Annotated in this window: 93 protein-coding genes and 1 pseudogene (1 of these 94 running past the window's edge); 62 read left to right on the top strand and 32 right to left on the bottom strand. The window is 46.9% G+C overall.

All coding sequences use genetic code 11. The annotated features are described in order from the left end of the window. From lpxA to tilS, 5 genes are all read left to right on the top strand, one after another. Nucleotides 1-455, top strand: the 3' portion of a protein-coding gene (gene lpxA / locus DYH48_RS13895; protein WP_115335131.1) for an acyl-ACP--UDP-N-acetylglucosamine O-acyltransferase. The gene continues 316 nt to the left of window position 1, outside the view; only the last 455 of its 771 coding nucleotides appear in the window; its start codon lies beyond the left edge, outside the window; the stop codon is at nt 453-455. 220 nt (nt 456-675) lie between these two features. Continuing rightward, on the top strand, nt 676-1854 hold the full coding sequence (gene lpxB / locus DYH48_RS13890) for a lipid-A-disaccharide synthase (protein ID WP_115335130.1): 1179 nt from the start codon (nt 676-678) through the stop codon (nt 1852-1854). Further along, nucleotides 1854-2486, top strand: coding sequence for a ribonuclease HII (gene rnhB, locus DYH48_RS13885; RefSeq protein WP_011846356.1), 633 nt, complete (start codon nt 1854-1856; stop codon nt 2484-2486). Before lpxB ends, rnhB begins: the two co-directional genes overlap by 1 nt. Before the next feature lie 118 nt (nt 2487-2604). Further along, a complete protein-coding gene (gene dnaE / locus DYH48_RS13880; RefSeq protein ID WP_115335129.1) occupies nt 2605-6078 on the top strand; it encodes a DNA polymerase III subunit alpha in 3474 nt (1157 codons plus the stop codon). Between the two features lie 41 nt (nt 6079-6119). Continuing rightward, nucleotides 6120-7565 carry a tRNA lysidine(34) synthetase TilS gene (gene tilS, locus DYH48_RS13875; protein WP_115335128.1) on the top strand — a complete coding sequence of 482 codons (1446 nt, stop codon included), beginning with the start codon at nt 6120-6122 and terminating at the stop codon, nt 7563-7565. A gap of 250 nt (nt 7566-7815) precedes the next feature. On the opposite strand, the gene dgcS is transcribed toward tilS, so the two are convergent. Next, nucleotides 7816-8706, bottom strand: a complete 891-nt coding sequence (gene dgcS / locus DYH48_RS13870; protein WP_115335127.1) for a diguanylate cyclase DgcS — start codon at nt 8704-8706, stop codon at nt 7816-7818. Between the two features lie 170 nt (nt 8707-8876). Between dgcS and DYH48_RS13865 the strand changes: the two genes are divergently transcribed. Further along, on the top strand, nt 8877-10823 hold the full coding sequence (locus DYH48_RS13865; RefSeq protein WP_115335126.1) for a monovalent cation:proton antiporter family protein: 1947 nt from the start codon (nt 8877-8879) through the stop codon (nt 10821-10823). A 108-nt stretch (nt 10824-10931) separates the two neighbouring features. On the opposite strand, the gene cspE is transcribed toward DYH48_RS13865, so the two are convergent. Further along, nucleotides 10932-11141 (bottom strand): transcription antiterminator/RNA stability regulator CspE, encoded by a 210-nt coding sequence (cspE, locus tag DYH48_RS13860; RefSeq protein WP_006080998.1) that lies wholly within the window; start codon nt 11139-11141, stop codon nt 10932-10934. Between the two features lie 566 nt (nt 11142-11707). Between cspE and DYH48_RS13855 the strand changes: the two genes are divergently transcribed. The 8 genes from DYH48_RS13855 to DYH48_RS13820 all read left to right on the top strand — a co-directional run bounded on the left by DYH48_RS13855 (nt 11708) and on the right by DYH48_RS13820 (nt 22830). Beyond that, on the top strand, nt 11708-13552 hold the full coding sequence (locus DYH48_RS13855) for a DUF885 domain-containing protein (protein WP_115335125.1): 1845 nt from the start codon (nt 11708-11710) through the stop codon (nt 13550-13552). Nucleotides 13553-13820: 268 nt separating this feature from the next. After that, nucleotides 13821-17042, top strand: coding sequence for a DEAD/DEAH box helicase (locus tag DYH48_RS13850; protein ID WP_115335124.1), 3222 nt, complete (start codon nt 13821-13823; stop codon nt 17040-17042). A 46-nt stretch (nt 17043-17088) separates the two neighbouring features. Beyond that, nucleotides 17089-17853, top strand: coding sequence for a phosphatase (locus tag DYH48_RS13845; protein ID WP_006085262.1), 765 nt, complete (start codon nt 17089-17091; stop codon nt 17851-17853). A 6-nt stretch (nt 17854-17859) separates the two neighbouring features. Further along, nucleotides 17860-19005: an SDR family oxidoreductase gene (locus tag DYH48_RS13840; RefSeq protein WP_115335123.1), complete on the top strand. Its 1146-nt coding sequence runs from the start codon at nt 17860-17862 to the stop codon at nt 19003-19005. Nucleotides 19006-19371: 366 nt separating this feature from the next. After that, entirely contained in the window at nt 19372-20178 is an 807-nt protein-coding gene (gene cysQ, locus DYH48_RS13835; RefSeq protein ID WP_115335122.1) for a 3'(2'),5'-bisphosphate nucleotidase CysQ, read from the top strand. 61 nt (nt 20179-20239) lie between these two features. After that, nucleotides 20240-21157 carry a fructokinase gene (mak, locus tag DYH48_RS13830; RefSeq protein WP_115335121.1) on the top strand — a complete coding sequence of 306 codons (918 nt, stop codon included), beginning with the start codon at nt 20240-20242 and terminating at the stop codon, nt 21155-21157. 217 nt (nt 21158-21374) lie between these two features. After that, nucleotides 21375-22076, top strand: a complete 702-nt coding sequence (locus tag DYH48_RS13825) for a YdcF family protein (protein WP_115336138.1) — start codon at nt 21375-21377, stop codon at nt 22074-22076. 70 nt (nt 22077-22146) lie between these two features. Then, nucleotides 22147-22830 carry a DUF2982 domain-containing protein gene (locus tag DYH48_RS13820; protein ID WP_011846369.1) on the top strand — a complete coding sequence of 228 codons (684 nt, stop codon included), beginning with the start codon at nt 22147-22149 and terminating at the stop codon, nt 22828-22830. A gap of 149 nt (nt 22831-22979) precedes the next feature. Here the strand turns inward: DYH48_RS13820 and DYH48_RS13815 are convergent, their stop codons facing one another. The 6 genes from DYH48_RS13815 to galU form a co-directional block, all read right to left on the bottom strand. Then, nucleotides 22980-25274 carry an OmcA/MtrC family decaheme c-type cytochrome gene (locus DYH48_RS13815; RefSeq protein WP_115335120.1) on the bottom strand — a complete coding sequence of 765 codons (2295 nt, stop codon included), beginning with the start codon at nt 25272-25274 and terminating at the stop codon, nt 22980-22982. A 506-nt stretch (nt 25275-25780) separates the two neighbouring features. After that, nucleotides 25781-26755 carry a LysR family transcriptional regulator gene (locus DYH48_RS13810; protein ID WP_115335119.1) on the bottom strand — a complete coding sequence of 325 codons (975 nt, stop codon included), beginning with the start codon at nt 26753-26755 and terminating at the stop codon, nt 25781-25783. Between the two features lie 314 nt (nt 26756-27069). Then, the gene (locus DYH48_RS13805; RefSeq protein ID WP_006085267.1) at nt 27070-27519 is read right to left on the bottom strand and encodes a bactofilin family protein; all 450 of its coding nucleotides are present in this window, start codon (nt 27517-27519) and stop codon (nt 27070-27072) included. A 110-nt stretch (nt 27520-27629) separates the two neighbouring features. Continuing rightward, entirely contained in the window at nt 27630-28112 is a 483-nt protein-coding gene (napF, locus tag DYH48_RS13800) for a ferredoxin-type protein NapF (protein WP_115335118.1), read from the bottom strand. Nucleotides 28113-28207: 95 nt separating this feature from the next. Next, a complete protein-coding gene (gene galE / locus DYH48_RS13795) occupies nt 28208-29221 on the bottom strand; it encodes a UDP-glucose 4-epimerase GalE (RefSeq protein WP_115335116.1) in 1014 nt (337 codons plus the stop codon). Continuing rightward, nucleotides 29221-30129 (bottom strand): UTP--glucose-1-phosphate uridylyltransferase GalU, encoded by a 909-nt coding sequence (gene galU / locus DYH48_RS13790; RefSeq protein ID WP_012196842.1) that lies wholly within the window; start codon nt 30127-30129, stop codon nt 29221-29223. Before galU ends, galE begins: the two co-directional genes overlap by 1 nt. Nucleotides 30130-30452: 323 nt before the next feature. On the opposite strand from galU, the gene phhA reads away from it, so the two are divergent. The 5 genes from phhA to maiA all read left to right on the top strand — a co-directional run bounded on the left by phhA (nt 30453) and on the right by maiA (nt 35652). Continuing rightward, on the top strand, nt 30453-31253 hold the full coding sequence (gene phhA / locus DYH48_RS13785) for a phenylalanine 4-monooxygenase (protein ID WP_115336137.1): 801 nt from the start codon (nt 30453-30455) through the stop codon (nt 31251-31253). Between the two features lie 143 nt (nt 31254-31396). After that, entirely contained in the window at nt 31397-31735 is a 339-nt protein-coding gene (locus tag DYH48_RS13780; RefSeq protein ID WP_006081014.1) for a 4a-hydroxytetrahydrobiopterin dehydratase, read from the top strand. Nucleotides 31736-32002: 267 nt separating this feature from the next. Beyond that, on the top strand, nt 32003-33541 hold the full coding sequence (gene tyrR, locus DYH48_RS13775; protein ID WP_006085271.1) for a transcriptional regulator TyrR: 1539 nt from the start codon (nt 32003-32005) through the stop codon (nt 33539-33541). Between the two features lie 386 nt (nt 33542-33927). Continuing rightward, complete coding sequence (locus tag DYH48_RS13770; RefSeq protein WP_006085272.1) at nt 33928-34914, top strand: fumarylacetoacetate hydrolase family protein; 987 nt, start codon at nt 33928-33930, stop codon at nt 34912-34914. A gap of 87 nt (nt 34915-35001) precedes the next feature. After that, nucleotides 35002-35652 (top strand): maleylacetoacetate isomerase, encoded by a 651-nt coding sequence (gene maiA, locus DYH48_RS13765; protein WP_063883219.1) that lies wholly within the window; start codon nt 35002-35004, stop codon nt 35650-35652. 92 nt (nt 35653-35744) lie between these two features. On the opposite strand, the gene DYH48_RS23720 is transcribed toward maiA, so the two are convergent. Continuing rightward, nucleotides 35745-35894: a hypothetical protein gene (locus DYH48_RS23720; RefSeq protein WP_172481193.1), complete on the bottom strand. Its 150-nt coding sequence runs from the start codon at nt 35892-35894 to the stop codon at nt 35745-35747. 208 nt (nt 35895-36102) lie between these two features. On the opposite strand from DYH48_RS23720, the gene DYH48_RS13755 reads away from it, so the two are divergent. Both DYH48_RS13755 and ompW read left to right on the top strand, forming a co-directional pair. Beyond that, the gene (locus DYH48_RS13755; RefSeq protein WP_115335112.1) at nt 36103-36774 is read left to right on the top strand and encodes a nucleotidyltransferase family protein; all 672 of its coding nucleotides are present in this window, start codon (nt 36103-36105) and stop codon (nt 36772-36774) included. Nucleotides 36775-37302: 528 nt separating this feature from the next. After that, nucleotides 37303-37947, top strand: coding sequence for an outer membrane protein OmpW (ompW, locus tag DYH48_RS13750; protein WP_172481192.1), 645 nt, complete (start codon nt 37303-37305; stop codon nt 37945-37947). Between the two features lie 93 nt (nt 37948-38040). Here ompW and DYH48_RS13745 read toward each other — a convergent pair whose 3' ends face one another. Then, on the bottom strand, nt 38041-38784 hold the full coding sequence (locus tag DYH48_RS13745; RefSeq protein ID WP_006081021.1) for an SDR family NAD(P)-dependent oxidoreductase: 744 nt from the start codon (nt 38782-38784) through the stop codon (nt 38041-38043). 117 nt (nt 38785-38901) lie between these two features. Between DYH48_RS13745 and DYH48_RS13740 the strand changes: the two genes are divergently transcribed. The 11 genes from DYH48_RS13740 to DYH48_RS13690 all read left to right on the top strand — a co-directional run bounded on the left by DYH48_RS13740 (nt 38902) and on the right by DYH48_RS13690 (nt 51071). Beyond that, the gene (locus DYH48_RS13740; RefSeq protein ID WP_006081022.1) at nt 38902-39321 is read left to right on the top strand and encodes a YbaY family lipoprotein; all 420 of its coding nucleotides are present in this window, start codon (nt 38902-38904) and stop codon (nt 39319-39321) included. Nucleotides 39322-39391: 70 nt separating this feature from the next. Next, on the top strand, nt 39392-40333 hold the full coding sequence (gene metA / locus DYH48_RS13735) for a homoserine O-acetyltransferase MetA (protein WP_115335110.1): 942 nt from the start codon (nt 39392-39394) through the stop codon (nt 40331-40333). A gap of 290 nt (nt 40334-40623) precedes the next feature. After that, nucleotides 40624-41814 carry a thiolase family protein gene (locus DYH48_RS13730; RefSeq protein ID WP_115335109.1) on the top strand — a complete coding sequence of 397 codons (1191 nt, stop codon included), beginning with the start codon at nt 40624-40626 and terminating at the stop codon, nt 41812-41814. Nucleotides 41815-41929: 115 nt separating this feature from the next. Then, complete coding sequence (locus DYH48_RS13725) at nt 41930-43429, top strand: CoA-acylating methylmalonate-semialdehyde dehydrogenase (protein WP_012088747.1); 1500 nt, start codon at nt 41930-41932, stop codon at nt 43427-43429. A gap of 100 nt (nt 43430-43529) precedes the next feature. Then, nucleotides 43530-44687, top strand: a complete 1158-nt coding sequence (locus tag DYH48_RS13720; RefSeq protein ID WP_006081028.1) for an acyl-CoA dehydrogenase family protein — start codon at nt 43530-43532, stop codon at nt 44685-44687. A gap of 59 nt (nt 44688-44746) precedes the next feature. After that, nucleotides 44747-45520, top strand: coding sequence for an enoyl-CoA hydratase (locus tag DYH48_RS13715; RefSeq protein ID WP_115335108.1), 774 nt, complete (start codon nt 44747-44749; stop codon nt 45518-45520). Further along, nucleotides 45520-46671, top strand: a complete 1152-nt coding sequence (locus DYH48_RS13710; protein WP_115335107.1) for an enoyl-CoA hydratase/isomerase family protein — start codon at nt 45520-45522, stop codon at nt 46669-46671. Before DYH48_RS13715 ends, DYH48_RS13710 begins: the two co-directional genes overlap by 1 nt. Nucleotides 46672-46815: 144 nt before the next feature. Further along, entirely contained in the window at nt 46816-47718 is a 903-nt protein-coding gene (gene mmsB / locus DYH48_RS13705; RefSeq protein WP_006085281.1) for a 3-hydroxyisobutyrate dehydrogenase, read from the top strand. Nucleotides 47719-47742: 24 nt separating this feature from the next. After that, nucleotides 47743-48501 (top strand): SDR family oxidoreductase, encoded by a 759-nt coding sequence (locus DYH48_RS13700; RefSeq protein WP_006081032.1) that lies wholly within the window; start codon nt 47743-47745, stop codon nt 48499-48501. A 215-nt stretch (nt 48502-48716) separates the two neighbouring features. Continuing rightward, nucleotides 48717-48959: a hypothetical protein gene (locus tag DYH48_RS13695; protein WP_006081033.1), complete on the top strand. Its 243-nt coding sequence runs from the start codon at nt 48717-48719 to the stop codon at nt 48957-48959. Between the two features lie 63 nt (nt 48960-49022). After that, on the top strand, nt 49023-51071 hold the full coding sequence (locus tag DYH48_RS13690) for an alpha/beta hydrolase family protein (RefSeq protein WP_115335105.1): 2049 nt from the start codon (nt 49023-49025) through the stop codon (nt 51069-51071). A gap of 14 nt (nt 51072-51085) precedes the next feature. Here DYH48_RS13690 and DYH48_RS13685 read toward each other — a convergent pair whose 3' ends face one another. Beyond that, nucleotides 51086-51577 carry a MerR family DNA-binding protein gene (locus tag DYH48_RS13685; protein WP_115335103.1) on the bottom strand — a complete coding sequence of 164 codons (492 nt, stop codon included), beginning with the start codon at nt 51575-51577 and terminating at the stop codon, nt 51086-51088. Nucleotides 51578-51726: 149 nt separating this feature from the next. Between DYH48_RS13685 and DYH48_RS13680 the strand changes: the two genes are divergently transcribed. Continuing rightward, nucleotides 51727-53961, top strand: coding sequence for a heavy metal translocating P-type ATPase (locus tag DYH48_RS13680; RefSeq protein WP_115335102.1), 2235 nt, complete (start codon nt 51727-51729; stop codon nt 53959-53961). Between the two features lie 366 nt (nt 53962-54327). Then, nucleotides 54328-55920: an ABC-F family ATPase gene (locus tag DYH48_RS13675; protein WP_012196852.1), complete on the top strand. Its 1593-nt coding sequence runs from the start codon at nt 54328-54330 to the stop codon at nt 55918-55920. A gap of 158 nt (nt 55921-56078) precedes the next feature. Here the strand turns inward: DYH48_RS13675 and DYH48_RS13670 are convergent, their stop codons facing one another. From DYH48_RS13670 to DYH48_RS13615, 10 genes and pseudogenes are all read right to left on the bottom strand, one after another. After that, nucleotides 56079-56603 (bottom strand): lipocalin family protein, encoded by a 525-nt coding sequence (locus DYH48_RS13670; RefSeq protein WP_115335100.1) that lies wholly within the window; start codon nt 56601-56603, stop codon nt 56079-56081. Between the two features lie 160 nt (nt 56604-56763). Then, a pseudogene (locus tag DYH48_RS13665) lies at nt 56764-57432 on the bottom strand (DMT family transporter); the annotation flags it as partial. A gap of 222 nt (nt 57433-57654) precedes the next feature. Beyond that, entirely contained in the window at nt 57655-57903 is a 249-nt protein-coding gene (locus DYH48_RS13655) for an EamA family transporter (RefSeq protein WP_370452675.1), read from the bottom strand. A gap of 105 nt (nt 57904-58008) precedes the next feature. Further along, a complete protein-coding gene (locus DYH48_RS13650) occupies nt 58009-60603 on the bottom strand; it encodes an FAD-binding oxidoreductase (RefSeq protein WP_115335099.1) in 2595 nt (864 codons plus the stop codon). Nucleotides 60604-60750: 147 nt separating this feature from the next. Continuing rightward, on the bottom strand, nt 60751-61779 hold the full coding sequence (locus DYH48_RS13645) for a sensor domain-containing diguanylate cyclase (RefSeq protein WP_115335097.1): 1029 nt from the start codon (nt 61777-61779) through the stop codon (nt 60751-60753). A 300-nt stretch (nt 61780-62079) separates the two neighbouring features. Further along, nucleotides 62080-63126: a transposase gene (locus tag DYH48_RS13635; RefSeq protein WP_071939049.1), complete on the bottom strand. Its 1047-nt coding sequence runs from the start codon at nt 63124-63126 to the stop codon at nt 62080-62082. 438 nt (nt 63127-63564) lie between these two features. Beyond that, nucleotides 63565-63936, bottom strand: coding sequence for a DP-EP family protein (locus tag DYH48_RS13630; protein ID WP_107402229.1), 372 nt, complete (start codon nt 63934-63936; stop codon nt 63565-63567). 89 nt (nt 63937-64025) lie between these two features. Next, on the bottom strand, nt 64026-67292 hold the full coding sequence (locus DYH48_RS13625; protein ID WP_115335094.1) for an nSTAND1 domain-containing NTPase: 3267 nt from the start codon (nt 67290-67292) through the stop codon (nt 64026-64028). Nucleotides 67293-67802: 510 nt separating this feature from the next. Beyond that, a complete protein-coding gene (locus DYH48_RS13620) occupies nt 67803-69131 on the bottom strand; it encodes a DUF4785 domain-containing protein (RefSeq protein ID WP_115335092.1) in 1329 nt (442 codons plus the stop codon). An 11-nt stretch (nt 69132-69142) separates the two neighbouring features. Further along, a complete protein-coding gene (locus DYH48_RS13615; protein ID WP_115335090.1) occupies nt 69143-70000 on the bottom strand; it encodes a lipase family protein in 858 nt (285 codons plus the stop codon). Between the two features lie 874 nt (nt 70001-70874). Between DYH48_RS13615 and DYH48_RS13610 the strand changes: the two genes are divergently transcribed. The 8 genes from DYH48_RS13610 to DYH48_RS13575 all read left to right on the top strand — a co-directional run bounded on the left by DYH48_RS13610 (nt 70875) and on the right by DYH48_RS13575 (nt 78972). Continuing rightward, nucleotides 70875-71222, top strand: a complete 348-nt coding sequence (locus DYH48_RS13610) for a hypothetical protein (RefSeq protein WP_012196855.1) — start codon at nt 70875-70877, stop codon at nt 71220-71222. A 124-nt stretch (nt 71223-71346) separates the two neighbouring features. Beyond that, complete coding sequence (locus DYH48_RS13605; RefSeq protein WP_115335089.1) at nt 71347-72048, top strand: TetR/AcrR family transcriptional regulator; 702 nt, start codon at nt 71347-71349, stop codon at nt 72046-72048. Continuing rightward, nucleotides 72045-73214 (top strand): HlyD family secretion protein, encoded by a 1170-nt coding sequence (locus tag DYH48_RS13600; RefSeq protein ID WP_115335087.1) that lies wholly within the window; start codon nt 72045-72047, stop codon nt 73212-73214. Before DYH48_RS13605 ends, DYH48_RS13600 begins: the two co-directional genes overlap by 4 nt. Beyond that, complete coding sequence (locus DYH48_RS13595) at nt 73211-74167, top strand: ABC transporter ATP-binding protein (protein WP_115335086.1); 957 nt, start codon at nt 73211-73213, stop codon at nt 74165-74167. Before DYH48_RS13600 ends, DYH48_RS13595 begins: the two co-directional genes overlap by 4 nt. Then, nucleotides 74157-75278, top strand: a complete 1122-nt coding sequence (locus DYH48_RS13590) for an ABC transporter permease (RefSeq protein WP_115335085.1) — start codon at nt 74157-74159, stop codon at nt 75276-75278. The genes DYH48_RS13595 and DYH48_RS13590 overlap by 11 nt, the downstream gene beginning before the upstream one ends. A 121-nt stretch (nt 75279-75399) precedes the next feature. Then, the gene (gene lepB, locus DYH48_RS13585; protein ID WP_115335084.1) at nt 75400-76359 is read left to right on the top strand and encodes a signal peptidase I; all 960 of its coding nucleotides are present in this window, start codon (nt 75400-75402) and stop codon (nt 76357-76359) included. 279 nt (nt 76360-76638) lie between these two features. Continuing rightward, complete coding sequence (locus DYH48_RS13580) at nt 76639-77925, top strand: acetyl-CoA hydrolase/transferase family protein (protein WP_115335083.1); 1287 nt, start codon at nt 76639-76641, stop codon at nt 77923-77925. 216 nt (nt 77926-78141) lie between these two features. After that, nucleotides 78142-78972, top strand: coding sequence for an enhanced serine sensitivity protein SseB C-terminal domain-containing protein (locus tag DYH48_RS13575; RefSeq protein WP_115335082.1), 831 nt, complete (start codon nt 78142-78144; stop codon nt 78970-78972). A 209-nt stretch (nt 78973-79181) separates the two neighbouring features. On the opposite strand, the gene DYH48_RS13570 is transcribed toward DYH48_RS13575, so the two are convergent. Then, nucleotides 79182-80414: a serine hydrolase domain-containing protein gene (locus tag DYH48_RS13570; protein ID WP_115335081.1), complete on the bottom strand. Its 1233-nt coding sequence runs from the start codon at nt 80412-80414 to the stop codon at nt 79182-79184. 801 nt (nt 80415-81215) lie between these two features. Here DYH48_RS13570 and DYH48_RS13565 point away from each other — a divergent pair. Next, on the top strand, nt 81216-81746 hold the full coding sequence (locus DYH48_RS13565; protein WP_115335080.1) for a hypothetical protein: 531 nt from the start codon (nt 81216-81218) through the stop codon (nt 81744-81746). Between the two features lie 239 nt (nt 81747-81985). Then, on the top strand, nt 81986-82714 hold the full coding sequence (locus tag DYH48_RS13560) for a hypothetical protein (RefSeq protein ID WP_115335079.1): 729 nt from the start codon (nt 81986-81988) through the stop codon (nt 82712-82714). Between the two features lie 440 nt (nt 82715-83154). Here DYH48_RS13560 and DYH48_RS13550 read toward each other — a convergent pair whose 3' ends face one another. Next, nucleotides 83155-83703: a DUF1415 domain-containing protein gene (locus DYH48_RS13550; RefSeq protein WP_115335075.1), complete on the bottom strand. Its 549-nt coding sequence runs from the start codon at nt 83701-83703 to the stop codon at nt 83155-83157. A gap of 27 nt (nt 83704-83730) precedes the next feature. Further along, nucleotides 83731-84324: a LysE family translocator gene (locus tag DYH48_RS13545; protein ID WP_115335073.1), complete on the bottom strand. Its 594-nt coding sequence runs from the start codon at nt 84322-84324 to the stop codon at nt 83731-83733. 399 nt (nt 84325-84723) lie between these two features. Here DYH48_RS13545 and DYH48_RS13540 point away from each other — a divergent pair, with 399 nt between their 5' ends. After that, nucleotides 84724-85443 carry a DUF4136 domain-containing protein gene (locus DYH48_RS13540; RefSeq protein WP_115335071.1) on the top strand — a complete coding sequence of 240 codons (720 nt, stop codon included), beginning with the start codon at nt 84724-84726 and terminating at the stop codon, nt 85441-85443. A gap of 249 nt (nt 85444-85692) precedes the next feature. Here DYH48_RS13540 and DYH48_RS13535 read toward each other — a convergent pair whose 3' ends face one another. Beyond that, a complete protein-coding gene (locus tag DYH48_RS13535; protein WP_006085311.1) occupies nt 85693-86514 on the bottom strand; it encodes a DUF2797 domain-containing protein in 822 nt (273 codons plus the stop codon). Between the two features lie 358 nt (nt 86515-86872). On the opposite strand from DYH48_RS13535, the gene DYH48_RS13530 reads away from it, so the two are divergent. After that, a complete protein-coding gene (locus DYH48_RS13530; RefSeq protein ID WP_115335069.1) occupies nt 86873-88027 on the top strand; it encodes an alpha/beta hydrolase in 1155 nt (384 codons plus the stop codon). A gap of 100 nt (nt 88028-88127) precedes the next feature. Beyond that, nucleotides 88128-89015, top strand: a complete 888-nt coding sequence (locus DYH48_RS13525) for a DMT family transporter (protein WP_115335067.1) — start codon at nt 88128-88130, stop codon at nt 89013-89015. 131 nt (nt 89016-89146) lie between these two features. Here DYH48_RS13525 and DYH48_RS13520 read toward each other — a convergent pair whose 3' ends face one another. Next, nucleotides 89147-89647: a glycine cleavage system transcriptional repressor gene (locus DYH48_RS13520; RefSeq protein WP_006085314.1), complete on the bottom strand. Its 501-nt coding sequence runs from the start codon at nt 89645-89647 to the stop codon at nt 89147-89149. A 200-nt stretch (nt 89648-89847) separates the two neighbouring features. Between DYH48_RS13520 and DYH48_RS13515 the strand changes: the two genes are divergently transcribed. The 6 genes from DYH48_RS13515 to DYH48_RS23715 all read left to right on the top strand — a co-directional run bounded on the left by DYH48_RS13515 (nt 89848) and on the right by DYH48_RS23715 (nt 97276). Continuing rightward, nucleotides 89848-92106, top strand: coding sequence for an ABC transporter permease subunit (locus tag DYH48_RS13515; RefSeq protein WP_012588079.1), 2259 nt, complete (start codon nt 89848-89850; stop codon nt 92104-92106). A 59-nt stretch (nt 92107-92165) separates the two neighbouring features. Next, on the top strand, nt 92166-93824 hold the full coding sequence (pstA, locus tag DYH48_RS13510) for a phosphate ABC transporter permease PstA (protein ID WP_107947003.1): 1659 nt from the start codon (nt 92166-92168) through the stop codon (nt 93822-93824). Between the two features lie 33 nt (nt 93825-93857). Further along, nucleotides 93858-94676 carry a phosphate ABC transporter ATP-binding protein PstB gene (gene pstB, locus DYH48_RS13505; RefSeq protein WP_006081067.1) on the top strand — a complete coding sequence of 273 codons (819 nt, stop codon included), beginning with the start codon at nt 93858-93860 and terminating at the stop codon, nt 94674-94676. 81 nt (nt 94677-94757) lie between these two features. Then, nucleotides 94758-95468: a phosphate signaling complex protein PhoU gene (phoU, locus tag DYH48_RS13500; protein WP_006081068.1), complete on the top strand. Its 711-nt coding sequence runs from the start codon at nt 94758-94760 to the stop codon at nt 95466-95468. Between the two features lie 482 nt (nt 95469-95950). Further along, nucleotides 95951-97033: a DUF3137 domain-containing protein gene (locus tag DYH48_RS13495; RefSeq protein ID WP_115335065.1), complete on the top strand. Its 1083-nt coding sequence runs from the start codon at nt 95951-95953 to the stop codon at nt 97031-97033. Between the two features lie 90 nt (nt 97034-97123). Beyond that, nucleotides 97124-97276: a hypothetical protein gene (locus DYH48_RS23715; protein WP_172481191.1), complete on the top strand. Its 153-nt coding sequence runs from the start codon at nt 97124-97126 to the stop codon at nt 97274-97276. Nucleotides 97277-97459: 183 nt separating this feature from the next. Here DYH48_RS23715 and DYH48_RS13490 read toward each other — a convergent pair whose 3' ends face one another. The 4 genes from DYH48_RS13490 to DYH48_RS13470 form a co-directional block, all read right to left on the bottom strand. Continuing rightward, entirely contained in the window at nt 97460-97777 is a 318-nt protein-coding gene (locus DYH48_RS13490) for a hypothetical protein (RefSeq protein ID WP_011846416.1), read from the bottom strand. A 372-nt stretch (nt 97778-98149) separates the two neighbouring features. Beyond that, nucleotides 98150-99127: a transposase gene (locus DYH48_RS13485; RefSeq protein ID WP_115335063.1), complete on the bottom strand. Its 978-nt coding sequence runs from the start codon at nt 99125-99127 to the stop codon at nt 98150-98152. Nucleotides 99128-99389: 262 nt separating this feature from the next. Then, on the bottom strand, nt 99390-100943 hold the full coding sequence (locus tag DYH48_RS13480; RefSeq protein WP_115335062.1) for an SIR2 family protein: 1554 nt from the start codon (nt 100941-100943) through the stop codon (nt 99390-99392). 567 nt (nt 100944-101510) lie between these two features. After that, nucleotides 101511-101906, bottom strand: coding sequence for a VOC family protein (locus tag DYH48_RS13470; protein ID WP_115335061.1), 396 nt, complete (start codon nt 101904-101906; stop codon nt 101511-101513). Nucleotides 101907-102093: 187 nt separating this feature from the next. On the opposite strand from DYH48_RS13470, the gene DYH48_RS13465 reads away from it, so the two are divergent. The 3 genes from DYH48_RS13465 (at nt 102094) to DYH48_RS13455 (ending at nt 105576) form a co-directional block, all read left to right on the top strand. Then, a complete protein-coding gene (locus DYH48_RS13465) occupies nt 102094-102675 on the top strand; it encodes a DUF502 domain-containing protein (RefSeq protein WP_115335059.1) in 582 nt (193 codons plus the stop codon). Nucleotides 102676-103072: 397 nt separating this feature from the next. Then, nucleotides 103073-105049 (top strand): BCCT family transporter, encoded by a 1977-nt coding sequence (locus DYH48_RS13460; protein ID WP_006085322.1) that lies wholly within the window; start codon nt 103073-103075, stop codon nt 105047-105049. 164 nt (nt 105050-105213) lie between these two features. Next, nucleotides 105214-105576, top strand: a complete 363-nt coding sequence (locus tag DYH48_RS13455) for a YajD family HNH nuclease (RefSeq protein WP_006081075.1) — start codon at nt 105214-105216, stop codon at nt 105574-105576. 56 nt (nt 105577-105632) lie between these two features. Here the strand turns inward: DYH48_RS13455 and DYH48_RS13450 are convergent, their stop codons facing one another. Next, on the bottom strand, nt 105633-105866 hold the full coding sequence (locus DYH48_RS13450; protein ID WP_006085323.1) for a DUF1289 domain-containing protein: 234 nt from the start codon (nt 105864-105866) through the stop codon (nt 105633-105635). A gap of 164 nt (nt 105867-106030) precedes the next feature. Here DYH48_RS13450 and DYH48_RS13445 point away from each other — a divergent pair, with 164 nt between their 5' ends. The 6 genes from DYH48_RS13445 to DYH48_RS13415 all read left to right on the top strand — a co-directional run bounded on the left by DYH48_RS13445 (nt 106031) and on the right by DYH48_RS13415 (nt 113388). Beyond that, nucleotides 106031-107446 carry a methyltransferase gene (locus DYH48_RS13445; protein ID WP_115335057.1) on the top strand — a complete coding sequence of 472 codons (1416 nt, stop codon included), beginning with the start codon at nt 106031-106033 and terminating at the stop codon, nt 107444-107446. Between the two features lie 253 nt (nt 107447-107699). Continuing rightward, nucleotides 107700-108749, top strand: coding sequence for a 3-oxoacyl-ACP synthase III (locus DYH48_RS13435; RefSeq protein ID WP_011846420.1), 1050 nt, complete (start codon nt 107700-107702; stop codon nt 108747-108749). Between the two features lie 171 nt (nt 108750-108920). Then, nucleotides 108921-109829, top strand: coding sequence for an alpha/beta fold hydrolase (locus DYH48_RS13430; protein WP_115335055.1), 909 nt, complete (start codon nt 108921-108923; stop codon nt 109827-109829). Further along, nucleotides 109829-111703, top strand: a complete 1875-nt coding sequence (oleC, locus tag DYH48_RS13425) for an olefin beta-lactone synthetase (protein ID WP_115335053.1) — start codon at nt 109829-109831, stop codon at nt 111701-111703. The genes DYH48_RS13430 and oleC overlap by 1 nt, the downstream gene beginning before the upstream one ends. Before the next feature lie 149 nt (nt 111704-111852). Further along, entirely contained in the window at nt 111853-113043 is a 1191-nt protein-coding gene (gene oleD / locus DYH48_RS13420) for a 2-alkyl-3-oxoalkanoate reductase (protein ID WP_115335052.1), read from the top strand. A 105-nt stretch (nt 113044-113148) separates the two neighbouring features. Next, nucleotides 113149-113388, top strand: coding sequence for a DUF3624 domain-containing protein (locus DYH48_RS13415; RefSeq protein ID WP_115335050.1), 240 nt, complete (start codon nt 113149-113151; stop codon nt 113386-113388). A gap of 38 nt (nt 113389-113426) precedes the next feature. Here DYH48_RS13415 and DYH48_RS13410 read toward each other — a convergent pair whose 3' ends face one another. Then, nucleotides 113427-115046, bottom strand: a complete 1620-nt coding sequence (locus DYH48_RS13410; RefSeq protein ID WP_115335048.1) for a peptide MFS transporter — start codon at nt 115044-115046, stop codon at nt 113427-113429. Nucleotides 115047-115343 lie beyond the last annotated feature (297 nt).

Below are 115343 nucleotides of genomic sequence, written 5' to 3'. Positions count from 1 at the left end.
GGTCGAACAACCTGTTTATGAACTATGTACATATCGCCCATGACTGTGTGGTCGGCGACAATGTGATCATGGCCAATAACGCTTCTATCGCGGGTCACGTACATGTGGGTGATTGGGCGATTTTAGGCGGCATGACAGGTGTTCACCAGTTTGTGCATATCGGTGCCCATGCGTTTACTGCAGGGTGTTCTTTAGTGCTGCAGGATGTACCTCCCTTTGTGATGGCGGCGGGTCAACCGACGATTCCACGCGGTTTAAACAGCGAAGGCATGAAACGTCGTGGTTTTTCTAAAGAAAGCCAGCTGGCGGTGCGTCGTGCTTATAAGACCTTATATCGCAGCAGCTTAACAGTTGACGAAGCGATGGAAGCCCTAGCAGAAGATGCGCAGAGCGATGAGCAAGTGAAATTGTTCCTTGAATTTGTAAAGTCATCGAGTCGCGGCATTATTCGCTAACTTGATGACCACACGACAACAAAAGGGCATTTTTATGCCCTTTTGTATTATTGGCTTAAGCCTATTGGGTGGTTAGACGTTGTCGTTAGTAATGTCCTTGTGCATTCAACCATCAATGAGCTTAATCATTAATTTACAGCAGGATGGCTTGGCATGATGCGTTTTAGCTGTTGTTCGCCCCGTCATCCAATGTCATTCATTCATGAGACATGATTGGTTTATGAGCAATAAAACTCCATTAGTGTTTGCCATGGTTGCCGGAGAACTCTCGGGCGATATTTTAGGCGCAGGTTTAATGGCGGCGCTGCAAAAGACTCATCCCGATGCGCATTTTGTCGGTATTGGTGGTCCCCGCATGGAAGCCCTTGGCTTTAAATCCCTGTTTGCGATGGAAGAACTCGCCGTGATGGGAATTGTTGAAGTGCTATCCCGTTTGCCTCGTTTATTAACAGTACGTTCCTCCCTGATTAAAGAGATTACCGCGCTTAAGCCCGATTGTTTTATTGGTATCGATGCACCGGATTTTAATATTGGCCTCGAGCTTAAACTCAAAGCGCGTGGCATTAAGACGGTCCATTATGTGAGCCCGTCTGTGTGGGCGTGGCGTCCAAAGCGGATATTCAAAATCGCCAAAGCCACTCATATGGTGTTGTCGTTGTTGCCTTTTGAGAAAGCCTTTTACGATCAGCATCAGGTGCCTTGTACCTTTGTGGGTCATACCTTGGCCGACGATATTCCCATGCAAAGCGATAAGGCAGCAGCCCGTGCCTTGCTTGGATTAGATGCCGATGCTGAATACTTAGCGATTCTGCCCGGTTCCCGCGGCGGTGAGTTAAAGCAACTGGCCGAGCCTTTTGTAAAAGCAGCTTTATTGATTAGACAAAATTTCCCCGATATACGTTTTGTGACGCCGCTGGTGAATCAAAAACGTCGTGACCAATTTGAGCAAGCGCTGAAGGATTTTGCGCCGGATCTTGAAATCCACATGATTGAAGGCCAGTCGCGTGAAGTGATGACGGCAGCCGATGGGATTTTATTGGCATCTGGCACAGCGACCTTAGAAGCCATGCTGGTCAAGCGTCCTATGGTGGTGGCTTATCGCGTGAGCCCGATAACCTATCGCATTGCTAAGCGCATGATGCAGGTGGAGCGTTTCTCGTTACCGAATTTGCTTGCAGGAAAAGATCTCGTCCCAGAACTCATTCAAGAAGATTGCACCCCAGAGAAAATTGCGGCGGCAGTCACCCTTGAGCTCAATCGCGATTTTGCGCCGCTTAAAGCCGAGTTTGAAGCTCTGCACCAAGTATTACGCCGTGATGCGAGTTTAAAAGCCGCCGAGGCGGTAATGGCGCTGGTTGAGCCTAAACACACTCATGCTAAATTGCAGGAGGCTCATTAGTGGCAATCTATAAAAGTTTAACCGAAGCCGATTTGCTCGCCTTTTCAACGGGTTTAATTGCCGGAGTGGATGAAGTTGGCCGCGGCCCCTTAGTCGGCGATGTGGTCACTGCCGCTGTGATTTTAGATCCAAACAAGCCCATCAGTGGTCTGAATGATTCTAAAAAACTCAGTGAGAAACGCCGCGAAGCCCTGTTCGATGAGATTTGTGATAAAGCTTTGTGTTATCACGTTGGCCGCGCCAGTCCTGCTGAAATCGATGAGCTGAATATTCTGCACGCCACTATGTTGGCGATGCAGCGTGCGGTTGCTGGGCTTAATATTGCCCCTGAGCTTGTGCTTGTGGATGGCAATCGTAGCCCCATCTTTGTTGCCCATAATGGCGCAGAGCTTACCAGCCACAGCATCATTAAAGGCGATGGTTTGATTGCCAGCATCAGCGCCGCTTCGATCATCGCGAAAGTGACGCGGGACCGCGAGATGGACGTGCTCGATGCCGCTTATCCGCAATACGGTTTTGCAAAACATAAAGGCTATCCAACTAAGGCGCATTTTGAGGCCATAGCCGAACATGGTGTGTTTGACCAATATCGTAAAAGTTTCAAACCTGTCAAGGCATTACTGGGACTGTAAGCGCTGCTTTTAGCACTATAGTTTCCGTTATCCGGCAAAGTCACTGGCTCTGGCTGCGTGACTTTGTTAGTCTGCTTTCTAGTTATTGTTAACCTGCTATTCAAAGATAATCCTAATTATGTCCGATCCTCGTTTTGTGCATCTTCGTGTCCACAGTGACTTCTCTATGACCGATGGCGTGGCCAAGGTTAAGCCGATTTTGGCGCAGGTGGAAGCGCAGGGAATGGCGGCTGTCGCCCTGACTGACCAAAACAACTTTTGTGGTTTGGTTAAGTTTTACAGTGGTTGCCATGGTGCGGGGATCAAGCCGATTATCGGCGCCGATTTTTGGATGCAAGTGCCTGGATTCGAAGGCGAATTATGCGCCTTGACCATAATTGCGATGAACAATATTGGTTATCAGAATCTGACCCAAATTATCAGTCAGGCTTATTTGCGTGGCCAAGTTGCTGGGCGTGTGGTGATCGACCAAGAGTGGTTACTCACTTATAACGAAGGCATTTTGCTGTTATCAGGCGCCAAAGAGGGCGATCTGGGTAAGGCGCTCCTCAAGGGTAATAGCACTCAGGTTGAATCTTTATGTGAGTTTTATCAGACACATTTCGCCGATCGATATTTTCTCGAACTTATCCGTACCGGCCGCCCAGACGAAGAGCGTTATCTACACATGGCAGTGATCTTAGCGCAGGAGAAAGGCATTCCTGTGGTCGCAACCAATCAGGTCGTGTTCCTTAAACCTGAGGATTTCGACGCCCATGAAATTCGGGTCGCGATCCACGATGGTTTTACCCTTGCCGATCCGCGCCGTCCTAAAAAGTACAGTGAACAGCAGTACTTACGCAGCGAAGAGGAAATGTGCGAGCTATTTGCCGACATTCCCGCGGCGCTGGCGAACAGTGTCGAAATCGCTAAACGTTGTAACGTGACGATTCGTTTGTACGAGTATTTCCTGCCCAACTTCCCGACGGGCGATATGTCCATCGAAGACTTTCTGGTCGATTGCTCGAGGAAGGGCCTTGAAGAGCGGCTCGAGTTTTTGTTCCCGAACCCTGAAGTGCGCGCCGAGAAACGGGGCGAATACGACGAACGACTTGATATCGAACTCAAAGTAATCAACCAGATGGGCTTCCCTGGTTACTTCTTGATCGTAATGGAATTCATCCAATGGGGTAAAGATAACGGTATACCAGTTGGTCCTGGTCGTGGTTCGGGTGCGGGTTCACTTGTGGCCTATGCGCTTAAAATCACCGACTTAGATCCGCTCGAGTTTGACTTACTGTTTGAACGCTTCTTGAACCCTGAGCGGGTCTCTATGCCCGACTTTGACGTCGATTTTTGCATGGATAGACGCGATGAAGTGATCGACCACGTGGCCGAGTTATACGGCCGTGAAGCGGTATCGCAAATCATCACCTTCGGTACTATGGCGGCAAAAGCGGTTATCCGCGACGTTGGCCGTGTGCTCGGTCATCCCTATGGTTTCGTTGACCGGATCTCAAAACTAATTCCCCCTGAACCTGGCATGACACTGGCGAAAGCCTTTGAAGTCGAGCCAGCGTTGCAAGAATCCTATGATGCCGATGAAGACGTCAAAGATCTGATCGACATGTGCCGTAAGCTCGAGGGCGTAACCCGTAACGCTGGTAAGCACGCCGGTGGTGTGGTGATCGCACCGACAAAAATTACCGATTTTGCGCCGCTCTATTGCGATGCAGAAGGCAAAAACCCAGTAACACAATTTGATAAAAACGACGTTGAAACTGCAGGGCTGGTTAAGTTCGACTTCTTGGGATTAAGAACCCTGACGATTATCGACTGGGCGCTCGAGATGGTGAACAAGGTCGAAGTGAAAAACGGGCGCAAACCAATACGGATTGAGGCGATTTCACTCACGGATCCCGCCTGTTTCCGTTTGCTGCAAAAGTATGAAACCACGGCGGTATTCCAGCTCGAATCCCGCGGTATGAAGGATTTGATTAAGCGTCTGCAGCCCGACTGTTTCGAGGACATGATTGCACTGGTGGCACTATTCCGTCCGGGGCCGTTGCAATCGGGCATGGTAGATAACTTTATCGAACGTAAGCATGGGCGCGAGGAAGTCTCGTACCCAGATTCTCAGTACCAGCATGAATCATTAAAAGAACTATTATCGCCGACCTACGGCATTATTCTGTATCAAGAGCAGGTGATGCAGATTGCGCAGGTGCTGTCGGGCTACACCCTTGGCGGCGCCGATATGCTGCGCCGTGCTATGGGTAAGAAAAAGCCCGAAGAGATGGCCAAGCAGCGCAGTATCTTTAAAGAAGGCGCAATCAATAACGGCGTCGATGGCGACTTGTCGATGAAGATTTTCGACTTAGTGGAAAAGTTTGCCGGCTACGGTTTTAACAAATCCCACTCCGCCGCTTATGCGCTGGTTTCCTATCAGACCTTATGGCTTAAAACCCATTTTCCTGCGCAGTTTATGGCGGCGGTAATGTCGGCCGATATGGATAACACAGATAAAATTGTGACCTTGGTCGATGAATGTGAGCGTATGGGCTTGCCGCTTATTCCGCCGGATGTGAACAAAGGTTTGTTCAAATTTACCGTCGATGATGATCTGCGCATTGTTTATGGCATCGGCGCCATCAAAGGTGTGGGCGAAGGCCCAGTTGAATCGATTTTAGAGGCGCGTAAAGACGGCCCCTTTGTCGATTTATTCGATTTCTGTGCCCGCATCGATTTGAAAAAACTCAATAAACGCGTGATTGAAAAGCTGATCTGCGCGGGCGCCTTAGACAATCTTGGGCCGCACCGTGCGTCAATGATGGCTACCTTGCCCGAAGCGATTCGCGCCGCCGATCAACATGCTAAAGCCGAGGCGATTGGCCAACACGATATGTTTGGTTTGCTCAACAGTGAACCCGAAGACAGTAAGCAGCAGTTTGTTGAATGTACTCCTTGGCCGGATAAAATTTGGCTCGAAGGCGAGCGCGAAACCTTAGGCTTGTATTTGACTGGTCATCCGATCAATCAATATTTAAAAGAGCTTAAGCATTACACGTCCGGCCGTTTAAAAGATGTGCATCCTACCGAGCGCGGTAAAACAGCCAAGGCTGCGGGTTTAGTGGTGGCAACACGCGTGATGTTGACTAAGCGCGGCTCGAAAATGGGCCTGTTGACGCTTGACGATAAGAGCGCGCGGCTTGAGATCATGTTGTTTACCGAAGCCTTTGAAAAGTTTAATCATCTGCTGGAAAAAGACCGCATCCTCATTTGTGAAGGTGAGGTGAGTTACGATGATTTTGCTGGCGGCAACCGCATGACGGCGCGTAACATTATCGACATCAGTGAGGCGCGAAGTCACTTTGCTAAGGCGCTAGAAATCGATATGGATGGCAGTGAGTTAACGCCATCAGCCCTCGATACCTTCGAGCAAGCCTTAAGCCCGTGGCGTAACGGCGCCGTGCCTGTGGTGATCAACTACACTCAAGCCCAAGCCAAAGGTCAATTTAGACTCGCCGATGCTTGGCGAGTGAATCCGACCGATGACTTGATGCTCTCGCTTGAATCGCTGCTCGGGCCAAACAAGGTGAGAATTTTATTCTAATGTTGGCGAATGTCTTAGGTGCAAACAGATGAAATTAACCTATGTCGGCTAAGTTTGACGAGCCATTGGCAGCTTGCGATCTCAGCGCGCATATTAGTGCTTTTTTGACAGCGCAGTCTTTAGCGCCTGACTGCAAGTTAGTGCTGGCTTACAGTGGCGGGGTTGATTCCGAAGTCTTAGCCTTTGGCTTAAGTCAGTTTGCGCGGCAACATCCCGAGTTTAGCTATCAACTGGTGTATGTGCACCACGGCTTAAGTGATAACGCTGATTCTTGGGCGCAGCATTGTCTTGAGCGCGGTCAACATTATGGTTTGCCGGTGACAGTTGAGCGAGTGACTGTTAATCGCGGACCCAGATTAAGCCTTGAAGCAGAAGCACGAAAAGTCCGTTATCAAGCGATTGAACGGCATTTAAGTGCAAATGATGTGTTGCTGACGGCCCATCATGAAGATGATCAGCTGGAAACTATCCTATTGGCGCTGAAACGTGGTCAGGGCCCGAAGGGGCTGGCGGCCATGGGCCAAGTACAAGCATTAGCACAAGGCAGACAACTGCGTCCGTTATTGGATATCAGCCGTGAGCAAATTGAAGTCTACGCGAAACAGCAAGGCTTAGTGCATATCGAAGATGAAAGTAATCAAGACGATAAGTACGATCGTAATTTTTTACGTTTAGAAATCATTCCCCGCTTGAAAGCGCGCTGGCTGAGTATTGCGACAACCGCGAGTCGCAGCGCGGCATTGTGCGCTGAGCAACAGGCAACGTTGGATGTGCAGGTCAGTGAACGTTTATCTTTATGGTTAACTCAAGCGCCTTACCATACTCAAAGTGTATTCAAGCTCGATGGTTTTGCCGAGCAGTCAGCCGACTGGCAAGCGCTACTGTTGCGGGGTTTTATCGAATCACAAGGTTTTGCCTTGCCATCAAAGGTGCAGCTTAATCAGATGATCACTCAGCTTTTAACCGCGAAAGATGATGCCAAAGTCCATATTCGTGTCGGTGAATGTGAAATCCGCCGCTTTGCCAATCAAGTGTATTTATTTAAGTATCACGCCCGCCCGCGTCATGTTAAACCTGCGAGCTGGACATTTCCTTCGCAGCTCCTAAATCCGTTAGTGCAGGGCGACGTTACTCAATTGGACGTTACTCAATTAGACGTGAAACCTGCGGAGGTTACATGTGGTGAGCCGATACGTCTCAGTGCCTCTAAACAAGGGCCTAGAGCTCGCTTTCCTCGGCCAGATGAAGTGGTGAGTGTGCGTTATCAACTTGCGGGGCAATGTCGCTGTCATCCCCATTCCCGTGGCAAGGGCCGAGAATTAAAGAAACTGTGGCAAGAGTTTGGCGTTCCGCCTTGGGTACGTGAAAAGGTCGGTTTCGTGTTCTATAACGAGCAACTGGTTATGGCGATTGGGCTGTGGGTTGAAAAGAGCTTTATTCTTAAGTCGAATGGACTAGGTTTGCAGGTATCTCAAGCTTCTATTTAAGTGTTTGTTTAAGTGCCTGTTGGCGATGCAAGGGGTTGGGAGTTGTCGCTGGAGTTTTTGTGAGTCGTTGCGGCGTTATTCTTTTTAAGTAGGAAAGCAGCAAAGTAAGAAAGAGTAGGTCGCAGCACGTCAGTTTGATTCGAATCTTCCTTGAGATCTACATTGAGATAGTAACCTTCCTTTAGTTTTGAACCTTCACAGATTACGCGCTGCGAGTTTGTTATCGCATTTCATTGGCATCCCTGCGCATCTAAACTAATTGATTTTGGCTGAGTTTATAGCAGTTACGTCCCGCTGCTTTGGCTTGATATAGCGCCTTATCGGCAAGTTCATAAAGTTGTTCGGCTTCAATGGTATCGTGTGATTCTGCCGCACCTAAACTACAGCTCACCCCAAACTGAGTGAAACTACTGTGCTGATTGATGGCCGAGACAATCCGTTCGCACAATAAGCCTGCCGCATGAATATTACCTTGGACAATAATAACGAATTCGTCACCGCCGATACGGAATGCTTGATCCGTATTACGTATGGTCGCACGAATGATGTCGCCAAATTCCTTCAGAATATAATCACCACATTTATGGCCGAATTTATCATTTAGCTGTTTAAAGTTATCTAAATCGAGCACTATGAGTGCGACAGAGCCTTGTTTTCTATGGGCTCTCGCGGTCGCATTACTGAGACTTTGACCGTAGTAATGACGATTACCTAAACCTGTGAGCGAGTCAAACATGGCTTGCATCGACATTTCTTGGTATTGCATTGCATTTAATAATGGTTGCAATAACAGTGGCTCAATCTCTTTCAGGTTTGAGGTTTGCGATGGCGTCAGTGGCGTCAATAACTGGTACTGAATCGTCAGCGGCATACCAGCACATATCAGCTGTCGTTTGACGCTGATGCCATAACGTTTGCCCCAGCTTAATTTATGTTCGCCATAACTTAAGCGCACACCTTGGATCGGCAAGTGTTGTCCCAGCACTTTGCCATAGCAGGCAAAGACTGTCCTTGGATCTAAACTGGCGTGCAGTTGTTGGATCACTTGTACCAAGTCCAATGGATTATCATTGGGACTATAATGTTCTGTTTGATAGCGATATTCGTCGGGATATAGCTCGGTCGCTAGGCCAAAGTCCATAATCATCACTCCAGCAAATGTTAGTGCGATACATCTCTTACCTAGTTTAAGCAAATACCGTGCCGTAATATTTGTTAATAAAATTTGTCTTTGTTAGTCATTCAGTTAAGCTTAAAACTCAGCGTTAGTTTTTTTGACACGTCAGCATTTTGACAGGAGTCATAGCCCCAATGGAACATAGCTTCTTAATCCAAGTACTACTTATGCTAGTGATTGCCATTGTGGCTATTGCTGTGCTGCGCCGTATGGGCTTACCCGCAATTCTGGCTTATTTACTCACAGGTGTTGTGAGTGGACCGAGCGGTTTTCATTGGTTTACCCAGCATCAAATGCAATCCGTCGCTGAACTTGGGGTAGTGTTGCTGATGTTTACTTTAGGCTTAGAGTTCTCTGTGCCGCGGCTATGGGCCATGCGCCGCACCGTATTTGGCTTAGGCAGTGCACAGATGGTAATAACGACCCTGTTGACTATGGGCGTGGCCCTGTTGTGTGGTCTTAATTGGGTCGAAGCCTTGGTTATCGGAGCTGCCATTGCCTTATCATCCACTGCCATCGTCCTTAAATTACTCAATGAGCAAGGATGGTTGCGTCGTCGTCATGGTGAGCTATCCGTCAGTGTCTTATTATTCCAAGATTTAGCGGTTGTACCGCTGTTGATCCTATTGCCATTATTGGCCAATGGCGGCGAACCTTTGATGCTTGCAGACATCGCCTTTGCCTTACTCAAAGGTATTTTGGCCTTTTTCCTCTTGATGGCTTTTGGCAAATGGGCATTGCCGCGGATTTTTGACGAAGTTGCCCGCTCCCGCTCCAATGAACTCTTCGTGTTATCAACACTAGTGGTAGCTTTAGTGACAGGTGCATTTACCCAATGGCTGGGGTTATCTATGGCGTTGGGGGCATTTATGGCGGGTATGCTACTAGGGGAAAGCCAGTACCGTCGCCAACTTGAGGCGGATATCCGGCCGTTTCGCGATCTATTGATGGGGCTGTTTTTCATCTCCATCGGCATGATGCTCGACTTTACCTTAGTGATGCGTTTCTGGTGGCAGATATTGTTGATCTTAGTGGCCGTTGTACTCGGTAAGGCGCTGATCATTCATGGGATCTTAAGATTGGTTGGCGAACCCTTTCGGATTGCGATGAGCACCGCCATGAGCCTAGCCCAAGTGGGCGAATTTAGTTTTGTGGTGTTGGCTTTAGCGGTTAACTATCAACTTCTAGACAATGAAATCAGTACCATGTTAGTCATGGTCGCCGTACTTTCCATGACGATAGCCCCGTGGTTAGTTCGCCATAGTGTGGATATTGCTAAGTGGGTGTTAGGAATAAGGCAGGCAAAACATGTGGATGAAGCTGTGCCACTCTTGATGGATGAGCATGATCTGGTGATGATTTTTGGTTACGGCCGAGTAGGGCAGACCATCGCCCGTTTTTTGAAAACCGAAGCCGTACCTTATCTGGTCATGGATCTCGATCCGACTCGTGTCTCTGAGGCGCGCCGTGCTGGCGAACCTATTTATTTTGGTGATGTGTGTAAACGGGCGATGTTAAAACAAATAGGCGTTAAGCAGGCCAAGATGATCGTCATCACTTTTTGTGAGTCGCGCAGTTTGGAAGAAGTTCTACCCTTATGTAAGTTATTGGCACCAGACGCTAAAATTTTAGTCAGAACTAAAGACGACAGCGATCTAGAATTACTGAAAAAAGCCGGTGCCAATCAAGTGATCCCAGAATCTTTGGAAGGCAGCCTGATGTTAGTGTCACAGGTGTTACATCAATGTGGTGTGCCTTTGGCGCGCATTTTAAAACGCTTGGAGTCAGAGCGGCGCAATCATTATCAATTTTTACATGGTTTCTTTTCCGGCACAGAAACCGATTTCACCTTAGAGTCATTGCATGCGGTGGCGTTACCGCGTGGTGCAGATGCGATTGGTAAAACCGTTGCCGATATTATGTGGGAAACATTGAGGGTGGAGTTAAGGGCGATTCGTCGCAGTGGCGCCGAAGTGGAACATCCTGAGCAGGACTGGGTTTTTCGTGCAGGGGATATCTTACTGATAGTGGGTAAACCACGAAGACTTGAGAAAGCGGAAGCTAAACTGCTGCACGGCTAAAGGTTAATGGTCAGCGTGAGTGATGGATGAAAACGCAGATATAAAAATGCCGACATAATGTCGGCATTTTTGTCTGGAACTTGTTAACTTAAATTAGACAAAGTCTAATTACAGAATAACTACGTTCGCAGCTTGAGGACCTTTTTGGCCTTGTTCGATATCAAAAGAAACCTTTTGACCTTCAGCAAGAGTTTTAAAGCCTTCTGAAACGATTGCGCGGAAATGAACGAATGCGTCAGCGCCACCATTGTCAGGAGAAATAAAACCAAAACCTTTATCTTCGTTAAACCATTTAACTACACCAGTAGTTTTAGACATGAATGTCTCCAAAATTTTCAAACAAATAATTCGCAATTATGCGGGATGTTAGCCAGAAATAGAATTATTTACATTGATGATAAGTTATGAGTGGAAAGCTTCATGACAGCAAAAAATATTACAGGCGTAGCGAAGGTTTTCAAATACATAATATTGCTTATAAATAGGTCTGAATCACAGGCCGGAGTGCAGATTAACACACTCTAGGGGTTTGTATAGCTTTATTTTGAAATACCTTTCATCTATAGAGAGGGTTATGGAAAGATATTGGGAAGGACGATGCTTTATAACTGTTTACATTCAATTGGATACGTAGATAGTTTGAAAGTTATCGAGCGTAAAAAATATTTTGTCTGTTTGTCGCGACTTAGTGACAGTTTACCTATTAGGTGTCTGTGGAGTGTGGGAGGCGACCTGTATGCCAGAGAAAGGATTCAGTCACGCTTAGTTACGTTATTAAATTGTTGCCTATTTGTGTTGATGATATTCTCGTCAGCAAAATAACAGCGTGCTTGAGCTTTAGATTCAGTGCGATAACTGTAGACCCAATATAATAAGAATGGAGAATGACGTTGAAAACAGTACTAAAACGGATTGGACTCGGCAGCTTAGTCTTAGTGCTGTTATTAGTGGCGCTAGCCGCCCATGAATGGTTTGCGAAAAAGCCGTTTTTCTTTCGCGCGTTTTTAGATCGAAGTGTGGTCAAGATGGCTTTCGAAAGCCCTGAGACCTTAACCTCATTGGGTTTCTTAGAATCGGTAGGGATTACAGGCCATAACGCCGAGTTGGATGATGATAGTCCAGAGGCGATGGATAAGACTTTCGCGCAAGTGCGTGATCTACGTGAAACCTTGCTGAGTTATTCCGATGCGGATTTAGATGAAAATCAGCGCATTTCCAAGGATATTGCCTTATATCTTGCCGATTTTGCATTGGTCTCTGAGCCTTATCGTTACCATAACTATCCGCTGAATCAGTTGTTTGGTGTGCAAAACGGGTATCCCAGCTTTATGCAGGCACAGCACCAAGTCCACTCGGTGGGCGATGCTGAAAACTATCTGTCGCGTTTACAAAAGGTGAAACTTAAGTTTGCGCAAACTCTCGAAGGCTTAAAAATCCGTGAAGCTAAAGGGATTATTCCGCCTAAGTTTGTGATTGAGCGGGTACTGACCGAGATGAATGATTTTGTCGCGACGCCGATTCAAGACAATATCCTATACAGTTCATTCAAAACCAAATTAGCTGACACGGATATCAGTGCCGATGAACAAGCACGGTTATTGGCCGCCGCCGAAGCGGACATTAAAGGTTACGTGCATCCAGCGTATCAATTATTTATCGACTACTTTACCCAGTTACAAGCCAAAGCTGGGACGGATGATGGTTATTGGGCGCTGCCAAATGGCGACCTTGCCTATGAGCAATTGCTGAAGTTCTTTACGACCACTAATTACACTGCTGACGAAATCCATGCCAAAGGGCTGGCAGAGGTGGATCGCATTCAGAGCGAGATCATGACTATCTTAGCCGCTGAAGGTTACGATATAAGCCAAGGTTTCTCGGTCGCGATTGAAGCATTAGCCGCCGATCCTAAGTTTTACTACGAAGATAGCGATGCGGGTAGAGCGCAAATTCTGGTTGATTATCAGCATATTCTTGATGAAGTGAATGCGGGACTCGGTGATGCCTTCCGTATTCGACCTGAAGCGGGCATGGAAGTAGTACGAATCCCTGAATTTAAAGAGAAAACAGCACCGGGTGCCTATTATCAGCAGCCCGCGATAGACGGTAGTCGTCCGGGGCGTTTCTATGCCAATTTATATGACATCAAGGCCACGCCTAAATACGGTATGCGCACTTTAGCCTACCACGAGGGGATCCCTGGGCATCATTTCCAAATTGCGGTGGCGATGGAGTTAGAGGGTATGCCACTTATTCGTAAGATGGCGCCTTTTACGGCGTACATTGAAGGTTGGGCTTTATATAGCGAACGTTTGGCGTGGGAACTTGGTTTTCAAAAGGATCCCTTTGATAATATCGGTCGTTTGCAGGCAGAGTTGTTCCGCGCTGTGCGTCTAGTGGTAGATACGGGTATTCACCATAGCCGTTGGACTCGCGAGCAAGCGATTGACTATATGAAGAAAAACACCGGCATGTCCGATCGTGATGTCACGGCTGAGATTGAGCGTTATATCGTTATGCCAGGCCAAGCGACGGCCTATAAAGTCGGCATGATGAAAATTCTCGAACTGCGCGAAAAAGCCAAGTCGGCCCTAGGGGATAAGTTCGATCTCAGAGACTTCCATGATGTGGTGCTGAAAAATGGCGCCGTGCCCTTGGATATCTTAGAAACACTGGTCGATCGCTACATTGCTGATAAAAACAATGCTGAGGCTAAAGCTAAAGTTTAGCCCTTGGTTGCAACCGTTAACGCTTAGTGATTAATGCAACACTAACACCTGATTTATCAATGGCTTTATGCGGGTTTAAATCCATCCCCTGTCTGCGAATAAGTATGTTCTCTTAATTTTGCAGGCAGGGTGGGTTTATCGATAGAGGCTATCATTCTGGCTTTCGGCCAAGGCTTTCAATACAATCCCACACAACTCATTGATAAATGTCGCTCGGCAATGGCTTGCTATTGTTAGGTATCGATATTTTTAGTTTCAAGGTTTTTACATGAATCGCTTGTCCCCCCAAGATCCTATCCAATTGACTCGCACTACTATTGAGTCATTATTCACGCCGCCAACCTTAATGCGCGCCCGTGATTATGTGATGAAGGGACGGGTCTTGAGCGCCAAAGCGAATGCCGATTTTCGTCATATTGAAGGTCGCGTCATGGGGACGGAATCCCAGCCCTATCGGCAAGATATTCGCCTCGTGAGTGTGAATCATAAGTTGATCATGAACGGCTTCTGTTCATGTCCCGCCACTGGGCATTGCAAACATATCGCTGCTGTTCTGTATAGTTTACTGAGCGATAGAACCGTTGAAGATCAACGTATTGCCCAGTGGTTACATCTGCTAGACGAAAGTGATGATCTCACAGTTTCAAATGTCGATTTACTTTATGACGATCGCGTGCTGTACGTGTTATCCAAAGATGATAACGGCGTTTTCCTTGAACTAAGAAAAGGCAAGCTGGCGAAGAAGGGCGGCTATAACAAAGGCTCGAAAATCGCGTTATCCGATGTGCAATACTATATGCCCGCTTGGATTGGCGCCGAAGACGTGCTCATCATCAATCTTATTATGTCGACCCGCCGCCACGGTGCCTCGCGTCTGTACCTCAAAGCTCAGTTAGGCGCTATGGCGCTGGAAAAAATGCTCGTCACTGAACGGTGTTTTTGGGAAGAGAGTCGTTTACCGCTTACCCGAGGTGAAGCGCTCAAGCCAGAATTCATTTGGCTGGATAAGGATGCCGAACATAAGCAGATGCAGTTAACGTTGCCCAATAAAGAAAATTGGGAGCTGATCCCCTGTGAGCCGCCGACTTATATCGATTTAGATTATTTTAAAATAGGCGCATTAGAGACAGAGATCAGCGTTGAAAAACTCTTGTTACTTAGCCAGATGCCGCCAGTGCCTAGCTCGCAAATTGAAATGGTGAGCCATAAACTGATTAAGCATTTTTCGGCAAAAACCGTACCTACGCCCGCTTCGATTGATTTTGTCGAGCTGCAAGTGCCGCTGCAAGTCAGGTTGACCTTAACCTCGCAGGATTTACCTGAGTTTGCTATGGCGCAGCCATTGGTGCTGCTGGAGTTTGTCTATCAAGACGTGGTACTTGGCGGCCAATATCCTGACGAGCCCTTGTCCTTAGTTACCCATCAAAGCAAAACCTATCAAGTCGCGCGTCAACTCGATGCGGAAATGGATGCGATTAATCGTTTGATGGCATTGGAACTGGTGGAGCTGGCGCCATCTTTTATCCCTAACAGTGGCAGCTATGTCAGTATTTGGGGGTTAGGGCCACTGCCAGAAACCATCGATGCTTGGTTGCACTTTATCCAACAGGAAATCCCAGCGCTAGAGGCCTTGGGCTACCAAGTGCATTTTGCCGACCATTTCAGTTTGAATGTGATTGAAACTCCATTGGCGATTGAACTGGATGATACGCAAGAGGGTTGGTTCTCCCTGTCACTGAATGCCGATATCGATGGCCAAATGGTGCCTATGCTGCCCTTAATTGCCACTTGGCTCAAGCAGTATGGTGAACCGGCAGACGATGCAGAATTATTGCTACCCAGCCCGAATGGCGATTGGTTAAAAGTTAAAGCTAGCGTGATTAAGCCGCTGATCAGCATAATTTTAGAACTGTTCGACAGCCATAAAGGCAATAGCGTGTCTTTGCCTAAATACCGTGCCCACCTATTAAATGATTTTGCCGACAGCGATATTCGTCTGCTTAATGGCGAACGGGTACGCAGTTTAGCAACTAAGCTTGAAAATTTTAACGGTGTGTTAGAGGTTGCAGTCCCCGACAACTTACATGCTGAGTTACGCCAGTATCAACAGCAAGGCTTAAATTGGCTCTGTTTTTTAAAGGAATATCAGCTTGGCGGTATTTTGGCCGATGATATGGGTCTAGGTAAAACCATTCAAACCTTGGCCTTTTTACTCAAGCAGCAAGCACTAAAACCCGTAGGGGCTAACCATGCTCCAAGCCTCATTATTTGCCCAACGAGTTTAGTGGGTAATTGGGCAAAGGAAGCCGCGAAATTTGCACCTTCGTTAAAGCTTGTCGTGATTCATGGCGCCTTGCGTAAGCCTTTGCTCGAACGCTTAGGTGAGTTTGATATTGTGGTGACGACCTATCCGCTGATTGTGCGCGACAGTGACTATTACCAACAGCAGGTGTTTGAACATATCGTGCTCGATGAAGCGCAGCAGATTAAAAATGCGCAGGCGAAAGTGACTCAAGTGATTAAAGAGCTTAAAGCGCCGTTTAGATTGTGTTTGTCGGGTACGCCGCTTGAAAATCACTTAGGCGAACTTAAGTCTTTGATGGATTTTAGTTTGCCCGGATTACTCGGCACGAATGCCTTCTTTAATAAATCCTTTAGGCACAAAATTGAACGTTATGGTGATATGGAACAAGCGCAAATCTTGAGTCAACGGATTGCGCCTTTTGTGCTGCGCCGAACCAAAGATGAAGTGGTCGGTGAATTACCCCCTAAAACCGAAATCTCCCAGAGCTTAGAGTTAGAAAAAGATCAGCGTAATCTCTACGAGAGTATTCGATTGGTGATGGAGAAAAAACTGCGGGATTTATTTGCCACTCAAGGCGTTGGCAGCAGTCATATCGAGTTTCTCGATGCCTTACTTAAGCTACGCCAAGCCTGCTGCGATCCGCGCTTAGTAAAGTTAGAGCAAGCGCAGAAAGTGAAGAGTAATGCTAAGTTAGACTGGCTAAAACAGAACTTGCCCGAGATGGTGCAAGAGGGGCGTAAGATATTGATCTTCAGCCAGTTCACTAGCATGCTTAGCCTGATTGAAGCTGAGCTGGTGGACTTGGGGCTCGATTACAGTAAGCTCACAGGGCAAACTCGCCTGCGCCAAGCCCAGATAGATAAGTTCCAAGAAGGTGATACGCCTGTGTTCTTAATTAGCTTAAAAGCGGGCGGTACTGGGCTCAATCTCACCGCGGCCGATACCGTTATCCATTATGATCCTTGGTGGAATCCAGCGGCGGAAAAACAGGCTACGGACAGAGCCCATCGTATCGGCCAAGATAAGCCCGTGTTTGTGTATAAGCTGATTGCCGAAGGCACTGTAGAAGAAAAAATCCAAGAAATGCAGCAGCATAAGCAAAGCCTAGCGGACAGTATTCTCGAAGGTAAAGGTAAGGGCACATGGCAAGGAAGCGCCGATGAATTGTTATCGCTTTTTAGCTAATAGTGACCAGTTTAAAATTGATTGAATCATTTGACTGAGGTGAACCATGCAGTACCAAGTCGACACTCATACCCATACTGTGGCTTCAAGCCATGCTTATAGCACGATTCATGACTATATTGCCGTCGCAAAACAAAAGGGTATCCGCCTATTTGCGAATACAGATCATGGGCCTGCGATGGCCGATGCACCGCATTTTTGGCACTTTGTGAATTTAAGAGTGCTGCCTCGTATGGTCGATGGCGTAGGGATTTTGCGCGGTATCGAAGCCAACATTAAAAATATCGACGGCGAGATTGATTTCTTTGGCGATTATCTAAAGCAGCTCGATATTGTGCTTGCGGGATTTCATGAGCCGGTTTATCCGCCATCGGATAAGGCAACCCACACAGAGGCTATGATTAATGCGATTAAGAGTGGCAAGGTCGACATCATTACCCATCCGGGAAACCCAGCCTATCCGATTGATATTGAAGCCGTTGCCCGCGCCGCTGCCGAATACGGTGTAGCGCTCGAAATTAACAATTCCTCCTTTGAAGTGTCCCGTAAGGGCAGCGAAGCCAATTGCACTGCGATTGCTAAAGCGGCCAAGGAATTTGGCACTATTTTAGTTATGGGCTCTGATTCCCATGTGGCTTTTAGTTTGGGCGGTTTTGCGCGGGCGCAAGCGATCATCGATGAAGTGGCTTATCCGCCATCACGATTACTCAATCGTAGTCCTTCTGCACTCTTAGCCTTTTTAGCTGCACGTGGTCATGAAACCGTCGCCGATTTGATCCCCTTATTTAGCGACGATGAGCCATGCTGTTGATCCGTGATGAAAATAGTGGCAATTAAAGTGACGCCACTTCAATGTGTTGAGACGAGAGCCACAGACGCTAACACTCCTCAAGTGGTAATAATCACGGGCGCGAAGAGTCAGCTCGCACAGGCCTTGCTGAGAATCGCTGCCAATATTGGCGAGCTAGCCCTAGATAGCAACGCAAACACAAGCATACCGCTGGAGCTTTATGCGTTAAGTCGCAGTCAGTTAGACATTACCGATGCCGCCAATATTGCAGCAGTGTTTGCTCAATATCGACCAAGCTGGGTGATCAATTGCGCGGCCTATAATGCGGTTGACGCTGCTGAGCATGACGCAATCGAAGCGCATCGCGTGAATGCACTTGGCCCTGAGTTACTGGCGCAGCAATGTTTGTTGTCGGGGGCGCGCTTACTGCATGTGTCGAGCGATTATGTGTTTGGTGGTCATACTGTTTGCGGTATTGCTCATGCAGCTGAACGTGCTGTTTGCGATGCTAGAGAAAGTGGCGTTGAACAACATAAAAACCCAGACTTAGCTCCAAATTCAAATCCAAATCCAAACCATTTACCAAGGCCATTTGTTGAACTCGATGCTCCCAAGCCGTTGTCTGCTTACGGTACGAGTAAGTTGCTTGGTGAGCAGAGGGTAGTGGCGGTCTTGGGTGATGGTGCAACGATTGTTCGCACCTCATGGCTTTACGGTCAAGATGGGCATAATTTTGTCAACACCATGCTGAACTTGATGCGTACCCAGCCAAGTTTGCAGGTGATAGTCGATCAAATCGGTTGCCCGACGTGGAGTGATGCACTCGCTAAGGTAATATGGCAATTAGTCGTGCAGCAGTGCTCAGGAGTATTTCATTACAGCGCTCAAGGCCAATGTAGTTGGTATGAGTTTGCCTGTGAAATCCAGCGACAAGCCCTAGCGCTCAATCTGTTAAGTCTACCTGTGGTTATCCAGCCAATTACCAGCGCTCATTATGCTAAACAAGCACTAAATCGCGGCGTGGGTTTGGCAAAAAGGCCGAGTTATAGTGTGTTGAACAGTGGTAAATTACGCTCCACTTTGGTGACCAATAACACACAGTCGATACCTGATAACGTGGAGTGGCAAGATTGGCGTCAGCAACTGAATTGCATGTTGCGGCGGTTATCTTGACGATAATGAGCGTGACTCACATTTTGCTTTAGGCTGCTTTAATCAGCGTTAAGCGTTTACGTTGTCGCAGTGATTAACGCTGTCGAAAACAATAAGCCCGCCAATAATCAGATTTAAGCGACAGATGTAGACTATCCACATGAAACCATGGGCTGTGAATACGAATGCAGCTGGACTCAAGGCTCTTCTCAGCGCCGATGGCTTGCCTTAGTATCGTAATCACTTTGTTTATCTGTGGTTTTGTACGCAGCGGTTCAAGCCGTGAGTCTTAGTCTATTTTGCTTGATGTATGATGAATTTGTTCTAAATTCCCCTTGGATGACAATGGCATAATGCCAAGATATTTAATGCATTAAGGACGTTTCAGTGACAGACAAGACGACAATAGCACAGACATTGACCAAACAAGATCTATTGCAAGTGGTCGCGATTGCCAAAACGGCGGGCGATGCCATTATGACGGTTTATGGTCAAGATGACTTTTCGGTGAGCCATAAGGGTGACGATAGCCCCGTGACAGCGGCGGATTTAGCCGCGCACCACGTGATAGTGGCGGCATTGGCGCAGCAGTTTGTCGGTATTCCTATTATGTCTGAGGAAGCGGCGGATATTGCGTGGGATGAGCGTCGTCAATGGCAAACCTATTGGTTAATTGACCCTTTAGATGGCACTAAGGAATTTATTAAGCGCAATGGTGAGTTTACCGTCAATATTGCGCTTATCCATCAAGGGGTTGCAATCGCAGGTGTGGTATATGCGCCTGTGCTCGATACCTATTATTACGGCGCTAAGCATTTAGGTGCATGGCGTCAACAAGCGGGTCAAGAAAGTCCCTTATTGGGCGCTAAAGCGCCACGCGCGATGCCGATGATTGTTGGCAGTCGCTCGCACTTGAGCCCTGGTTTAGCGCAATATTTACAACAGTTTGGCGAGCATGACATCTTAAGCGTGGGTAGCTCGCTTAAGTTTTGTATGTTGGCAGAAGGCAGTGCCGATCTGTACCCCAGACTGGGTCCTACCAGCGAATGGGATACTGCGGCGGCGCAAGCTGTGCTCGAAAGTGCAGGCGGCACAGTTGTCTGTTATGAGTCAGGTGAACCATTAACTTATAATCAAAAACCTGACGTTTTAAACCCTTATTTTATTGCCACAGCCCCAGGCTGGGTGAAATAACGACCGCCTAGCATCGATATTCGTTGATGAAAGGGCGGGCTAAACACTGGAGTAGTAATTCATGATGCGCATGGGCGTCGATTTAGGCGGAACAAAAATAGAATTAGTCGCACTGAGTGATGAAGGCAATGAGCTATTTCGCAAACGTGTGACGACGCCGCGTGACTATCAGGGCACGCTAGCTGCGGTGGCCAATCTGGTCAAGGAAGCGGAAGCGACACTCGGCGAGCAAGGCACAGTCGGTGTGGGAATTCCTGGTGTGGTATCGCCCTATTCAGGTTTAGTGAAAAACGCCAATTCAACGTGGATCAATGGTCATCCCCTTGATGTGGATTTAGGGGAATTGTTGCAGCGTGAAGTGCGGGTTGCCAATGATGCAAACTGCTTTGCGGTATCAGAGTCGGTCGATGGTGCCGCCGCTGGCGCATCTGTGGTGTTTGGTGTGATTATCGGTACTGGCTGTGGCGCTGGCGTGGCAATTAACGGCAAAGTGCACGGTGGGGGTAATGGTATTGGCGGTGAATGGGGTCATAATCCTCTGCCTTGGATGACCAAGGAAGAGTTTAATACCACCCGTTGCTTCTGTGGCAATCCCGATTGTATCGAGACCTTTATCTCTGGCACTGGCTTTGTGCGTGATTTTAATGCGGCATTGACGGCGGCGGGCACAGTGCGTGCTGCTGCAAAATCAGGTGCCGATATTATGTTGTTAGTCGATGAGGGGGATGCGATTGCGGTCGCTGCGTTTGATCGTTATATGGATAGGCTCGCTCGTTCACTCGCCCATGTGATCAATATGCTCGATCCCGATGCTATAGTGCTGGGCGGCGGTATGTCGAATGTCGCGGCGATTTACCCAAGATTACCGGCATTGCTGGCCCATTATGTGGTGGGGCGTGAGTGCCATACGCCTGTGGTGCAGAATCTTTATGGTTGTTCATCGGGTGTGCGCGGCGCCGCTTGGTTATGGGAAAAGTAATCTTTGCTTGGATATCTGTACTTATCTAGTGAGCTTATTCAGCTTTGAAATCAATGCTTAATGGCCTATACGTTTTATAAACATTAGCCCAGCAAAACGCTGGGCTAATGTTATCTGCTATGCGTTTAGCCGTATTTTGATGCTATGATTGCGCTCTTTTGGGTTGCTTGGCATGGACATCATGTTTTGGGTTAAGAAAGTTGTTTCACAGGGGATAATGCCGATTCCCTTTATCCTATTGTTATTACTCATTTCTATTCTGGTATGGCGCCGTCGGAGCATGGCGAAATACTTAGTATCGTGCGCCTTCTTTGTCTTACTCTTTTTAAGCAGTCAGCTGGGTGTGAATACCTTAGTGCGCCCATTAGAATCAGCTTACCCCATTAATTCTACGCCCATCGCTGGCGCCTGTTTTGTGATGGTATTAGGTTCGGCGCACTCGGATATTCAAGGTGCGACTGCGGTGCAATCCTTGTCTGCAGTAGCGCTTGCAAGGCTTAGTGAAGGTGTCAGACAACTTAATTTAGGCCAAGAATGTAAGTTGATTTTCAGCGGTTGGGGCGGTGAACTCACTCAATTTTCCCATGCTGAAATGATGGCGAATGCCGCAGTTGAACTGGGCGTCGATAAACGTCGGATCATTCAATTTCCTTTAGCGCGAGATACGATAGAAGAAGCGCAATATTTACAGTGGGAATTAGGCGAAGAACCTTTTCGCTTAGTCACATCGGCCACTCATATGCCACGGGCGATGGCTATCTTCACCGCTAAAGGTTTACATCCTGAAGCCGCACCAACGGATTTTATTGGGAGAGATGATTTTTGGTGGCGTTTGACGGCGGATAATCTAGTGGCCTCTCAGCGGGCGATTCACGAATACATTGGCCGTTTGTGGTTATGGTTAAAGACCGTAAGTTAAAAATGGCAAGTTAAGGGTGTGGTTTCCGAATTTAATCTAAAGATAGTGAGTGTTAACAGGAAGATGAACAATGACAATTGAGTCAGAAATAATGTCTGTGCGTCCTTTATCAAAACGAAATGGGTTAACCTTAACTTGGCTGGGCGGCTTAAGTTTGCTGCTGGGTTTGGGGCTTTTTCTGACGTGGCCGGCCTTGTTTGCCGTGGGGTTGATGTTTTTTAGCTTGGGCGCTATTTCACTCATTCTCGGTTTAGCCAAGGTGTATGAGCCGGAAACGACCCTAGCATTAGATGACAAGGGGCTGACCTATTTTCATCGCCGCGGCAAAGTGTCTATCGGTTGGGATAATATTCAAAGGGTCGATATCCCGCGGGTGACCAATGGATTAGATACCATAGAGTTATCTTATTTAGGTATTAAACTAAAACACTTAAATCCTATTTTGGACAATATCTCCCTGCGCTTAGCCACCGGCTTATTAACAGAGCAGCGGCCTTTATTGGTGACTGCAGCCTCGCAAGATGAAGACTTAGCGACTTTAGAAACTTATCTCGGCGCAGAGTTTGGTCCTTTGGTGATAGAAGGGGATCGTTATCGCGGTGTATTGGCGATGTTTGGGCATCGCTGCGTGATGTTAGATACGCGTTTAGGTTATCACTTGTATATTCCCCACGACAGTTTGGACAGAGAAGCTAAGGACTTTATCAAGCTGCTTAGGCAACGTATTGCACAAGCCAGTCGCTTAGCGGATTAAGCTTTACCGCAGTTATTAATACGATTGATATTTCATTTTTACGTGAAGATAATCGGTAATAAAAAAGGGGACCCTAAGGGTCCCCAATGAGTTGCAGAGATGAAGTTTGGGTTGTGCAGGGGCAACCCAAAGGTACTAGTACTGCTGTGCTACTCTGCGTGTACCTTATCTACGCCGTAGGTTTTTCCTTCAGCATGACAGGTCGCGCAAGATTCTACTGGTAGGTTAGGATCTGTCATTGCATCCGCTTCTACTACCGCACCGTTACTTCTAAAGTGAGCGACAGCTGCCGCATCAGAGTGAGCGTGACAAGTACGGCATGATTCAGCGACTGGGCTAATGTAGTAAGCACCTACTTTGATTGAGCGTTTGCCTGAAGTTAAACCACCGTCAGTTGCAAACAGTTTGGCATTGTCTTTATGACAAGCCGCACAATCTGTTTCAACAGCTGGATAACCGAACAAACCACCTTTCGCATCGCGGAAGATACCTTCTACTACACCGAAGTTACCGCTGTGGAAACGGTGAGCAACTGTGAATAGGTCTTTGTTATTGAAGGTCACTTCAGGATTAACAACTAACTTACCATCATCGCCTTTATAGCCAGTTGCACCGTGGCCAGAAGCGCCTGTGGTGTCGTTATGGCAGTGCATACATTGGTCGAAGGTGTAAGCGCCGTGTCTTGAACCTTTTGCATAATCTAAGGTGCCATGACAAGCATTACACTTAGTTTCTGCGACTGTGATACGAGTAGGATCAGTCATACGGGCTTTAGTGACTGCGCTACCATCAGGGCTATAGAATTTCACTGCAGCTTCGTTACCGATAGGGCTAGTTGGACCAAACTCTAAGTTTGTAGTATTACAGCTAACCACTTTACCCGCTTTAGCACAGAAGTTGGCTTCTGAACCTACGTAGAGAGTGCCCACAGCTTGCGCATCTGGGATATCTTTAACGATAGTTAACACGCCACCAGCAAGTGTACCGTTTTCCAGTTTCAGGCTGATTGCTGCAGGTTTAACATCTCTCCAAGAGTATACAGTACCGTCAGTGGCCACATTACCGATCAATAGACCATTAGCGACAAACATCGCTGTTGGGTTAGTGGTCGCGTTGTAGGCTGTTAACGATGTACCATCAGCAATTGGCGCACCATTTAAGGTGACATTGGCTGTTAAGGTTAAGGTTTTCATGCCTAGAGTAGCTGATGGAACTGTTGTAGCACTGGTGAAGTCAACTTTGAACAGAGATGCATACTCTGCACGTTTACCAACACTATGTACCACCGCAGGTGACAAGTTACCTGTGCCGTGGCAAGAACTACATTGAGTATCATCTGCTTGAGCTAGGGCAAATTCAGAGTGGTTTTCACCAGTCGCAAAGTTGACTGTCATATGGCAGCCTACACAAGCTTGGGCGTAAATAGTGTTATAGCTAGGTTGGTCTGTAGTATGACAAGAAGTACATTCTTTCAGATCAGATGGGAAGCCAATTTCACTCCATTCTTTAGCGGTATTATTGCTAGTATCGAAGTTTGCTGCGTTTTCTGCGCCAGAGTGGATCCTGTGGATCATAGGTGCAAAGTCAAATATCAAACCTGCGGCTAGATCTGCATCACTTGGGATTTGATCTGGGTTATGACAGGTCACACAATTTTTAACGCCTTGGTAGTTATGGTGGGCTGAAATATTGGCGATATGGCCATCTGCTTCACCGTGACATTTTTCACAGGCTGCGCTACTGACGGTATCTTTACCTGACGATGCAAGTTCATCAGTGGCAGGGATAAAGTCAACGGGTACAGATAAAATCTTGTCAGATAAGGCTACGCCTGCACTGTCAGTGACGTTGTAAGCACGTAGAAATATTCTGTGTACTGCATTTGGATTATCATTGGGATTAATGATTGGCGCTGCGCCATCATGTGCCCAAGTTGCAGTGTAAGTGCCTGGTGTTGCTGTATCTTCGGTTAAAGTACAAGCATTTTTAGTACCGTTAAGACCATCTAAGGTACAAGTTAGCGAAGTACCTGCGGCGTTCGCCATGGCATTGTTTTGCCATTGAATAGGGGCGCCAGTACCTGAGGTATTTTCATTTGCCGTTAAAGAATAAAGCGCAACTTTATCGAGTCCTGTAAAAGGAACATCTTTGTTAGCATTTTTTCCGGTAACAGTAAATTTAACGCTGAAGCCTTCACTGCTGGTCACTTTAATGTCCGCTGGACTTAAAGTGAAAGCCAGATCAGTAATAGATTGAGCAGTCGTTGCGAAGGAGCCCGCAGGGGTTCCGGGTGTACCTGGTGTTCCGGGAGTGCCTGGTGTTCCGGGTGTACCTGGTGTGCCAGGTGCCCCATCTTGACCATCGCTTCCGTCCCCGCAGGCGGTAAGACTTAAGGTACTGACGAGAGCCAGTGCCAGTAGAGATTTATTGTAGTTTTTCATCATCGCGTCCCTTTTTCTTTCTATAAGACTGCGTGTGCAGTGCCTCTAATATAGGAGGATTCACCTACTTATAAAGTGGTATTTGCAAGTTTGTATCTGATATGTGAACGATGATTTAACAAACGTGAATGGGAATTCTAAAATTTGCATTTTGATATTTTAAATAATGAAATTCAGCTGGAAAGCTATGATGGGCATCACAATTTTTATTTTTTAACTTGGGCTTCAGTGAAGAATTCATTTTCGGTTAAGCAAAATACACGAGGCTAAGATAGCCTAAATCTCAGTGATGGAATTGACGTTTTAAGCATCAAAGCGACGGGGGAAATAAGCGGTACTGTCGTCTGAGGATTAGTCTTGTTAAGAGAGAAAATATAGATGAAATTTTGCGGTTTAAAACTTGGATATCTTACTGTCTAAACCTCGTTTAACATCGACTTATCGCAATGATGTAAACAAGGTTTAGTGAATGATATATCCACGAGCTTGGCTGAGCTTATTGTCTCGCGTTAGCGTGCGGGGTCGAGCGCGGCAAGTAAGGAACGCACGACAAGCGCGCTTTGACTCTGGCTGTATCGCCGATGAATTGCAGGCTTTTCAATGAGATAATATTGTGGCGCCATCATAGTATCGTGGAGTCGATTGAGCTCTATATCGCTTAGGCGTTCTAAGTGTAATCCGGGCATGTGTTTTACTGTGTGCATATCAATGCTGGAACAAAAAGCCACACTCTTCATGGTGAGTAAATGGGCGTACCATTCCTCCCTGTCTATGACTTTATCCACCGCTGGCAGCAAGAGGCCTTGGCGCTGGCAGAATAATTCTAAGGGGTCAATTTTGCTATTAAAGCCCTTCACTTCTTGGTACAGGAATGGATGGCGACAGATTTGCTCTAAGGTAATATCGGATTCAATCTGCCACAGAGGATGTTGTTTGGCGGCAACGATATAAACGCCATTGACTGAGCCTAGTTTGGTATAGCTTAATTCTTTATTTTCAGCACTTTCTAAGGTAATACCAAAATCCAGCGCACCTGCGTGGATTAACTCAGCGCTATTTTCTTGCCATTTATGTAAACGTATTTGTCCTAGCGCTTGGGCGACGTCCGGCGTGCTTAATTGTGGCGCTAAAAAGCTCAATAGCCCATTACAGGCGGCAATATGCAGCGGTAAATCGGCATTAATGGCTGCATTTTGTATCTGAGTTGCAGATTGTTCGAGGTGATAAACCGATTCAGTAAACTGGCAAATAGCCACATACAGGCTTTCTGCTAGGGGAGTGGGCTTTAGCCCCTGTTGACGGCGATAAAACAGTTCATCGTTAAAGGTCAGGCGTAATGCGTTGAGGCAGCGGCTAATTTTCGGTGCAGAAACATCCAGCGCTTTGGCGGCACTGTTCGCGTGCCCAGTGTCGAAAATACTTTTAAATACCAGCAAGGTAAAAACATCAAGTTCACAGATTTGTTTGAGTAATAAGTTGCTCATTTTGTATTTTGCCCTGTATGAGTCTTAACTATTCTTTGCGGGGTTATTAAGGGCATTCTGTGGCTCTGACTCTGCTCCTTGCTATTACCCGAACCGCCGCGGTTAGCCGCTAAGATTAACAGCAGTCGTGCGGATTAACTGTGATCACTCTCGGCAAAATAACAATTATTTAACCATTGTAAAGCGTGCTATTTCGCAGGCAGTTATTTGGTTTGTAAGTGAAGGGCTTTGAGTCGGGGTATTAAAAAAAGATCGAGCTAAAAATACAAGCTCGCCTAAGTGGGTGAGCTTGCGAGTGTCATTTATTCGCCGTTTTAGCGAGATTCTATAACATCGTTTTGTACGTGCGATAAGTTACGATTGTCTGTTGCAGGAGTGTGGCCTATTGCATGGGAATAAATGGTTGGCGCATCTTCTTTAATCCGCATGCCGATAAATTGGCCGCCCTCAAGAATTTGCATTGAAGTACTCGCCACTTCACCATCGACAACGCCATTACGCTGGATCACTAAACGCTCACAAATGAGTCTGCCTTTGAAGTGTCCGTCAACGATAAATTCATGGCACTTTACTTCGCCTTGAATCGTACCGCCTTGTTCTATTGTGATATTAGCCTCAGAAAGCAGTTGACCTTGGATATCACCGCCAATAAGCACATCGCCCGTTAATTCGATGTTCCCCGTGAGTTTAGTGCCTCGAGAAATAAAGCTAAAAGAGGGACTTTTTTTAGGGGGGAAGAACAGTTTTTTTACAAACATCATCATAAATCAACTTAATTCGAGAAGGGATTAACTGAGTTCAATAGAGGCGCGATACTAGCGTAAAACGGATGATAAGCACAGCTTTGTATGGGTAATGCGATGGCTTTGCTGCATTAAGTCGGTCGGGTTATTTCAATGGTCTTGCTAGGGCAGGGAGCCACACAGGCGCCGCATCCGGTACAAAGTTCAAGGTCTATTTGCGGACGTGGAGCTTGGCCAATATTGAACACAAAACTGATGGCTCTTGGTTCACAGGCATCCTTACAACTTTGGCACCAGATCCCTTGAAAGGTTAAACAGCTCTGTTGAATATGGGCTTGATACGACCAAGGTGTTTGGGCTAAATCGAAGATATGCTCAGGGCAAGCCTTAGCGCAAAGCATACAAAATGTGCACTCATTGTCTTTAAAGGAGACTTCAGGAAATCCGCCATCGCCTTTGATGATGATCTGGGTTTCACACACCTCAACACAGGCTGAACAGCGCGTGCACACATCGGTGAACTCGATATCATCACGCACCCAAGGGGGCCTCAAGGCATTATCTTTACGGCGGCGAAAGAGGTTACGACGACTGTGATTAATACTTTGAGTCATGTTGCTCCTCGAACTGTTAGTTATTCAAAGTGATGGGTGTATTCACAGTGATAAAGAAAAATGGCTTGGGATATTTCCACAAGCCATTCAATTTGTTAGCCGTTATAACCATTGGGATTAGTCGATTGCCAATGCCAGCTACTGTTGGCCATATCTGCTAGCGTATGCGTTGCTTGCCAGCCGAGATCTTCCCGTGCATGGGTTGGATTGGCGTAGCAGGCGGCAATATCCCCCGGGCGACGTGGCGCAATTTGGTAGGCAATAGGCTTACCACAGGCTTTTTCAAAGGCATGAACCATGTCTAAAACACTATATCCTTGGCCTGTGCCTAAGTTATAGGTGACCAGACCTGGTTTAGTGGCCAATTTAGCCAGCGCTTTTAAATGGCCATTGGCTAAATCCACCACATGGATATAGTCACGCACGCCAGTCCCATCATGAGTCGGATAATCATCACCAAACACACTTAAGGCGGCACGTTTACCCACGGCAACCTGCGCAATAAAGGGCATTAAGTTGTTAGGGATATCGTTAGGATCTTCGCCGATTAAGCCACTGGCATGGGCGCCGACCGGATTAAAATAACGCAGACGAGCGATATTCCAGCTTGGATCGGCATTGTGTACATCTGCCAGTATATGTTCAACCATCAACTTAGACTGACCATAGGGATTGGTCGCTCCAGTGGGAAAGTCTTCGGTGATAGGCAAACTGGCTGGATCGCCATATACAGTGGCCGATGAGCTGAAAACGAGATTTTTCACCTTAAACTCCGCCATAACTTGGCAGAGGATCAGGGTTCCTGTGACGTTATTCTCATAATACTTAAGGGGATTCGCGACAGATTCACCCACAGCTTTTAATCCCGCAAAGTGAATAACCGAATTGATAGCATGATCGTTAAACACTTTCTGTAATAAGGCTTTATTGAGAATATCGCCTTGATAGAAAATGACCGATTTACCAGTGATCCGCTCGACTCGATTTAAGGCCTCTATGCTCGAATTAGACAAGTTGTCTAACACAATCACGTCATTGCCAGCATTGAGCAGTTCTACTACTGTGTGAGTGCCAATATAGCCAGCACCACCGGTCACTAAAATCGTCATTACTTCATCCCTTTTACAACGGTTTTTAAATATTGCGCAAAATCTTCACCGATTTCGCTGTGGCGCAGGGCGTATTCAACGTTCGCGCGCATATAACCTTGTTTGTTACCACAGTCGTGGCTCTTACCTTCCATATAATAAGCGTTCACGGTTTCTTGTTTCATTAACATAGCAATTGCATCCGTTAATTGAATTTCATCGCCCGCGCCCGCAGGTGTTTTAGCCAGTAGTGGCCAAATGCTGGCAGGTAACACATAACGGCCTACAACGGCTAAGTTAGATGGCGCTTCATCCACGGCTGGTTTCTCAACCAATTCAACTAATGGCTCAGATTCACCAGGTTGTAAATCATGGCCATTCACATCAGCAATACCGTACTGATTGACGACGTTGTGCGGCACGCCTTCAACCATGATTTGACCCACTTGGGTTTCATCAAACAGGGCAACCATAGCGGCTAAGTTATCGCGACGCAGATCACAGCTGGCTTCATCGATGATCACATCCGGCAGCAATACTGCAAATGGTGCATCGCCGACGACAGATTTCGCACACAAAATTGCGTGGCCTAACCCTTTCGCCTGAGATTGACGCACGCTGATGATAGTGACGTCTTTAGGGCAAATAGATTGTACGGCTTCGAGTAACTGACGTTTAACGCGGCGCTCGAGTTGGGCTTCTAATTCGAAACTGGTATCGAAGTGGTTTTCGATAGAGTTTTTACTGGCGTGGGTCACTAGGACAATTTCTTTGATCCCAGCAGCGATAGCTTCACTCACCACGTATTGGATCAATGGCTTATCGACAACCGGTAACATTTCCTTTGGAATCGCTTTGGTCGCTGGAAGCATACGAGTGCCTAAGCCTGCGACGGGAATAACGGCTTTACGAATTTGATGTTGTTTCATTGCGAACCTTTTAGGTCAAGGAGATGCGATTAATGGCCAATATTGTAAATGACCTGCACAGAAAAGCTATTTACAAACACTAAAAAATTGAGGAAATCTAAGTATTTTAACGGCAAATTCAGGCATAAGTTTTAGCAAAGGTAGCACAGTGGATCTAATCCAGCATTCATGGCGTGTACCAATAGGGTGATTTTAATGACCTTGTAATATTTGCTTTACGTTTACGTCACAGTAGCGGCACAAGAATAAAGTGTGAGGGAGTTAACAAATTTAATGCCTTAGACCACTATGGAGTCATGAGTGTTAGCCACCAAGTGAAGATTATGACGAAAGGAACAGAGTACATCGCTCACAGAGCCGATGACACTGGGTTTATCCATTACCCGCAAGAAGAGCACGATATTTGGCGTCAGCTTTACGCTCGTCAAGCCGTTAATCTCCCCGGTCGTGCCTGCAAGGAATATCTGCAAGGGCTCGATGCCTTGGGTATGCCAAAGGATCGCATTCCGCAACTTGCCGAAATTGATGCGGTATTACAAGCGACCACTGGTTGGAAAACGGCGGCGGTACCTGCGTTGATTTCCTTCGGCCGTTTCTTTGAATTACTGGCAAATAAAGAGTTTCCTGTTGCCACCTTTATTCGCCGCAAGGAGGAGTTTGATTACTTGCAAGAGCCAGATATCTTCCATGAGATTTTTGGCCACTGCCCTTTGCTCACCAATCCTTCATTTGCCAATTTCTCTCATATGTATGGCCAGTTAGGTTTACATGCCAGCAAAGAGGAAAGGGTATTTTTAGCGCGTTTGTACTGGTTTACGGTTGAGTTTGGTTTACTACAGCCTAAAGACGGCGCCTTATGCATCTATGGCGGCGGCATTTTAAGCTCTCCCGGGGAAACCTTGTATGCGATGGAAAGTGATGTGCCAGAGCGTCAACCCTTTGATTTGTTGGATGTGCTGCGCACCCCATATCGGATCGACATTATGCAACCGATTTATTATGTGATTGAGCATATTGATATGCTGGATGAAATTGCCAAGATGGACATCATGGGTTACGTCACTAAGGCCCGTCAGTTAGGTTTATTTGCTCCTAAGTTTCCGCCAAAAGCCAAGGCGAGTTAGCCTCGATTAGATTGATGAGTTGACTCGTTATTTGGCTGGCATCTAATTTAGCCATCTGATTGAGTGATGTGATTTAAGTTATTAATAGAAAATGAGTAAAGTGCAACTGAATATCCCTATCAATGTTGCCAAGAGGAGTATGTATGACAGCGTTATCGAATATGAAATGTGAAGCGTGCCAAGCCGACGCACCTAAAGTGACCGATGAAGAATTGGCCGAACTTATTCGTATGATCCCCGACTGGGGCGTGCAAGTGCGTGACGGCGTAATGCAGCTTGAGCGCGTTTACAAGTTTAAAAACTTTAAACTGGCGATGGCATTCACGAATAAGCTGGCAGATTTAGCGGAAGAAGAATTCCATCATCCAGGCATTTTCACTGAATGGGGCAAAGTGACTGTCACTTGGTGGTCACACTCTATTAAGGGTCTACATAAGAATGACTTCATCATGGCAGCCAAGACAGACCAGTTATTAGTCTAATTAATTCGCCAATTTAATCAGCATCTTAATCTATTTTTCGATGCTGATTTTTTCTTCCTGTTACAATTCAACTGTAAACTAGGCTTGCCACTTTCTGTTTAACCTTCTAACGTATATGGGCTCTGCTATTTACCCTCATCGCTGACGTTTTCGTTAAGGTAACAACTTGCCTAGCAAGCGTCATTTTTGTTGTAAAGCTTAAGGCGAAAAATAGCTCTGCACGGTTTATCCCCAAAATTCGAATCAAAAAAGGGAATATCAGTCATTATGCGCTTGGAAGTCAGCTGTCAGGATCGTGTTGGTTTAGCCAAAGATATCTTAGTCGTGTTAGAGCGTTATGGTATTAATTTAATTGCCATTGATGCCAGTAACCAAGGATTCCTGTACTTACAATTTGCCGAAATCAGTTTTGAAACCTTAAGTGCCTTGATGCCGCAGATCCGCAAAGTGGAAAGTGTCCACGATGTGCGTACGGTTTCGTTTATGCCCTCAGAGCAAGAACATTACGCCCTTAAAACCCTGCTCAAAACCTTACCCGATTCCGTTTTCTCCATCGATGCTAAAGCGCGTATCCGTATCGTTAACGAGTCCGCCTTGCTCAATATCGGCATGGGTGAGCACGAAGTGCTCGAAGAGTCGCTCAATCATTGGGTGCAAGGTTTTAATTTCAGCCGATGGTTGAGTGAAAGCCAAGTCTTACCGCAAGCGGCGAGGGTACAAATTGGTCCAAACGAATATCTAGCCGAAATGCTGCCGATTTACCTGCCCGATGAGGATGAAAAAACCATCTTAGTTGGCGCTGTTGTGTCGCTAAAATCCCCCGCGCGGGTTGGAAAACAATTTAACGCGCTGCAGAATCAAACCACTGGCTTTGAAAATGTATTAGCCAGCAGTGACAAAATGAAGGAAGTGCTTAAGCAAGCGCGGCGGATGGCCCAGCTCGATGCGCCTTTATTGATCACAGGTGAAACGGGTACTGGCAAAGAATTAATGGCTAGAGCCAGCCACGATGCCAGCATGCGCCGCGAGAAACCCTTTATCGCCATTAACTGCGCCGCTCTGCCCGACAGCGCTGCCGAAGAAGAACTATTCGGTTATGTCAGTCAGGGCAAAGTCGTTAAACGGGGTTTCTTTGAAGAAGCCAAGGGCGGCACAGTATTTCTCGATGAAGTGGCTGAGATGTCCAAGGCCGCTCAAGTTAAGCTGCTTCGTCTATTGCAAGATGGCACCTTTAGACGTATTGGCGGCGATGAAGAAGTCCGTGCCGATGTGCGGATCATCTGCTCAACCCAGAAAAATTTAGCCGAACTGTGCCAAACCGGTGAGTTTAGGGAAGATTTGTACTATCGGATCCATGTGCTGAGTTATCACATACCGTCACTGCGCGAGCGTAAAGTCGATATCATTCCACTGACGGAAATGTTCCTCGAACATTATAGCCAACAGTTGTCTAGCCCAGTGCGGCGGATTTCGGCCCAGTGCCGTGATCATTTGCTCACCTACGCTTGGCCAGGTAACGTACGCCAATTAAAGAACGCAGTATTTAGAGCTGTGTCTATGTGGGATGGTTCGGCCGAGTTGACGGTAGAACAATTAAAACTGCCGTCCTACGCCGAAGGTTTTGGTTACTTTGACAATGAGTTTGAAGGCAATCTCGACGATGCGATGAAGCAGTTTGAGGCGAGTCTGTTGCGCCGATTATATCCTGCCTATCCGAGCACTCGGCAGTTAGCGAAAAAGCTCGGGGTGTCGCACACCGCTATTGCCAATAAGCTGCGTGAGTACAAGATAGCCAAGCGTCGTTAAGCCGTGTCTTGCTAGGTTGACGCGATAGATGTAACAGTATCGTTCCACTTAGTTGCCGACTTTTCAGGCATATTGCTTACCGAGATATTGATAAGCGGCAACTAGGTTATAAACGTAATGATTAGTTTACGAAATGTGAAATAATTGACCCAAATGTGATTTGGGTCACGCTATAGGAATCTGCGTCAGCTTCGGGTATTTCTACGCGCAACAAATACGTTAAAGCAAGCAAAAGGGCGTGCCTCTGTTGGCGCGGAGTGCGTAACGTGTGCGCCCTTAATGAGTCAAAGAGTCCGATTAAAATCGCCGAATATAAGCTGAATGACGCCGCGCGTTTTCCAGCACAATAAAATTGTACGCCTAGCCTTAGAAGCACTGGAGCCAATATGAAACTTGCAAGTTATAACAATGGTCGCCGCGATGGTCAGTTGATGTTAGTTAGCCGCGATCTCACTAAAACGGTTGCCGTTCCTGCCATTGCCCACACTATGCAGCAATTACTCGACGGTTGGGATTTACTGAAACCGCAATTGCAAGAATTGTACGACGCGTTAAATGAAGGCATGTTAGATAACGCCCAAGCGTTTGACGAAGCTAAGTGCTTGTCGCCACTACCGCGTGCCTACCAATGGGCCGATGGCAGCGCTTATGTGAATCACGTTGAGTTAGTCCGTAAGGCTCGCGGCGCAGAAATGCCTGAAACCTTCTGGACAGATCCGCTGTTCTATCAAGGTGGGTCAGACAGTTTTATTGCCCCTAAAGCCGATATTCCACTGGCGAGTGAAGACTGGGGTATCGATTTCGAATCTGAAATCGCGATCATTACCGATGATGTGCCTATGGGCGTGAGCAGCGACAATGCGGCTAAGCATATTAAATTGTTGATGTTAGTGAACGATGTATCACTGCGTAACTTAATCCCTGGTGAGTTGGCGAAAGGGTTTGGTTTCTTCCAATCTAAGCCATCGAGCAGTTTTTCACCTGTGGCAGTGACGCCGGATGAACTGGGCGCACGCTGGGAAGATTCGAAAGTGCATTTACCGCTGATCACCCATTTAAACGGTGAGTTATTTGGTCGTCCAAATGCGGGCGTCGATATGACCTTTAATTTCAGCCAGTTAGTTTCACATGTTGCAAAAACCCGTCCATTGGGTGCAGGCGCGATTATTGGCTCAGGTACTATTTCTAACTATGACCGTAGCGCAGGCTCTAGCTGTTTAGCGGAAAAACGTATGTTAGAAGTGATTGCTGAAGGCAAAGCCACTACGCCATTTATGCGTTTTGGCGATACTGTGCGCATCGAAATGCTCGATGACAACGATGTAACGATTTTCGGTTCTATCGATCAAAAAGTGGTTGAATACAAAGCCTAAGGCTTTCCCTTAAAGGGCTACATCGACTCAAACTAACGGGGCTTAATTGCCCCGTTTTTATACAGACTTTTATAAGGACATGAAAATATGAAGCTTTATGGTTATTGGCGCTCAAGCGCGGCGTACCGTGTTCGCATCGCCCTCAATCTTAAGGGTATTTCAGCCGAGCAGTTGTCTGTGCATCTTGTACGTGATGGCGGCGAGCAACATAAAGCGGCCTACAGTGCGCTCAATCCGCTGGAGTTAGTGCCAACCTTAGTGATGGACGATGAGTTAGATGCAGATGCATTGTCGCAATCCTTAGCCATTATCGAATATCTTGATGAGATACACCCACAGTCGCCATTATTGCCTGCATCGGCTCTTGAGCGTGCCCATGTGCGCGCCATGGCACTCACGGTAGCTTGTGAAATTCACCCATTAAACAATTTGCGGGTATTGCAGTATTTAACTCAAACCTTAGGGGTCGATGAAGCGGCTAAAAATACTTGGTATCACCACTGGGTTGCAAGTGGTTTTGCTGCCCTAGAAATCTTGTTGAAAAGGCACAGTGGTCGTTACTGCTTTGGGGATACAGTGACATTAGCCGACTTGTGTTTAGTGCCGCAGGTGTATAACGCTCAGCGTTTTAATGTGGATTTAACGCCTTATCCCAATATCATGCGCGTGTGGACTGAGTGTAATCAGCTAGAAGCTTTTGCCGATGCGGCCCCAGAGCGCCAAGCGGATGCTGTGTGATGCTTTGTAACGAATAGTGCGGATATAGTCTTTACGAATTGAAAGAATGGATGATGAGGCTTGCTTTGCGAGTCTTATCTCAGCGATGGAGTTTAAATGCTTTTCAGTAAAAAATGTCCGTATTGCAAAGGTAAACTCGGCGCTAAGGATGTGCCGATTAAGGAAGGACGCTGCTGCCACTGTGAACTGCCGATACGGTACAAATTCAATATAATAAAATGGATAATACTGTTCGTGCCCATTTATATTGTTAGTGTTAATCTGCTTGACAAAGATGTCTATGGTTTTTGGATTTATTTGGCGGTGATGGCACCTATTTATAGTCTCGTTTCTCTACTATGTCATGAGGTCGTAAAGTGCTCAGAAACCGATGGCGAAGTGGAGTAAGCCGAATGTCATTCCCGTGGTGTTATTTGATATTGAAGCGAACGATACTGTTATGAGTAATGTATGAGTCATGTTCTGGATGAGGCTATGAGTGAAGCAGAGCTAAAGCATCGATTACTCGAATGGATCGCTCAGGATTGCGAGCGGGTGAGGGCGCTTAAACTCGCGCTCCAATGCGCCAAAGTACACTCAATGCCGCAGTGGTGCCTTGCGGCGGGATTTGTCCGTAATCTAGTCTGGGATCGCTTGCACGGATTTGAGTTGAGTCCACTGAACGATATCGATCTGATCTATTTTTGCCCGTTAGATATCAGTCCCGAGCGGGATCTGGCAATTGAAACCTATCTTAATCAGCTTGCCCCTGAGTTACCTTGGTCGGTGAAGAATCAGGCGCGCATGCATGTTCGAAATCAAGACATGGCTTACTCATCTTGTGTTGATGCGATGGCCTATTGGCCAGAGCTTGAAACCGCAGTCGGGGTGAGCTATCAAGTTGTTGATGTAGAATCTGATACTCAGACTCAGACTAAGACTGGGACTCAGACTTGTGTTGGGATGAAAAATTATCCCGCGTCTTATGATATTGAGCTGGTGGCTCCTTTTGGGCTGAACTCCTTGTTTGCACTCAAACTGAGCGCCAATCCAAAGCGATCATTATCCGTGTTTGATCACAGAGTCGCGACTAAGGGTTGGCTAACTCAGTATCCCTTGCTTGAGTGTTGCCGCACAAGCTGATTTTCTCATTCACCCACTTTATATCTCTCATTCACTCCTAAACCGACTCAAGCATCTGACTCAATTCGTCCCATGTAATTTAGCGACTCAATATAGCGACTCAATATAGTTACTCACTAATTTAGACCGCTAACAGTATGGGTATCATCCTTAAGCCGTTTTGGTTCGGCCGTTTTCTGCTTCCATTCTTCCTCATTTAGTCCGAACAATTTGAACTTAATGGCCAAATCCCCCTCAGCTAAGTGCTTTTTATTGTTATTCAAATGTTAGTTTCGCTAATGGTGTCTACCTCTTGCTGTAGTCATTAGTGATGACTAATACAGAACTGAGCTCACAGAAAATAAAGGTGTACTGTCGATAAATGTTTGAATTTCGTGATTTAGATCCCATGGGTAGTACCTAGAAATGAGTATTGGCTATTCACTTTGATTTGGATCAATAAAGCAGTCGCGCTTCTCTGGCAGTGTAGGCGTCAATTGTTAAGGATGTAATTTAAAACAAAAACCTATGTTGTACATATGGAGTATGATGATGAACAAAAATACTGTTTCTACACTGATCGCTGCCACCCTTTTAGCTGCTGGTTTTTCTGCTTCTGTATCGGCTCACCAAGCAGGTGACATTATCGTTCGTGCGGGTGCCATCGTTGTTGCGCCAAACGAATCAAGCGATGATGTTGCTGGTAAAGGCGAGTTCCAAATCAGTAACGACACTCAACTGGGTTTGAACTTTGGTTATATGTTGACTGATAACTTTGGGGTAGAGCTATTAGCAGCAACGCCTTTTAGCCATGACGTTTCTTTGGGTGGGACTAAAATTGCTGAAACTAAGCAACTGCCGCCAACGCTAGTGGCACAGTACTATTTCGGTAATTCTCAATCAGTGGTTCGCCCTTACATTGGCGTCGGTGTTAATTACACTAACTTTTATGATAATGAGTTCACCAATGATTTAGGTGGTGCGTTAACTGACTTAAGCATGACCACGTCTTGGGGCTTAGCGGCACAAGCGGGTATTGACTATCAGGTTAACAAAAACTGGTTAGTGAACGCATCTGTGTGGTACTCGCAAATTAGCAGCGATGTCAAGTTTAAATTATCGGGTGACACTGTGGTTATTGGTACCGATATTGACCCATGGGTTTATATGGTCAGCGTAGGTTACACTTTTTAATCTACGGATCAGATAAGCGTAAAAAAGGAGCCTTAGGCTCCTTTTTCGTTTGTGCACTTTTATCCTGACATGTTCCACTCAGGTTAAGCCGACTTAGCGCTTTGGCTTTTTAGCCTTCCAGTGGCGAGTGTTATAGATAAATTCGGGTAATAATACGGTGAGCCAAGCGACGAGGCGCCAGCGTTTAGTCACATAGACGCGGCGTTTACCTTGCTTCATTGCTTTGATGATCTGTGCTGCGACTTGTGGCAACGGGGCAAGCCACATTGCACTTTGTTGCATGGCGGCTTTATCGAGTAAACCGAGTTGGATATCGGTAATCGTAATGGGTAACTTGAGGCGCTGGGCGTGCATACATAAGCCCTCAAGGTAATTCTGCCCAAAGGCTTTTGAGGCGTGATAGGCCACACTTGGGCCACCGCGCAAACCTGCGATAGAGTTTATTGCCGCCAGTTGTCCATAACCTTGCTCGCGAAATAGTCTAAATGCCGTATTGCAGATAGCGGCAAAACCTCGCACATTGACATCGATAATGTCTTGCTCTGGCAGCCAAGGCAGCTCAGGATCATAACTATTGAGGCCTGTATTGACTAAGACTAAGTGCGCACCGCCAAGACTCTGCCAGACGGATTCAAGTTGAGTGATAATGGCTTGAGGCTGTTCAATTTGAAGTGAAAATACTTGTACTTTTGTTGGCAAGGATAAGGCAAAATCGCGGAGTGATTCTGGATCTTGGGCGAATAAGACTAATTCAACCTGTTGATCTGCCAATTGCTTTGCAATTTCACGACTTAATTGTGAGCTAGCTCCCACAATTATTGCAGTTGCTTGGGTCATAGGTTTTTCGGCAACGAAATGGTGGCTTATGATAGGAAGATATGTTCGCCAAGACAAGATTTATAGCTTGGGCGTATGGACATCTAGAAGTCTTTATGTATGATTAGGAGAAACAAAATGAACAAATGGTTGCGTTTAAGCGCGTTGAGATTAACTGCTTTAGCATTAATGGCACTAATGGGTGTGTTATCGGGTTGTGCGACACCCAATGCTATCGTGGAGATAAAAGGCGAGACCTTGTATCGCGAACGGATTGCTCTGCCCGCCGAGGCTAAGGTCGTAGTGCAACTGCTCGATGTATCAAAAATGGATGTGCCAGCCATAGTGATGGCGGAGCGCGTACAACAAGGTGCAGCAACACCAACGCCATTCAGTTTTGCGATTGGCAGCGATCAGTTCCAACCCGGGCACACTTATGCCATAGGTGCACGGATAATGCTCGGTGATAAGTTATTGTTTATTAATACTCAAGCCTATCACATTGACCTCAATTCGACTGAGCCAATGACGATACTGCTAGAGAAAGTCGGTGGCTAGTTAGCCCGCTCAGAAGTGAGCTGACATACGCGCCGAATCCGTTGGTATTTACGAACAGAAGAGGCGCGGTATGCCGGTTAGAATTCCAGATCATCTGCCCGCAGCAGAAGTGTTAGAGTCAGAAAATATTTTCGTTATGTCCGAGACGCGGGCGGCTAATCAAGATATCAGACCGATGAAGGTGCTGATTTTGAACTTGATGCCGAACAAAATCGAGACAGAAACCCAGTTACTGCGTTTACTGGGCAACACGCCTTTACAAGTCGATGTGGATTTACTGCGTATTCACGACAAAGAATCCAAGCATACTTCCATCGATCACATGAATACTTTCTACCGTGACTTTGAAGCCGTGCGCCATAAAAATTACGATGGTCTTATCATTACAGGTGCGCCGCTTGGACAAATCGATTTCGAAGATGTGGTTTATTGGGACCATATCCGTGAAATCATCGACTGGTCGCAAGAGCATGTCACCTCAGTGTTGTTTTTATGCTGGGCAGCCCATGCGGGTTTGTATCATCTCTATGGTTTAAATCGAAAAGTATTGCCGCAGAAGCGTTCAGGCGTGTTTGTGCATCGCCGTACCTCTCAGCATTTCCCGTTACTGCGCGGTTTTGATGATGAATTTTTCGCACCCCATTCCCGTTTTGCCGAAATGGATGTCGAAGAAATTAGACAACATCCACAGCTGCAGCTATTGGCCGAGTCCGATGAGGCTGGGGCTTATTTGGTGTTGAGTCGGAATAATCGTAACTTGTTTGTGATGGGTCACCCTGAATATCAAAAGTCGACCTTAAACGAGGAATATCAGCGAGACTTAAGCCAAGGCTTAGACCCGAATGTGCCGCAGAATTATTATCGTAATGATGATCCTAAAGCCGTCGCCATTGCTCGCTGGCACAGCCACGGTAGCCTGCTGGTGAGTAACTGGCTCAACTATTACGTCTATCAGTTAACCCCTTACGACTTAAGCGATATGACGGCGATGACACCGTGGGAGTCGCGTTAAGGTTTTGTTTAGCCTTTTATGGTGATGTGGTCACATGGATGTGACTTTAGCTGATACCCAAAAGCACTTAATCTATCTCTCCCTTAGAGCCAACTTTCCACGTTTAACGGCGCTTAATCCCTGTCTTACTGTAAATCCTTACTGACATTTTCCACTGATAAAATCTGCACATTAGACCAAGGAATACTTGCTTTACGTTCGCGTAAACGTCAGAGTGGTTTTATTGTCGATTTTATTAAACGTCCCGAGGCTGGTACTAGGCTTCGTGGTCAATTTAGGTTGGAGCCTTCATGAGTACTGAACAGTTAAATCAAGATATCGTTATCGTTGCCGCTAAACGCACCCCAATGGGTGGGTTTCAAGGCAATTTGTCATCCGTAGCATCACCCATGTTAGCTGCGACGGCCATTAAAGGCTTGTTAGCGGAAACACAATTGGCGGGTGAGCATGTTGATGAAGTCTTGATGGGCTGCGTATTACCCGCAGGCTTAGGTCAAGCGCCAGCACGTCAGGCAACTTTGGGTGCGGGATTACCCTTATCCGTTGGTGCGACCACAGTGAATAAAGTCTGTGGCTCAGGCATGAAGACGGTAATGTTAGCCCACGATTTGATTAAAGCGGGCAGTGCCAAAGTGGTGATCGCAGGCGGCATGGAAAGCATGAGCCAAGCGCCGTATTTACTCGATAAAGCCCGCGGCGGCATGCGCATGGGCCATGGTAAAGTGTTAGATCACATGTTTTTAGATGGTCTTGAAGATGCCTACACGGGCGGTGCTATGGGGACGTTCGCCCAGAAAACGGCCGATGAATTTGGTATCACCCGCGAGCAGATGGACGCTTTTGCCCTAAGCTCGCTCGAAAAAGCCAATGCCGCGATTAACTCGGGTGCTTTTAAAACCGAAATCACGCCCGTCACAGTCAGTGATCGTCGTGGTGATGTGACTATCGATACCGACGAGCAACCCGGAAATGCCCGCCCTGAAAAAATTCCTACGCTGCGCTCAGCCTTTACCAAAGATGGCACTATCACAGCGGCAAACTCTAGCTCTATTTCCGATGGCGCAGCGGCATTAATGTTGACCTCGCGCGGCGAAGCTGACCGTTTAGGCTTAGCCGTGTTAGCCACCATTAAAGGCCACACGACTCACGCCCAAGAGCCTTCATTGTTCACCACTGCACCGGTTGGCGCTATGGCGAAATTGCTGGCCAATGTCGGTTGGTCAACGGATGAGGTGGATTTATTCGAAATCAACGAAGCCTTCGCTATGGTGACTATGCTTGCTGTGTCTGAGCTAGGTTTAGATATCGCTAAGGTAAACGTTAATGGCGGCGCCTGCGCCTTAGGTCATCCGATTGGTTGCTCGGGTTCACGTTTACTGGTGACCTTAATTCATGCATTGAAAGCCCGCGGCTTGAAGCGCGGTGTCGCCTCGCTGTGTATCGGCGGTGGTGAAGCGACGGCGATGGCCATCGAGGTTTAATCGCAACAGATTAGTTAAATCAACAAGACGGGGCTGGCAAGGGCAATCACTTCCCTTGAGGATAATCATAATATCGCACCGCCAGCCCATCACTCTACAAGGAAAGGATTGCAACATGACCACACAAGTAAAGCATTACATTGACGGTGAGTTTACCCAAGGTACGGGCACATCGCAGATTATTGTCACCAATCCCGCGAATAACTCGCCGATTGCCGTGATTAATGCTGCTACGAGCGAAGAAGTTCACGCTGCCATTGCTAGCGCCAAAGCCGCTTTCAAAACGTGGAAAGAAGTGCCAGTTTCTGAACGTGCGCGCGTCATGTTGCGCTATCAACATCTGTTAAAAGAACATCACGACGAACTTGCGACCATTCTTGCCCATGAAACGGGTAAAACCTTCGAAGATGCCAAGGGCGATGTATGGCGCGGTATCGAAGTCGCTGAACACGCCTGTAACGTGGCGTCATTATTGATGGGCGAAACCGTTGAGAACGTCGCGCGTTCAATCGACACTTATAGCTACACTCAACCACTGGGTGTGTGTGCCGGTATTACGCCATTTAACTTCCCTGCGATGATCCCGTTATGGATGTTCCCACTGGCGATTGCCTGCGGTAACACCTTCATTTTAAAGCCTTCAGAACAAGATCCAATGACGCCGCAGCGCCTTGTTGAACTGTTTGTTGAAGCGGGTGCACCTAAGGGCGTATTGCAATTAGTGCATGGCGACAAAACTGCCGTGGATATTCTGCTGGCAGACCCTGCAATTAAAGCCATTTCCTTCGTCGGTTCTGTGGCTGTGGGCCAGTATATTTATAAAACAGGTACCGATAATTTAAAACGCGTACAAGCCTTTGCGGGCGCGAAAAATCACTGCGTTATCATGCCTGATGCGAACAAACAGCAAGTGATCAATAACTTAGTTGGCGCCTCTGTAGGCGCGGCGGGTCAGCGCTGTATGGCGATTTCGGTTGCCGTGTTTGTTGGCGCCGCTAAAGAGTGGATCCCTGAACTCAAAGAAGCCTTAGCCAAGGTTCGCCCAGGTTTATGGGACGATAAGGAAGCAGGTTACGGCCCTGTCATAAGCCCTGCAGCTAAGGCACGCGTGCTGAAACTTATCAAGCAGGGGATTGATGAAGGCGCTGAGTGTTTGCTCGATGGCAGCGACTTTACCGTGGAAGGTTATGAGTCAGGCAACTGGATTGGCCCAACCATGTTCAATAAAGTCTCCACAGAGATGAGCATCTATAAGGAAGAAATCTTTGGCCCTGTACTGTGTTGCATGGAGTCGGACTCATTAGAAGCGGCCATCGAATTAGTCAATGCCAGCCCGTATGGCAACGGTACTTCTATCTTTACTGCCAGCGGTGCGGCTGCTCGTAAATATCAACACGAAATCGAAGTCGGCCAAGTGGGAATTAACGTGCCTATTCCTGTGCCATTACCTTTCTTCTCATTTACCGGTTGGAAGGGCAGTTTCTACGGCGATCAACATGCTTACGGTAAGCAAGCGGTACGTTTCTATACCGAGACTAAAACTATCACTTCACGCTGGTTTGAGTCCGATATCGCCGTGGCGTCTACGCCAAACATGAGCATTAACTTGCGCTAAGCTCGTTCGCTAAGCTTAGTGATTAATCGATAAACCACGGCGTCTTTACGGCGCCCAATTTATTAAATAAAAAGTGACCACAGAGTCATAGGAGAGCCAAATGGATTTTAATTTCAACGATGACCAACGCCAGTTTGCCGATCTTGCGCGCCAGTTTGCCGCGGAAGAATTAACCCCTTTTGCCGCCAAGTGGGATGAAGAACATCATTTCCCCAAAGACGTGATCCAAAAAGCCGGTGAGCTGGGTTTTTGCTCTCTGTATTCGCCAGAATCGGAAGGTGGCATGGGCTTATCGCGCCTCGATGCGTCGATTATTTTTGAAGAGCTCGCCAAGGGCTGCACTGCGACCACGGCCATGCTGACCATTCACAATATGGCCACTTGGATGGTGACGACTTGGGGAACTGAAACCCTGCGTCAGACTTGGTCTGAGCCGTTAACAACAGGGCAAATGTTAGCGTCCTATTGCTTAACTGAGCCGGGCGCGGGTTCAGACGCCGCATCTTTGCAAACCAAAGCGGTGCGCGACGGTGATGAGTATGTGATTTCAGGTTCGAAGATGTTTATCTCAGGTGCGGGCGCAACTGAACTATTAGTGGTGATGTGCCGCACAGGTCAAGCGGGGCCTAAGGGGATTTCTGCCATTGCCATTCCGGCGGATGCCGCTGGCGTTATCTACGGTAAAGCCGAAGATAAAATGGGCTGGAATGCCCAGCCGACCCGTCAAATTACCTTTGAAAACGTGCGTGTGCCAGTAGCCAACTTGCTCGGTGAAGAAGGTCAAGGTTTTGCCTTCGCGATGAAAGGCTTAGACGGCGGTCGTATCAATATTGCGACCTGTTCAGTCGGTACGGCGCAAGCGGCGCTGGAGCGTGCAACTCAGTATATGAATGAGCGTCAGCAATTTGGTAAACCTTTAGCGGCTTTCCAAGCACTACAATTTAAGCTCGCCGATATGGCGACTGAGTTAGTCGCAGCCCGCCAAATGGTGCGCCTTGCGGCCTTTAAACTCGACAGCAGCGATCCTGAAGCCACAGCCTATTGCGCCATGGCAAAACGTTTTGCCACCGATGTGGGCTTTCAAGTCTGTGATGCGGCGCTGCAAATTCATGGCGGATATGGTTATATAAGGGAGTACCCGCTGGAACGTCACTTCCGTGATGTGCGTGTGCACCAGATTTTAGAAGGCACCAACGAAATTATGCGCTTAATTATCGCCCGTCGTTTACTCGATGAAAATGCAGGACAAATCCTCTAAGTCCACTCGCAAGAAGTGTGACTTATCGGTTGGCGATAACATAAAAGGAGTCTATACAGATGGAATATTTAGTAGAACGTATCGAAGGCCATACGGCCATTCTGACGATGAATAATCCACCGGCAAATACTTGGACCGCCGAGAGTTTGAAGGTGCTCAAAGCTAAAGTGCTTGAGCTGAACGCGAATAAAGAAATTTATGCCTTAGTGTTAACGGGCCAAGGGCAAAAGTTCTTCTCTGCCGGCGCCGATTTGAAGCTGTTTAGTGACGGCGACAAAGGTAATGCGGCGACGATGGCAAAGCATTTCGGTGAAGCCTTTGAAACCTTAAGTCAATTCCGCGGTGTATCGATTGCCGCGATTAACGGTTATGCCATGGGCGGCGGCTTAGAAGTTGCACTGGCCTGTGATATTCGCATCGCCGAAATTCAAGCTGTGATGGCATTGCCTGAAGCGACCGTAGGTTTATTACCTTGCGCAGGTGGCACTCAGAATCTGACCGCATTAGTTGGTGAAGGCTGGGCTAAGCGGATGATTTTATGCGGTGAGCGCGTCGATGCGACTCAGGCATTAAATCTGCGTTTAGTTGAAGAAGTGGTCGAAACGGGCGAAGCGCTCAATGCGGCAATCGCGTTGGCCGTCAAAGTCGCTAACCAAAGCCCAAGCAGCGTCACAGCGTGCAAGACACTCATTCAAGCGGGCCGCACTATGGCGCGTAGCCAAGCGCTGCCGATTGAGCGTGAATTATTTGTCGGGTTATTTGATACCGAAGATCAGGCCGAAGGCGTGAATGCGTTTTTGGGCAAACGTAAAGCTGATTGGAAGAACCGCTAATGACTAATGTAGTAGATAACGTAAATCAGGCCACGACCACGCAAAACGTGGTTTTTCAAACCTTAGCCACCGCGTCCGGTAAGTTGATTGGGGTGGTGACACTCAATGTGGAAAAAGCCCTCAACGCCTTAGATTTAGACATGGTGCGTGCTATGACGGCGCAGCTCAATCTATGGAAGAAAGACTCGCTTATCGCTTGTATCGTGTTAGATGGCAGCGGTGAAAAGGCATTTTGTGCAGGGGGGGATGTGCGCGCTTTATACCATGCATCCATTGCCGCGAAGGGACAAGTGACTGAGGAGGCGAAGGTGTTCTTCGAAGAGGAATATCGCCTCGATTATCTACTGCATACCTTTGGCAAACCTGTGTTGGTGTGGGGCGACGGTATTGTGATGGGCGGCGGGCTCGGTTTGATGGCGGGCGCAAGCCACAGAGTCGTCACTGAAACTTCGCGCATTGCTATGCCTGAAGTGACGATTGGCCTGTACCCCGATGTGGGCGGCAGTTATTTCCTTAATCGCATGCAGGGCAAAATGGGACTGTTTTTAGGGCTCACTGCCTATCAACTTAATGCTGCCGATGCCTGTTATGTGGGCCTTGCGGATCATTACCTGAACCGTGATGACAAAGAACTGATGTTCGATGCCATGGCAACCTTAGATTGGAGCGATACACCGGCGCTTAATCATCAACGCTTAGATAGCATGATCAACGAGTTATCTAATCAAGTGGATATCCCTAAGGGTGAAAGTGTATTGGCGGACAGCCAAGATAATATCGACCGACTGATGGCGGGGAGTTTAGAGGATATTGTCACCCGTATGTCGACGTTAGCGTCGGAGGATGCTTGGTTAATGAAGGCGCGCGACACCTTCCTTGCTGGCAGTCCTATCAGCTGGCATCTGGTTAATATCCAATCACAACTAGGCACTAAGTTAAGCCTAGCTGAATGTTTTAAATGGGAATTAACCGCCAGCGTTAACGTGTGTGCCCATGGTGATTTCTGCGAAGGGGTTCGCGCACTCTTGATTGATAAAGACAGACAACCCCAGTGGCGCTTTAAGGATGTGAACTCAGTGCCTACCGCCGTACTTGAGCAAATATTGACTTCCCCTTGGGGCGAGTCGCATCCCTTTAGCCAACTGAGCTAAGCGTTGAGTTGATTAGCACAGATTTGAATAGTGCTGAGTGTATAGGCTCAGCCAAGCTTGCTTTACTCTGTGATAACGACAGCATAATCAACGGACTAGCATTATCACTACACTAAAAAAAGAACAGCACACAGGAGTGACAGCATGAGTACAGTAGCATTTATCGGTTTAGGTAATATGGGCGGCCCAATGGCGGCCAATTTATTAAAAGCGGGCATGACGGTTCGTGTATTTGATTTAGTCCCAGAAGCCATGCACAGCCTTGCCGAGCAAGGGGCTTTTGTTTCTAGCACGGCCTGCGGCGCGGCGGCGGGTGCCAATGTGGTGATCACTATGCTGCCTGCGGGCAAGCATGTGAAAAGTTTATATTTAGGCAATGGCACAGACAAAGGACTGCTCGAAGTGGTTGCGGGTGATACCTTACTGATCGATTGCTCGACCATCGATGCGCAAAGCGCGCAATTGGTAGCGGCCGAAGCGGCTAAAAGCGGCATAGAGTTTATGGATGCACCGGTTTCTGGCGGCACAGCAGGCGCGGCGGCGGGTACTTTAACCTTTATTTGTGGTGGTTCCGATAGCGCTTTTGAGCGGGGTCAGCCAGTGCTTAAAGCAATGGGGGTGAACATATTCCACGCCGGTGGCCCAGGTGCGGGACAAGTCGCTAAAATCTGCAATAACATGCTGTTATCTGTGTTGATGGTCGGCACTTCTGAGGCGTTGCAAATGGGCATTGACCATGGTCTCGATCCTAAAGTCTTGTCCGACATTATGAAGGTTAGCAGTGGTGGTAACTGGACCCTCGAAAAGTATAATCCATGCCCAGGTGTGATGGAGACTGTACCTTCTTCTAAGGGCTATCAGGGCGGCTTTATGGTAGATTTGATGGTTAAAGATCTCGGTCTGTCCCAAGAAGCCGCATTATTGAGCAACTCCAGCACGCCAATGGGCGCTTTAGCCCGCAGCTTGTATGTGAATCATGCAAGACAAGGCAACGGCCGCCGAGATTTTTCCAGTATTTTTGAACAATTTGCACAACTTAAAAAATAGACATAGTTAACAAGGGATAACCAGATGGATTTAAAAGATAAGGTTGTCGTCATTACTGGCGGCGCGGGTGGCTTAGGTCTGGCAATGGCGCAAAATTTTGCGCAGGCGGGTGCTAAGATAGCGCTTATCGACGTGGACCAAGAAAAACTCGAGCGAGCCTGTGCTGAGCTTGGATCGGACACTGAAGTTCAAGGTTATGCCTTAGACATTACCGACGAAGAAGACGTCGTGGCAGGTTTTGCCTATATTCTCGAAGATTTTGGCCAAGTGAACGTGTTAGTGAACAACGCCGGCATTCTGCGTGATGGCCTGTTAGTCAAAGCCAAAGACGGCAAAGTCACCGACCGTATGTCTTATGAGCAATTCCAATCTGTGATCAATGTGAACTTGACGGGCAGCTTCCTCTGCGGTCGTGAAGCGGCAGCGGCCATGATTGAATCCGGTCAAGCGGGCGTGATTGTCAACATCTCTAGCCTAGCGAAAGCGGGCAACATGGGTCAGTCGAACTATGCCGCCTCCAAAGCGGGCGTTGCGGCCATGTCTGTTGGCTGGGCGAAGGAATTAGCACGTTACAATATCCGTAGCGCAGCGGTTGCACCGGGCGTTATCGCTACTGAGATGACGGCGGCAATGAAACCTGAGGCGCTGGAGCGTTTAGAGAAGCTAGTGCCAGTAGGACGCCTTGGTCATGCCGACGAGATAGCTTCCACCGTACGCTTTATTATTGAGAACGACTATGTAAATGGTCGCGTGTTCGAAATCGATGGTGGTATCCGTCTGTAATGACGATATCTTATTGATATTCATAAAAACCGAGCTGAGGCTCGGTTTTTTATTGCGTAAAGAAACATAATGGCATTTTGAACTCAGTCTTTGGATTTATTTAGATTTCACTGTTGGAGTTGACATTTAGTTGTTAACCTTCAACAATCGCCCTCCAGTTTTTTTACATAACTTTACATACATGTTTGTCGCATGTAATGGAGCTTAACATCCGGATGTCTTGGCAGGATAAAGCCCTCTGGCTTGAGAAAATCACTAAACGCATGATGTTAATCGTGGGTGTCCTAGGGTTGATTGTGATCTATTGCGGGTTCTTTTTTCTGCTCTTCAGTGGTCGCTCTGTGGCCGTGATCCCGTGGTTTTTCCTTATCTCACCTTGGGTGTGTATTTATTTTGGCTTAACGCAAGTACAGCAAGTGCAAGTGGTAAATTGGTTCTTAAAAAAATTTAAAAAATAACCAATTTCTGCAAGTTCCTATTTTGTTTCGGTTTGTGCAGTTGGCAAACATTGGGGAGAAACAATGAAGTTACATGGATATTTATGGGTGCTAGGGAGTTTGTTTTGTTTGGGGGCTTGCGAGCGCTCGAACAAAGAAACACCGCATCTTAGTGATAATGGTGAGCGTATTGTTGCGCCCTATGGCAGTTGGCTGTCTCCCTTATCGGCGAATGATGTATTTGAACAGGCCGATAATGTCGCCGAGTTACAAAGCGTAGATGGGGCGATTTATTTCTCTGAATCCGATGGTGATAAGCAAGGCCAAGTAGGGATTAAGCGTCTCGATAAAAAGGGCAATATCGCCGACGTCGTGCCGCCAAGCTTTAATGTTAAATCCGCCGTCCATGAATACGGCGGCGCCGCCTTTTTAGGGATAGGCCAGAGTTTGTTTGCCACTAAGGCACAGGATCAACTGTTTTATCGTTTCGCCCCTAATCAACCTCCACTGCCGTTAACGCCTAATGGCACCCGTCATGCTGACTGTATCGCTTATCCTAAAGGGTCGCGGATTATCTGTGTGCGCGAGGATCATCGCCAGCCCGGTGAGCCCAAGGCGAGCCTTGTGACAATCAATCTTAACTTTGCCGGCGAAGGCGATACCTTTGTCTCGGGGCATGACTTTATTTCTTCGCCTGCCATCTCGCCCGATAACAGCCAACTGGCGTGGATCACGTGGGAACATCCCTATATGCCATGGGATAACAGTATTCTCTGGCTTGGCGATCTCGACCGCAAAGGGCAACTGCACAATATTCGTAAGGTAAACACGCCTACGGATTCTTCCGTGACACAGCCATTATTCAGCCCTGATGGACAATTATATGTCGTGTCGGATATCAGTAACTGGTGGAATATCTATCGAGTCACGGCACAAAATACCTTAGCCCCAGTGCTGAACAAAAAAGCCGAGTTTGCCGTGGCCGATTGGTATTTAGGCAATCACAACTACGCCTTCGAATCCGAAAAAACCATCATTGCCAGCTATATGCTTGGCAGTCAGGCGGCGCTAATTCGGCTGCATTTGGATTCGGGTTTGACCGAGTCCTTAGCCGTCGATTTCGGCGAAATCACCCAAGTGATCAGGGGCGAAGATGCCGTTTATTTTGTTGGCGCTAAGGCAACGCCAGAGAAGGGTATTTATAAAGTCATCGGTCGCGGCACTGAGTTGGTGTATACGCCTAACTTGCCAAAGCTTGATCCCAATTATATTTCTCGGGCAAAAAATATTACCTTTAAAACCGGCGTTAACCAGCAAGCCTACGGTTATTTTTATGGGCCGGTTAACCCCAACTATACTGCGCCCCATGATACCCGCCCGCCGCTCATAGTAATGTTGCACGGCGGTCCAACGGCGCGGGCGAGTCTGGCTTATCGCAGTGACATTCAATTTTGGACCAGCCGCGGCTTTGCGGTGCTTGATGTTAATTTTCGCGGTAGCAGTGGTTTTGGCCGCGCCTATCGTCAGAGTATTTACGGAAAATGGGGCCAAGCTGATGTGGAAGATGCGGTCAATGCGGCCCGTTATTTAGTCGATAAAGGTTGGGTTGATGGACAAAAACTGGCGATTCGAGGCGTAAGCGCAGGTGGGTTAACTGTGATGTCGTCGTTGGCTTTTTATGATGTGTTTCAAGCGGGGGTAAGTTATGCGGGGATCAGTGATTTTGAACAGCTGGCCAAGAGTACCCATAAGTTTGAGACGGGTTATTTAGATCAGCTCATTGGTCCCTATGCGAACAATCAAGCCCGCTATAGGGAGTTGTCGCCGTTGTATCATCTTGAAGGCTTGAATGAGCCATTGTTAATTTTTCAAGGCTTGCGGGATCAAATTGTGCCGCCACAGCAGTCGCGACAAATTTATGAGGCGTTAAAAATCAGAGGTGTGCCAACGGCTTATATTGCCTATCAAGATGAGCCACACGGCGGTTGGAAGCCTGAGCACAGGGCCGCAGGATTAGAGACTGAACTCGCATTTTATGGACAAGTGTTTAACTTCACCCCTGCGGGTAAGCTAGCAACATTGGTGCTGGATAATGCTGCGGCGTTAAAGCCGACCTTAGTCCGCAATCAATAACGCAGTATTTACCGTTATTGCTCTTGGCCGTCGCTATTGCGACTGGCTTTGCGACAACACTCAGAGCCTGCATCGTGCAGGCTTTGGTCTTTTTGGGATTTGTCTTCGTCAGTCTCGTGGTCCTCATGGCTTAGGCTATCGATAATTGCGCAGTGTGGCTGATCGCCGCCTTGGCATTGGGTCACCATGTGGTGTAATTGCGCCCTAAGCTGTTGCAACTTATTAATTTGCTCTTCGACATAGGCAAGGTGAGTGCGGGTAAGTTGTTTAACATCTTCGGCATTCCGGCTTTCATTGCCCTTAAGGCCAAGCAAGGATTTGCAATCCTCTAGGCTAAAACCTAAGTCGCGACATTGATGCACAAACTTAAGCGCTTCAATATCTTGATGGCGGTAAACCCGATAACCCGCCTCATTGCGCTCGCCGCACACTAAGCCAATATCATGGTAATAACGGATACTCTTAACGCTCAAGCCCGTTTGTTTCGCCACTTCACCTATCTTCATCTTGACCTCTCCTTTGAGCAACTGAATGGTTTTTCGCCCAGCAATTAATTGTCGATGTGATCACATTGAGCAAATTCATCCTTGACTCTCCCGCAATGGGAGACTTTATCTTAGACCTATAGTGTAAAACATCAAGTGAGGGATCTCCCATGTCTATGACCAGACTCTATGTCGCCAATATGAATTGCGCTGGCTGCGTCGCGAAAATTGAAAAGGCGTTTGCCGCCCAAGCGGGCGTCGAAGCGCGTGTTAATCTCGCCGATAAACAAGTGACGGTAGAAGGTAAGATGAGCGCCGATACTGCCTTAACTGTGATGGAAAATGCAGGTTATCCGGCGCAGGTGGTGGTGGATGCGAAAGTCGCCGCCGAAGAAAAACGCCTAGAAGATGCCACTGAGTATCGGCTGCGGATGCGCCAAGCCATAGCGGCGCTTGTTGTGGGCGTGCCTATGATGCTGTGGGGATTATTGGGCGGCGAGATGATGATCAACAGTCCAGCGATGCAGCTTGGCTGGGGCATTATGGGACTGGTCACCTTGGCCTTGCTTGTCACCACGGGCGGACATTTCTACCAAGGCATGTGGCGGGCGCTGAAAGCCAAAACCACTAACATGGATACGCTGATTGTGCTGGGCACCAGTACGGCATGGGCTTATTCCATGCTGGTGGTCATTATGCCGAGCGCATTCCCTATGGATACCCGCCATGTGTACTTTGAGGCGAGTGTGATGATTCTAGGTTTGATTAACTTAGGTCACGGACTGGAACTTAAAGCGCGCGGCAAAACCAGTGAAGCGGTGCAGCGATTACTTGGATTGCAATCCACCACTGCGATTCGGATCACAGATAAGGGCGATGAAAAGGTTGAGATAAGTCAGCTGAAACTGGGCGATAAGCTGCGTTTGCGCCCCGGTGACCGAGTTGCCCTCGATGGTGAGGTCGAAACGGGGCAATCCCTATTAGATGAAGCCATGCTCACAGGTGAACCCATTCCCGTGCTTAAAAATCGCGGCGACAGTGTGAGTGCGGGCACAGTTAATGGCAACGGCAGTTTGGTTTACCGAGTGACGGCGGGACAAGAAGATACCAAGCTCGCCAAAATCATCGCACTGGTGCAGCAAGCGCAAACCTCGAAATTACCCATAGGTCGATTGGCTGACAGAATCTCAGCGGTATTTGTCCCGACTGTGGTGGCGATAGCGCTGTTGGCTGCGGCAATTTGGTATTTTGTGGGGCCAGCACCCGCCTTAAGCCATGCGTTAGTGGTGCTGACGAGCGTGCTCATCATAGCGTGCCCCTGTGCGCTGGGGCTGGCGACACCTATGTCTATCATGGTGGCCGTTGGCCGCGCCGCCCAAATGGGCGTGTTAGTCAAAAATGGCGAGGCCTTGCAAACCGCCAGTAAAGTCGACTGTGTGGTGCTGGATAAAACCGGCACTGTCACCTTAGGCAAGCCGCAAGTCACTGATTTTAATTTAGTGCAAACGCTGAACGATGCTGACAAAGAAACTTTGCTGGGTGAAATTGCGAGTCTTGAGCAGCACTCTGAGCATCCGTTAGCGGGGGCGATTGTTAGTTATGCCAAGCAATCCCTGTCGCAATTGCCCGACACACAGGCATTTACGAACCATCAAGGTAAGGGGATTGAGGGCAAGGTCGATGGCGTATCGCTGGCGATTGGTAATCTCGCCTTGATGACGGCATTGGATATTGTTAATTCCGATGGTAGTGCCTTAGATCCAAAAGCGACATTAAGCTTTGCAAACCAAGGTAAAACTCCGATTTATGTCGCCAAAGCGGGCAAGTTAGTGGCCACTATCGCGCTGGCCGATCCGATTAAACCCGATGCTAAAGACGCCATCGCGGCCATGCTGCAAAGGGGTATTCGCGTCGTGCTGTTAACGGGGGATAACCCACAAACGGCGCAGGCGGTAGCCGACCAAGTGGGCATCACTGAAGTGATTGCCGGCGTACTCCCCGAGCAAAAACAACAGCATGTGCTGGATTTGCAAAAGCAAGGGCATGTGGTGGCTATGGTAGGGGATGGCATTAATGATGCGCCAGCTCTGATGAGCGCCGATGTGGGGATTGCGATGGGTTCCGGCACTGAGGTGGCGATTGAAAGTGCGGATATCACTTTACTGTCGCAGCAGTTGATAGTGATTGCTAACTTATTGGCATTGTCGCGGGCGACGATTACCAATATTAAGCAGAATCTGTTTGGCGCCTTTGTGTATAACAGCTTAGGCATACCGGTTGCGGCTGGCGTGCTTTATCCACTCACGGGCATGTTATTAAGCCCAGTGATCGCAGGTGCCGCCATGGCCTTGTCTTCACTCACTGTAGTGACGAACGCCAACCGCTTAAGACGGCAGAAGTTATAAGCTGTCGATACCTAAGCAAACTCAAAATGTTGAATTTGTATGTTGAGTTAGCTTAGGGCTATGTCTACATAAGCCTTTAGCGTCGGCAAGCTTTGCGACGCTAAAGGTCATCAGATTGTCATTCTGCTCGAATACATTGAAAGCTAAGCCAATAGGGTAAAATTAATTACGCTTCTCACGCAGGCATTGTGCGGCGATTTCGGCATTCCCTCTGGCTTTTGATCAGCCTTGGTAGTTGATAATTTAGCCCAAACTGCTATAGTGCCACGTTTATTTTTACCCCTTCGGCATAGCGTTATTTGGTTTATGCTTATTTAAAGCGGCGCCAGCTGGCTCGGCCAACATTACTCGATTTGGAAGTTCATTTTGATCACAACAGCAAATATCACCATGCAGTTCGGCGCTAAGCCACTGTTTGAAAACATCTCAGTTAAATTTGGCGGTGGTAACCGTTACGGTCTTATCGGCGCAAATGGCTGTGGTAAATCGACCTTCATGAAGATCCTGTGTGGTGATCTAGATCCTAGCGGCGGTAACGTCTCGTTAGATGTGAATGAGCGTCTGGGTAAACTAAGCCAGAACCAGTTCGGTTATGAAGAATTCAACCTGATCGACACAGTGATCATGGGCCACCGCGAACTGTGGAAGGTAAAGCAAGAGCGTGACCGTATTTATTCTTTACCTGAAATGAGTGAAGAAGACGGCATTACCGTTGCCAACCTAGAGATGGATTTTGCTGAGATGGACGGTTATACCGCCGAATCTCGCGCTGGTGAATTGCTGTTAGGTGTAGGTATCGGTATCGACAGCCATTTTGGTTTGATGTCTGAAATCGCACCGGGTTTAAAACTGCGTGTACTGTTAGCGCAAGCCCTGTTCTCTGATCCTGACGTGCTGCTGCTCGACGAACCTACCAACAACTTGGACATCGACACAATCCGTTGGTTACAAGACATGTTGAACCAACGTAGCAGTACTATGGTTATCATTTCGCATGATAGATATTTCTTAAACTCTGTCTGTACGCACATGGCTGACTTAGACTATGGCGAATTGCGCGTTTACCCAGGTAACTACGACGAATATATGCAAGCGGCTACTCAAGCTCGCGAGCGTTTATTGTCTGATAATGCGAAGAAAAAAGCCCAGATCTCTGAGCTGCAAACCTTCGTAGCACGCTTCTCGGCTAACGCTTCTAAGGCGAAACAAGCCACATCACGTGCCCGTCAAATCGACAAGATTAAGTTAGACGAAGTAAAAGCCTCTAGCCGTGTGAACCCCTTCATTCGTTTCGAGCAAGAGAAGAAACTGTTCCGTAATGCCTTAGTGATTGAAAATCTGACTAAAGGTTACGACACGCCGCTATTTGAAGACTTAAACTTGATTGTTGAAGTGGGCGAGCGCATTGCGGTACTGGGTGAAAACGGCGTCGGTAAAACGACCCTGTTACGTACTCTGATCCACGATATCCCGCAGGATGCAGGTACTATCCAATGGTCTGAAAACGCCAACATTGGTTACTATGCACAGGACCATGAGTCTGATTTCGCGAACGAAATGACCTTGTTCGAGTGGATGAGCCAATGGCGCAAACCAGAAGATGACGACCAATCGGTACGTGGCATCTTAGGCCGTATGTTGTTTGGTTCTGACGACATCAAAAAGTCAGTCAAAGTGCTGTCTGGTGGTGAGAAAGGTCGTATGTTATTCGGCAAGCTCATCATGCAAAAAGCTAACATTTTAGTGCTCGACGAACCGACCAACCACATGGATATGGAATCGATCGAATCATTGAACAACGCGCTGGAAATGTACGAAGGCACCTTGATTTTCGTGAGTCATGACCGTGCATTCGTATCGTCGCTAGCTAACCGTATCCTCGAAGTGACTCACACAGGTGTGAATGACTTCAGAGGCACTTACGATGAGTTCCTTGCCAGCAAAGGCATCGAAGTCTAAGGTTATTCGCTATTTAGCTGCATGTGTAAATGCATGCATCTAAATTCAGCATCAATAAAAACGCCGCAATGCATTGCGGCGTTTTTGTATCTGTTATCTGTCTATTATCTAGCGATTAGTTTTTTATGCACTTGATTCTAGCGCATTAGCGACGCTCGTTATTGCACTGACTCTTGCTGCACATAAATCAAACTGTCGGTATCAAAACCGCGGGCTTTAGACATTTCAACAAACTTTTGCAGTACCTCGGTTGGCACAGTCGGGGTTTTAGCCAGTAGCCACAAATAACCCGTGTCGGGCCCTGATATAAAAGCGTATTGGTAGTTTTCATGATCTAATTCGAAGACCACATACGATCCATAAAATGGCCCAAAGAAGGAGACTTTCAAATAGCCTTCTGAGTCCCCATTGACAAAATAGGCCTTACCTTCGGCTTCTTTCCATTCGTTTTTAGCCGCTGAGAATCCACGGTTAATGACCATCACACCGCCATCGTCTTTCAGGCTGTATTCTGCGCTAACTTGGCTTAACCCCCTTTCAAATGAATGATCTAAGCGCGCAATTTCGTACCATTTACCTAAGTATTTATTCAGCTCAAAATCATTAACGGGTTGAACCAATTTAGGCATGCCTAAACAACCGCTGAGCAAAAATATACTGATGACTAACAGTAGCTTTCTCAATTTGACCTCCTGATCCCAAATCTTAGTTGCACATCTTAAGTTAAATGTTCAATCAATCCTCTGTCGAGCTTACACTATTTTCTTCATATTATTTCAGCAACTTGGCTTCTGTTTGTTAAAGTTCTGTTGTTTAAAGTCGTGTCGGCGACAGTCTTGTGGGTTACTCGCTCGCAACCTGCACTTTGCGCTGACTTATAAAGCCTTGGCTAATGCCGGCCAGAATAATCAAGCCGACACCGCTTAATTGCATTGGGCTCAAGCTTTCACCAAATATCCACCATGCCAGCGTCACTACGATAACCGGTTCCACATAGGCGAGGGTGCCAAAGGTGACTGCTGGCAATTGGCGCAGGGCTTTTACCGCCAGTAATATCGCTAAAAATCCGGGGAAGAATCCAATCGCGATCAACCAAACAATTTGCGGCAAACTTGGCGTCAGCGGTGCATTTATCACTAAGGGCAGCAGGCATAAAGCGCCGACACAAAGCTGGACTAAAGTGCTCTGGTAGGGTGAACTCAGACTCGGTTTTCGGTTGATTAACATAAATCCGCAGTAGGTTAAAAGGGCGAGTAAAGCATAAAAATAGCCTAATAATTCAGTGTGATTGCTCGCTTGCTGCGGTCCTGTAGGGATCATTAACATAAAGCCCATCAGCGCGACTACCACGCTTGCCATGCTTAAGCGGGTGAGTTTCTCGGCAAAGAAATAATGGGCGAAAATAGCCGACACCACTGGGGCTAAGTAAATGATCATGATCACATTGGCCATTTGGGTGTACTGAATGGCTTCAATATAAAACGCCATAAAACCCGCGAGCATAGCGCCATTATATACCCAAGCAACCTCAAGATACGAGTTTCAGAGCGCCTAGGGTGCTTCAATTCAAGGCGCATCAATGACAGAATGTCGGCTACCTTTTGAATTGATGCAACACGGAAGTGGAGTGCCCTAGGCGCTCCGTCCCGGCGGGTTTTAACGCACTTTATGCTGTGTTGGTTATTTTTAACTTAGTCCACTAGGTCCGCAAATAACCGCCTTGCCTAAAGTGCGTTAAATTTCCGCTGAATCCTGCATCTTGAGGTTGTTTGGGTATAAGTTGCGTTTACTCGGTCTATGGCGAATCTGATGGCCTTTGCCAGTGAATAGCATATAAGCCAATAGAAATAGGGCACCGAGCAGTAAGCGGTAGAAGGTAATGTGCTCGGCGGGCAGGGCGGCAAAGCGCGCTAATACACCGATTGTGCCCATAAGAATGGCCGCCAATAGGGCAAAAATGATAGCTAAAGCTGAGCTTGGCATAGATAACCTACAACAGAGTGAACAGAGAGTTAAGGGGCGACACCGTCCTGTGGACGGCGTCGATTTTGCCTTAAAAACTCACCCTAGGCTATGCCGATATATTAACTAAATAATGCTTTTACGTGAGCGGAAATGGTTAAAGCTATCTTGGCTGTAGGCCGCCTTAATCCGTTTTAACGCGGCGTAGTTATGGTCGAAGTACACATCAGTGGGGATGGCTTTATCTTTGAAGCTGATATAGGCGCCCGAGGTGTTGGGGATGTCATAATTTCGGCTGGCATCAATCCAATCGAGTGCACGATTGATGCGGGTAAACACTTGGCTATCCTGCAATTGTTGTTTCTCTTGCAGCGCGTTATTCCACCAAGTTTGATATTGAATCGTGTATTGTCTGTCCTTGTAGGGGAAGGCGCTGCGACTCTTTTGATCTTCACCCATAGTGCGATAATAATCACCCGCAATGGCGCCAAGGGTGACATAGGTAAATAGCCCCAATTGGCGATTACCTTCAAGCACATAGCGAGAGGTTAAGCTTTCGAGCAGTGGCTTATAACCGTCCCTCAGTCCCGTTTGATTGACTAAGCGCGAGGTGACTTTATGGGGCGCGGGCTCATCCAAATCGGGTGGCGTCGGTGAGCGGTTTATGCCTTGCAAGTCCGCTTGCAGATGATGAAAAGATTCCCTTTCCCAATTGGCCATTAAGTTTTCACCGTAGGCTTTGGTGAGTCCGCCCATCCCCTCGATGCGTATATCATTGGGCACTAGGTCAAACTCATTAAATTGTGTCTGGATAAAGTGATTCAGACTGGCGGAATTGCCTTCCCAAAAGCCATACATCAAGCAGTTATGCTTAATCGACTCAGTGTCTATGTCAGTCGTTTTGTGTTGTTCTGCGGGTAAATGTTTGGCATTTATCTTGAGATTGGTACCAATCAAACAGCCTGTGCTGTCGGCATTAATGATGGCTTCCCAGCGCTGTAAAATGTCTTTGGTTGGGGTGTGCTCAATGAGTTCTTGGGTTTGTTTGTCATAGCAATTCCACTCTAATTCAAACTTGAGCAGGCAAGGCGGTAGTGGAAAGGTTTGCACAAAAAATCGGGTCACTATGCCATAACTTAATCCGCCGCCACCCTTGAGCGCCCAAAGTAACTCTGGTTTATTGGCAACCGAGACGACTTGGGTTTCACCAATGCCAAGGACAATTTCTGCCTGTAATAGGGATTCGCAGCACATGCCGTATTTGCGGGTCCAAGGTCCTGAGCCGCCGCCCATAATAAATCCCGCTAATGCAACGTTGCCACTGGTGCCATGGGGGATCATCACGCCTTTTTTTGCAAGGGCAGTGGTGAGATTGATAAAGCGATTGCCTGGGCCAATGGCCGCAATACCTGTGATGGGATCTAAAGTGAGGCTATCCATCTTCAGCAGATCCAACACTATGGTATTGGTTTCAGTGCTTTCACCTTCGTGATCATTTCCACCCGAGCGCACACTGATCGGCAAGTTATAATCGATGGCTGCTTTATAGGCGATTTTGACTTCTTCAGTGGAAGTGCATTTGATGATCGCCAGTGGTTTTTTTTGTAACCTGCGGTTGAACAGCTGGCAAGCCTGTTGGTAGGCTATCATTTGCTTACCCGTGCTGACTGAGAATTGCTGTTCACTATAATAATGGCCAGCGGTAATAATATTGTCGGCCGGAATGTGTGCGCGAACTTCATTGATGAAATTAACAAAGTTTTTGGCTTGAGTGATCACTAAGTTTTCACTGATCCGCACTTCCGCACTTAATTCTTCTTCGGTCGATTGCATAATCAAACAATCCCGTTCGAGTTCATTTGCGACAGTCACTTTAATATTCGAGCGATAGGCCGTTAGCGATTTAAATACTTCGATATTGAGGGTGATATCCGCTTGATTGCTCACCGCGTAATTAACGACATAATTAAAATTAGGCCAAGTGTTATAGTCACACTCAATAATATAGGCTCGGCGTTCGTGGGGCGGAATAATCTTAGGCAGTTGTTGATTATAGGCGTTGCTATCCGCGGTGGTTTTTATGAATTGATATTCAGTATCATTAAATATGACCAGCAGCACTTTTTGTCTTTGAAGTGGGATAACGTTTTCATCACGAAAATTATATACATCATGATGCTGATAAATGTAAAGGTTATTTTCGGTAATCGATTTTTGTTGCGCCGGATTACGATAATAGTCGACGATTTCGGTTCGGGTTAATAATCGATTAAGTAAAGTTATGCCAAATATTTCACCATCGAAATGAGTGTCGCGGTGATTGGGTAATGACACGTTTTCAATTAAAAACTCATTGTCAGCAAGCAGTGACAGATTATTGAGTTGTGTATGGGTAATTTCACCATCCACATAACAATTGATTTCATGGTATTCATGGCAGATAGACAATAAGTGCCACTGGCTGTCGTTAAGTCCACCTAAGGTTGAAATTGCCTCAACCCGCAGCAAGGTGGTATTAATCACGCATTCAATATGCCCCAGTGAATTAATATCCACCGCGAAATAGGTATCTTCTCGATCGGTGTTATAATGGAACACACGCCCACCTGCGCTGGTTTTTACCCAACACTGGTAAGTAAATATGGCAAGGGGTGACGTGCTCACGGGTAAGCTTTTTTCAATCACTGCCCGTATATTTCTTGATGCCTCAAGCTTATTCATATTCGTGCGTCCTTTCGTGTGCTTTGCGTGTTTTACCTCAGTGCGCTAAAGCGCAACTGGGGTAATTCATCCCGTGGTTAATCCATCGCGGGTAACTAAGTCGCGGGTAAATCAGTTTTGGTTAAATAAGTCGCCAATTAATGGGGATTAAAGCGACGTATTGATCCTGTCACGGCCATCGGCTTTGGCGCGATACAATGCGGTATCGGCGGCGCACAGCATGGCGAGTGAGGTACGGAATTGGCCATTGATTTCACTCGCAATCCCTTGGCTCGCGCTCACAGAGACATAGTCGCGCAGGCCTTGCTCAGTAAAGCGCAGGTCATTAATCCCTTGCTGCACTTTTTGGGCAATCGTCAGTGCCATTTTGGCATTGTGGCTTGGTAGAATTAGCGCGAATTCTTCGCCGCCGTAACGCGCTGCCAGGCCAATGTCTATTGGCACTATGTCAGCAATCACTTTGGCAATCTTACGTAGGCATTCGTCGCCTTGGATATGGCCGAATTGGTCGTTGAACACTTTGAAATAATCCACATCGATAATCACCACGCTGATAGGGCGCAGCTTACCCGTGCATTCTTCCCAATAGTGATGCAGCATTTCGTCGAAGTATCGGCGGTTCGCCAGCCCAGTCAGTGAATCTGTGGCGGCCAATTTACGTAGCTTTTGATTCTCCGCTTTGTGCTGCGTTAAATCGTGCATCATCATCACGAACAGAGGTTCATGGCTGGGGATGTAGGAAATGGAGAGCTCGACATCTTTTGCTTTGCCTGAGGCGGTAATGAGGGTGATTTCTTCGGCGCAGTGCTGCACTGGAATGCCGCAGTTTTTGCCTAGTTTAATATCATTGCTCAGCAGATTGTCGTAGCGAGCTTGATGGTGCTCGGTCAAAAAGTTGCGCCAATCTTGTCCCTTCAAACTGGCCTGCGGGCATGTCAGTAAGTCAGCACCTTTGCTATTGCTAAAGTAAATGTAACCTTGGGCATTGACGATAATCACCGGCTCGGTCAGATGCTGAATAAACTGTTGAATCGTTTCAATCGAGCCATGTTCGAAGAAGGTTAACGGCAATGCGGGCTCGACCAAGCCTTGCTGCGCAGTACACTGTAAGCCATTGTCTTCACCCACAAGTGATAATGGATGTTGTGAGCGAGTCTGTTTAGGTGAGCTTGTCATTGTTATCATTCTCCGTGAACCTAATGTCATCTGCGCTAAGCGCTTTTCTGATGATGACTTTATTCTCTGCAAAGAAAAGATACCTTCTGCTTACCTTCCGATTTAATCTATTGTTTATAAAGGTTTTAAATTTACTCTTCTCACGATAAATTCTCAGGTTTAGCTGGAACGTGCGAGGTTTTGGGGCATGGCTAAGTTGAAAAGTGGCACTCATGAGTGGATTTTTGGCTATTAAGCGGCAAGCGCAAAGGATGTTAGTGTCGAAATTTAACCGCAGATAAACAGTAGGAAACGGTTCGTTCACCCTAAAGGTTGATTTGGATGCAGAGCTTCGCTACTCGATTTTCCTCTACACCATTTACCACCTTGCTGAAGTTTAAAAGCGCACATCGCATCCCAACGACCACTGATGCCACTGTACTGGCGGCGAAAATCTTTAGCAGAGCTGAGCCAAGCATCTGATGCAATCCCTAACTCATTGAGCAGTTTTGGTCGCTGATTATCGATAAAGCCTTTTTTATCATGGCGAATGGCGCGGCCAGTCCAATCGATAAGTTCCAGATAATCCGCAAAATGAAAAGGGATGCCCGTTTGTTGACTAGAGTGTGTCGCCGCATCGAACTTGGCGAGAGATTTGTTTATCGTTTGAGGCTTATTTTTTGCGGATTGGACTGGTGCTTGCGGTGAGATTATGATGTTATTTACCTGCTTGAGTGCACTAATTCTTTCTTGAATCGAGGTGAAATCAGAAGATTGTAAAGAGTCGGCAATCCCTGCTCGAATAGGGTTTAAATCCACGTACATCATGCAGGCTAGTAAGGCTTGCTCATCTAGCAAAGCTTGGGATTTGAAACGGCCTTCCCAGAACGCGCCTTTACACTCATCTTCACGATTCGCTTTACGGGCAATTTCTTCGTTCAGGCAGCGCATAAACCAAGATATGCTGGATAAACGTTCATGCCATTCGGTAATTAACCCATCGAGCAGCATGCGTTCACCGTCAATTAAGGCTTCACCATTCATATACTTAGTTGCGACAGTATGGCCTTTAGTTATTTGACACCACCGGCTGATAACCTCTTTTGGGCTTAAGGTTTTTGCTTCCTCAACATCAATTTTAAGTACTAAATGGTAATGGTTGTTCATCACTGCATAGGCGCAAATGTCGATACAAAAGATAGCAGATAATGCTTTGATTTTATCGACAATCCAGCCACGTCTATGTTCATAACTGCGGCCTGTGAGTTTATCTTCACCGCACAGAAAAGCCCTTCTGACACAGCGATTTATCACATGATAGAAGGGCGTTGTATTGGCATCGATAAGCATTCTTCTGGCCGAGGTCATGACTCGCTCCAAACAGACAAGGTGAAGATAATCTAAAGACTAGTAGAAGAGGGGACAAAGCACAAAAAGGCATGGCTGTCCCCGCTTTTGTCCCCGCTTTTTTTTTTCCTCTGCCGTAGCAGCAGAGCATTTATAACTCATTTCAGGAGGCACTTATCTCGAAAAGACATGGCTGTCCCGCTTTTTGATGTCTTGTGAGAAATGCTCTGCCGTAGAGCAGAGCATTTATAGCTCATTTCAGGAGGCTCTTATCTCGAAAAGATATGGCTGTCCCCGCTTTTTAAGATAATCTAAAGACTAGTAGAAGAGGGGACAAAGCACAAAAAGACATGGCTGTCCCCGCTTTTTGCAGCGACAGAGCATTTAGAGCTCATTTCAGGAGGCACTTATCTCGAAAAGATATGGCGGTCCCCGCTTTTCCCAGTATTTCAGAAAGATCTAATCTTCTCGGTCAATAATTTGTGGATCTGGACTTATAAGCCATACAGAGTGATCAGCATATTTTAGAATTAATTGGAATTTGATAATTCCAGCTGTTTTATGCAAATCATTAATGGTTACTACTCTTCCCCCCTCTTCAATCAACACACTATTTATGTTGCCATTAAAAGGATTTAGAAAACCAACACCAACAAACTGAACTAAGTCAGGGGTATCGATTAATTGGTAGCGGATAGCTTCTGCTTTATAAACCTCGACATTTCCATGGCAGGGCTCGCCATCTTTGGAATAACTAAATACAGCTTGACCGTCATTAATTTGTATAGAAAGATTAATCAAAGGATCTCGGGTTGCCTGAAATTGGCTCATAAACTTTTCCTTATGTTTGTGTTTAATTATTACGACTTTCAGTTATTTTTATTTACGATAACAAAGATACTTATTACTTATAAATCAGGTTAAAAATTGAAGTTGGTTATCCCCATAGTCTTTAAACTACTTAGCAGCGTTTGATTTTTCTCCAATGTTCCGAGGCAATCTAGCGCTTTAGCGTAGGGTTGTAGGTACTGAGGATCTCTATCTTTTTGTTGGATCGGTTCTAGCATTTCTTTGACTTGAATGCAGGATTTTTGAACTGCAGGCATATCTTGTCGTTGTTTAGATAATTTGGCGCTAAGTAGCTCAACTTCAGCAAAGCTGGCAAGATACTTAAAATCATCGGGTGCGTCTTTTATTATTTCATTTAATATGAGTGAGGCCTCCTCAAGTGATTCTTTGCATTGTTGATTTTTTCCCATTATAAAATAGTACTGTGCCGAATTTTTGAGGAATATTGCTTTGAGTGCACTATAGCGTCGGCTGTTAATGAAAGCCTTATTCTCTTGTTCAAGCTCAGCTCGCAAATATTCAGGTGTATAATAACTTCGTGGATCTTTGAGTGTTGCGTTAAGTGACATTAATTGGAATTTGAGATAATAAAGCTGGGTTTTCCAAGCGGTATTTTTAGGATCTAATATTACTGCTTGTTGCATCAGTTTTTCACCCTGCAAGGCGTTATTGAATGCTTCAAGCATTGAGCCTTGGTATTCAAACAAAGTAGAGCTGGTCCTCAAACTGCTGGCATATCGATCAAGTAGATAGCCATCCGTATTATTTGTTTTTGTAATAGACTTCAACTCTGTTTGAAGCTGATTATGTATAGATATAGCAGAGTTTAGTTGACCTCTAGAACGCCACGTTCGTGCAAGCCAAGAACGAGTATCTGCTATATCTGCCTGCAGTTGCTTATTGTTAGGATCCTGAGTCAGAGCTAATAATTTTAGTCTGAGTGACTCATCGAAGTAGCTTGTAGCTTTATCAAATTGCTGTTGCTTCATTGCTAGTGAACCTAGCGTATTGTTAGCGTAGGATAGTTCCATGAGAGCATTTTTATCGTCGGAAGCTAGCTTATACATGACCTGGCTATAACTTAGATACTGCTCAAAGTAGGGCTTAGCGCTTTCCCAATCACTCATATCGTATTTTATCTGCCCAAGCCAAAATGCATTTGCGCCTAAGGTTTTTAATAACTCTAGGTTTGTCGGTTGCTCAGTATAGAGATTGGTTAGCTTAGTTTGAGCGGCGAGAAGCGCTGTCTTGGCCTCATCTAGCTTATCGCGTGAATACGCGACTTCACCCATTGCCTCTAGTGTTTGTCCATGTTGTAGGCGAGCTTCAAGGCTCAGATGTTGATCACCGTTGTCATTGGAAAAATCACTGAAATATTCCAGTGCTTTATTGCTGATCCCGTCGAGTAAGTCCATTCGGCCGATGCCGCGCATCTTGTCGGCGAAGTCGCCCACCATGAAACCGAGCAAATCTTCGGCGGCGAGGCGTTTTTGCAGGGCGAGTTTTTCAGCTTCTATGCTGCGGACACTCATGATAATGGAAGTGAGGGTGAGGACGCATAATAGGGTGACGGTTAAGCGCCTCGTCCAGCGCAGCATATTGGCGCGTTTGGTGGAGGCTGTGATAAAGGCGGTTTCGGGATCGTCTAAATCGAATAACGGATTTTGGCTGAGGCTTTGGGCTTCTTTTAAAGGTTTACCTTCAGCGAGTAGATAGGCGCTGTGTTTGGCTTCGCTGAGCCAGCGTGTTGAAAGATGCTGTAGGCGACTCTTAATACTCAAGCTGTCGCTATGTTCGCTAATCCACGCCGTCGCCCGTGGCCAACGGCGCAGCAGGGCTTCGTGGGCGATGCTAAAACAGGGTTCACCATTTTGCAGATGCGACACGAATAAGCGGCTATCAACCATAGCTTGCACTAGGGCGGTTTCAGCGGTGCTTTGCAGCTGTGACCAGCGGGCGGTGCGGCTGGTTATGGACTTTTCATCTTCGCGCAGGGTGACTAGCAGGGATAAAATCCGTGGCAGACTGGCTTTTTCGGCATCGCTTAAATGGGAAATCGCTTGCTCGGCATTTTTACCAATCGCCCCTTCAATACCGCCAAGCGCATGATAAACCGAGACTAATAACTTATCATCGGCGCTGCGCTGCAAATACAAGGCCTGCAGCGTGTATTGCAACATGGGCAGTGCATCTGGGTTACTGGCGGCGTCGCTGCAGAGCATTTCATCGAGCGGCATCGCGGTTTCGCTGTCAACTTCCCAGCTTAAGTTGGCGGCCACCGCGGGCAGGCGGATCATTTGCAACAGTTCAGTGCGTGTCGGCGGCGCTAAGTCAAAGTGTGCGCCGCGGGATTTGCCGGCCATTAAGCTTGGGTAGCCCACAAGTAAAGGATAAAAATCGTTACGACAGGCACTGATGATAATCACGGCCTTAGAGGTGGCGAGTTGTTCCAGCAGTTCAACAAATACTGTGCGCTCGGTGTCGCTAAATAGCGGTGATGAGAGCAACACTTCTAATCGGTCGATAAACAAGGCAAAAAACGGCTGAGTAAAGGGCTGAACCTTGAGAGCTTGGGTGCACTGGTTGATTACGCCTTGGATATCTTCGACAAGTTGAACCGCCAGTGTCTCAGCGCTCATGCCTTCGAATACTGGCGTGTCGTTGATTTCCCAGTCGAGCATAGCGCTGGCAAGATCGGTTAACAGTTGCCCTTTACTCACATCGGCAAAATCTAAGCTGCTGAATGACGCGACACCAATGCCGTTATAGCCGCCTCCCTTCATTAAATTGGGCACAACACCGGCATTTATCAGGGAGGATTTACCGCTGCCACTTGGGCCTAAAACCAGACAGAAGGCACGACCATAGATGATTTGCTGGCTGATACGATTAAGCAAAGTGCTGATTTGTTCACTGCGACCAAAAAACACCTCGGCATAGTTAGCGTTATAGGCTTGCAGACCCGGAAAGGGCGAGCCGCCTTGCCAACTTTGCGGGCTGGCGGTGGCTTCGTGGCCGATAGGAAAACGCACTTCGGCTAAGGTGCGATAGCCGCGTTTGCGTATGGTTTCTATATAGGTGGGATCGGTGGCGCTATCGCCTAATGCTCTACGTAACTGATTGATAATCTTGTGTAGTGGATTGTCGCCAGTATCTACGCCCGGCCAGCAGTGGCTGACTATTTCATCACTGCTGACGACTTCGCCCGCCCGTTGACAGAGAAACAGCAGCACATCCATCGCCTTGGGCTCAAGTTGTTTGACTTGTTTGCCAAGGAGCAGACTATTGGCGCTGGGATTGATTTGCCATTCACCAAAGAAAAATGTGCTGTCACTCATAACGATGTCCATTTATTGAGTATTGGCTAGCGTACTGTGGGAAAACGTACCGTTAGTTACCACTCTTATAGTTATATTTTTGTTATGTTTTTATGGTAAATGCTCGGCTGTTGTCAGCCTAAGGTTTGATGTCAAAGCCTTGACATTATGCCTATTACATTTGTTATTTAAAAGGAATAACCCTTGATAATCAATGTAAATTTTATTCATGGCAGCTATGGGGAATCATCTGCGGCTTGTCATTTTTCTGTCAACAGTTTGTGCTTTACGCAGCATGTTAAATAACGCGGCGGCTTTTGGTTGTTTATTAGCAAAACATCAACAATGGAAAAGTGCCCACTATGGGCACTTTTCAATGAGAGAGGAAACTCGGGCGGGCTAACTTTGTCGTGTTAGCTTGTGCCGGTTAACTTGAGCAGATGAGCCTCGCCTCTGGTTTAACATTGGCATTTAAAGCCCGCGTCTTCTATCTGCTCCTTAATATCAGCCCCTTAACATCAGCCTCTAATGTTAGCGGGTTAAGATCAATGCTTTGGCTTGATAGCTTAATCTGGCCATTTGACCTTGATCTTGCAGTTCTAACTCATTGAGTTCGAATGGCGGCTGTAAACCCGAGGCTTGGATGAGCTTAGGATCTAACATCAGCTTTAACTTTGGCGACTCAGGGGTCAGCCAATTAGCCGCTTGGGTACGTAGAATCGCCACCTTTTGACCTTCGGCATTGGTACCGGTTAACGTGCCACTTAAGCCAAAACGTCCCGCCTCGGCGACCAATAACTCAAAGTTGATTTGGTTAGGCAAACCTTTATCCCAAATCGTGAGCACTTCGGGCTTGATGCTCGCCGAATTGACATAGGACTTAAAGACAGATTTGACCGTGCGCTGTACTGGGCGGCCATCGACTTGGGTTTGCACTGTAATTTCAACTTCACTGAAACCCGCATTACTGCTCGAAAGTGCCACGCCCGCGGGGATCACCGCTTGCCATGTCTCACCTTGTTTTACCATCGTCAGTGGTCGCATATCGCCATCGGCTTGCTTGAGTGTTGCCTGCGGCACGAAGGTGTTATCACTTTGGCTGAGTGCGAGTTCAAGCCCAAGGGTTTGCGCATCAGCCGCGATAGCGGAGGAGGCTTTGACACTCAGTTGATAGGGTGAGCCTTTTTCCTTCACATTGACTAAGTAGTTGGCGCTTGGCGTTAACGGCTGACTGACCTGCAGGCGATATTGGCCCGGTGTGGCTTTCGCTGACATTTGCAGTGCGCTGGAATCATCGGTTAATCCTGCGCTAGCAAGGGCATCGGCGTTGGCCATCGATTTGACCAATGACTCATTGGTGTTTATCCCGCTGCTTTTGGCCGCTTTGCCTTGGGGTGACTGATTAGGGCTAACGCGCTGAATTTGTACGCGCTCAGGGGCGATAGCCTCTGCATGCATTAAGGCGCCAGAACTGGTATCGCCCCGAGGCGCAATGCGCACTAGGCTCGACGCTTGGCTCATGGTGAGGCCCACGCCCGCATTAAGCTGCGCGCCGGTTACATTGACCCAATACTCGTCACTTTCGCTGGCTTGTTCAAGCTGCGGCGCCCTTGCCTGATACTCGCCATACAAAGGGGTGATAAAGCTAATGTAATCCGTACTGGTGTTAATGGGCGCCAGTGTTGGACTGGCAATATTGCTATCGACAAGATCGGTATTGCTCGGCGCGGCTAGGGTTAACCCTTTGGCGTACATAGGGCTGGCATTGGTTTTGGGATCTATGGGTGTGGCTTCATCTTGGCAGGCTGCGAGCAGTCCGCTTAGCGCCAAGACACTGGCAAGTTTGCTGAGTGTGTGCATCTTAGTGCTCCTTAAATGTGGTTGCGGATCAACGTGTCTAAATTGAAACACGCACGGCGGCTCTGCTGATGGCTTAGGGGTTCTTGGCCACGGGTCTTTTGTTTATCGATAAACCAGACTGTGCCAGCTGCCTTTTGCGAGCTGCAATTTAAGAAGCCGTCGGAGCAGCTATCGAGCCAGTTTTGAGTGGTTTCGAGCGCGACTTGGTATTGGTAACCCGCGCAGTAACTGTCGCTGTCCCAAATGGCGGAATCAACATCTGAGCCCACCACGACTTCGAAGGGTTTACCCAGCGATGGGCGACCCGCAGTGCCGTAGAGCATAGTGTTGTTGTAGTTTGCCATCCAACCCACTTGCTGTTGTTTCACCGCATTGCTGCCATATCCTAAGAGCCAGCCCAAGCTGGTTTCGAATACATTACCTTGGTTCACCGCATCGGCCAGCGGCGTACCAGCACTGGATGGGGCGAGGGCGATAACCTTTGAGGTGGCGTTGATCACCGCAGGATAACGGCTGTCCCACGTGGGGTTAGATAAAATCCATCGCACTACGTTTCCACCATTGGAGTGGGTCAGCAGAATTAAGTCGTCGATATTTTTGGCTTGGATAAAGCTATTGAGTTGGGTCGCCAGACAACCTGCGGCGCTGTCTTCCCACATATATTGGTCAAAGTCGCAGTTGATCACTGTGTAATTGTTTGGCACCGGGATGCCTTGACGTACTGAGTTAACAAATTCGGGCGTCCAGTAATCGGCTAAGGCATTGGTCTGGTGACCCGTACCGTGGATAAAGGCAACTCCGGTTGCAGCTAATGTCGCTGGGCTGACAGCTAACAGACCCAAGAGCATGAGGGCTTTTTTGATCTTCATGGGTATATCTCGTGTTGTTGGTCTTGTTGATAGTGGCCGCGCAGTCCGTTGCGACTGTTTAGGGCAAATCGGTTAATGCTAAGGATTTGCCGTAATTTAGCGTTAAATCGGCTGACATGGCTCGGGTTATATGCGCCATAGGCGCGGGTTACTCACTTTGGGTAGAACATGATTTAAGGCCTGAATACGACGGATAGGGTGAATGCGCTAGTTTAGGTTGGCAGCCGATGTGATTGCCGTAACTTAGCCATTATCAACAGGACTTAACTCAAGCTTCTTAACCTAGACGCAACATTTTGAGCTGGCAAGTAAAAAAATCACCATATAATTGAATAGCATGGCAGTATTTTAAAGCATACGTTTTAATGTCAATATCGAGGGCGATAAGGTAATGATAAGCAATGACTAATAAATGGTACTGTGTTTTATGGTGTTTGAAATCATGGCTCGATTACGCAAAATAATTTTCTGTGACATTGGCTTTGCGTTTGAGTTAATAGGTTTATCGTTCTGTATATAAAGGTTTTTTGGATAAATCCGCTAAACTTAGCCACTCGCTTTGTGAGATCGACATCAGCTTAGTGCATTTAAAGCGTAAACCGATTAGGCTGAGCTGAGTTAAAGTAGCATCAACGTGATGAATACCCATACTGCCAAGCATGCACGCATTTATGATATGTCAGCTTTTAGGTCATTGATTGAAGCATTGATTTAACCATTTTTTGAAGCGTTGATTTGAAACATTGATTGAATCACTAATAGAAACAGCGATTCAAACAGTGATTGAGCGATGGGCTGAAATACGAGATGCAATGCGACTTGGGCAGGATTAAAGAGATAAGGGAGAATAAGTTTGGCGATAGAACATAATGAGATGGTGAGCTGCTTAAGTGGATTGCAATGCCGCACTAACTTCACCATAAAAAACATTACCGAATACATGCTCCCAGACACCAAAGAGGCGTTCTATTTACACCTCGACGGTAAATCCCCGAACTTGATTATTCGGCCCGCATTTGAGGTTTTTTCTGGCGAACTCGCCACCATTGCAGGCGTGCATGCCAAATACGATTATTTCCACAATGCGGAGATGACTCGTTTTCCAAAGCGTTTGCATAAGAGTCTCACCGAAACCCACTATGGACTTGCCTTTAGCTTTGACACAGCCGAAGCCGTGCAGCAATTTGTCAGCCGTTTAGGTGCCATAGTCAAAGGTGCATAAATTTTAGTCTTGACGCTTTAGGGTTAAATTCCTCAATACCAATGAAAATGAGGAATTTAACTGCTGCCTTTTTACGCGGCGTTTCAGTATATTCATCAGTAGATGAATTTTGCAGGAGCCTGCCATGTCGCTTATTCCCGGTCGTCCTAGGGGCGTCGTTCCATTTAGCGCCCAACCTGAATCGCCGCCCATTCACGGTCGTCCGAAGGGAAATTCAGACGCGCGTCAACGCTTAATAACCGCTGCCTTAAGTCTCTTTAGTCATCGCAGTTATCCTACTGTGTCTACCCGTGAAATCGCCCGCGAAGCCGATGTCGATGCTGCACTTATCCGTTACTATTTTGGTTCGAAAGCGGGTTTGTTCGAACAAATGGTGCGGGAAACCCTTGAGCCCGTATTAACCCGCTTACGCGAAATATCTGCAGCTGAGGCGCCGAATAATGTCGGCGAAATCATGCAGACCTACTATCGCGTTATGGCGCCCAACCCTGGCTTGCCACGGCTGATTATACGGGTATTGCAGGAGGGCGATGGCTCGGAACCCTATCGAATTATCTTGTCTGTATTTGAGCAAGTGTTAACTCTGTCGCGGCAATGGCTCGAATCCACGTTAGTTAATTCGGGATTATTAAAAGAGGGTGTCGACCCCGATTTAGCACGGCTAAGTTTTGTGAGTCTTATGGTTTTTCCGCTTATTGCCCCGCCCGTATTAATGCGTCAGTTCGGCTTTTTTGATGCCGATGCTGCGCTTTTGCAGCGCTTAGCTCTGCACAATATGCAGGTTTTTACGCAGGGACTGTTATGTGAACCAAGGAGCCAGTCATGAGCTCAACGAAAGGTTTAACGATGTTGAATGACCAAGATTTTAGTCGCAATCGTTTCAGTAAAAACAACTCAAGTAACAAAAGTTTAAGTAACAGCAGTTTAAGTAGCAGCAAGTTAAGCAACAGCAAGTTAAGCAACAGCAAGTTAAGAAACAATAAGTTAACTAATCAAACCGCATTAGCTAAAAGAGTCGCGACAGGTGTCGTTTTAGGCTGTTTGCTGCTGCAGTTAGCGGCTTGCACTCAAGAGTCGCCGAGCGTCCTTGGCGCAGTCGAGCGTGACAGACTGACACTGACCGCGCCCGTGGGTGAGTTGATTACTCAGGTAAATGTGGTTGAGGGTCAGCAGGTTAAGGCGGGCGAAGTGCTACTCACACTCGATTCGACCTCGGCCAATGCGCGCCTTGCCCTGCGTCAAGCCGAGCTTGAACAGGCCAAGGCTAAACTTTCTGAGGCGGTGACTGGCGCGCGTTTAGAAGATATCGAACGCGCCAAGGCCGTGCTCGACGGGGCGAATGCCAGCGTGAAGGAAGCGCAGCGAGCCTTTGAGCGTACTAACCGTTTGTATGCCACGAAAGTGCTGAGCCAAGCGGATTTAGATACCGCCCGTGCGGCGCGGGATACCAGTTTAGCCAAGCAAGCCGAGGCGGAGCAAAGCCTGCGCCTACTAGAAAATGGCACCCGTAGTGAGCAGCTAGAACAAGCTAAAGCCGCGGTGGCCGCCGCCAGCGCCAGTGTCGCCATCGAACAAAAAGCCTTAGCCGACTTGAGCTTAGTGGCGGCGCGTGACGCCGTTGTCGATACGCTACCTTGGCGAGTAGGCGATCGCATTGCGGCGGGTACTCAGTTGATTGGTTTGCTGGCGAGTGAGGATCCCTATGTGCGGGTTTATCTGCCCGCGACTTGGTTAGACAGAGTGAAGGCCGGTGATAGCGTCAATATTCTTGTGGATGGCCGCGAGATACCGATTACTGGCACAGTGCGCAATATCCGCAGTCAACCTGCTTACACGCCATTTTATGCGCTTAATGAGCGTGATCGAGCGCGGCTGATGTATCTGACTGATATCACCATTTCCGCCGCGGGTCAGGATTTGCCGACGGGCATGGCATTAGCTGTGGAAATCGATGTGCAGCCAAAAGTGCAACAAAAAGTGAAACAGCCATGAGCCACGCCGATTTTGCTATCGAGACCCAAGGCATGACCCGCGCCTTTGGCGGCGTCAATGCGGTGGAAAACCTCGACCTCGCCATTCCCAAGGGAACCATTTATGGATTTCTTGGCCCCAATGGCTGCGGAAAATCCACTTCAATTCGCATGTTGACTGGGCTGCTGAGCCCAACGTCGGGGGAAATCCGCGTCTTGGGTGAAACCTTACCCGGCGCCGAGGAAAAACTGCGTCGCCGCATCGGCTATATGACGCAAAAATTCTCCCTGTACGACAATCTTTCGGTGCGGGAAAACTTAGAATTTGTCGCGCAAATCTATGGTTTGAACCGCCGAGCCTCAAAGCTGCGGATAGCCGAGTTAGTTACGCTGTACGATTTAGTCGGCCGCGAGAAACAAATGGCGGGCTCCATGAGTGGCGGCCAGAAACAGCGTTTGGCCTTAGCGGCGGCGACCTTGCATCACCCCGAATTGCTGTTTCTCGATGAGCCGACCTCGGCGGTCGATCCCGAGAATCGGCGCGAGTTTTGGGAGCGCTTATTCGATCTCTGCGCCCAAGGCACCACGATTCTTGTGTCGACTCACTATATGGATGAAGCCGAGCGTTGCCACGGTCTGGCGATTTTAGAGCGGGGGATAAAACGCGCCGACGGTTCACCCCAGCAGCTGATGGCGGCGATGGGCGCTCGGGTGGTTGAAATTTCAGGGGATGATTTACGCAATTTAAAGCAATCATTGATCAGCGAGTCTGCCGTATTATCGGCGGCGCAAATCGGCAGTCGTTTACGGGTGTTAGTGCGCAGCGATATTGAAGATCCACTCGCTTGGCTTAAACCTCGGGTTGCCAGCCGGACGATGGAAGAAGTGCGCGCTACCCTAGAAGATGTGTTTGTCACTTGCACCGGCGAGCGTTTGGCTGGGGTGTCCAAGGGAGCAACTGACCATGTGGCGTAGAATTTTTGCAATTGTCGTCAAAGAGCTGCGGCAATTATCACGGGATCGTATGACCTTTGGCATGATAGTCATGATCCCGCTGGTGCAACTGATGTTGTTTGGTTATGCCATCAATACCGATGCGCGCCATCTGCCCGCGGGGCTGGTAAATTTGAGTGATTCCACCTACAGCCGCTCATTGGTGCAGGCGGTGGAAGCGACGCAGGTGGTGGATTTCAAACAGCGTTATTTAAGTGCGGCCGAGGCAGAGGCGGCGATCACTCGCGGTGAAGTTAAAGCTGTGCTGTATTTGCCCGCCGATCTCGATGAGCGCTTAGTGCGTCACCCAAGCTTTGCGGGTCAGCAATATTTAGCTCAGCCGGTCGGGCAATGGCTGGTGGACGGTTCTGATACGGTTGTCGCCTCAACCATTCGTAGCCTTAGGCAAATGCCACTGGATGAAGTCGCAGGGAGAGCGCAAAAAGCCGTGATGCCGAGTTTTGAAGTGGTGCAATATTTCAACCCTGAGCAACGCTCTGTGGTCAATATAGTGCCCGGCCTGCTGGGGGTGATTTTGACTATGACCATGGTGATGTTTACCTCCGCCGCCATAGTGCGTGAGCGCGAGCAGGGCAATATGGAGTTTTTGATCACTACGCCAGTACGGCCGCTGGAGTTGATGCTGGGTAAAATCGTGCCCTATGTGATCGTCGGCTTTGTGCAAGTGACCATTATCCTGAGCGCAGGGCATCTGTTGTTTGATGTGCCGATTCGCGGCGGGATCGACTCCATCGCCCTTGCCGCTATGTTGTTCATTTGCGCCAGTTTAACTTTAGGATTAGTGATTTCGACCATAGCGAAAACCCAGTTGCAATCGATGCAAATGACGGTATTTATCCTGCTGCCATCGATTCTATTGTCAGGGTTTATGTTCCCCTACGAAGCCATGCCTATCGCGGCGCAGTGGATTGCCGAAGCCTTACCCGCAACCCACTTTATGCGCATGTCACGGGCCATAGTGCTACGCGATGCCCAAGTGATGGATCTGCAATTTGATGCCCTGTGGATGATAGGTTTTACCTGTATCGGGCTATTTATCGCCAGCATGAGATTCTCTAAGCGTCTAGATTAATATTATCATCAGTATGCTGATAGTCGCATGGCAGGCTATCAGCGACAGGAAATGAGGTTGTGCTAGGTTAGGCAGTGAATTATGATGCCGTTTTCCAAATCTAGGGTGAAACGGAGTTCAATTGGATATTCAATGGAAGCCAAAAGCTTGGCTCGCAATATTATTAGGCCTATTTTTTCAGCCGTTTGTATTTTTATACGTTAATCAATTTAAATATTTTATTCGATATTTTATTGGTGCGCTGATTATCGCGGCCGTGGATGTATTTTTACACTCCAATTATTTCCCATTTAAATCGGGGAATATGGCTTGGCTTCAACATATTTACCTCTCTTGGTTATTTATTGTTATTTGTCCCATTCACGGATTTATGATCGCCCGTCGTTACGATATTACTCAACCCCGCCGCTGGTATGCTCGCTGGTGGATAGTGTTAGCGAGTTACGCTTTGATGATGTTACCGCTGATTGTGTTACGAGGTTTTTTCTTTGAGCCTTTTAGTATTCCGGCCTCTTCCATGAAGCCGACGTTAGCGCCCGACAATCATGTGTTGGTGAGCAAGTATGGTTTTGGTAACTATCGATATTTAGGTTTTCAACTGGCTAAGTCGACGTCATCGGTAACACCCGCAAGAGGGGATATATTGGTATTTCAATACCCTGCAAACCCGACGATTGACTATGTAAAACGTGTCATTGGTTTACCCGGCGATAGGATTATCTATCGTGATAAAACCATTTTTGTGCAGAAAGCCTGTGATGTATCGAGGGAAGCTTGTGCAGAATTGGACTCACAATACGAACGTATCGATAAAAATTTATTACCCGAGTTGAGCACTGAGACTCAAGCCGTTTACCAAGAGTCGCTGGATGACATTCACTATCAAGTATTATTACTCCGCCATCAGAAAGAACTGGTTGATCGCTATTATGTGCAAGAAAACACATTAAGGGGTGAATGGTTAGTTCCCGCTGGTCAGTATTTCGTCTTAGGTGATAACAGAGACAATAGCTTAGATAGTCGATATTTTGGGTTTATTCCTCAAGACTTGATTATTGGTAAAGTGATATATATTTGGTAAGGCTGAGTGCTGATGGGGATAACCTAATACGGGCTTATTGGTGTTATCCCTAATCAAACTGTTGCAAAGCATTTTAGCCAGAGGCTTTATTAACCTCTAGTGCCAAAATAGGTTGAATGTGTATTTTGAGATCCAATTAATAATCCAGAGTTTGATATAGCGCAAACTATAGATAAACAGTCGCGCTAAGCCATTGAAATCGATATTGCTTAATTAGGATATCCCTTACACTACCGCTAGGGCCATTGCCGCCATCATGCTTAGGGAAGGGAATTCATTATGCCTGCAATCATTTGTCATAGCGCGCTCGAAGCCGTTGCATTAATTCAAAGTGGCGAGACGCTGTGGACGCATTCTATGGGCGCCACGCCGCGTATTTTACTCGATGCGTTGGCGCAGCACGCACTCACTAAAGACAATCTCACCTTATTACAGTTACATACCGAAGGCGCTGAATCCTTAAGCCATCCGAGTTTACAGGGACATTTACGCCATCGATGTTTTTTCGGTGGTCTGCCGACGCGGGCATTGTTGCAAAGTGGTGATGCGGATTATGTGCCGATTTTCCTGTCTGAAGTGCCTAAGTTGTTTCGCTCCGGCGAGCAAAAAATTGATACTGCGATTATCCAAGTATCGCTGCCCGATAAGCACGGCATGTGTTCCTTAGGGATCTCGGTCGAAGCCACGCTCGCGGCCTGCCAAGTGGCGGGTAAGATCATCGCCCATATTAATCCTCAAATGCCACGCACCCACGGCGATGGATTTATCCATATCGACCGCTTTGCCGCTGTGTATGAAGAAAGTGCGGCCTTGCCGATCCATTCTTTTGGTACGGGCGATGCCGTGAGTCTGGCGATTGGCAAAAATGTCGCCCAATTGGTACGCGATGGTGATTGCCTGCAGATGGGCATAGGTGCAATCCCCGATGCTGTTTTATCTTGCTTAACCGACCATAAGGATTTGGGCGTTCACACTGAGCTATTTTCTGACGGCATATTACAACTGGTTGAAAAGGGCGTGATTAACAACAGCAAGAAGCGGTTTTATCCGGGGAAATTAGTCACAGGTTTTGCCCTGGGAAGTCAAAAGTTATACGACTATGTTGATGATAATCCAGCGGTTATCTTTATGGACATAGAGCAAGTCAACGACACGTCTATTATCCGTAAAAACCCTAATGTGATGGCGATTAACTCGGCGCTACAGGTCGACCTTTCTGGCCAAGTGTGCGCCGATTCGATTGGCACTAAAATCTATTCCGGCGTCGGCGGCCAGATGGATTTCATCCGCGGCGCAGGCTTATCCGAAGGCGGTCGCTCTGTGATTGCGCTACCCAGCACGGCTGCAGGCGGCACGATTTCCCGCATCGCAAGCGTGTTATCACCCGGCGCGGGTGTCGTTACCACTCGGGCCCATGTGCATTATATTGTGACCGAATACGGCGCTGCTAATCTACGCGGTCGTTCACTGCGCGAACGGGCACAAGCGTTGATCGCCATCGCTCACCCAGATTTTAGGGAACAATTGAGCCGTGATGCCTTCGATGTTTGGGGCTTAAGACTGTAGTTTTTAGGTGTGTCCCTCGTTCTGATCTGTCGCTCAGTCTTCATTGATGGCACGCATAAACATAAAGAGAGGTAGGCTGGGCGTACTAGATCCCCCGCGCCCAATGTTTTAATATGCCCGCTCGATATTATCTGTTCAGTGTTAATTGAATTGCTTAAAGTATTTTAACGCTTTGATAAGAAAGGACTGAACTGCTAAATAAAAGGATGTTTGTCAATGCTGTACCACTTAGAAGCGACCAATCCACTCGAACAATGTTTTGAAAAGGCATTAAGTAATAATGCGCACGCTGAGGCGTTTTATCAGCAATTGAGCCAAGCAAAACTCTTTATCTTGAGTGAGAGTAGCGAGGATGCGCCGCAGGCGGGCGATGGTGCTATCGCGATCAGCATCAAGCAATGGTATATCCCCTTAGAAGATGGCAGCGATCATCCTTTTACCCCTATTTTTACCTCTCAAATTGCGGTTGATAAAGCCATTGAGCTGATGAAAAGCGAAGGCACTGAGTACCATGGCGTGATGGAACTCGAAGCGGCCACGATTTTTCAGCTGCTATTGCAGTCGGGCAATGATATGGCGCTGAATCCCAACAGTAATATGTCGAAAACCTTAGATGAAGATGAGATCCGCTATATGCTATTGCCGGATTTTTCTTTGGTTGAGCAAAGGGGTGCACTGGTTATTCTGGGCAAAGTCTTCAGTGATGAACTGCCCATTTTTGCAGAGTTAAAGGAAATACTCTCAAACTATAAGCGTGTCCAGAAAGCCTATCTTATCGAATCCAACTCGTTGAACTTTGGTAGGAGTTGCACAGATCATGCGCTCTGTTTGGTGGTGCAGTTTGTAGATGATAATACCGATGATTTAAGTCGGGTAAGGGCAGATGTGGATAGAATGCAGCGCAAAATGGACCCCAATAGTTGGGAGGTGAAAGTGCATCAAATGCGCGCAGATGTTCAAGAACCCCTCGGACAGTTTTGTGTTGAAAAAGCCGAGCCTTTTTACAGTCAGTCGTTGTTTGCAAAAATGAAGCGTTGGTTTGCCTAATCATAAATAACTGGCTGATCTATGTACCTGCTCATTAAATGAGTTAAGGCTTATTCGCGCTTTCTGTGGCGATCATCGCTGCGATTTTTCCGTCGCAATTTTAAAGCGAGCCGCCAGCTAAATGGGTTTTAGTCTGGCGTCTGGCAGTGTACTGTTTCTCTTCGCATTACTGCTCAATGTGCTGTTATTTAATGCCTCATTTAAGCAGCTTACTTTTCTGTCACTTTAAATTCTGGCCAGTCATATTCGGCTGAAATACTGGCCAGAATTTCCTTTATTAAGGCGGCACCATTATCGCCGTTGGTCAGCACAACTGCTCCCTGTCCGGTTTGGGTATAACCATATAATTGGCTGCGGAAGCCTTCATTGCCGCCACTATGGCTAAAGCTTATCCGGTCTGGCAGTTGTTCAACAAAAAAGCCAAGGCCGGTTTCACCCAATACTCGGGTTAACATGGTTTTGGTCATATCCGTTGAGAGTATTTTATTGGACGTTCCCGCCTCTGACTGTTGCACCTCAATGATGACTTTGGCTAAATCCGTCGCCGTCGTCCACAGACCTGCTGCCGCCAGCTCGGGGTTTTGATGCCACAGACCCGCAATTGCAGCGCCATTTTCATCATGTCCTGCAGCGGCATTGCTGTGCGCTTCGGCGGGTAAGGTTTGTGCGAAGAAACTGTGCTGCATGTCTAAAGGAGAAAAGAGGGTTTGTTGTAGTAATTGCGGAAAATCCTGTTTGCTGGCCTCAATCATCATCAATTGGGCGATAGTGTAACCACCACCAGAATAGCTCCATTGGGTGCCAGGTACGGCTCCGACCCGAATCGCATCGGTATTGGACGGAGCAACACCGTTTAGCACCGCCAGTAAGTCGGGCAAAGGCTGCCCATCGGCATAACCTTTAAAGCCATGAACATTGATGCCGCCACTGTGGTTAAGCAATTGTCGTAGGCTGACTTTGTGCTCTTTGGTAAATTCATTGTCAGGCAGCTTCCAGCTGTGCAATTGGTTATTGATATCACCGTCCAGTTGCAGTTTTCCTTGTTCAACCAGATGCAATGCTGCCAGCGCGGTGAGGGATTTACTGATGGATGCGGCCTGAAATAATGTTGTTGGTGTTGTACTTTGCGCACCTTCAGTACCGTCTTTTCCCGCAATATTGGCGCCATAAGCCCGAGCCCATTCAATGCGGCCATTATTGACGACCGCAATACTGACCGCAGGCACCCGATAATAGTGCATCCGATCCACAAGGTTCATCTTTTGCGCTGAGGCGCCTTTAGCAACCACTAAGCTGGAAAGCCCGTGCTCGACGCGGCTAATGCTGTCATTTTGCGCCACATCATCTTGAGTGGCAGTCGCGGCTGAAACTACACCCGGATAACAACAGCCGAACACCAATAAAGCCAGCGCATTACGTAGCGGATTTAGCATATTGAGCATGTGATTTTAGTCCTTTATCAAATGTTGAAAATCCTTGGCGAAACAGGGGGATGGTGTTCGTTTGTCAAAACAGACGGCAGTATTTAGCGCGGCGCATCACTGAGTGTGGATTTGTCGCATATCAGTCTGAAACAGTCTGATGAACTGAACATATTGGATTGTGGTTACAGTTGCAATCTCGCAGGTGTAACTAATGATGACACGCTTTAGTTACCAATAGGTATTCAGCTATTTGCCATCGCGGATGATGCCGCTGCTTTAATTCAACGCGGCGAGACTTTGTGGATTCATTCAATAGACGAACAGTTAGATACGCTGATCTTCATTGTCACTCAGACTTTAGGGGCAAACTGAGTCGTAGTGCCTTTGACGTTTGGGCTTTAAGGGTTTAATTCTCTTTATTTATCAATGGAGTTTTCTTTTAAACTTCGTTTGTTTATTGATTTTCAAAGTCAAAGTCGTGGGGCTTCACCCCACACCCGACCAAGGAGAACTGCTCGTCCTATCCTCCTTGGATTCTCCAAGACGCCCCCAACGGAGTTGAAAGCCCCTTGAGCTCATCTGCAAATTTGCTATCGCTTCCGAAGGATGCGTCCCTGCACCTGCGAAAGCTAGCTTGCCATCCATGGCAAGACTCACGCAATTTGCCTATTCGCCCTGCGGCAACTCCGAGGGGATGGTGTATTTCTGAAGCTTAAGTGTTGATTGTTAGGCATATCAGGAATAAAAGTTTTGTTTGCCCTATTTTTTGTGTTAAACCTGAGACATTACAACTAATTTAAATATCTTGAGATAGAAGACATGATAAAAAATAAAAATACTTTTAATAGAAATTTAAAAAACTTAGATTTAGAAAGTCTATTCAGAAGCCTAGATGTCGAGGGGCTTTCTAAGCCGTTCGATTTATATATCGAAGCTATAGAATCATTTTATACATCTTACAATATTAGTAGCAGTTCTTATATTTTTAGAGCTTATAAATCATTTGATGTGGATGTTAATGATGAAAAGGAAGTTGGTTTTATAACTAGCGCTTTACGTTATGCTAATTACAATATTAATTCTCTTAAGGGTGAGAATGTAATCCTATTTTCAGAGCCTGTTATAGTATCTGAAATTGATTGTAAAAATTTGATGGTTAATGGGAATGAAAACGCGATAAGGCTTATTACATTTCTTGGTTCAGATAAGAGGTTTTCAATAAATAATTATGTGTATTATGTTAATTCACATGGTGAAAAGGAAAGTATTACAGAAGTAACAAAGTATAAGGTTCATGATGTTGTTCTTGGGGTTATTCTCCCTAAAAACTGCAACCCTCTATCTATGTAAATCGTTAAGTATAGTGAGTTGCACACTGATCAAAATAAGCTCTTACAAACTAAGGCGGCACTTCAAGCTGCTAAAGATATTCGGGGGTTGAAATACAGAAAATAAAAAATAAGCTCGTTGAAATTAATAATGTTATCTACAGTAAAGCTGATGAGTTAATTTCTGTCGAAGGTGATATAGATGTCGCTGAGCAAAATAAATTACATGCCGAAAGTAGTCTTGAGTCTAGTAAGGAAGTATTGGAAAAGGTTCGTGTTGACTTAGATAAATCAAGCGAAGCATATGAAACTCTAAAAATGGAAATAATAAAAAAAACTAAACAAATTGAATCTCTTACTGATCTTATTGCTATAAACTCTACCATGCACAGTGAGCAAGAGTTGAAGCTTGGTGAGATATATAGCAAAACTCAAATGGCAAGTGATTCTTTAAGGGATATAAAGAAAGAGTTGAGTGAGGCAAACAGAAAGAAAAACCTCAGCACTCTTGATATGGTTGGCCATTCTAATGAAACTTCTAAACAATTAAAGCCCTATTATTTCTTTACTTTACTAACTTTCCTAGCGCTCGTTTGGATGGCTAAGTATATATATCAAAATGGTGAGAATTTTACAACAACACTTCCTTATCTTGTTCATGTAAGTGCATGGGATATTTTTTTGAGTCGTTTGCCTCTTGTTACGGCGACTGCATTAATAATCGCAGGGTTGTCGGGGGTGTTCTTTTATTTAATTAAACATATTGTTTTATTGAATACTGAGAAAATGACAATGTTAAAAGCTGCTATCTTGGCAGAGCAAATTACAAATTCATTAGATTGTAAAGAACTTACTGGGCAGGAAAAGTTAGAGTTTAAACGAGACACTAAAATTAAGCTTATTACGCAAGTTTTCGCTAGGACGGAGTCTAATGTTGATATCGCAAGTTTAATGATTGATGTATTAAAAGCAGTGAACGATAAAAAATGAAGTTAAATTTTTTTAAAATAAAAAGGTGGAAGAACAGATAGATAAATTTCTATCTATGGAAATTATGTTGAATACTATTTTCAATAGACATTTTTTGAGACTGTTATCTCTATCTTGGCATTTTTTAGCGGGCAGATATATGAAAGGCTTTGATGATTTATCTCTGATATGTAAGTGACGGTTGGCAGTATGACCGCTTTTTCACATCTGACCCATAGGGATATGGGGAATGTCACTATTATGTATGTCGGGAACATAATTGACCATGTGATCGAGGCATTCACACTTCCATGTACAGCAGATGTCGTCGAGCCCTCAGGGACGAGTTTACGGCGTGTCACTGGAGTGACAGTGCTTAATTTTTGGATACCAAGGTTAAGTGATTGCTCTACAATTTCCTATATTTACCATCTCTCTCAGTTATTTCTGAGGCGCTTAAGCTATTTCCCCATGCACTCTGCTAACAGCTTAACGAAAAAGTCGCTGCCTTTGCGTTCGCAAAAGGCGATGTTGCGTTCTGGGATGGTTTCGGGATCGTTGTAGCTGGCAAGAGCGAGCTCCATGCTGGCTTCGCGAATGATGTGCAAGGTTGGATAGGGGGCGCGGTTGGTGAAGTTGGCTGCGGCGTCCTGTGGTTCACCATCGAAACAATAGTCTGGGTGGAAGGTGGCGAGTTGGTAAGTGCCTTCGTACTCGTGTTCGATAAGCGTATCGGTTGCCATGTCGACGAGGTCGAGATAGGCATAAAAACCCTCAAAACCTCGGGGGAGAATAAACAGTGTGGTTTCGGCTTCGGGGTGGGCGTCGAGGTATTGGCACTCTTCGATTAATGCCTTGAGCACGAGTTTGACTTTGGTTTGTTCCACAACTAGATATCGAATACTGCCGCGCTCGACTTCTTGTCTGGCGAAGGGGCAAATATTGTATTTCATGATCACTTTTTTGACCCAGTTGTCGGTTTGTTCAATGATCATGTCGATTTCGTTCATGGTGGTCGTGGCTCGTGCTGACAAAAATTAGGGAGCGATCATAGGGATGATAGACGCCACAAGCAAGACTGCCATAGTGATATTGAAGATCTTCTGTTGGCGCTCATTTTTTAAAATGCGCTTAAGGGCCACGCCAAAACCGAGCCACACAATGGCGCAGGGGAAGGCGACACATAAAAATACTGTCGCGATAGTGATGACCTGCGGAGTTAAATCTTGCTGTACTGACGTGAATGTCGCAATTGCGCCCACCGCCATGATCCAGCCCTTAGGATTCACCCATTGAAACGCAGCAGCTTGGATAAAACTGAAGGGTTTGGCAATGGCTTTGCCTTCCATCTTGCTACTGCTGTTGGCGATAAGCCAAGACAGATACAAAAGGTAACCTATGCCGACGACTTTAATCACTTGATGGATGATAGGATAGCTTTGGAAGAGCGCGCTTAAGCCCAAGCCGATCGCGAGGATCATGGTTGGGAAGCCAAGGCTTATTCCCATCAGATGCGGAATACTGCGTTTTACGCCAAAGTTAACCCCTGAGGTCATCAGCATAATGTTGTTCGGCCCTGGGGTGATCCCCGATGAGAAGGCGAATAGCGCGATAGCGAGTATTAACTCCATAGATAGATCTCACACCTTTCATTTTCGTTGTATGGCATTGTGATTAATGGCGATATTTCGGCTGCGACCGACGCATCTGCCTGCGCAACATTGTTTGGCTAGCAGGCTTTTTGCGGCGTTTGATTGCAGCGCAGGCGAGGCATTCTAGCGGTTAAATAATGCCGCGCCTATACGGCATTGCGAGTTTATAAACGAAAAAGAATAACAAAATAGGTTGAAGCACTAACAGGCTCAATATTGAATGGAGAGTATTAGCGCAGGCTGGCGATTTCCCAGTGATGGCAAGAGCATCAACCTATATTGGAGTATGCTGATTTAACACTATGATGCATATCAACTTTCAGTTTTAGCAATAGCGACTATCCTTAGACAGAATTTTATAAAATGAGGGAACAGTGCATGATTAATTCGCTGCATAACACGTTACATCGAGAGCGAAGTGGAGAGCTTAATCGGGGCCTAAGCCGAAGGCAGGATCTAAGCCAAAGTCGAGGACGAAATCTAGATATTAGCCGAGTGCTCAATAGATATTTAGCTGTGTTAGTGCTGCTGTTCACGGGCGCTTTAGGTCTTACAGGGTGCGTGACTGTGACGGATAACGCGGCGCAGCCGCTGCGAACCACAGTCGTGATGTCTGGCGATCTCAGTGAATTACCACCAACCGCCATGACGTATACTTGGCATCCCAAGTTTCAAAAAATTATTACAGACAAGCGCTTAGAGCCGCAGCAAGTATTACAGCACATGCAAGATGTACTCGAACAAAGTTTGCAGAATAAGGGATATCGCTGGGTTGAAGACCCACAACTGGCGGATTTTCAGGTCGGGTTTGGTGTCGCCATGGGCACTGAAATGAGCGATGAGCAAATTCTGGCGGTAACAGGCTTGGTTGCTGGGCTTTCGACCGACGGTGTGAACACTAAAAAGTATGACAAGGGCACTGTGGTGATAGCACTGTTTAAGCCGACCAAAATAAAGGGCGGCGGTGACGAGCCCATTTGGCGTGTCCTTGCCCAAGGTTTTGGCAACATTAAAAAGATGGATGAGCTAACCGAAAACTTCGACAGTTTAATTGCCAGCATGGTGGCCAATATACCATCGGTTAATGTGGCACCTTAGTTAGCGTTTTAGTCTTGCTTCGTTTCAGTTCTGGCCTGAGTGAATCAGCATCTTGATAGAAGCATTCGTCAGATAAACGGGATTAGTGCGTAATTGAGCGGCTCGGTCCCACATTTGTGGCGCTAGCTCCCATTTTTGAATGGTGAGGCATGGTATTTTAGTGACAGCCATCTCAACAAAGGGCGCGACAGTGAAAACTGCCGCGCTTTTTCATTTTAACAGGGTAAGTCCCGTTTCGATTTCAGGCAATCAGTCGTGCTCGACGCTGATCTCGTAGGATGAAAACTTACGAATGTTAATCACGCCGGTATCGAACATTAAATACTGACCTTTAATCCCCTGCAAAATCCCGCTCACCACCCCATTTTTATCGAAGTTGTGGGAAGTGATCTTCTTCGGAAAGGTGTCGATAGGATAATGAATCGGCTGAATCGTTTCATCTAAACGCTCGATACTGTAATCGCCTTTTTGCATACCGATTTCATGCAGCTTAGCCTCAATTTGCGGGATCAGTTCTGCGGCTTTCGCATTCAAATCGATATCGTCGGCGTGGCCCTTTAACATGGCTTGCCAATGGGTTTTATCGTTGACCAATTTCGCCAATTCAACTTCGACCAGACCTGAGAGTTGCCTTGTTGACACTTTAAAAATCGGCAAACCTTGGGTGGCACCTTGGTCAATCCAACGGGTAGGCAGTTGCGTGTGGCGGGTGATGCCGACTTTAACGCCCGAAGTATTCGCCAAATACACATAATGCGGCACAAAACAGTGGCTCTGGGCCCACTCGGGTTCGCGGCAAGTGCCTTGGTCGTAATGGCAAGTTTCCGGCTTCATGATGCACATATCGCAACTCGCCAGCTTTTGCATACAGACAAAACAGTGGCCCTGCGAGTAACTCTTCTTGCTTTTTTTACCGCAGTTGCAGCAGAAGATATTGCCCGTGTGGGTCAAGGTTAATTGCTTGCCTATCAATGGATTGAGCGGGAGTAACTCATCACCGACAACGAGTTGATATTGCACTTGTTGCGCGTCATCTAACTGTACGCGCATCTTTTTTAGCGTTCCTAACATGGTAATCCTAATGTGTTGCGTTCTGGTGCAGCTTAGTCGCTCATCATGCGGTCTAGTGCACACTTTCGTTATATCGTCATTGCGTGGCCGTCAGTATACAAGATTATCCAAGCCAGTTTAGATAGGAATTCTCGATAAGTGAGTCGATAAGTAAGGCGATAAGTGAATCGATAAGTCAGTCGATAAGCGAGCCGATTAATGGCGTTAATGACCAGAGTCGATTGAATGAGCTGATTGAGTGAGTCTTTGTAAACTGTACTCAACTCCATCATCTTAATCAGACTTTTTTGAGGGTAATGATTTGAGTCTTATGATGAAAACCAGTAAGTTACCCAGCATTACAAATGGAGGTGTACTTATGCGGTTGGTTTTAGTGCTGATGTTTTTCTTTTCAACGGCTGTCTTCGCACAGACGGATAAGACGGTAATTCATTCAGAAATCTTGAATGATGACATCAACTTACAAATCCATTTGCCAGATACCTATGCGCATTCCAACGACTTTAACTATCCGGTATTAATCGTACTAGATGGCTCTACCCAATTTGAGCATGTGGCGGCGAATGTTGGCTTTTTAAGTACTTATGCCATTATTCCGGAAATGATCACAGTTGGCGTGAGTTCGGATCAACGGATGAAGTATTTCACGCCGACTCAAATCGATAAATTTAAAGACAGCTCCGGTGGTGCTGAACAGTTCAGGCAATTTTTAGAGCAAGAGCTGCTCAGTACATTAGGTAAAAAATACCGCACCTCAGATTATCAAATACTCACGGGTCATTCCTTCGCTGGGCTGTTTACGAGTTATGTGGCTATGACGCCTAATAGCCAATTTGATGCGGTGATTTCAATCAGTCCCAGTTTATGGTGGGACAGTGATTGGCTAGTGCTTAAGTCGGCCGAGTTATTACACGCTAAGCGTGCGAAACCACTGCGCTGGTTTTTGAGTATGGCAAGTGAACCCAATGAAATGGCGAGCGCGTTTGCGGCGCAAATTAAGCAGTTGCAAGACGGCTTAGGTGCAAACTCAACGGGTAACGCATCAAAGCAACTGTATTGGTTTTACAAACATTTCCCCGATGAAACCCACGACAGTACACCGCTTGTTGGCAATATTGAGGCGTTAAAGACCCTTTTTGCCGGTTGGAATGCTGTGCCTGAAATTGCCGTTATGCCACTCAAGGACCTAAAACACTTCTATCGACAAAAGAGCGTTGAGTTTGGCTATGAATTTCCACTCTTTGCTCAGCAATATAATGTTTATGGACTCAAAGCTACTTATGAACAAAAAACGGCTTGGGGCGTTGAAATTCTCGCAGAGGGGACGCGCGCGTTCCCCAATTCAGAGGTGTTATGGGACAGTTTAGCGACCGCCTATGATCTGGATGGACAGCTTGAGCAGGCGATAAAAGCCTCCGATAAAGCCGTGCTACTGGCAAAACAAACGGATTCCGTGTTTTTAAATGAGATCCTCAGTCAAGCTAAACACTTGCAGTTGCGAGCGAAAAAGTAACCGCTCCAAGAGAGGGCTTAACTACAAAGTTGCAACATGTTTGGACAAGTCTCACGCGGCTAGGTAATCTTGTGATCTTTTTGTTCGCTGAGAATTTATCTTGCCTGCCAACCTGTTATTACTGCTTGCCGCCGCGATTTGGGGCTTTGGATTTGTCGCCCAAACCTTAGGCATGGAACATCTTTCCCCCTTTGCGTTTAATGGTATTCGCTTTTTAATGGGGACGTTTAGCTTAGTGCCTTTGGTGTGGTACTTGCGTCGGCAAAATAAGCTGCATGTGAGTGCGCCAAAGGATTTAGTGCGCGGCAGTTTGCTGGTTGGGGTTTTACTGTTTGCGGGCGCGTCATTTCAACAGGTCGGTTTGCAATACACCACAGCAGCGAATGCGGGCTTTATCACTGGCCTATATATAGTGTTAGTGCCTGTGCTTGGGTTAGCGCTAAAACATACGACAGGTTTGAATACTTGGCTTGGCTGCGCGATTGCCGCGGTCGGTTTGTATTTTTTAAGTGTTAAAAATGGTATGAGCATAGGTTATGGCGATGCCTTGCAGTTGGTGGGCGCCTTGTTTTGGGCATTGCACATTCTGGCGGTGGATCATTTTGCCAAGCGGATTTCGCCCGTGGTGTTAGCTATGATGCAGTTTTTCGTCTGCGGCGTGCTGAGTTTGATGGTGTCGGCGGTAATTGAAGTCACCACGCTCGACGGCGTGATGGCGGCTTGGGGTTCACTTTTCTATGCAGGGCTGATTTCGGTAGGGATTGCTTATACCTTGCAAGTGTTAGCACAGAAAAATGCGCATCCAGCCCATGCGGCGATTATCCTCAGTTTAGAAACGGTATTTGCGGCCATTGGTGGCATTATCTTCCTCGATGAGAGTTTGAGTGTGCGGGCATTATTCGGCTGTGGCTTGATGTTGCTGGGGATGTTGATCTCCCAAGTGCCGCTACGTTACTTAGTCAAATCTCGGCATCAAAAAGTGACTTAAACAAAAAACGCCGCTGGCATCTGCTTAGCGGCGTTTCTATTTTATGCATTTTTTAAAAAGCGCTTTAAGTGCTGCCTGCAAATGCACGCTCTAAACGTTTGGGTGTGCTAAGCGTTCGCTCGTCGTAAAGGTTAACGGCTTAATCTATCGAGCACGAGATCATCACCAAGGGCATAGAGGGATGTTACCAGTTGCTCTTCTTGGGCGAGATCTGTGAGTCCAAGGCCGATAGTCGCCCGAAACAGAGCGATACCTGTGTGGCCAGCGGTTTCATATTGGCTACTAAACTGCTCGATATTGATGCCAAGGGCGTTGATCTTATTTGAGATATCGAGCACGAGTCCGGGTCTGTCATAGGCCACTAGGTTGTAGCTTAAGCGTTTGATGGGTTTAAGCGCGACCGAGGTTTTGGCATAGGTGAGGGTGAGGCTGTCGATGCACTCCAGCGCCTCAATAAGCTCGTCCATACGCAGTGAAGGCACTTCAAGTAACAGAATTGCGGCAAAGATACCGTCGATATGGCGCAATTCCGAGTCGAGCCAGTTGCCGCCGTGACGGCTCACCGCATGGGCGATTTGTTCTACTAATCCTTTTCTATCAGGTGCTTGTAGTGTGATCAAATATCGTAGCATAGTGACTGACTCCTATTTTTTGTAAAAGGCACCTGTTTTAAAACGGGGTGTAACACAACTGTCATCTTTGCGTCATATAATCCAACGCACTTAGAATAAAGGATGTTGTTATTGCTCAGTTTACGTTCAAACAGTGTAAGCATAGCACTCGGCAAATCCTAGCGAAAAAACTCGCTGGCTATTAATAATAGAGGTTCTTAATGGAAAGTCAGGTCACTCAACCTGGTCCTGCATCGCACAGTATGCTTAAAGGCGGACGCTCGAATCGCAGGGCATTTAAGGATAAAGCGGCGCAAATCGGCGTCACTATCGGCGGCACTATGGTGTTTGTCGCCTTATTGTTGATCTTCTTTTATCTGTTGTATGTGATTAAACCCATTTTCGATAGTGCTGATGTCACGCCGGTTAAGACGGTGAGCTATCAACACGCGGATGTACCTACTTTAATGGTGGGCGCTGAAGAGCAAAATGAGGTGATGTACCGTGTGGCCGTTGATGGCCAAGTGGACTTCTATACCGTTGCCGACGGTAGCCTACTTTCTAGCTTTACACCGCCGTTGCCAGCGGGCGTGACTGTGACCAGTGCCGCCGTTGCCGTGCCGAGCGAACAGCGTTTTGCGCTGGGATTAAGTAATGGTCAGGTGCTAGTGGCTGGCCTAGAGTTTGGTTTAAGTTATCCAAACAACAAGCGCTTAATCACGCCTAAACTGCGTTATCCCGCAGGCGAAACCCCAATTACAGTCGATGAAACGGGCAGTGCGATTCATAAACTGACTTTCACCTACAGTTCAGACAAAATGAGCTTTGCCTATCAAGATGAGAGCGGCGTTTGGCGCCTGACTCGCCTCGAAGGGCAAGAGAACATGATGACTGAAGAAGTAGAGTGGGTTTCTACGACGTCACAAATTCAAGATGCGCCGAAGAAAGTCTCCCATGAGCTGATGACGCCAGATCAACGTCAATTGATGTTGCAAACTGGCAATAAAATCTTCGTGTACGACATCCGTGATACTGACAGCTTAGATCTGCTGCAGGTGATTGATGTTGAACGTGCTAAAGCCCAAGTGAATAACGTGGCTTTGCTGGCGGGCGCAAGTTCCTTACTGGTCAGCTACGACACAGGTATTGTGGCCCAGTACTTCCAAGTCAGTGGTCCAAAAGGGCGTTTATATCAAGAAATCCGCCAGTTTGATGACTTACCGCCTATCGAGTCACTTACCTCTGAATTCTACCGTAAGAGTTTTGCGACTGTGAGCCCTGAGGGCGAGCTGACATTGCTCTATACCACGAGTCATCGTGAACTGTTTGACGAAAAATTCGACCTTAAAAACCCCGGTAAAATGGGCTTTACCCCACGCTCAAACGGCATAGTCGTTGAGGCGGACAAAAAGCTGCATATCTTCAGTGTGGAAAACTCCCACCCAGAAGTGTCATGGAGCGCCATGTGGGACAAGGTGTGGTATGAAGGTTATCCAGAGCCTAAATACGTATGGCAATCGACTTCGGGGTCTGATGATTTCGAAGCTAAGCTGAGCTTAATGCCATTGGCCTATGGCACAATGAAAGCGGCATTTTATGCCATGTTATTTGCCGTGCCTTTAGCCATTGCCGGTGCGATTTACACCGCTTACTTTATGTCGCCTAAGGTGCGCGGTTTAGTGAAACCGACCATTGAAATCATGGAAGCCTTACCAACGGTTATCTTAGGTTTCTTGGCGGGGTTGTGGTTAGCGCCGCTGATTGAAGAACATCTCCCCGGTATCTTGATTTTACTGACCCTGTTGCCGACCTCGATTCTCGCTTCGGCCTATGGCTGGAGTAAGTTACCTGCTATTTGGAAACAACGTTTACCTGAAGTGTACCAAGAGCTGATGTTGATCCCTGTGGTCTGTTTCGTGGGTTGGTTCTCTTTTGCGGTCAGCCCAATTATCGAAGTGGCGCTGTTTGATGGTAATACCCGTCAATTTATCACTAACGAACTGGGCATCACCTTCGACCAACGTAACGCGCTGGTAGTAGGTATCGCCATGGGCTTTGCGGTTATTCCAACGATTTTCTCTATCGCGGAAGATGCGATTTTCTCTGTGCCACGTCATTTATCGAACGGCAGCTTAGCCTTAGGTGCGACGCCTTGGCAGACACTGACTCGCGTGGTGTTGTTAACCGCAAGTCCGGGTATTTTCTCGGCCATCATGATGGGCTTAGGCCGCGCTGTGGGCGAGACCATGATCGTACTGATGGCCACCGGTAACACCGCCATTATGGAATGGAGCGTGTTCGAAGGGATGCGAACCTTGGCAGCAAACATTGCGGTTGAAATGCCTGAGTCGGCTATCGGTAGTTCGCATTACCGTGTGCTCTTCCTCGCGGCGTTCGTGCTATTCATCTTTACATTCTTCTTTAACACCATTGCAGAAGTGGTGAGACAGCGTCTACGTGAACGCTATAGCTCGCTGTAACGGGGATAAGACAATGACATTAAATACTATTTCGCCAGTGACCTTGAGAGGTTTGTGCAATGGGTAAGTGGGTAAAATCAGGCTCGCCATGGATATGGATGACGGGCGGTGCGGTGAGCATCAGTTTGATTGCCGTCTTAGGCTTATTACTGTTAATCGCTTGGCGTGGCTTAAGTTACTTTTGGCCAGCAACGGTTTACCAGTGGGAACTCGAAGATAACACGGGCGTACGTTCGACCTTAATTGGTGAAGTTTACGATAGGGAAGAAGTACCGACTGAGCGTTTGATTGCTGCGGGCCATGTGTTTAAGGAACATCCTGGCGAGTTCGTCACCCGTTACTTAGTGAAAACCGGTAACCGCGAATTTGTAGGGCTAGATTTCCGCTGGATATTAGGCACTGACATTTTGAGCCGTTCTACGCCAAGCGATGTCGCCATGATTGAGCGGGCTAAAAACGGTAACTTCTACGGTTATCCAATCGCTGTGATTGAAAATGGCAAGCGTCTGGATTTAGTTAACGATGCGATTGAGTCTTCCTTAATGGAGCATATCGACCGCGCAGTAGCCTTATCGGACAAAGCGGTAGATTTGCAGAAGCAAGACATTGGCTCGATTAACTACGCCATTGAAAAGCTGCGTTTACAGGAGCGTCGATACGAGCTTGATGGCGAACTGACCGACAGCAATAAAGCTGACTTAGTGGCCAAGCGAGCGCAACTGCAAAAAGATTACTTAGTGCTTGAAAAAGAGTTATTTGCCCTGCGTGATGACGCGGCGCGAGATTCAGTAATCGTGCGTGATATGCGCGGTGAAGAAGTTGAGCTTAAGCTAGATACAGTGCTGGATGTGACTTATGTTAACCACTTAAGCCTAATTGGTAAAATTGGTAAATGGTTCATCGGTATCGGCCGTTTTGTGAGTGACGACCCGCGTGAAGCTAACACCGAAGGCGGCGTTTTCCCAGCGATTTTCGGTACTGTGTTTATGGTAATGCTGATGGCCGTTATTGTGACGCCATTTGGTGTGGTCGCGGCGGTTTATCTACATGAATACGCTAAGAAAGGCCCAATCACTAAGATGATCCGTATTGCGGTAATCAACTTAGCTGGTGTGCCATCAATTGTGTATGGCGTGTTTGGTTTAGGTTTCTTCGTCTACATGATGGGCGGCTCTATCGACCAACTGTTTTACGCTGAAGCATTACCGTCACCGACCTTTGGTTCGCCAGGGGTGATTTGGTCGGCATTGACCTTAGCCATTTTGACTCTGCCTGTGGTTATCGTTTCGACCGAAGAAGGTTTGAGCCGAATCCCAAGTGCGGTGCGTCAAGGTAGTTTGGCACTGGGCGCAACGAAAGCTGAGACACTGTGGCGCATTGTGATCCCAATGGCGAGCCCAGCTATCATGACGGGTTTGATTTTAGCGGTCGCCCGCGCTGCCGGTGAAGTGGCACCACTGATGTTGGTGGGTGTAGTGAAATTAGCCCCAACATTACCACTGGACTTTAACTTCCCGTTTGTGCATTTAGAACGTAAGTTCATGCACTTAGGGTTCCATATTTATGATGTGGGCTTCCAGAGTCCTAACGTTGAAGCGGCACGTCCTCTGGTGTATGCGACTTCCTTCTTGCTGGTGTCTGTGATTGTGGCACTCAACTTGACGGCCATTGGCGTACGTAACCACTTGCGTGAAAAATATCGTTCGCTTGAGCACTAATCAGCGATTATCCTGAAAGTATTAGGACTGAATATGATTTCTATAGATTCGACAGCAATGAAAACCAATAACTTTGATTTAGCGAACTTAAGCCAGACCGACACCGCGTTGGAGATCCGTAACTTAGACTTGCGCTATGGCAGTAAACAAGCGCTGTTTAATGTATCGATGAAGATCCCCAAGAAGCAAGTGACCGCCTTTATCGGCCCCAGTGGTTGTGGTAAATCGACGCTGCTGCGTTGTATTAACCGCATGAACGACTTGGTGGATAACTGCCATATCGACGGTGAAATTTTGCTGCACGGCCAGAATATTTACGACAAGAAAATCGACGTCGCGGCCCTGCGCCGTAACGTGGGCATGGTGTTCCAGCGCCCGAATCCGTTTCCTAAGTCGATTTATGAAAACGTCGTTTATGGTTTGAGATTGCAAGGGCTGAATAATCGTCGTGAACTCGATGAAGCGGCCGAGCGTTCGCTGCGTGGCGCGGCGATTTGGGACGAAGTAAAAGACAGATTGCACGATAACGCCTTTGGTTTATCTGGCGGTCAGCAACAACGTCTGGTGATTGCCCGTGCCATTGCTATCGAGCCAGAAGTGTTATTACTCGATGAACCCACATCGGCACTCGATCCTATTTCGACATTGACGATTGAAGAGCTGATCACCGAGCTTAAGACTAAATACACTGTGGTTATCGTGACTCACAACATGCAACAGGCGGCGCGGGTATCGGATCAAACGGCCTTTATGTATATGGGTGAATTGATTGAATACGCTGATACCAATACGATTTTCACCACGCCGAAAAAACGTAAGACCGAAGATTACATCACAGGACGTTACGGTTAATTAGCTCGGTCGCTATCGGATAAAGCCGCAACAGCAGGCTTTGAGCATGCTTGGTAAACAGTTAAGTAAAAGGTTGGCTAAATGGAAAACATGAATTTAAGTAAGCACATCTCAGGACAGTTTACCGCTGAGCTGGATGATATCCGTAACCGCGTACTCGCTATGGGTGGTTTGGTTGAACGTCAGCTTGAGCAAGCCATTGACGCGCTCAGCGCACTTGATGCTGAACTCGCCCAGCGTGTTATCGAGGGCGATCACAAGGTCAATGGCATGGAAGTGTCTATCGACGAAGAGTGCACCCGTATTATCGCCAAGCGTCAACCTGCGGCCAGCGATTTACGCCTGATTATCGCCATCTCAAAAACCATCGCCGATCTTGAGCGTATTGGTGATGCCTGCGTGCGTATCGCTAAAGCAGCGTTAGATAAGCGTTTGAATAATCAACAACCTTTACTGGTTAGCATTGAAAATATGGGCCGTCACGCGACCCGTATGTTGCACGCGACCTTAGATGCTTTGGCCCGTATGGATGCCGATACTGCGTTAGAGCTGCACAAAGAAGATGCCAAGCTTGACCGTGAATACGAAGGCATCATCCGCCAGTTAATGACTTATATGATGGAAGATCCGCGTTCTATCCCTGACGTCTTAGACGTACTGTGGGCAGCGCGTGCGGTTGAGCGTGTTGGCGACCGCTGTAAAAATATCTGTGAATACATCATCTACTACGTGAAAGGTAAAGACGTTCGCCATACTTCCTACGAAGATATGGAAAAGGACATGAAAGGCTAACACACGCATTAATCTGCTGTTGTCATGCATCAATACAACGCTCCGCAGTCTCTGTGGAGCGTTTTGCTTTTAGGATGCTGAGCTAGGACCGTTGATTAGGATAGTGAGCTAGGAGCGTGAGATAGAGAAGCGAGCTAGGATTTTGGGCTATGGATTGTGAAATTGGATAGCTAAGTTGGAGTGTGAACTGGCATTCTGGATCAGTACCGCGAATAAAGAAGGTCATTTTTGTGTTTACAATAAATTAACCTTTGTTTAATCTGATGCTTGCAACAAACTTTAGCTGCTGGAAAAGGGCGGTAGACCTAGATAGTGAAAGAAGTAGAAGCCTAAGTGCTAGCGTTTTTGTGTTTAGCTGTGGGATTGATATCACAGCACGTTAATCTCAGAATTTAACCGCCACCCCTATTTGTTACCGCTAAGGTTTGGGGTTAGCAGCGCAACGGAATGGGCGCTGTGTCGGCGATAACATGGATAAGTTGATGAGCCCATTATTGTATTCTTTAAAGCAAGGTTTCGAAGCCCTTAAAAGTATTCGAAATCATATTTCTGAAGCGAATTTACCCGCTGATTTCCCCCGCGCTGAATTACCGCCGCTGTCCGAGGACGCTAGAGCCGAGCTATTGCAGCTATTAGCGCCGCTAGAAACCTATCGAATTGAAAAGCTTGAAACTAAACTCTCCCGTAAAAAATGGGCGAAGCGTCTAGGTTGGCTATTGTGCCTGCCCGCACTGGCTTTTGATTTAATCTCGTTAGCCTCTAACAATGACCCAACCATTTTGAGCCTGATCGTCCTCGCCGGCATTTTGATGTGGGTTCATCTGCCTGAAATGCAATATAAGCGCCATTACAAATATAAAATATTGCCTGTTTTACTCAAAAAACTAGGGGACTACCGTTATAGCCCCGACTCCTGTGTCAACCTTGATTCAGTGGCAGATTTCGAACTTATGCCCCGTTTTAGCAAGCAACAATCAGAGGATCATATTCGCGGCAAGGTAGAGGATATCAGCTTCGAATTTTGCGAATTAACCTTAAAATCCCGCGGCAGTAAGTCAGACAAGATCCAATTTAAAGGTGGGGTCGTGATCATGACGATGCCCTTTAGCTTTGAATCTCATACCGTCGTCAGCCAAGACTATGGCTCCCTTGGTAACACCATGGCAGGCATAAAGAAACCCAGAGTGAAACTCGAAAGCGTGACCTTTGAGGCGATGTTTGAAGTGTATTCCCACGACCAACATTACGCGCGATATCTGTTGTCTCCCGCCGTAATGGAACGCCTCGTTGAACTGGAAAAGTTATTTCGTAAAACGGCGCGCGGGTCGGGGCTGAGTATCGAATTTAAAGCCAATAAAGTGCTGATAATGGCGAGCTATTTTGGCAATTTATTTGATACCGTCGATATCAATTTACCCACCCATGATATGTCGAAAATTCCGCAGTTACAGCAGGAGTTAGTCTTGATTACTGGCATCATCAAACAGCTAAAATTGGATTATCTTGCAGCGCAAAATCTGGCGACACAGCAGACACTTGAGAGGATTAAGACGTTAGCGGGTTAACTTGAGCTGTTCTTTTCTCTGTATTTTGAACTGTACTTTGAGCAGGCTTTTATTCGTCGTGAGAAGAGGTTGCTTCAGAGGACTTAGCGTTTGCAGGTATCCACTCATAAAGGCTTGCCATGGCATTTACTCATCGACGCACAGCAAGTCCGTCCTTGGATGCTCGACCGCCCCGTCCATGGGGCGGACGGTCGTCTCGCTAATCACCATGGCTCACCTTTCGAGCATTTGCGTAACCTGTAGATTTACAAGACATACGCAACACACTTCTTGATATTTCCTTAGTCAGATTCTTAGACCAGATTTATGACTATCGGATTAAAATTTCTATGTCTAACGTCTCACTAAGAGGCACAAAATTGTTGGCTAAACTTAGCGACGAAGGAGCAAAAAGCCAACTGTTTTTTGTCCTATTTTAGTACCTTATCAGCTCAAATATTGCGCATACCCTAAACATAACAAAATTAACCAACATATTGATATTAATCCTGATAGCAACAAAGATGGCCTGACAGGTTCGCTACTAAATAGAGTTTTAATTACTTCAAAAATACTAGTTAAACCAATAACAGGAAAACTAATAATTGTTAGTATTACCCTTAAACTTGGATCTGCAAAAAACAAAGACCAAGCTGTAGACTCACCATTTTCGGATTGTTCAAGTTTTAATGCCGTGTACTGAATATAAATTGGCAAACTAAAAACAATAAGTACTAGAGCTAAAGAGAAGTACAGTTGATACATATGCTAGATATCCTTTTCAAGCTAACGTCTTAGTATTTATGCGTTGCGCTGTTTGCAGGGCATAAATCACTTCTTGGCTCAATCTCAAAAATGGCCGCTGCCACATCCATGTCAATTGGTATAAATGATACTATAAGAATTTGTTTTTTTTTAAATCTGGCCATCCATTTTAGATCAACAACATAATGCACTTTTGGTTTGTCTACAACTTGTACGAGCTAAAATTGCTTAAATGAGAGTCATCAAAAGTTGAAGAGCTGAAGCTGAGGCATAAAAATGAGCTAATTCATTAAAAAATGTTGTATTTAAGACATGCTAACCCACCCAATAAAACAAATGGGCAGTGATTGGTTTGGTTAAGCAGTATTACAGTTAGTTGCTGTGAAAGTGCTGACAGCTTGCCGCAAAGTGCCGTCGTCGCTTTTCTAGATGTTCACAGTAATCAGTGAGTTCTTGCAGCGTACCCACCGGACCATGAAATAGCTTGCCAAATTCAGTGGACAGCTTGAGCCAATTCTCATGGGGGATATTTAATCTTGTCAGTAACTTAGCGCTATTTGCACTTATTGTCCCACGTTTATCATTGCGGATGATTCGGCCTGTATCATCCACTAATTCGAGATAATCCGTTAAGGAAAACGCAATGCCATTGGGCTGGTTCACGCGCTCATTACCGATAAAAGGTAGTAAATTTTTAGGTTGTTCACCTTTTAATGCGGCCCGAATGCGCAGCTGAATACTGGTATGGTCGGATTGTTCTAGCGTATCAGCCAGTTGCGCTCTGATGGGATTTAAATCAACGTAAGCCATGCAGGCTAAAACGGCAGCTTCATCAAGTAAGGCTTGGGATTTAAAGCGTCCTTCCCAAAAACGACCAGTACAGTTATCTTCTTGATTTGCTTGTCTTGCTATCGTTTCATTAAGGCAGCGCATAAACCATGAAATATCGCATAATCGACTGCGATAAATGGCGATTGAATGCCTTAATCTGTTGACCTCATGCGCCTTAACAAGCTCTCCTTGCGCAAATTTTTGCGTTAACTCATCGCCTTTAAACAGCTTATGCCATTGCTCAAGTACTTCGCGGTCAGTCCAACAATTTGCACTGTCGATATCGACCCGCAGCACCACATGCAGATGATTCGACATTACCGCAAAGGCTGCCACATCAATGGCAAAAACGGCTTCAAGTTCAAACAGTAGTGACTCAACCCAACCACGGCGATGGTCATAGTTTTTTCCAGAATAGGCATCATCGCCACACAAAAACGCACGCCGAACAACGCGGCTACAGCAATGGTAATATGGAGTGTCTTCAACACTTATCTGAGTTCTGCGAGGGCGCGGCATACAAACCTCCTTGTTTAATGCTTAACCCAAGCATAGTCGGAGGTTAACAACTGCGCCATTAAGGCTGGGTGTCCAGTTAACCGACTGCGCCATTAAGGCTGGGTGTCCAGTTAACCGTTTTCGTTTTGGGACAAAAGCTTGTTAGATTCTTTACTCAAATCCATTAGTTTCGGATTAAAATTTCTATGTGTTTAACGCCCCACACACCGGAATTTTGGGGGCGGAGCGAGTAAATTTTCCGAGTGTAGTGGCTTGTTAAACGTTACCAGCCCCATTTCAATCGATCATAAAGCGCTGCAAGTTTTCTAAAACTGCTTGCGTAGCTAGAAACTTCGTAGTCAAATTTTTCTTGATTCTCAATTAAAAATTGATGCAGTAATTCGACATCAATTTTTTCTAGACTTAAAAACGGAATATATGCAGCCGCATTTTCAGGTGTACAAGCCTCAAGGATCTCTTCCATATCCATATGCCGATAATTCCGGAAATATGGCTTTGAGTATGAGTTCATTCTCAGTTTTTTAGGATCTCGGAAAACAACCTTATCAAGTTTAAATACTGACTGCTTGTAAGACTTTTCATCGATAATGCCAGTCTGGTGCAAATACTTAAACACAGGAACATTAGGTGTTGACTTGCAAGATCTAGGTGCCACATGTTTTAAAATCTGTTCGGCATCGTATCCTTTATTTTCGTGTAGCAAATCCTCAAAAAGATCGTTTGTGCTAAGGCTTTCGTAACCAACGGGTGATGGCCCGACAAACTCTTGCTGGGCAACACCAACACCTACAAGAAACTCAACATCATCTTTAGACTCTATTTCATCAATATCAACGACACATATTTTTTTCTCTGGTTCAGATGACTGAACCAATTCGTACAATTGCTCCTTACAATACCTAAGAACTCTGGCAGGTATCTTTCTTTTGGTAGAATGAATTGCCTTATAAACGGGAATAAAATCATTAGTTTTGACTAATACAAGCGGAATTTGAATGCCATCAATAGTCAAGTACGTATCGGAAATATTTTGTTCTTCCCCTTCAGCTAGCCGCTGTATAAATATTAGATTCTTCCTAAGTTGTTCAACATTGTCTCTTCCGATACACCCAGAAATCGCTTTAAGCAAACTGCTGATATTCTCATCTGAAATCGAATACCCAATAAAGACTACTGGATGCTCAACAAACAAAGTAATTAACTTTGCAGCTAGATAGGTGTTTTTTAGATTAAAAGATTCATAATCAGTATCCGTCAATACCAATGAGCTGGAACTTGTTGAGCAACCATGAATCTTGTATATCTCACCTATCTCTTGCGGATTGGAAAACAAAAGCTCTTCTTGACCGATGTAAGTTTTATATTCTGGGAACAGTTGCTCGATAAACATATCCCAGTTTGTTGTAATTACACCATCAACGTTTAAGTTTGAAAGCAGCTTTACTTCATCAGAGTATGAAGACTCTTTGGCTTTAGATTGATCTAATGTAGAAAGGTAGCTACATATCTCGATTCTAAGTGCTGATGTTTCATCTGTGACTTTTGATTTAAACCTTTCTACACTTTTTGAATATTCAGGAGCAGACCACCAATATTCATTAAAGTCTTTAGCAAGCAACGCGGCAACTCTTGGGTAACTGCCATTGGCTGATGATAAGTAATATTCGAAAGGTTTTCCTGTCACGCAGAATTTACTAAGTAGCCCTTTCCAGTCCTCTAAGCCCAAATACCTTCTAGAAAACCCAGAACCTAAAAAAAGAAAAGGCCCAGCAGGGCGACTTCGAAAGATATCAACCAATTTATTCTCTATATCCATATTTACCCTCGTTGTTGACTCTTCACCTACAAGACGTTTAACGTCTTAGTATTTATGCGCTGCGTTGTTTGCAGGGCATAAATCGCTTGTTCACTAAATCTCAAATATGGCCGCTGCCACATCCATGTCAATTGGTATAAATGATGCTATAGGAATTTGCTTTTTTGCGGTAGCGGTTTTTTATACAGTTTGATGGGTAATCACTTGATATCGTTTTAGCTTTCTCATTTTTCGCGCTTATTTTGCTGATGAATCGCTATTTAACGACTCAAAACTCCAAGGAATACACCTCCCCTCGGAGTTGCCGCAGGGCGAATAGAGCTCTTGATTTAATAAAGAGTGCGTGAGTCTCGGCATAGATGCTGAACTAGCTTCCGCAGGTGCAGGGACGCATCCTTCGGAAGCGATAGCAAATTTGTCAATGAGCACAAGGGGCTTTCAACTCCGTAGGGGCGTCTTGGAGCATCCAAGGAGGATAGTACGAGCAGTCCTCCTTGGTCGGGTGTGGGGTGAAGCCCCACGACTTTGACTTTAATTAAAAAATTCAAATGAAGTTTTTAACTTAGCTTACCCAGTACAGGCGGGCAGATATTCTGATAACTCAAGCAGGTTGCAATCTGGGTCGCGGATATAGACTGAGTTTATCCGGCCTGTGGCGCCGGTTCGTAGCACTGGGCCTTCAATGATTTCAATCCGAAGAGCGTTTAAATGCGCGATCACTTCTTCTATGTTATGGCTGACTACAAAACACAGATCGGCACTGCCGGGCGTGGCTGCTGCAGCTTTAGGTTCAAATTCGGCGCCAGCTTGGTGCAGATTAATCTTTTGGTCGCCAAAACTTAACGCAATACGCTGATTGCCAAATACCACTTTCTTCATCCCGAGCACGGTTTGATAAAATTCGACGCTGACGGTGATGTCTTTTACGGTTAAGACCAAATGATCTAAGCGGGTTACGCGCATTTTACTTTCCTTAGAATGGCTCAGAGTGGGCTCTGATTTTGAACGCTATCTCTATGCTTGAGACGAATAAGAGTCAGATACCTTACATCATGTGCTGGTGCAAAAGTGACTCTGTGGTAGCATTTGTGGCGTTTTTTTGCGTAAATATTTTGTGCCTACTATATCCCTATGACCGAATGAGAGTGTGATGAAGAAAACCTTAGCCCGCGGCTTAATGAATCTATTACCTATGGCCTTGAGTTTGTGGCTGTTTTGGTCGCTGTTTGTATCGTTAGATGGTTTAGGAATTGTGATTTTAGAGTTGGTAGGGATTAACCAACACTTTGTCGGCGCCGGTTTTATGCTGGTGGTGGCATTAGTTTTTGCGGTGGGCCTGTTGTTTTCAGTCAGCCCGATAGTGTGGCTTTATGGTTGGCTTGAGCGCCAGTTGATGCGTTTCCCACTGTTTAAATCGGTTTATGGCAGTATCCGTGATATTGCCTCTTTGATGAATCGAGATGGCAAGCCGACCAGCCAACAGACAGTTTTAGTGAAGCAGGCTAATGGCAGTTTTGTGGTGGGATTTATCATGACAGATACGCCGCCGCAGCCATTGTTAGATGCGTTGCCTGAGGGCGATTGGGTGCCTGTGTTGTTCCAATTGAGTTACCAAATGGCGGGCGTGACGAGCTTGATCAAACGTGACGATCTAATCATGGTCGACTGGTCGTTTGAAGAGGCGATGCGCTTTAATTTAACCGCTGGCATTTCGCAAACACCGACTAAGTAATCGGATGTTGGTTCAAGCGGTTTAGCGTTTAAAATTAAATTTGATGATTTTTGTGGTATAATTTTTTGGCGACCAATATGGTCGCCATTTTTTGTGCTGAATATTCTAATTATAAATTTGTTTTATGCTAAAGGCATGCTTTGACTGCCTTAGTGGTGTTAACGCTATTTATCCATCAATCATCGGCTGTCAAAGTCGTGTGTTGTTAATCCCGTTTTTCAGATCCTGTCACGTTTAGCCATAGCGAGTCGTTGCATTGATCTGTGGGATTGAGCCCATACTGGTCATAGATGAGCCCCGCAGCATTAAACATATTTTGAGTATAAGTTTTGTTCTATCTCTCCGTTGGTGCGCTGAGATATTTGGAGAGTGAACCCGCTAGAAATAGGGAGAGTCAATGTCGATCAAGTCGAGTATTAATCCGCCGGTATTTTATTCGTCGGTCTTTTTCATCATCTTGATGGTGATGATTTGTGCAGTATGGCCCACAGAGGCTAACACCGTTTTTAGATCAATACAGTCATGGATAGAAGTGAAAGCCGGTTGGCTTTACATTCTGAGCGTGGCGTTTTTCCTGATTTTTATCATCTTTGTCATGGTCAGTCGCTTTGGCGATATCAAACTCGGGCCAGATCATTCTGTGCCGGATTACAGCTATAAAAGCTGGATTGCCATGTTGTTTTCGGCAGGTATGGGTATTGGCCTGATGTTTTTTGGGGTCGCCGAACCTGTAATGCACTATCTGGCGCCGCCAGATGCTACACCTGAGAGTCTCGCCGCCGCAAAAGAGGCGATGAAGATTACTTTCTTCCATTGGGGACTGCATGCTTGGGCGATTTATGCCGTAGTGGCATTGAGTCTGGCCTACTTCTCCTATCGTCATAAGTTACCGCTACTGCCACGAAGTGCCCTTTATCCCTTAATTGGTGAACGCATTTATGGTCCTATTGGCCATATTGTCGATACCTTTGCCGTGCTCGGCACTATGTTTGGGGTGGCGACATCACTGGGCTTTGGTGTGTTGCAGGTTAACTCGGGTCTGAGTTATCTATTTGAAGGTTTACCTAATAACGCTGTAGTGCAAGTGTGCTTGATCATCGGCATTACCTTGCTCGCGACGCTGTCGGTGTTTTCTGGCCTCGACAAAGGCGTCAAACGCTTAAGTGAACTCAATCTTGGCCTCGCGATTATCTTATTGCTTATCGTCTTGATCTTGGGCCCTACTGTCATGCTGTTACAGGCATTTGTGCAGAATACCGGTAGTTACTTAAGTGATTTGGTTGGTAAAACCTTTAACTTGTACGCCTATCAACATAAGGAAGATTGGCTCGGCGGCTGGACCTTGCTCTATTGGGGCTGGTGGATTTCTTGGTCACCTTTTGTTGGTACCTTTATTGCGCGCGTGAGCCGCGGTCGTACCATCCGTGAGTTTTTGATTGGTGTGTTATTTGTACCATCGGCGCTGACCTTCCTGTGGATGACAGTGTTTGGTAACTCGGCGATTGATTCGATTATGAATCAAGGCGCGACCTACCTTGCCGAGGCGGTGAATACCGATGTGTCAGTGGCCTTGTTTGTGTTTTTCGAGCACATGCCGTTCCCGACCTTACTCTCAGGGATTGCGATTTGTTTAGTCGTGACCTTCTTTGTGACCTCGTCGGATTCGGGATCCTTAGTGATTGATAATCTGACCTCGGGCGGCGATAACAATGCGCCCGTATGGCAGAGGATTTTCTGGGCACTGTTGCAAGGGGTTGTGGCCTCGGTATTGTTGTTAGCTGGTGGTTTACAGGCGCTGCAAACGGCGGCTATCGCCAGCGCCATGCCGTTCCTCGTGGTGATGTTATTCATGTGTCTGGGATTATTTAAAGCCCTGAAGAATGACTGGCTTAAGATCAACAGTGTGCAGTTACACAATACCAGTGTGCAGTACGCCAAAACCAACATGAGCTGGGAAGAGCGCATTGGCGTGCTCGTGTCGCATCCCACCCATGAAGAAGCGCAAGTGTTCTTGAACAATGTTGCGACGCCCGCTTTATCTAAGGTGTGTCAACACTTTATGACCAAAGGTATAGTGGCCGATCTCGAATACTTAGATGGCCGCGTACGTTTGGTGATTAGCAACGAGGTGAACTTGCCATTTGTTTACGGAGTACGCACCCGTTGTTTCGAAATCACTAACCCGATAGGGACTGAAATCGAGCAGGGTAATACCTTGTATTACCGCGCCGAAGTGTATTTAGAACAAGGTGGTCAACATTACGATGTGATGGGGTATACCGAAGAGCAAATCCTCGCGGATGTGGTGACTCAGTATGAAAAATACTTACACTACTTGCATCTGTCGAATGCCGATCATGCCCACATAAGCTAAGTAATGTAAGTTAAGCAAGGTAAGCCAGTAACGTAAGTCGGCTTAGCCATTTACGTCTACAAATCGCGCACCATTAACCCGCAAAGTGCGGGAGATATTGCCCCAAGTGATAACTCGGATTATCCTTGGGGCAATTTTTTAGGGTTTGTTTTAGGGATTACACTATGTCGTCAGTGCCAGGCCAGAGTAAGTTAGACAAAGTATTAGCCGATGCGCGGGAGTACAAAGCTAAGCGTGAGGGCGGTTACCGTGAGCAGGCGTTAAAACTCTATCCTTGGGTGTGCGGCCGTTGTACACGCGAGTTTACCCCGAAAAACTTAAGTGAACTGACAGTGCATCATCGCGATCATAACCATGATAACAACCCGTCAGACGGTTCAAACTGGGAGTTATTGTGCCTGTATTGCCACGACAACGAACATTCTCGTTTCGAAGAACTGATCCGTTACGGCAGCACCACAGAAACGAAACAAGCGGCGGCGACCTACAATCCCTTTGCTGACTTGAAATCAATGCTGAAAAAATAGTCTTGCAGTTTTTTAGCAGGATGATATTGCGGAGAAGGTTGCGTTAGCGGACGGGTTTAGTCCTTGTCGGTTAAACGCGCCTCGGCAGCTAACCATTTATCACGGCTTAAAATATGCTGATTTTCACTGCCTTCAAATAAAGCTTTACGGGCGGGGAGTTGCTGACAAATGGCCGCCTGTTGCGCTTCGCTACTCGTGCGCCAACTGACGATTTCATCGATATGTCGAAAGCAGCCCATGCAGTAGTCTTCGTCATTTAAACCGCAGCGTGCGACGCAAGGTGAAAGCATAGGTGTCCTTTGGAGCCTTATGGTTAGTTAACCGAGTCTTCTCAGTTAACGATATGGTTGAGTGTTTAAAGGCCGCGATACTAACATTTTTTCGCATAAAGTCATCTTTAGGGCGCATTCCCTTGGCCTAAGGTGAGACAAGTATTTTTTACACTGGGCATGACGTGAACCAAGATAATCTGCAGCAACAACTCACTTACTCACAGAAATTTAGCGAACTTAATCAGTTGCTTGAACAGAGTGCAGCCCTGTGGCAAGTGCGTGCATTTGAAGTGAACGCTTTACCTTGGGCACAGGATTTTCCGCAGTTGGCCGAAGCTGTGTGGGCGCTGGCTGACGATGAGCTTGATGGACTCGACGCCGAGCAATCTTTGCTGGTCAAGGCATTGTCACCGGCATTAAGCCACGATCTTAGGGCATTAGGCCAAGATTGGGACTTGTCATTGCTCACCGCATCCATTGCCGAACGCACGGTTTTTAATGATAAGACAGTTAATGATAAGGCTGGCGTGGCTGAACCGTCGCTTGCGGATAACACCGCAGCGCAGCAAGGCGGCTTGTCCTTTGACGATGAAGCGCATTTCAGTGCACACATCAAAGGTCGTAAGTGGCAGCAAATTACCGCCTTTGTGCAGCATTTACCCCAGCTTAATTTACCTGTGCTGGAATGGTGTGCGGGTAAAGGGCATTTGGGCCGCTTGATTGCTAAAGCCCGCGGCGCCGAAGTGGTGAGCTTAGAATGGCAAGCGCCATTATGTGAAGCAGGGCAGGCCTTTGCCGATAAGTGGCAGTTGTCACAAACCTTTATTTGCGCCGATGCCTTTGCTATTGGTGCAGAACATGCCGCGACAAACACATCCATAACCACATCCATAACGACAGTTGAAGCACCAGCTGAACACGCCGCAAAAGCCAATCCGTTAACAACGAATCCCTTAACCGCACGGCAGCAAGCGGTTGCATTGCATGCCTGCGGTGATTTACATGTTCGGCTGTTAACGCTGGCGGCCGAGGCGGGCACGCAGGCGCTGGCGATTTCCCCCTGTTGTTATCATTTAATTCACGCGAGCCATTATCAGCCGTTATCCAATCTTGCTCAGCAGAGCAGTCTAAAACTCAGTCGCCATGATTTACAGTTACCGCTGCAGCAGAGTGTGATCGCCAATCCCAAACAACAGGCGCTGCGCCATCAAGAAATCGCATGGCGCTTAGGCTTTGATGCACTGCAACGTGAATGTCGACAAATCGACGAATATTTACCTTTGCCCTCGTTAAAGCAGAGTCAGTTGAGCGGCAGTTTTACTGATTTTTGCCTGTGGGCGGCCGAGACTAAGGCGGTTAATTTAGCCAAAAACAAGGATTTTGAGGCTTGGCTTGAGATAGGGCGACAAAGACAACAATTAACTCGCCGTATCGATTTAGTGGCGCATTTATTTCGCACTGTACTCGAGCAATGGTTAATCTTAGATCGCGCTTGTTTTTTGCAGGAACAAGGATATGGTGTTTGCGTGGGTGAATTTTGTGCAAACAGCGTCACACCAAGAAATTCGCTGATTTTAGCGCAAAAAATGTCAGTATAATTTTGAGTGTCTGAAAATATGCTGTACTGTGATGTTTTTTATGAAGTATTTCTATATTAGCGCATTTAAGTTTAGTGATAGTGAATTCAGGGCCGTCGTGTTTGGAACCTGCGCTGTGAGACAAGTCTTACACTGAAGATGGTTTTTTATTGAATCATCGGGCTTTTCTTGTTCAAATGTCGCATTAATGACGAATAACAACTGAAAGCTGACCTGTTGGTCAGTCATTCTAGTGAGCGAATAAAACAGTTTCATGAAATATTCCCGCGTATTTATTAATAGCCTGGCCTATGAACTGGCGCCTGTTGTGGTTTCCAGTAGTGAGCTAGAGTCTCGTCTTGCTCCTTTGTATCAAAAGTTCCGTATTCCAATGGGACAGCTTGCCGCATTGACTGGGATTACTGAACGCCGCTGGTGGCCAAAAGGACATCAATTGTCCGACGGTGCGATTAAAGCTGCCCGTAAAGCCATGGTTGAAACTGGGATTGATGTCGCCGATTTAGGTGCTGTTGTCTATACCGGCGTGTGCCGCGATCAACATGAGCCCGCGACTGCGTGTCGTGTTGCTGCCGAATTGGGCGTGTCAAAAGACACTGCCATTTACGACATTAGCAACGCTTGTCTTGGGGTGTTATCGGGTATTTTAGATATCGCTAACCGTATTGAGTTGGGGCAAATCAAGGCGGGGATGGTGGTGTCCTGTGAATCGGCGCGGGATATTGTCGATGTCACTATTGATAACATGCTGGCCGATCCTACTATGCAGAATTTTGCCCAGTCGCTGGCGACCTTAACTGGTGGCTCTGGCGCAGTGGCGGTTATCCTTACCGACGGCAGTTTGCCGCTGACAAATGTGCGCCAGCATCAATTGCTGGGTGCATCGCACTTATCGGCGCCTGAGCACCACCAGTTGTGTCAATGGGGTCTGCAGGAAGTGGGGCACAATCTGTATCGCGAGTTTATGCGTACCGATGCGGTGACGCTTCTCAAAGAAGGCGTTGAGCTGGCTAAGCATACTTGGGAACATTTCCTTGAGCAGCGTAATTGGCTGGTTGAGCAAGTGGACAAAGTGATTTGCCATCAAGTGGGCGCCTCAAACCGTAAGCAAGTGCTTAGCGCGTTAAATATTCCCCCCGAGAAAGAATTTCCAACGTATCAGCTGCTGGGCAATATGGGCACAGTGTCGTTACCTGTGACCGCCGCCATGGCGCACGATCAAGGCTTTTTACAAGCGGGCGATCAAGTGAGCTTTTTAGGCATAGGCAGTGGATTGAATTGCATGATGTTAGGCATTAAGTGGTAGGGTGCAGTGCACCTTTTCACGCCTTCGCTTGATGGCTGGAATGCATTCTAGTTAGCCAGGCAAGTCGATGATTCAGTTGAACGCTCAGTCTGTCGTTCCGTCGATAAGCCAAGCCAGCTATACACAAATCGTTATTCGCTCTCATAAATAGAACAAAAGATAGGAAGCGTCATGTTAGACACTCTGTTGCCTTTTAAACGTCATTTTCTTAGCCGTAATGGCAACAAGCTGCATTATATCAACGAGGGCCAAGGCGAACCTGTGGTGATGGTTCACGGTAATCCTAGCTGGTCGTTTTACTACCGCAATCTCGTTAGTGCCTTAAAAGACACGCATCAATGCATAGTGCCGGATCATATCGGTTGTGGTCTGTCGGATAAGCCAGACGATAGCGGCTATGACTATACCCTTAAGAACCGCATCGACGATCTCGAAGCCCTGCTCGATAGCCTGAATGTGAAAGAAAACATTACTTTAGTCGTACACGACTGGGGCGGCATGATAGGTATGGGTTATGCGACGCGTTATCCTGAGCGCATTAAACGCCTAGTGATTTTGAACACGGGCGCTTTCCATTTGCCCGAGACTAAGCCGTTTCCTTGGCCGCTGTGGATCTGTCGTAATACCCTGCTAGGCACAGTGCTGGTGCGTGGTTTTAATGCCTTTTCGTCTATCGCCTCATATGTGGGCGTGAAGCGTCAGCCTATGTCCAAATACATTCGTGAGGCGTATGTCGCGCCATTTAACTCTTGGGCCAATCGCATTTCGACGCTGCGTTTTGTGCAGGATATTCCGCTGCGTGAAGGCGATAGAAACTATCAGTTAGTCTCTGATATCGCTGCGAGTTTACCGCAGTTTGCCAAAGTGCCGACTTTGATTTGCTGGGGCCTGAAGGACTTTGTATTCGATAAGCACTTTTTAGCAAAATGGCGTCAGCATATGCCCCATGCGACCGTGCATGAGTTTGCCGATTGTGGTCACTACATTCTGGAAGATGCCAGCGATGAAGTGATTGCCTATATCAAAGGCTTTATGGCCGACGACCAAGCAGCTGCGCAGTCCGAACAGGCCGTAGGTTAATGTCGACCTTGCTTGAGACTGAAGTGACTCCTTTGTTGGCTGCTGTAGTGACGCCGTTGGAAAAGTCACTTTTAACGGGCACTTCTGCGTCAGTATTGACCAGTGACGCCAATATTTGTCGTCATCTCAAGCAAGCCGCCCATGCCATTCCCCATCATCTTGCGGTAGCAGTACAAAGCGCTCAGGGCGCTTCTGTGGCGAATTTGCGTTACAGCGAGTTGGACTTTCTCAATCTAGATAGACAAAGCGATGCGATAGCCTTTGCGCTAAACGCCCATGGTATTGAGCGCGGCATGAAAGCTGTGCTTATGGTCACGCCGAGTCTGGATTTTTTTGCACTTACTTTTGCGCTGTTTAAAGCGGGGGTTATTCCTATTTTAGTTGATCCCGGCATGGGGATTAACAATCTTAAGCAGTGTTTTGCTGAAGCCGCACCCGATGCCTTTATCGGTATTCCTAAAGCCCATATCGCCAGACGGTTATTTGGTTGGGGTAAGGGCAGCATTAAGTCATTGCTCAATGTTGATGGCGGCAAAACAGGCTTAGCTGCACGATTAATGCGCATCGCTACTGGCGCCATCAGTTTATCGACTCTGCTGCAAAACAGCTCTTCACGAAACGCCTCGGCTCAACATACCCAAGCCCAACATGCTGAATACCCCATGGTGATGCTCAAATCTGATGAGATGGCGGCCATTTTATTCACCAGTGGCAGTACCGGCACGCCTAAGGGCGTAGTGTATAGCCATGGGATGTTTGAGGCGCAAATTCAAGCGTTAAAAAACGATTATGGCATTTGCCATGGAGAGCGCGATTTAGCGACGTTTCCGCTGTTTTCACTCTTTGGCCCCGCGCTTGGTATGGCGTCGATCGTTCCAGAAATGGATGCCAGCAAACCCATTACCGCCAATCCCGAATTCCTGTTTGCCGCGATTGAGAAATATCAATGCAGCAACATCTTTGTTAATCCCGCCTTGCTGGAACGTTTAGGCCGCGCAGGTGAACAAAAACAGCATAAATTGCCCAGTGTACAGCGGGTTATCTCCGCAGGTGCGCCAGCCACCATTGCCTCCATCGCCCGATTTAGCAAGATGTTGAGCCAAGGTGTGCCGATTTTAAATTCCTACGGTGCGACCGAATCTTTACCGATCAGCATGATTGCCAGCGATGCGTTATTTGCCACCACAGACATCACAGATAACGGCGGCGGCATTTGTGTCGGCGGCGCTATCGATGGCGTGACGATTCGCATCATCGGCATCAGCGAAGCCGTTATCCCCGAGTGGGATGAGGCCTTAGTGCTGAATAACGGTGAAATCGGCGAAATCGTGGTGCAAGGGCCTATGGTGAGTCAGTCCTATTATCTAAATAATAGTCAGCACGATAGCCAAAACGAAAGTCAAGGCCATAGCGCGACTGCGGCGGCCAAGATGTGGGACTCAGCCACTAATAGCGTTAGGCATCGCATGGGCGATCTGGGGTATCTCGATGATCAAGGCCGACTGTGGATGTGCGGTCGCAAGGCCCACAGAGTCGATGCCACCCGTAAAGGCCAGTTGGTAAAGCGTTATTATTCTATTCCCTGCGAGCGCATTTTTAATACCCATCCCAATGTGAAGCGCTCTGCCTTAGTTGGTGTGAAAGTGGCGAACGAGATAGAGCCTTTGATCTGTATCGAACTCGACCAATCATTGGTGTGCAATAAGAGCCAACAGCTGTATCAAGATTTGATTACCATCGCAGAGCAATTTGCCCAGACGCAGGGCATAAGACGTTTTCTTATTCATCCTGATTTTCCTGTGGATGTGCGGCATAATGCCAAGATTTTTAGAGAAAAATTAGCCGTTTGGGCACAATCGCAAACGAAAGGTTGATTTAAAACTCCGCGGCTTTTTTCCTGCATTTTTTACGTTATATTCTGTGTTCATTTGAACAAACTCGCTTATTTTTAAGCCCTTGTGCTTATTTTAAACTTCTTACACCGACTTTAAGTTCATGTAAATGTGCTGAAATGGATACCTAAATGACGATAAACCCAATCAAGAGCACGACGCTTGCGCAATTTGATGCGGCTGAACAAACTGCACTCGCGCAGCTCGCCCTTAAGGTGCAACACGCCTTTGTGACGGGAGCGGGGGGATTTTTAGGTAAAGCGATTTGTTTGAGATTGTTAGCCGCGGGCATTAAGGTCACAGGTTTTGCCCGTGGGCATTATCCCGAACTTGAAGCGCTGGGCGTAGTCATGTTGCAAGGGGATTTAGTCAATAAAGACCAGTTGCAACAGTCGATGCAAGGCTGCGATATCGTGTTCCATGTGGCGTCTAAAGCTGGCGTTTGGGGCGATAGAGACAGTTATTTTTGCCCGAATGTGAAGGGCGCCGCAAATGTGATTGCTGCTTGTAAGACATTAAAAATAAATAAGTTAGTCTACACCAGTACCCCGAGTGTGACCTTTGCTGGGCAGGATGAATCCGGTATAGATGAATCCACTCCCTATGCCACATCCTTCCTTAATTATTACGCCCATTCCAAAGCCATCGCCGAAAAGATGATGCTTGATGCCAATCAAGTGGGTGACGTATCGGTTGAAAATACCGCTGTAACTCAAGCAACTCAAGCCACTATTTCAGGCATTAATTCAGCTAGCACTCAAGTCTCTATTCCGGTCACGACTCAAGCCACTGCACTCTATGCGTTAAAAACTGTCGCGCTCAGGCCACATTTGATCTGGGGTCCTGGTGATCCCCATCTTGTACCTCGAGTACTGGCGCGCGGCCGTTTAGATAAGCTTAAACTAGTTGGCCGTGAAGATAAGCTGGTCGATACCATCTACATAGACAACGCCGCCTATGCCCATGTGCTGGCCGCGCTTGAACTGTGCCAAGCAAAGCCTAAGTGCCAGGGGAAAGCTTATTTTTTGAGTAACGATGAACCCATCACTATGGCAAAAATGCTCAATCTGATTCTGGCCTGCGATGCTTTGCCGCCAGTTACTAAGCGTGTGCCGCAATCTGTGGCCTATGTGGCAGGCGCAGTGTTGGAAACTGTGTATTTTCTGCTAAAGAAGCAAGAAGAGCCCATGATGACGCGCTTCGTGGCAAGGCAGTTATCCTGCAGCCATTATTTTGATATCAGCGCAGCCAAGCGAGATTTAGGCTATCGTGCACTTATCTCTATCAATGAAGGGATGGCAAGACTTAAAGCGTCACTCTAGTGTTATTAGGCGTGAGTTTCGGAGTGTGCTTGATATTCAATATGCATGCTCTTATTTGCACTCTTATTGGCACTATTATTGTGGGCATAGTTTAGCTGGGGACTTATGAGTTGCGATGATTGTAAAACGGAGATTTTCAGGCAAAAAATTGGTCGTTGCAAACGTTGTATGTGGCAGCTTACAGCTTTGTCGGCTATCGGTTGGCCGCTGTGGTGGTGGCTTTATTATGACGCGCCGCGGGAGGTTAACTCGATTGCCTTACTGTTTTTCTGCACCGCTTTTACGGGGTTATTGGCTTTACATCTTATTGTCTTGGCTTACCGTCGCCTCAGAGGGCGAGAGTAAGCCAAGTTTCCTTTCCTTTTAAATTCTTGGGCTTAGACTTAACTTGTCGCTGTTTTTTCGTGCATCATTTTCTTCATTAATGGCGCAAGGGCAAAGAAGACTAACGCCATTACCACGCCAATTTGCGCCGAGAAGATAAACAGTTGCTCGTATAGCGCCATCGCACTCGGTACGTCACTTATCACGCCGCCTTGGGTATCAATCGCGGCGAGTTTGTTTAATTCGGCGGCTAAGATTTCAGAGTATGAAGTGCCGAGAAACCAAGCGCCCATCATCAGACTGACCACGCGTTTTACCGACAGCTGAGTTACCGCAGATAAGCCTATGGGTGACAGCAATAACTCGCCGATTTCTAATACAAAATAAGCCGCGACTAAAAACCAAATACTCACTAAGCCACTGCTTAGCGGCATTTGGATCCCGAGTGCTAGCACCATAAAGGATAAACCTGCGAACAAAATGCCGAGTGCGGTTTTAACCGGTTTACTCGGATCGCAATTTTTACGGGCGAGGGCAGGCCAGAGCCAAGCGAAGATGGGCGATAAACTGATCACAAAGAAGGCGCCGAGGAAGGTTAACTGTCCCGCGCTCCATTCGAGGCCGAGCATGTTGCGGTCCATCACGCGGTCCGAAAATGCTACCCAAGAACCGTAGGTTTGCTCATATAAGCCGAAGAAGACCAAACCTGCGACGATGAACAGCAGTAAGGCCGACATCTGTTGACGTTCAATCGGGTTGCAGTGTTTCACCATAAACCAGCCAATCCCGAGGGCGAGCACCAGAGATACTGAGTGCAAGAACCAGATCACTGGACTCACAGCGGGTAATAAACTGCTAATAGAAAGCACAAGGGAGTGGGTTTGAATTAAGCCCCAGACCAGCACTACGCTGCCGATGGCGCTTAAATAAATCCATTGCTCTGTGGTGATGCCAGCGGTTTTCTTTAAAATTCTTGCGGGATCTCTGGGTTCGGCAAAACCTTGCAGGTGTTTCTTACCCCGAATAAACACCAACAACCCCCCTAACATGCCTAAACCTGCCAAACCAAAGCCGTACTTCCAGCCATAGGTTTCACCTAAATAAGCACAAATCAACGGTGCTAAGGTGGCGCCTAAATTGATGCCAGCGTAGAAAATGGTAAAGCCTGAATCCCGCTTTGGAGATGACTCGGGATACAGCTGACCGACTATGGTGGAAATGTTAGGTTTTAAAAAGCCCACACCGACAATGATCAAGGCGAGGGATAGATAGAACACCTGCAGTGCTTGTTCATCGCGCTGAACTTCACCGGCGACGATAACCGCTTGATGGCCTTCAAAGGCCATGCCTAAGTGGCCGAGGACCAACAAAATACCACCGAAGATCACCGCTTTACGCATGCCGATATAGCGGTCGGCCAATAAACCACCGACCACGGGCATGGCGTACACTAAGGCACCGTAAGCACCAATGACGTTATAGCCAAATTCGTCGGTAAACAGATGATATTTAATCAGATAAAGAAACAGTAATGCCTTCATGCCGTAGAAGGAAAAGCGTTCCCACATTTCGGTAAAAAAGCAGACAAACAAGCCCTTAGGATGCCCAAAGAGCATTTCGGGCGGGGGCGAACCCAGTGGGCCTTGCATAGCATGTGGAGGATGTTGTTCTGTTGACACTTAAGACTCCCATTGCTGGCGCTTCATGCACCGAGCATCGATTAATTCATTTTATCGTAATGAATTTTATTAATTATTTTTCATTATTAGTGGTTATTGCAGCCTTGTTGATTGCTAAAAGACGCCGCAGTAGCTGCAGTTAATCACACTCGGATGCTATGGAACAGCCAAGGGGCTTGAAACTGATGAATATTTTGCTTAATTCACCATTTTGCCGTTCTTTGAAACTGTGGTTAACCTGCTTCTGAGTCAGACTGAGTGGCTAAATTAATTCATTTTCAGTTAATCAATGAGTGC

The organism is Shewanella baltica, from assembly GCF_900456975.1.
Taxonomy (GTDB): Bacteria; Pseudomonadota; Gammaproteobacteria; order Enterobacterales; family Shewanellaceae; genus Shewanella; species Shewanella baltica.
Note: the sequence above shows the minus strand (reverse complement) of the source record. Positions and strands in the feature narration are given on the sequence as shown.

Excerpts from the sequence above, each read along its gene's own strand:
- lpxB (WP_115335130.1), top strand. The coding sequence starts at position 676 with ATGAGCAATAAAACTCCATTAGTGTTTGCCATGGTTGCCGGAGAACTC.
- dnaE (WP_115335129.1), top strand. The coding sequence starts at position 2,605 with ATGTCCGATCCTCGTTTTGTGCATCTTCGTGTCCACAGTGACTTCTCT.
- tilS (WP_115335128.1), top strand. The coding sequence starts at position 6,120 with ATGTCGGCTAAGTTTGACGAGCCATTGGCAGCTTGCGATCTCAGCGCG.
- dgcS (WP_115335127.1), bottom strand. The coding sequence starts at position 8,706 with ATGGACTTTGGCCTAGCGACCGAGCTATATCCCGACGAATATCGCTAT.
- DYH48_RS13865 (WP_115335126.1), top strand. The coding sequence starts at position 8,877 with ATGGAACATAGCTTCTTAATCCAAGTACTACTTATGCTAGTGATTGCC.
- cspE (WP_006080998.1), bottom strand. The coding sequence starts at position 11,141 with ATGTCTAAAACTACTGGTGTAGTTAAATGGTTTAACGAAGATAAAGGT.
- DYH48_RS13855 (WP_115335125.1), top strand. The coding sequence starts at position 11,708 with ATGACGTTGAAAACAGTACTAAAACGGATTGGACTCGGCAGCTTAGTC.
- DYH48_RS13850 (WP_115335124.1), top strand. The coding sequence starts at position 13,821 with ATGAATCGCTTGTCCCCCCAAGATCCTATCCAATTGACTCGCACTACT.
- DYH48_RS13845 (WP_006085262.1), top strand. The coding sequence starts at position 17,089 with ATGCAGTACCAAGTCGACACTCATACCCATACTGTGGCTTCAAGCCAT.
- DYH48_RS13840 (WP_115335123.1), top strand. The coding sequence starts at position 17,860 with ATGAAAATAGTGGCAATTAAAGTGACGCCACTTCAATGTGTTGAGACG.
- mak (WP_115335121.1), top strand. The coding sequence starts at position 20,240 with ATGATGCGCATGGGCGTCGATTTAGGCGGAACAAAAATAGAATTAGTC.
- DYH48_RS13825 (WP_115336138.1), top strand. The coding sequence starts at position 21,375 with ATGCCGATTCCCTTTATCCTATTGTTATTACTCATTTCTATTCTGGTA.
- DYH48_RS13820 (WP_011846369.1), top strand. The coding sequence starts at position 22,147 with ATGACAATTGAGTCAGAAATAATGTCTGTGCGTCCTTTATCAAAACGA.
- DYH48_RS13815 (WP_115335120.1), bottom strand. The coding sequence starts at position 25,274 with ATGATGAAAAACTACAATAAATCTCTACTGGCACTGGCTCTCGTCAGT.
- DYH48_RS13810 (WP_115335119.1), bottom strand. The coding sequence starts at position 26,755 with ATGAGCAACTTATTACTCAAACAAATCTGTGAACTTGATGTTTTTACC.
- DYH48_RS13805 (WP_006085267.1), bottom strand. The coding sequence starts at position 27,519 with ATGATGATGTTTGTAAAAAAACTGTTCTTCCCCCCTAAAAAAAGTCCC.
- napF (WP_115335118.1), bottom strand. The coding sequence starts at position 28,112 with ATGACTCAAAGTATTAATCACAGTCGTCGTAACCTCTTTCGCCGCCGT.
- galE (WP_115335116.1), bottom strand. The coding sequence starts at position 29,221 with ATGACGATTTTAGTGACCGGTGGTGCTGGCTATATTGGCACTCACACA.
- galU (WP_012196842.1), bottom strand. The coding sequence starts at position 30,129 with ATGAAACAACATCAAATTCGTAAAGCCGTTATTCCCGTCGCAGGCTTA.
- phhA (WP_115336137.1), top strand. The coding sequence starts at position 30,453 with ATGACGAAAGGAACAGAGTACATCGCTCACAGAGCCGATGACACTGGG.
- DYH48_RS13780 (WP_006081014.1), top strand. The coding sequence starts at position 31,397 with ATGACAGCGTTATCGAATATGAAATGTGAAGCGTGCCAAGCCGACGCA.
- tyrR (WP_006085271.1), top strand. The coding sequence starts at position 32,003 with ATGCGCTTGGAAGTCAGCTGTCAGGATCGTGTTGGTTTAGCCAAAGAT.
- DYH48_RS13770 (WP_006085272.1), top strand. The coding sequence starts at position 33,928 with ATGAAACTTGCAAGTTATAACAATGGTCGCCGCGATGGTCAGTTGATG.
- maiA (WP_063883219.1), top strand. The coding sequence starts at position 35,002 with ATGAAGCTTTATGGTTATTGGCGCTCAAGCGCGGCGTACCGTGTTCGC.
- DYH48_RS23720 (WP_172481193.1), bottom strand. The coding sequence starts at position 35,894 with ATGGGCACGAACAGTATTATCCATTTTATTATATTGAATTTGTACCGT.
- DYH48_RS13755 (WP_115335112.1), top strand. The coding sequence starts at position 36,103 with ATGAGTCATGTTCTGGATGAGGCTATGAGTGAAGCAGAGCTAAAGCAT.
- ompW (WP_172481192.1), top strand. The coding sequence starts at position 37,303 with ATGATGAACAAAAATACTGTTTCTACACTGATCGCTGCCACCCTTTTA.
- DYH48_RS13745 (WP_006081021.1), bottom strand. The coding sequence starts at position 38,784 with ATGACCCAAGCAACTGCAATAATTGTGGGAGCTAGCTCACAATTAAGT.
- DYH48_RS13740 (WP_006081022.1), top strand. The coding sequence starts at position 38,902 with ATGAACAAATGGTTGCGTTTAAGCGCGTTGAGATTAACTGCTTTAGCA.
- metA (WP_115335110.1), top strand. The coding sequence starts at position 39,392 with ATGCCGGTTAGAATTCCAGATCATCTGCCCGCAGCAGAAGTGTTAGAG.
- DYH48_RS13730 (WP_115335109.1), top strand. The coding sequence starts at position 40,624 with ATGAGTACTGAACAGTTAAATCAAGATATCGTTATCGTTGCCGCTAAA.
- DYH48_RS13725 (WP_012088747.1), top strand. The coding sequence starts at position 41,930 with ATGACCACACAAGTAAAGCATTACATTGACGGTGAGTTTACCCAAGGT.
- DYH48_RS13720 (WP_006081028.1), top strand. The coding sequence starts at position 43,530 with ATGGATTTTAATTTCAACGATGACCAACGCCAGTTTGCCGATCTTGCG.
- DYH48_RS13715 (WP_115335108.1), top strand. The coding sequence starts at position 44,747 with ATGGAATATTTAGTAGAACGTATCGAAGGCCATACGGCCATTCTGACG.
- DYH48_RS13710 (WP_115335107.1), top strand. The coding sequence starts at position 45,520 with ATGACTAATGTAGTAGATAACGTAAATCAGGCCACGACCACGCAAAAC.
- mmsB (WP_006085281.1), top strand. The coding sequence starts at position 46,816 with ATGAGTACAGTAGCATTTATCGGTTTAGGTAATATGGGCGGCCCAATG.
- DYH48_RS13700 (WP_006081032.1), top strand. The coding sequence starts at position 47,743 with ATGGATTTAAAAGATAAGGTTGTCGTCATTACTGGCGGCGCGGGTGGC.
- DYH48_RS13695 (WP_006081033.1), top strand. The coding sequence starts at position 48,717 with ATGTCTTGGCAGGATAAAGCCCTCTGGCTTGAGAAAATCACTAAACGC.
- DYH48_RS13690 (WP_115335105.1), top strand. The coding sequence starts at position 49,023 with ATGAAGTTACATGGATATTTATGGGTGCTAGGGAGTTTGTTTTGTTTG.
- DYH48_RS13685 (WP_115335103.1), bottom strand. The coding sequence starts at position 51,577 with ATGAAGATAGGTGAAGTGGCGAAACAAACGGGCTTGAGCGTTAAGAGT.
- DYH48_RS13680 (WP_115335102.1), top strand. The coding sequence starts at position 51,727 with ATGTCTATGACCAGACTCTATGTCGCCAATATGAATTGCGCTGGCTGC.
- DYH48_RS13655 (WP_370452675.1), bottom strand. The coding sequence starts at position 57,903 with ATGCCAAGCTCAGCTTTAGCTATCATTTTTGCCCTATTGGCGGCCATT.
- DYH48_RS13650 (WP_115335099.1), bottom strand. The coding sequence starts at position 60,603 with ATGAATAAGCTTGAGGCATCAAGAAATATACGGGCAGTGATTGAAAAA.
- DYH48_RS13645 (WP_115335097.1), bottom strand. The coding sequence starts at position 61,779 with ATGACAAGCTCACCTAAACAGACTCGCTCACAACATCCATTATCACTT.
- DYH48_RS13635 (WP_071939049.1), bottom strand. The coding sequence starts at position 63,126 with ATGACCTCGGCCAGAAGAATGCTTATCGATGCCAATACAACGCCCTTC.
- DYH48_RS13630 (WP_107402229.1), bottom strand. The coding sequence starts at position 63,936 with ATGAGCCAATTTCAGGCAACCCGAGATCCTTTGATTAATCTTTCTATA.
- DYH48_RS13625 (WP_115335094.1), bottom strand. The coding sequence starts at position 67,292 with ATGAGTGACAGCACATTTTTCTTTGGTGAATGGCAAATCAATCCCAGC.
- DYH48_RS13620 (WP_115335092.1), bottom strand. The coding sequence starts at position 69,131 with ATGCACACACTCAGCAAACTTGCCAGTGTCTTGGCGCTAAGCGGACTG.
- DYH48_RS13615 (WP_115335090.1), bottom strand. The coding sequence starts at position 70,000 with ATGAAGATCAAAAAAGCCCTCATGCTCTTGGGTCTGTTAGCTGTCAGC.
- DYH48_RS13610 (WP_012196855.1), top strand. The coding sequence starts at position 70,875 with ATGGTGAGCTGCTTAAGTGGATTGCAATGCCGCACTAACTTCACCATA.
- DYH48_RS13605 (WP_115335089.1), top strand. The coding sequence starts at position 71,347 with ATGTCGCTTATTCCCGGTCGTCCTAGGGGCGTCGTTCCATTTAGCGCC.
- DYH48_RS13600 (WP_115335087.1), top strand. The coding sequence starts at position 72,045 with ATGAGCTCAACGAAAGGTTTAACGATGTTGAATGACCAAGATTTTAGT.
- DYH48_RS13595 (WP_115335086.1), top strand. The coding sequence starts at position 73,211 with ATGAGCCACGCCGATTTTGCTATCGAGACCCAAGGCATGACCCGCGCC.
- DYH48_RS13590 (WP_115335085.1), top strand. The coding sequence starts at position 74,157 with ATGTGGCGTAGAATTTTTGCAATTGTCGTCAAAGAGCTGCGGCAATTA.
- DYH48_RS13580 (WP_115335083.1), top strand. The coding sequence starts at position 76,639 with ATGCCTGCAATCATTTGTCATAGCGCGCTCGAAGCCGTTGCATTAATT.
- DYH48_RS13575 (WP_115335082.1), top strand. The coding sequence starts at position 78,142 with ATGCTGTACCACTTAGAAGCGACCAATCCACTCGAACAATGTTTTGAA.
- DYH48_RS13570 (WP_115335081.1), bottom strand. The coding sequence starts at position 80,414 with ATGCTCAATATGCTAAATCCGCTACGTAATGCGCTGGCTTTATTGGTG.
- DYH48_RS13565 (WP_115335080.1), top strand. The coding sequence starts at position 81,216 with ATGATAAAAAATAAAAATACTTTTAATAGAAATTTAAAAAACTTAGAT.
- DYH48_RS13550 (WP_115335075.1), bottom strand. The coding sequence starts at position 83,703 with ATGAACGAAATCGACATGATCATTGAACAAACCGACAACTGGGTCAAA.
- DYH48_RS13545 (WP_115335073.1), bottom strand. The coding sequence starts at position 84,324 with ATGGAGTTAATACTCGCTATCGCGCTATTCGCCTTCTCATCGGGGATC.
- DYH48_RS13540 (WP_115335071.1), top strand. The coding sequence starts at position 84,724 with ATGATTAATTCGCTGCATAACACGTTACATCGAGAGCGAAGTGGAGAG.
- DYH48_RS13535 (WP_006085311.1), bottom strand. The coding sequence starts at position 86,514 with ATGTTAGGAACGCTAAAAAAGATGCGCGTACAGTTAGATGACGCGCAA.
- DYH48_RS13530 (WP_115335069.1), top strand. The coding sequence starts at position 86,873 with ATGCGGTTGGTTTTAGTGCTGATGTTTTTCTTTTCAACGGCTGTCTTC.
- DYH48_RS13520 (WP_006085314.1), bottom strand. The coding sequence starts at position 89,647 with ATGCTACGATATTTGATCACACTACAAGCACCTGATAGAAAAGGATTA.
- DYH48_RS13515 (WP_012588079.1), top strand. The coding sequence starts at position 89,848 with ATGGAAAGTCAGGTCACTCAACCTGGTCCTGCATCGCACAGTATGCTT.
- pstA (WP_107947003.1), top strand. The coding sequence starts at position 92,166 with ATGGGTAAGTGGGTAAAATCAGGCTCGCCATGGATATGGATGACGGGC.
- pstB (WP_006081067.1), top strand. The coding sequence starts at position 93,858 with ATGATTTCTATAGATTCGACAGCAATGAAAACCAATAACTTTGATTTA.
- phoU (WP_006081068.1), top strand. The coding sequence starts at position 94,758 with ATGGAAAACATGAATTTAAGTAAGCACATCTCAGGACAGTTTACCGCT.
- DYH48_RS13495 (WP_115335065.1), top strand. The coding sequence starts at position 95,951 with ATGAGCCCATTATTGTATTCTTTAAAGCAAGGTTTCGAAGCCCTTAAA.
- DYH48_RS13490 (WP_011846416.1), bottom strand. The coding sequence starts at position 97,777 with ATGTATCAACTGTACTTCTCTTTAGCTCTAGTACTTATTGTTTTTAGT.
- DYH48_RS13485 (WP_115335063.1), bottom strand. The coding sequence starts at position 99,127 with ATGCCGCGCCCTCGCAGAACTCAGATAAGTGTTGAAGACACTCCATAT.
- DYH48_RS13480 (WP_115335062.1), bottom strand. The coding sequence starts at position 100,943 with ATGGATATAGAGAATAAATTGGTTGATATCTTTCGAAGTCGCCCTGCT.
- DYH48_RS13470 (WP_115335061.1), bottom strand. The coding sequence starts at position 101,906 with ATGCGCGTAACCCGCTTAGATCATTTGGTCTTAACCGTAAAAGACATC.
- DYH48_RS13465 (WP_115335059.1), top strand. The coding sequence starts at position 102,094 with ATGAAGAAAACCTTAGCCCGCGGCTTAATGAATCTATTACCTATGGCC.
- DYH48_RS13460 (WP_006085322.1), top strand. The coding sequence starts at position 103,073 with ATGTCGATCAAGTCGAGTATTAATCCGCCGGTATTTTATTCGTCGGTC.
- DYH48_RS13455 (WP_006081075.1), top strand. The coding sequence starts at position 105,214 with ATGTCGTCAGTGCCAGGCCAGAGTAAGTTAGACAAAGTATTAGCCGAT.
- DYH48_RS13450 (WP_006085323.1), bottom strand. The coding sequence starts at position 105,866 with ATGCTTTCACCTTGCGTCGCACGCTGCGGTTTAAATGACGAAGACTAC.
- DYH48_RS13435 (WP_011846420.1), top strand. The coding sequence starts at position 107,700 with ATGAAATATTCCCGCGTATTTATTAATAGCCTGGCCTATGAACTGGCG.
- DYH48_RS13430 (WP_115335055.1), top strand. The coding sequence starts at position 108,921 with ATGTTAGACACTCTGTTGCCTTTTAAACGTCATTTTCTTAGCCGTAAT.
- oleC (WP_115335053.1), top strand. The coding sequence starts at position 109,829 with ATGTCGACCTTGCTTGAGACTGAAGTGACTCCTTTGTTGGCTGCTGTA.
- oleD (WP_115335052.1), top strand. The coding sequence starts at position 111,853 with ATGACGATAAACCCAATCAAGAGCACGACGCTTGCGCAATTTGATGCG.
- DYH48_RS13415 (WP_115335050.1), top strand. The coding sequence starts at position 113,149 with ATGAGTTGCGATGATTGTAAAACGGAGATTTTCAGGCAAAAAATTGGT.